Annotated in this window: 114 protein-coding genes and 1 tRNA gene (2 of these 115 cut by a window edge); 37 read left to right on the top strand and 78 right to left on the bottom strand. The window is 64.3% G+C overall.

Features of this window, described 5'->3' with window-relative positions; translation table 11 throughout:
• The 5 genes from AC1ROT_RS11060 to hemC form a co-directional block, all read right to left on the bottom strand.
• Nucleotides 1-1,220, bottom strand: the 5' portion of a protein-coding gene (locus tag AC1ROT_RS11060) for a methyl-accepting chemotaxis protein (RefSeq protein ID WP_492999016.1). 697 nt of this gene lie to the left of the window's left edge; the window shows 1,220 of its 1,917 coding nt (coding positions 1-1,220); it begins with the start codon at nucleotides 1,218-1,220; its stop codon lies off the left edge, out of view.
• 161 nt (nucleotides 1,221-1,381) lie between these two features.
• Nucleotides 1,382-2,707 carry a heme biosynthesis HemY N-terminal domain-containing protein gene (locus tag AC1ROT_RS11055; RefSeq protein WP_492999014.1) on the bottom strand — a complete coding sequence of 442 codons (1,326 nt, stop codon included), beginning with the start codon at nucleotides 2,705-2,707 and terminating at the stop codon, nucleotides 1,382-1,384.
• Nucleotides 2,708-2,709: 2 nt separating this feature from the next.
• Nucleotides 2,710-3,771, bottom strand: coding sequence for a COG4223 family protein (locus AC1ROT_RS11050; protein WP_492999012.1), 1,062 nt, complete (start codon nucleotides 3,769-3,771; stop codon nucleotides 2,710-2,712).
• 16 nt (nucleotides 3,772-3,787) lie between these two features.
• The gene (locus tag AC1ROT_RS11045; RefSeq protein ID WP_492999011.1) at nucleotides 3,788-4,486 is read right to left on the bottom strand and encodes a uroporphyrinogen-III synthase; all 699 of its coding nucleotides are present in this window, start codon (nucleotides 4,484-4,486) and stop codon (nucleotides 3,788-3,790) included.
• Nucleotides 4,487-4,503: 17 nt separating this feature from the next.
• Entirely contained in the window at nucleotides 4,504-5,436 is a 933-nt protein-coding gene (gene hemC / locus AC1ROT_RS11040; protein ID WP_492999009.1) for a hydroxymethylbilane synthase, read from the bottom strand.
• Nucleotides 5,437-5,515: 79 nt separating this feature from the next.
• Here hemC and tsaD point away from each other — a divergent pair, with 79 nt between their 5' ends.
• The 5 genes from tsaD to AC1ROT_RS11015 all read left to right on the top strand — a co-directional run bounded on the left by tsaD (nucleotide 5,516) and on the right by AC1ROT_RS11015 (nucleotide 9,211).
• Nucleotides 5,516-6,616 (top strand): tRNA (adenosine(37)-N6)-threonylcarbamoyltransferase complex transferase subunit TsaD, encoded by a 1,101-nt coding sequence (gene tsaD / locus AC1ROT_RS11035; RefSeq protein WP_492999008.1) that lies wholly within the window; start codon nucleotides 5,516-5,518, stop codon nucleotides 6,614-6,616.
• On the top strand, nucleotides 6,613-7,599 hold the full coding sequence (locus AC1ROT_RS11030; RefSeq protein ID WP_492999007.1) for an NAD(P)H-dependent glycerol-3-phosphate dehydrogenase: 987 nt from the start codon (nucleotides 6,613-6,615) through the stop codon (nucleotides 7,597-7,599). The genes tsaD and AC1ROT_RS11030 overlap by 4 nt, the downstream gene beginning before the upstream one ends.
• On the top strand, nucleotides 7,596-8,333 hold the full coding sequence (locus tag AC1ROT_RS11025) for a hypothetical protein (RefSeq protein WP_492999006.1): 738 nt from the start codon (nucleotides 7,596-7,598) through the stop codon (nucleotides 8,331-8,333). The genes AC1ROT_RS11030 and AC1ROT_RS11025 overlap by 4 nt, the downstream gene beginning before the upstream one ends.
• A gap of 1 nt (nucleotide 8,334) precedes the next feature.
• Complete coding sequence (locus AC1ROT_RS11020; RefSeq protein WP_492999005.1) at nucleotides 8,335-8,748, top strand: EVE domain-containing protein; 414 nt, start codon at nucleotides 8,335-8,337, stop codon at nucleotides 8,746-8,748.
• Nucleotides 8,749-8,848: 100 nt separating this feature from the next.
• A complete protein-coding gene (locus AC1ROT_RS11015; RefSeq protein ID WP_492999004.1) occupies nucleotides 8,849-9,211 on the top strand; it encodes a Rieske (2Fe-2S) protein in 363 nt (120 codons plus the stop codon).
• Nucleotides 9,212-9,331: 120 nt separating this feature from the next.
• Here the strand turns inward: AC1ROT_RS11015 and AC1ROT_RS11010 are convergent, their stop codons facing one another.
• The 3 genes from AC1ROT_RS11010 to AC1ROT_RS11000 all read right to left on the bottom strand — a co-directional run bounded on the left by AC1ROT_RS11010 (nucleotide 9,332) and on the right by AC1ROT_RS11000 (nucleotide 10,168).
• Nucleotides 9,332-9,457, bottom strand: coding sequence for a hypothetical protein (locus AC1ROT_RS11010; RefSeq protein ID WP_492999003.1), 126 nt, complete (start codon nucleotides 9,455-9,457; stop codon nucleotides 9,332-9,334).
• 56 nt (nucleotides 9,458-9,513) lie between these two features.
• The gene (gene hemP / locus AC1ROT_RS11005) at nucleotides 9,514-9,726 is read right to left on the bottom strand and encodes a hemin uptake protein HemP (RefSeq protein WP_493001155.1); all 213 of its coding nucleotides are present in this window, start codon (nucleotides 9,724-9,726) and stop codon (nucleotides 9,514-9,516) included.
• Nucleotides 9,727-9,973: 247 nt separating this feature from the next.
• The gene (locus AC1ROT_RS11000) at nucleotides 9,974-10,168 is read right to left on the bottom strand and encodes a hypothetical protein (protein WP_492973702.1); all 195 of its coding nucleotides are present in this window, start codon (nucleotides 10,166-10,168) and stop codon (nucleotides 9,974-9,976) included.
• Nucleotides 10,169-10,453: 285 nt separating this feature from the next.
• Here AC1ROT_RS11000 and AC1ROT_RS10995 point away from each other — a divergent pair, with 285 nt between their 5' ends.
• Nucleotides 10,454-11,803: an adenylate/guanylate cyclase domain-containing protein gene (locus AC1ROT_RS10995; protein WP_492999002.1), complete on the top strand. Its 1,350-nt coding sequence runs from the start codon at nucleotides 10,454-10,456 to the stop codon at nucleotides 11,801-11,803.
• Here the strand turns inward: AC1ROT_RS10995 and AC1ROT_RS10990 are convergent, their stop codons facing one another.
• From AC1ROT_RS10990 to AC1ROT_RS10980, 3 genes are read right to left on the bottom strand one after another with little or no spacing between them, the layout of a single operon-like run.
• On the bottom strand, nucleotides 11,804-12,508 hold the full coding sequence (locus AC1ROT_RS10990) for a 2OG-Fe(II) oxygenase (protein ID WP_492999001.1): 705 nt from the start codon (nucleotides 12,506-12,508) through the stop codon (nucleotides 11,804-11,806).
• Nucleotides 12,509-12,549: 41 nt separating this feature from the next.
• On the bottom strand, nucleotides 12,550-12,945 hold the full coding sequence (locus AC1ROT_RS10985; RefSeq protein WP_492999000.1) for a nuclear transport factor 2 family protein: 396 nt from the start codon (nucleotides 12,943-12,945) through the stop codon (nucleotides 12,550-12,552).
• A gap of 1 nt (nucleotide 12,946) precedes the next feature.
• Nucleotides 12,947-13,693 (bottom strand): creatininase family protein, encoded by a 747-nt coding sequence (locus AC1ROT_RS10980; RefSeq protein ID WP_492973698.1) that lies wholly within the window; start codon nucleotides 13,691-13,693, stop codon nucleotides 12,947-12,949.
• A 498-nt stretch (nucleotides 13,694-14,191) separates the two neighbouring features.
• Here AC1ROT_RS10980 and rpsD point away from each other — a divergent pair, with 498 nt between their 5' ends.
• Nucleotides 14,192-14,806, top strand: coding sequence for a 30S ribosomal protein S4 (gene rpsD / locus AC1ROT_RS10975; protein WP_492973697.1), 615 nt, complete (start codon nucleotides 14,192-14,194; stop codon nucleotides 14,804-14,806).
• 286 nt (nucleotides 14,807-15,092) lie between these two features.
• Here rpsD and AC1ROT_RS10970 read toward each other — a convergent pair whose 3' ends face one another.
• Together AC1ROT_RS10970 and AC1ROT_RS10965 are read right to left on the bottom strand one after the other, a co-directional pair.
• The gene (locus AC1ROT_RS10970; RefSeq protein WP_492998999.1) at nucleotides 15,093-16,139 is read right to left on the bottom strand and encodes a helix-turn-helix domain-containing protein; all 1,047 of its coding nucleotides are present in this window, start codon (nucleotides 16,137-16,139) and stop codon (nucleotides 15,093-15,095) included.
• On the bottom strand, nucleotides 16,115-17,281 hold the full coding sequence (locus tag AC1ROT_RS10965) for a type II toxin-antitoxin system HipA family toxin (protein ID WP_492998997.1): 1,167 nt from the start codon (nucleotides 17,279-17,281) through the stop codon (nucleotides 16,115-16,117). Before AC1ROT_RS10965 ends, AC1ROT_RS10970 begins: the two co-directional genes overlap by 25 nt.
• A 394-nt stretch (nucleotides 17,282-17,675) precedes the next feature.
• Here AC1ROT_RS10965 and AC1ROT_RS10960 point away from each other — a divergent pair, with 394 nt between their 5' ends.
• A complete protein-coding gene (locus AC1ROT_RS10960; RefSeq protein ID WP_492998995.1) occupies nucleotides 17,676-20,429 on the top strand; it encodes a hybrid sensor histidine kinase/response regulator in 2,754 nt (917 codons plus the stop codon).
• A 16-nt stretch (nucleotides 20,430-20,445) separates the two neighbouring features.
• Nucleotides 20,446-20,859 carry a response regulator gene (locus AC1ROT_RS10955; RefSeq protein ID WP_492973695.1) on the top strand — a complete coding sequence of 138 codons (414 nt, stop codon included), beginning with the start codon at nucleotides 20,446-20,448 and terminating at the stop codon, nucleotides 20,857-20,859.
• A gap of 6 nt (nucleotides 20,860-20,865) precedes the next feature.
• Here AC1ROT_RS10955 and AC1ROT_RS10950 read toward each other — a convergent pair whose 3' ends face one another.
• Nucleotides 20,866-21,264, bottom strand: a complete 399-nt coding sequence (locus tag AC1ROT_RS10950; RefSeq protein ID WP_492998993.1) for a winged helix-turn-helix transcriptional regulator — start codon at nucleotides 21,262-21,264, stop codon at nucleotides 20,866-20,868.
• A 166-nt stretch (nucleotides 21,265-21,430) separates the two neighbouring features.
• Between AC1ROT_RS10950 and AC1ROT_RS10945 the strand changes: the two genes are divergently transcribed.
• Nucleotides 21,431-22,024 carry a flavodoxin family protein gene (locus AC1ROT_RS10945; RefSeq protein ID WP_492998991.1) on the top strand — a complete coding sequence of 198 codons (594 nt, stop codon included), beginning with the start codon at nucleotides 21,431-21,433 and terminating at the stop codon, nucleotides 22,022-22,024.
• Between the two features lie 97 nt (nucleotides 22,025-22,121).
• On the opposite strand, the gene AC1ROT_RS10940 is transcribed toward AC1ROT_RS10945, so the two are convergent.
• The 10 genes from AC1ROT_RS10940 to purC form a co-directional block, all read right to left on the bottom strand.
• Nucleotides 22,122-23,018: a carbon-nitrogen hydrolase family protein gene (locus AC1ROT_RS10940; protein WP_492998989.1), complete on the bottom strand. Its 897-nt coding sequence runs from the start codon at nucleotides 23,016-23,018 to the stop codon at nucleotides 22,122-22,124.
• Nucleotides 23,015-23,635, bottom strand: a complete 621-nt coding sequence (locus AC1ROT_RS10935; RefSeq protein WP_492998987.1) for a GNAT family N-acetyltransferase — start codon at nucleotides 23,633-23,635, stop codon at nucleotides 23,015-23,017. The genes AC1ROT_RS10940 and AC1ROT_RS10935 overlap by 4 nt, the downstream gene beginning before the upstream one ends.
• Nucleotides 23,636-23,642: 7 nt before the next feature.
• The gene (locus tag AC1ROT_RS10930) at nucleotides 23,643-24,053 is read right to left on the bottom strand and encodes a ketosteroid isomerase-related protein (protein WP_492998985.1); all 411 of its coding nucleotides are present in this window, start codon (nucleotides 24,051-24,053) and stop codon (nucleotides 23,643-23,645) included.
• An 88-nt stretch (nucleotides 24,054-24,141) separates the two neighbouring features.
• Nucleotides 24,142-24,483 carry a Grx4 family monothiol glutaredoxin gene (gene grxD, locus AC1ROT_RS10925; RefSeq protein WP_492973689.1) on the bottom strand — a complete coding sequence of 114 codons (342 nt, stop codon included), beginning with the start codon at nucleotides 24,481-24,483 and terminating at the stop codon, nucleotides 24,142-24,144.
• 37 nt (nucleotides 24,484-24,520) lie between these two features.
• On the bottom strand, nucleotides 24,521-24,751 hold the full coding sequence (locus AC1ROT_RS10920) for a BolA family protein (protein ID WP_492973688.1): 231 nt from the start codon (nucleotides 24,749-24,751) through the stop codon (nucleotides 24,521-24,523).
• A 26-nt stretch (nucleotides 24,752-24,777) separates the two neighbouring features.
• Nucleotides 24,778-26,934 (bottom strand): phosphoribosylformylglycinamidine synthase subunit PurL, encoded by a 2,157-nt coding sequence (gene purL / locus AC1ROT_RS10915; protein ID WP_493001153.1) that lies wholly within the window; start codon nucleotides 26,932-26,934, stop codon nucleotides 24,778-24,780.
• Between the two features lie 38 nt (nucleotides 26,935-26,972).
• The gene (purQ, locus tag AC1ROT_RS10910) at nucleotides 26,973-27,668 is read right to left on the bottom strand and encodes a phosphoribosylformylglycinamidine synthase subunit PurQ (protein ID WP_492973687.1); all 696 of its coding nucleotides are present in this window, start codon (nucleotides 27,666-27,668) and stop codon (nucleotides 26,973-26,975) included.
• 28 nt (nucleotides 27,669-27,696) lie between these two features.
• Nucleotides 27,697-28,932, bottom strand: coding sequence for a hypothetical protein (locus AC1ROT_RS10905; protein WP_492998983.1), 1,236 nt, complete (start codon nucleotides 28,930-28,932; stop codon nucleotides 27,697-27,699).
• Between the two features lie 50 nt (nucleotides 28,933-28,982).
• The gene (purS, locus tag AC1ROT_RS10900; RefSeq protein WP_492973685.1) at nucleotides 28,983-29,237 is read right to left on the bottom strand and encodes a phosphoribosylformylglycinamidine synthase subunit PurS; all 255 of its coding nucleotides are present in this window, start codon (nucleotides 29,235-29,237) and stop codon (nucleotides 28,983-28,985) included.
• A gap of 91 nt (nucleotides 29,238-29,328) precedes the next feature.
• Nucleotides 29,329-30,093, bottom strand: a complete 765-nt coding sequence (gene purC, locus AC1ROT_RS10895) for a phosphoribosylaminoimidazolesuccinocarboxamide synthase (RefSeq protein ID WP_492973684.1) — start codon at nucleotides 30,091-30,093, stop codon at nucleotides 29,329-29,331.
• Nucleotides 30,094-30,317: 224 nt separating this feature from the next.
• Between purC and AC1ROT_RS10890 the strand changes: the two genes are divergently transcribed.
• Entirely contained in the window at nucleotides 30,318-30,635 is a 318-nt protein-coding gene (locus AC1ROT_RS10890) for a DUF1476 domain-containing protein (RefSeq protein ID WP_492998981.1), read from the top strand.
• Between the two features lie 69 nt (nucleotides 30,636-30,704).
• Here AC1ROT_RS10890 and AC1ROT_RS10885 read toward each other — a convergent pair whose 3' ends face one another.
• From AC1ROT_RS10885 to AC1ROT_RS10845, 9 genes are all read right to left on the bottom strand, one after another.
• Nucleotides 30,705-31,097, bottom strand: coding sequence for a hypothetical protein (locus tag AC1ROT_RS10885; protein ID WP_492998980.1), 393 nt, complete (start codon nucleotides 31,095-31,097; stop codon nucleotides 30,705-30,707).
• A gap of 97 nt (nucleotides 31,098-31,194) precedes the next feature.
• Complete coding sequence (locus AC1ROT_RS10880; RefSeq protein WP_492998978.1) at nucleotides 31,195-32,601, bottom strand: multicopper oxidase family protein; 1,407 nt, start codon at nucleotides 32,599-32,601, stop codon at nucleotides 31,195-31,197.
• Between the two features lie 79 nt (nucleotides 32,602-32,680).
• Nucleotides 32,681-33,559 (bottom strand): DMT family transporter, encoded by an 879-nt coding sequence (locus AC1ROT_RS10875; RefSeq protein WP_492973681.1) that lies wholly within the window; start codon nucleotides 33,557-33,559, stop codon nucleotides 32,681-32,683.
• 13 nt (nucleotides 33,560-33,572) lie between these two features.
• On the bottom strand, nucleotides 33,573-34,583 hold the full coding sequence (locus AC1ROT_RS10870; protein WP_492998977.1) for a bifunctional helix-turn-helix transcriptional regulator/GNAT family N-acetyltransferase: 1,011 nt from the start codon (nucleotides 34,581-34,583) through the stop codon (nucleotides 33,573-33,575).
• 58 nt (nucleotides 34,584-34,641) lie between these two features.
• Nucleotides 34,642-36,018 (bottom strand): alpha,alpha-trehalose-phosphate synthase (UDP-forming), encoded by a 1,377-nt coding sequence (gene otsA / locus AC1ROT_RS10865; protein WP_492973679.1) that lies wholly within the window; start codon nucleotides 36,016-36,018, stop codon nucleotides 34,642-34,644.
• Entirely contained in the window at nucleotides 36,003-37,808 is a 1,806-nt protein-coding gene (locus AC1ROT_RS10860) for a glycoside hydrolase family 15 protein (RefSeq protein ID WP_492973678.1), read from the bottom strand. The genes otsA and AC1ROT_RS10860 overlap by 16 nt, the downstream gene beginning before the upstream one ends.
• Nucleotides 37,805-38,608 (bottom strand): trehalose-phosphatase, encoded by an 804-nt coding sequence (gene otsB / locus AC1ROT_RS10855; protein ID WP_492973677.1) that lies wholly within the window; start codon nucleotides 38,606-38,608, stop codon nucleotides 37,805-37,807. Before otsB ends, AC1ROT_RS10860 begins: the two co-directional genes overlap by 4 nt.
• Nucleotides 38,609-38,716: 108 nt before the next feature.
• Nucleotides 38,717-39,583, bottom strand: a complete 867-nt coding sequence (locus AC1ROT_RS10850; RefSeq protein WP_492998975.1) for an alpha/beta fold hydrolase — start codon at nucleotides 39,581-39,583, stop codon at nucleotides 38,717-38,719.
• 4 nt (nucleotides 39,584-39,587) lie between these two features.
• Complete coding sequence (locus tag AC1ROT_RS10845) at nucleotides 39,588-40,331, bottom strand: methyltransferase family protein (protein ID WP_492998973.1); 744 nt, start codon at nucleotides 40,329-40,331, stop codon at nucleotides 39,588-39,590.
• A gap of 179 nt (nucleotides 40,332-40,510) precedes the next feature.
• Here AC1ROT_RS10845 and AC1ROT_RS10840 point away from each other — a divergent pair, with 179 nt between their 5' ends.
• Entirely contained in the window at nucleotides 40,511-41,017 is a 507-nt protein-coding gene (locus AC1ROT_RS10840) for a MarR family transcriptional regulator (protein ID WP_492998971.1), read from the top strand.
• A 21-nt stretch (nucleotides 41,018-41,038) separates the two neighbouring features.
• On the opposite strand, the gene AC1ROT_RS10835 is transcribed toward AC1ROT_RS10840, so the two are convergent.
• Nucleotides 41,039-42,370 carry a tetratricopeptide repeat protein gene (locus tag AC1ROT_RS10835; RefSeq protein ID WP_492998970.1) on the bottom strand — a complete coding sequence of 444 codons (1,332 nt, stop codon included), beginning with the start codon at nucleotides 42,368-42,370 and terminating at the stop codon, nucleotides 41,039-41,041.
• A gap of 209 nt (nucleotides 42,371-42,579) precedes the next feature.
• Between AC1ROT_RS10835 and AC1ROT_RS10830 the strand changes: the two genes are divergently transcribed.
• From AC1ROT_RS10830 to AC1ROT_RS10820, 3 genes are all read left to right on the top strand, one after another.
• Nucleotides 42,580-43,251: a TetR/AcrR family transcriptional regulator gene (locus AC1ROT_RS10830; RefSeq protein WP_492973672.1), complete on the top strand. Its 672-nt coding sequence runs from the start codon at nucleotides 42,580-42,582 to the stop codon at nucleotides 43,249-43,251.
• A gap of 9 nt (nucleotides 43,252-43,260) precedes the next feature.
• On the top strand, nucleotides 43,261-44,967 hold the full coding sequence (locus AC1ROT_RS10825; RefSeq protein ID WP_492998968.1) for an adenylate/guanylate cyclase domain-containing protein: 1,707 nt from the start codon (nucleotides 43,261-43,263) through the stop codon (nucleotides 44,965-44,967).
• Between the two features lie 120 nt (nucleotides 44,968-45,087).
• Nucleotides 45,088-47,055: a hybrid sensor histidine kinase/response regulator gene (locus AC1ROT_RS10820; RefSeq protein ID WP_492998966.1), complete on the top strand. Its 1,968-nt coding sequence runs from the start codon at nucleotides 45,088-45,090 to the stop codon at nucleotides 47,053-47,055.
• 19 nt (nucleotides 47,056-47,074) lie between these two features.
• Here AC1ROT_RS10820 and AC1ROT_RS10815 read toward each other — a convergent pair whose 3' ends face one another.
• From AC1ROT_RS10815 to AC1ROT_RS10755, 13 genes are all read right to left on the bottom strand, one after another.
• Complete coding sequence (locus AC1ROT_RS10815) at nucleotides 47,075-49,054, bottom strand: TonB-dependent receptor (RefSeq protein WP_492998963.1); 1,980 nt, start codon at nucleotides 49,052-49,054, stop codon at nucleotides 47,075-47,077.
• A gap of 143 nt (nucleotides 49,055-49,197) precedes the next feature.
• Nucleotides 49,198-49,572 carry a histidine triad nucleotide-binding protein gene (locus AC1ROT_RS10810; RefSeq protein ID WP_492973668.1) on the bottom strand — a complete coding sequence of 125 codons (375 nt, stop codon included), beginning with the start codon at nucleotides 49,570-49,572 and terminating at the stop codon, nucleotides 49,198-49,200.
• A 14-nt stretch (nucleotides 49,573-49,586) separates the two neighbouring features.
• Nucleotides 49,587-49,916, bottom strand: a complete 330-nt coding sequence (locus AC1ROT_RS10805; RefSeq protein ID WP_492973667.1) for a phosphoribosyl-ATP diphosphatase — start codon at nucleotides 49,914-49,916, stop codon at nucleotides 49,587-49,589.
• 22 nt (nucleotides 49,917-49,938) lie between these two features.
• Entirely contained in the window at nucleotides 49,939-50,700 is a 762-nt protein-coding gene (gene hisF, locus AC1ROT_RS10800; protein WP_492973666.1) for an imidazole glycerol phosphate synthase subunit HisF, read from the bottom strand.
• Nucleotides 50,697-51,425: a 1-(5-phosphoribosyl)-5-[(5-phosphoribosylamino)methylideneamino]imidazole-4-carboxamide isomerase gene (gene hisA, locus AC1ROT_RS10795; protein WP_493001151.1), complete on the bottom strand. Its 729-nt coding sequence runs from the start codon at nucleotides 51,423-51,425 to the stop codon at nucleotides 50,697-50,699. Before hisA ends, hisF begins: the two co-directional genes overlap by 4 nt.
• Before the next feature lie 10 nt (nucleotides 51,426-51,435).
• Nucleotides 51,436-51,984 (bottom strand): GNAT family N-acetyltransferase, encoded by a 549-nt coding sequence (locus AC1ROT_RS10790; RefSeq protein WP_492973665.1) that lies wholly within the window; start codon nucleotides 51,982-51,984, stop codon nucleotides 51,436-51,438.
• A 19-nt stretch (nucleotides 51,985-52,003) separates the two neighbouring features.
• The gene (gene hisH, locus AC1ROT_RS10785) at nucleotides 52,004-52,645 is read right to left on the bottom strand and encodes an imidazole glycerol phosphate synthase subunit HisH (protein WP_492998961.1); all 642 of its coding nucleotides are present in this window, start codon (nucleotides 52,643-52,645) and stop codon (nucleotides 52,004-52,006) included.
• 13 nt (nucleotides 52,646-52,658) lie between these two features.
• Nucleotides 52,659-53,117, bottom strand: coding sequence for a DUF2628 domain-containing protein (locus AC1ROT_RS10780; protein ID WP_492998960.1), 459 nt, complete (start codon nucleotides 53,115-53,117; stop codon nucleotides 52,659-52,661).
• A gap of 9 nt (nucleotides 53,118-53,126) precedes the next feature.
• On the bottom strand, nucleotides 53,127-53,717 hold the full coding sequence (gene hisB / locus AC1ROT_RS10775; protein WP_492998959.1) for an imidazoleglycerol-phosphate dehydratase HisB: 591 nt from the start codon (nucleotides 53,715-53,717) through the stop codon (nucleotides 53,127-53,129).
• A 111-nt stretch (nucleotides 53,718-53,828) separates the two neighbouring features.
• Nucleotides 53,829-54,302: a hypothetical protein gene (locus tag AC1ROT_RS10770; RefSeq protein WP_492973661.1), complete on the bottom strand. Its 474-nt coding sequence runs from the start codon at nucleotides 54,300-54,302 to the stop codon at nucleotides 53,829-53,831.
• A 258-nt stretch (nucleotides 54,303-54,560) separates the two neighbouring features.
• Nucleotides 54,561-55,520: a VOC family protein gene (locus tag AC1ROT_RS10765; RefSeq protein WP_492998958.1), complete on the bottom strand. Its 960-nt coding sequence runs from the start codon at nucleotides 55,518-55,520 to the stop codon at nucleotides 54,561-54,563.
• A gap of 31 nt (nucleotides 55,521-55,551) precedes the next feature.
• On the bottom strand, nucleotides 55,552-56,550 hold the full coding sequence (locus AC1ROT_RS10760) for a zinc-dependent alcohol dehydrogenase family protein (protein WP_492998957.1): 999 nt from the start codon (nucleotides 56,548-56,550) through the stop codon (nucleotides 55,552-55,554).
• Nucleotides 56,551-56,554: 4 nt separating this feature from the next.
• The gene (locus AC1ROT_RS10755) at nucleotides 56,555-57,529 is read right to left on the bottom strand and encodes a Bug family tripartite tricarboxylate transporter substrate binding protein (RefSeq protein ID WP_492998956.1); all 975 of its coding nucleotides are present in this window, start codon (nucleotides 57,527-57,529) and stop codon (nucleotides 56,555-56,557) included.
• Nucleotides 57,530-57,685: 156 nt separating this feature from the next.
• On the opposite strand from AC1ROT_RS10755, the gene AC1ROT_RS10750 reads away from it, so the two are divergent.
• From AC1ROT_RS10750 to AC1ROT_RS10740, 3 genes are all read left to right on the top strand, one after another.
• On the top strand, nucleotides 57,686-58,387 hold the full coding sequence (locus AC1ROT_RS10750) for an FCD domain-containing protein (protein ID WP_492998955.1): 702 nt from the start codon (nucleotides 57,686-57,688) through the stop codon (nucleotides 58,385-58,387).
• Between the two features lie 76 nt (nucleotides 58,388-58,463).
• The gene (locus tag AC1ROT_RS10745) at nucleotides 58,464-59,330 is read left to right on the top strand and encodes a fumarylacetoacetate hydrolase family protein (protein WP_492998954.1); all 867 of its coding nucleotides are present in this window, start codon (nucleotides 58,464-58,466) and stop codon (nucleotides 59,328-59,330) included.
• A gap of 9 nt (nucleotides 59,331-59,339) precedes the next feature.
• Nucleotides 59,340-59,918, top strand: coding sequence for an amino acid synthesis family protein (locus AC1ROT_RS10740; RefSeq protein WP_492998953.1), 579 nt, complete (start codon nucleotides 59,340-59,342; stop codon nucleotides 59,916-59,918).
• A gap of 4 nt (nucleotides 59,919-59,922) precedes the next feature.
• Here AC1ROT_RS10740 and AC1ROT_RS10735 read toward each other — a convergent pair whose 3' ends face one another.
• Nucleotides 59,923-62,232, bottom strand: a complete 2,310-nt coding sequence (locus tag AC1ROT_RS10735; RefSeq protein ID WP_492998952.1) for a methyl-accepting chemotaxis protein — start codon at nucleotides 62,230-62,232, stop codon at nucleotides 59,923-59,925.
• Between the two features lie 516 nt (nucleotides 62,233-62,748).
• On the opposite strand from AC1ROT_RS10735, the gene AC1ROT_RS10730 reads away from it, so the two are divergent.
• Complete coding sequence (locus AC1ROT_RS10730; RefSeq protein WP_492972215.1) at nucleotides 62,749-63,201, top strand: helix-turn-helix domain-containing protein; 453 nt, start codon at nucleotides 62,749-62,751, stop codon at nucleotides 63,199-63,201.
• Between the two features lie 282 nt (nucleotides 63,202-63,483).
• A complete protein-coding gene (locus AC1ROT_RS10725; protein ID WP_492998951.1) occupies nucleotides 63,484-64,200 on the top strand; it encodes a hypothetical protein in 717 nt (238 codons plus the stop codon).
• A 9-nt stretch (nucleotides 64,201-64,209) separates the two neighbouring features.
• Here AC1ROT_RS10725 and AC1ROT_RS10720 read toward each other — a convergent pair whose 3' ends face one another.
• Nucleotides 64,210-65,079, bottom strand: coding sequence for a hypothetical protein (locus AC1ROT_RS10720; protein ID WP_492972217.1), 870 nt, complete (start codon nucleotides 65,077-65,079; stop codon nucleotides 64,210-64,212).
• A 273-nt stretch (nucleotides 65,080-65,352) separates the two neighbouring features.
• On the opposite strand from AC1ROT_RS10720, the gene hslV reads away from it, so the two are divergent.
• Both hslV and hslU read left to right on the top strand, forming a co-directional pair.
• On the top strand, nucleotides 65,353-65,907 hold the full coding sequence (gene hslV, locus AC1ROT_RS10715) for an ATP-dependent protease subunit HslV (RefSeq protein WP_492972218.1): 555 nt from the start codon (nucleotides 65,353-65,355) through the stop codon (nucleotides 65,905-65,907).
• Nucleotides 65,904-67,220 (top strand): ATP-dependent protease ATPase subunit HslU, encoded by a 1,317-nt coding sequence (hslU, locus tag AC1ROT_RS10710; RefSeq protein WP_492972219.1) that lies wholly within the window; start codon nucleotides 65,904-65,906, stop codon nucleotides 67,218-67,220. The genes hslV and hslU overlap by 4 nt, the downstream gene beginning before the upstream one ends.
• Nucleotides 67,221-67,227: 7 nt before the next feature.
• On the opposite strand, the gene AC1ROT_RS10705 is transcribed toward hslU, so the two are convergent.
• Genes AC1ROT_RS10705 through AC1ROT_RS10695 form a run of 3 tightly spaced genes read right to left on the bottom strand, consistent with a single transcriptional unit; the run spans nucleotide 67,228 to nucleotide 71,206 of the window.
• Entirely contained in the window at nucleotides 67,228-68,391 is a 1,164-nt protein-coding gene (locus AC1ROT_RS10705; protein ID WP_492998950.1) for a PepSY-associated TM helix domain-containing protein, read from the bottom strand.
• Nucleotides 68,382-69,098, bottom strand: a complete 717-nt coding sequence (locus tag AC1ROT_RS10700) for a hypothetical protein (RefSeq protein WP_492998949.1) — start codon at nucleotides 69,096-69,098, stop codon at nucleotides 68,382-68,384. The genes AC1ROT_RS10705 and AC1ROT_RS10700 overlap by 10 nt, the downstream gene beginning before the upstream one ends.
• A gap of 8 nt (nucleotides 69,099-69,106) precedes the next feature.
• The gene (locus AC1ROT_RS10695; protein ID WP_492998947.1) at nucleotides 69,107-71,206 is read right to left on the bottom strand and encodes a TonB-dependent siderophore receptor; all 2,100 of its coding nucleotides are present in this window, start codon (nucleotides 71,204-71,206) and stop codon (nucleotides 69,107-69,109) included.
• A 232-nt stretch (nucleotides 71,207-71,438) separates the two neighbouring features.
• Here AC1ROT_RS10695 and AC1ROT_RS10690 point away from each other — a divergent pair, with 232 nt between their 5' ends.
• Nucleotides 71,439-72,230, top strand: coding sequence for an SDR family NAD(P)-dependent oxidoreductase (locus AC1ROT_RS10690; RefSeq protein WP_492998946.1), 792 nt, complete (start codon nucleotides 71,439-71,441; stop codon nucleotides 72,228-72,230).
• Between the two features lie 3 nt (nucleotides 72,231-72,233).
• Here the strand turns inward: AC1ROT_RS10690 and AC1ROT_RS10685 are convergent, their stop codons facing one another.
• The 3 genes from AC1ROT_RS10685 to AC1ROT_RS10675 all read right to left on the bottom strand — a co-directional run bounded on the left by AC1ROT_RS10685 (nucleotide 72,234) and on the right by AC1ROT_RS10675 (nucleotide 75,674).
• A complete protein-coding gene (locus AC1ROT_RS10685; protein ID WP_492998944.1) occupies nucleotides 72,234-73,040 on the bottom strand; it encodes an endonuclease/exonuclease/phosphatase family protein in 807 nt (268 codons plus the stop codon).
• Complete coding sequence (locus AC1ROT_RS10680) at nucleotides 73,030-75,216, bottom strand: VTT domain-containing protein (protein WP_492998942.1); 2,187 nt, start codon at nucleotides 75,214-75,216, stop codon at nucleotides 73,030-73,032. Before AC1ROT_RS10680 ends, AC1ROT_RS10685 begins: the two co-directional genes overlap by 11 nt.
• A 107-nt stretch (nucleotides 75,217-75,323) precedes the next feature.
• Complete coding sequence (locus AC1ROT_RS10675) at nucleotides 75,324-75,674, bottom strand: helix-turn-helix domain-containing protein (RefSeq protein ID WP_492998940.1); 351 nt, start codon at nucleotides 75,672-75,674, stop codon at nucleotides 75,324-75,326.
• Nucleotides 75,675-75,758: 84 nt separating this feature from the next.
• On the opposite strand from AC1ROT_RS10675, the gene AC1ROT_RS10670 reads away from it, so the two are divergent.
• Nucleotides 75,759-76,571, top strand: coding sequence for a substrate-binding periplasmic protein (locus AC1ROT_RS10670; protein WP_492998938.1), 813 nt, complete (start codon nucleotides 75,759-75,761; stop codon nucleotides 76,569-76,571).
• Between the two features lie 3 nt (nucleotides 76,572-76,574).
• Here the strand turns inward: AC1ROT_RS10670 and AC1ROT_RS10665 are convergent, their stop codons facing one another.
• Nucleotides 76,575-77,663, bottom strand: coding sequence for a M14 family metallopeptidase (locus AC1ROT_RS10665; RefSeq protein ID WP_492998936.1), 1,089 nt, complete (start codon nucleotides 77,661-77,663; stop codon nucleotides 76,575-76,577).
• Nucleotides 77,664-77,827: 164 nt separating this feature from the next.
• Between AC1ROT_RS10665 and AC1ROT_RS10660 the strand changes: the two genes are divergently transcribed.
• Nucleotides 77,828-78,466 (top strand): CmcI family methyltransferase, encoded by a 639-nt coding sequence (locus tag AC1ROT_RS10660; RefSeq protein ID WP_492998934.1) that lies wholly within the window; start codon nucleotides 77,828-77,830, stop codon nucleotides 78,464-78,466.
• On the opposite strand, the gene AC1ROT_RS10655 is transcribed toward AC1ROT_RS10660, so the two are convergent.
• The 8 genes from AC1ROT_RS10655 to AC1ROT_RS10620 are packed head-to-tail and all read right to left on the bottom strand — an operon-like array spanning nucleotide 78,448 to nucleotide 85,566.
• Complete coding sequence (locus AC1ROT_RS10655; protein WP_492972231.1) at nucleotides 78,448-79,047, bottom strand: Smr/MutS family protein; 600 nt, start codon at nucleotides 79,045-79,047, stop codon at nucleotides 78,448-78,450. The genes AC1ROT_RS10660 and AC1ROT_RS10655 overlap by 19 nt on opposite strands.
• Nucleotides 79,048-79,072: 25 nt before the next feature.
• Complete coding sequence (locus tag AC1ROT_RS10650; protein WP_492998932.1) at nucleotides 79,073-79,759, bottom strand: LutC/YkgG family protein; 687 nt, start codon at nucleotides 79,757-79,759, stop codon at nucleotides 79,073-79,075.
• 1 nt (nucleotide 79,760) lies between these two features.
• A complete protein-coding gene (locus AC1ROT_RS10645) occupies nucleotides 79,761-81,206 on the bottom strand; it encodes a LutB/LldF family L-lactate oxidation iron-sulfur protein (protein WP_492998930.1) in 1,446 nt (481 codons plus the stop codon).
• 10 nt (nucleotides 81,207-81,216) lie between these two features.
• The gene (locus tag AC1ROT_RS10640) at nucleotides 81,217-81,990 is read right to left on the bottom strand and encodes a (Fe-S)-binding protein (protein ID WP_492972235.1); all 774 of its coding nucleotides are present in this window, start codon (nucleotides 81,988-81,990) and stop codon (nucleotides 81,217-81,219) included.
• 34 nt (nucleotides 81,991-82,024) lie between these two features.
• On the bottom strand, nucleotides 82,025-82,708 hold the full coding sequence (locus AC1ROT_RS10635; RefSeq protein WP_492998928.1) for a FadR/GntR family transcriptional regulator: 684 nt from the start codon (nucleotides 82,706-82,708) through the stop codon (nucleotides 82,025-82,027).
• Between the two features lie 55 nt (nucleotides 82,709-82,763).
• Nucleotides 82,764-84,050 carry a TRAP transporter large permease gene (locus AC1ROT_RS10630; RefSeq protein WP_492972237.1) on the bottom strand — a complete coding sequence of 429 codons (1,287 nt, stop codon included), beginning with the start codon at nucleotides 84,048-84,050 and terminating at the stop codon, nucleotides 82,764-82,766.
• Between the two features lie 5 nt (nucleotides 84,051-84,055).
• Nucleotides 84,056-84,553, bottom strand: a complete 498-nt coding sequence (locus tag AC1ROT_RS10625) for a TRAP transporter small permease (protein ID WP_492998926.1) — start codon at nucleotides 84,551-84,553, stop codon at nucleotides 84,056-84,058.
• Between the two features lie 17 nt (nucleotides 84,554-84,570).
• Nucleotides 84,571-85,566 (bottom strand): C4-dicarboxylate TRAP transporter substrate-binding protein, encoded by a 996-nt coding sequence (locus AC1ROT_RS10620; protein ID WP_492972239.1) that lies wholly within the window; start codon nucleotides 85,564-85,566, stop codon nucleotides 84,571-84,573.
• A gap of 208 nt (nucleotides 85,567-85,774) precedes the next feature.
• Between AC1ROT_RS10620 and AC1ROT_RS10615 the strand changes: the two genes are divergently transcribed.
• Nucleotides 85,775-86,461 carry a GntR family transcriptional regulator gene (locus AC1ROT_RS10615; protein ID WP_492972240.1) on the top strand — a complete coding sequence of 229 codons (687 nt, stop codon included), beginning with the start codon at nucleotides 85,775-85,777 and terminating at the stop codon, nucleotides 86,459-86,461.
• A complete protein-coding gene (locus AC1ROT_RS10610) occupies nucleotides 86,458-87,249 on the top strand; it encodes an SDR family NAD(P)-dependent oxidoreductase (protein ID WP_492998924.1) in 792 nt (263 codons plus the stop codon). Before AC1ROT_RS10615 ends, AC1ROT_RS10610 begins: the two co-directional genes overlap by 4 nt.
• Nucleotides 87,250-87,254: 5 nt before the next feature.
• Here the strand turns inward: AC1ROT_RS10610 and AC1ROT_RS10605 are convergent, their stop codons facing one another.
• Complete coding sequence (locus tag AC1ROT_RS10605) at nucleotides 87,255-87,809, bottom strand: GNAT family N-acetyltransferase (RefSeq protein WP_492972242.1); 555 nt, start codon at nucleotides 87,807-87,809, stop codon at nucleotides 87,255-87,257.
• 137 nt (nucleotides 87,810-87,946) lie between these two features.
• Between AC1ROT_RS10605 and AC1ROT_RS10600 the strand changes: the two genes are divergently transcribed.
• On the top strand, nucleotides 87,947-88,471 hold the full coding sequence (locus tag AC1ROT_RS10600; RefSeq protein WP_492998922.1) for a PAS domain-containing protein: 525 nt from the start codon (nucleotides 87,947-87,949) through the stop codon (nucleotides 88,469-88,471).
• Here the strand turns inward: AC1ROT_RS10600 and mltA are convergent.
• Nucleotides 88,468-89,661 carry a murein transglycosylase A gene (gene mltA / locus AC1ROT_RS10595; protein WP_492998920.1) on the bottom strand — a complete coding sequence of 398 codons (1,194 nt, stop codon included), beginning with the start codon at nucleotides 89,659-89,661 and terminating at the stop codon, nucleotides 88,468-88,470. The genes AC1ROT_RS10600 and mltA overlap by 4 nt on opposite strands.
• A 4-nt stretch (nucleotides 89,662-89,665) precedes the next feature.
• A complete protein-coding gene (locus AC1ROT_RS10590) occupies nucleotides 89,666-90,361 on the bottom strand; it encodes a Tim44/TimA family putative adaptor protein (protein WP_492998918.1) in 696 nt (231 codons plus the stop codon).
• Between the two features lie 232 nt (nucleotides 90,362-90,593).
• On the opposite strand from AC1ROT_RS10590, the gene secB reads away from it, so the two are divergent.
• Together secB and AC1ROT_RS10580 are read left to right on the top strand one after the other, a co-directional pair.
• Complete coding sequence (gene secB / locus AC1ROT_RS10585) at nucleotides 90,594-91,076, top strand: protein-export chaperone SecB (protein WP_492972246.1); 483 nt, start codon at nucleotides 90,594-90,596, stop codon at nucleotides 91,074-91,076.
• A gap of 89 nt (nucleotides 91,077-91,165) precedes the next feature.
• Entirely contained in the window at nucleotides 91,166-91,705 is a 540-nt protein-coding gene (locus tag AC1ROT_RS10580; RefSeq protein WP_492998916.1) for a PAS domain-containing protein, read from the top strand.
• 2 nt (nucleotides 91,706-91,707) lie between these two features.
• Here AC1ROT_RS10580 and AC1ROT_RS10575 read toward each other — a convergent pair whose 3' ends face one another.
• From AC1ROT_RS10575 to AC1ROT_RS10540, 8 genes are all read right to left on the bottom strand, one after another.
• Nucleotides 91,708-93,819 carry a hybrid sensor histidine kinase/response regulator gene (locus tag AC1ROT_RS10575; RefSeq protein ID WP_492998915.1) on the bottom strand — a complete coding sequence of 704 codons (2,112 nt, stop codon included), beginning with the start codon at nucleotides 93,817-93,819 and terminating at the stop codon, nucleotides 91,708-91,710.
• Nucleotides 93,820-93,927: 108 nt separating this feature from the next.
• Entirely contained in the window at nucleotides 93,928-94,617 is a 690-nt protein-coding gene (gene dnaQ / locus AC1ROT_RS10570; protein ID WP_492972249.1) for a DNA polymerase III subunit epsilon, read from the bottom strand.
• Nucleotides 94,617-95,219 (bottom strand): dephospho-CoA kinase, encoded by a 603-nt coding sequence (gene coaE, locus AC1ROT_RS10565; protein ID WP_492972250.1) that lies wholly within the window; start codon nucleotides 95,217-95,219, stop codon nucleotides 94,617-94,619. Before coaE ends, dnaQ begins: the two co-directional genes overlap by 1 nt.
• Complete coding sequence (locus AC1ROT_RS10560; protein WP_492972251.1) at nucleotides 95,216-95,593, bottom strand: type II toxin-antitoxin system VapC family toxin; 378 nt, start codon at nucleotides 95,591-95,593, stop codon at nucleotides 95,216-95,218. Before AC1ROT_RS10560 ends, coaE begins: the two co-directional genes overlap by 4 nt.
• Nucleotides 95,593-95,823 carry a type II toxin-antitoxin system Phd/YefM family antitoxin gene (locus tag AC1ROT_RS10555; RefSeq protein WP_492998913.1) on the bottom strand — a complete coding sequence of 77 codons (231 nt, stop codon included), beginning with the start codon at nucleotides 95,821-95,823 and terminating at the stop codon, nucleotides 95,593-95,595. Before AC1ROT_RS10555 ends, AC1ROT_RS10560 begins: the two co-directional genes overlap by 1 nt.
• Before the next feature lie 61 nt (nucleotides 95,824-95,884).
• The gene (locus tag AC1ROT_RS10550) at nucleotides 95,885-96,736 is read right to left on the bottom strand and encodes a shikimate dehydrogenase (protein WP_492998911.1); all 852 of its coding nucleotides are present in this window, start codon (nucleotides 96,734-96,736) and stop codon (nucleotides 95,885-95,887) included.
• On the bottom strand, nucleotides 96,733-97,326 hold the full coding sequence (locus AC1ROT_RS10545) for a Maf family protein (RefSeq protein WP_492972254.1): 594 nt from the start codon (nucleotides 97,324-97,326) through the stop codon (nucleotides 96,733-96,735). The genes AC1ROT_RS10550 and AC1ROT_RS10545 overlap by 4 nt, the downstream gene beginning before the upstream one ends.
• Complete coding sequence (locus AC1ROT_RS10540; RefSeq protein ID WP_492972255.1) at nucleotides 97,323-98,189, bottom strand: pyruvate, water dikinase regulatory protein; 867 nt, start codon at nucleotides 98,187-98,189, stop codon at nucleotides 97,323-97,325. The genes AC1ROT_RS10545 and AC1ROT_RS10540 overlap by 4 nt, the downstream gene beginning before the upstream one ends.
• Nucleotides 98,190-98,585: 396 nt before the next feature.
• Here AC1ROT_RS10540 and hemE point away from each other — a divergent pair, with 396 nt between their 5' ends.
• The 6 genes from hemE to AC1ROT_RS10510 all read left to right on the top strand — a co-directional run bounded on the left by hemE (nucleotide 98,586) and on the right by AC1ROT_RS10510 (nucleotide 106,780).
• Nucleotides 98,586-99,671, top strand: coding sequence for a uroporphyrinogen decarboxylase (gene hemE / locus AC1ROT_RS10535; RefSeq protein ID WP_492998909.1), 1,086 nt, complete (start codon nucleotides 98,586-98,588; stop codon nucleotides 99,669-99,671).
• A gap of 50 nt (nucleotides 99,672-99,721) precedes the next feature.
• The gene (gene hemH, locus AC1ROT_RS10530; protein ID WP_492998908.1) at nucleotides 99,722-100,750 is read left to right on the top strand and encodes a ferrochelatase; all 1,029 of its coding nucleotides are present in this window, start codon (nucleotides 99,722-99,724) and stop codon (nucleotides 100,748-100,750) included.
• An 11-nt stretch (nucleotides 100,751-100,761) separates the two neighbouring features.
• Nucleotides 100,762-101,187 (top strand): protoporphyrinogen oxidase HemJ, encoded by a 426-nt coding sequence (gene hemJ / locus AC1ROT_RS10525; protein WP_492998906.1) that lies wholly within the window; start codon nucleotides 100,762-100,764, stop codon nucleotides 101,185-101,187.
• A gap of 294 nt (nucleotides 101,188-101,481) precedes the next feature.
• Entirely contained in the window at nucleotides 101,482-102,666 is a 1,185-nt protein-coding gene (locus AC1ROT_RS10520) for an efflux RND transporter periplasmic adaptor subunit (RefSeq protein WP_492998904.1), read from the top strand.
• A gap of 37 nt (nucleotides 102,667-102,703) precedes the next feature.
• Nucleotides 102,704-105,886, top strand: coding sequence for an efflux RND transporter permease subunit (locus AC1ROT_RS10515; protein ID WP_492972261.1), 3,183 nt, complete (start codon nucleotides 102,704-102,706; stop codon nucleotides 105,884-105,886).
• A 153-nt stretch (nucleotides 105,887-106,039) separates the two neighbouring features.
• Complete coding sequence (locus AC1ROT_RS10510; protein WP_492972262.1) at nucleotides 106,040-106,780, top strand: type 1 glutamine amidotransferase domain-containing protein; 741 nt, start codon at nucleotides 106,040-106,042, stop codon at nucleotides 106,778-106,780.
• 21 nt (nucleotides 106,781-106,801) lie between these two features.
• Here the strand turns inward: AC1ROT_RS10510 and AC1ROT_RS10505 are convergent, their stop codons facing one another.
• On the bottom strand, nucleotides 106,802-108,019 hold the full coding sequence (locus tag AC1ROT_RS10505) for an adenylate/guanylate cyclase domain-containing protein (protein WP_492998902.1): 1,218 nt from the start codon (nucleotides 108,017-108,019) through the stop codon (nucleotides 106,802-106,804).
• A gap of 106 nt (nucleotides 108,020-108,125) precedes the next feature.
• On the bottom strand, nucleotides 108,126-109,175 hold the full coding sequence (locus tag AC1ROT_RS10500; protein WP_492998900.1) for a DUF2332 domain-containing protein: 1,050 nt from the start codon (nucleotides 109,173-109,175) through the stop codon (nucleotides 108,126-108,128).
• 97 nt (nucleotides 109,176-109,272) lie between these two features.
• Between AC1ROT_RS10500 and AC1ROT_RS10495 the strand changes: the two genes are divergently transcribed.
• A tRNA-Leu gene (locus tag AC1ROT_RS10495) sits at nucleotides 109,273-109,359 on the top strand.
• A 6-nt stretch (nucleotides 109,360-109,365) separates the two neighbouring features.
• On the opposite strand, the gene AC1ROT_RS10490 is transcribed toward AC1ROT_RS10495, so the two are convergent.
• Nucleotides 109,366-109,714, bottom strand: partial view of a hypothetical protein gene (locus AC1ROT_RS10490; protein ID WP_492998898.1) — the 3' portion only. Its footprint extends 275 nt past the window's final position; 349 of the gene's 624 nt are visible here — the last part of the coding sequence; its start codon lies off the right edge, out of view — the gene reads right to left on this strand; it ends in the stop codon at nucleotides 109,366-109,368.

The raw sequence follows: 109,714 nt of genomic DNA, 5'->3' as shown, positions 1-109,714 counted from the left end.
TCTTCCACGGTCGCCGCCTGGCTTTCGGTGCGGCTGGCCAGATCCTGGCTGGCCGAGATGATCTCGGCCGAAGCCGAGGAAATCGTGCCCGAAGCCGCCATGATCGAACGGATCGCCAGCGCCTGCGTCGTGATATCGGTGGCGAACTTCACCACCTTGTAGGGCTTGCCCATCAGATCGAGGATCGGATTGTAGCTGGCCTGAATCCAGATTTCGCGGCCGCCCTTGCCCAGGCGCTTGTACTGGCCGGCATCGTAGTCGCCGCGCCCGAGCTTGTCCCAGAACTGGCGATAGGCCGGCGCCGCGGCCTCGGCCGGATCGAGGAACATGCGGTGATGCTTGCCCTGCACCTCGGCGAGGCTGTAGCCGACGGTGGCGAGGAAATTCGGATTGGCGGTGAGAATCTTGCCGTCGAGATCGAATTCGATTACCGCCATGGCTTTCGAGATGGCGGATATCTGGCCTTCGAAATTCGCATTCGCCTGTTTGCGCGCCGTGATGTCGGTGGCGTATTTCACCACCTTGAACGGCCGGCCGTTCATGTCACGGATCGGATTGTAACTGGCCTGGATCCAGATCGCACGGCCACCCTTGGCGATCCGGCGATATTCGGCCGCATCGTATTCGCCGCGACCGAGCTTGTCCCAGAACTGCGCATAGGCCGGCAATGCGGCCTCGGCCGGATCGACAAAGATGCGGTGATGCTGGCCCCTGATCTCGTCGAGCGCATAGCCGACAGCGTCGCAGAAATTCTTGTTGGCGTTGAGGATATTGCCCTTGAGATCGAACTCGATCACCGCCATGACCTTCGAGATCGCGTCGATCTGGCCCTGGAAATTCGCCTGCTCCAGCTTCTGCGCGGAGATGTCGGTGGCGAATTTCACCACCCGGCTGACCTTGCCGAAAGCGTTGAGGATCGGATTGTAGCTGGCCTGGATCCAGATTTCGCGGCCGCCCTTGCCCAGCCGCTTGTATTGGGCGGCGTCATACTCGCCGCGCCCGAGCTTGGCCCAGAAGGCCTTGTATTCGGCGCTCTGCGCATAGGCCGGTTCGACGAACATGCGGTGATGCTGGCCCTTGATCTCGGCCAGGCTGTATCCCATGGCGGCGAGGAAATTCTCGTTGGCGTCGAGGATGATGCCGGTGGGATCGAATTCGATCCGCGCCATCGATTTGTCGATGGCCTGCACGAGGCCCGTGTTGCCCGCCAGAATGCCCATGGTTCGCTCCGCCCGGTTGGTCATGGCGGAACTGCAGGGATTGCAGGATGGTCCGCTGTGCCAAGGTCACGCGCGGGCGCGGCAATTGCAGCTAACTTTCCGATAACGTGAATACACCTATATCCGCGACACCGGATTCTTCGCGGATTTTTGTCCGGATATTATATCGCCCGGCTACCCAGCAGCGGCCGCGCCGGCGCCGCCAGCGGCGCGACACTGCCAAGCTCCGTGGGATCGAGCGTGTCGAAACTGCCGCAGGCCGCACAGAGCGGCGCCCAGTCGGCGGCACCGCTGCCGCAATGGCCGCATTGCCACAGCGCCGATGCGCCGGCCTGTGCCCGCCAGTGATCCGCCGCAGACGGATCACCATCGCCCTCTTCGGCGAGGCGCGCGAGCAGGTGCGCCGCCCAGGAGCCGCCGGCCGAACCGGCCTGATTGAGAAAACCGCGCGCCGCCGTGAAGTCGCGGTTCTGCAGCGCGGTGGCCGCCAGCAGAAGCTGGCTCGCGGTTTCGCGCCGGCGCTCGGCGACAAAGGCTTCTGCCGCGCTCATGCGCTGGGCCGGCGCCGTCTCCTGCTGCAGCGCCAGCCAGCTGTCCGCAAAGGCTTCTGCCGGACGGCGGGCAAAGGCGCGGTGCAGATGGAAGCCGGCAGCTTCGCGGGCGGCATGGTGATCGGCGGCGCGCGCCATCAGCAGCGGCGGTGCCGGGTGTTCGGGCAGCGCCTTGGCCGCGCGCTCGGCCCAGTGCCGCGCCATGCGTTTGTCGTCGCGACCGAGCGCCGCCTGCGCCTCGGCCATGTCGAGCCGCGCATTCAGCGCCGCCTGCATCTCTTTGGTGACGGCCTTCTTCCTGCGCGCCAGGTCCAGGCGCTGGCGCGCGCCGTCCCAGTCGCCGGCTTCCACCAGCAGGCGCAGTTCGGCCTCGGCGGCAAAGGGCGAGGACGGCCGTAAGCGCGACGCCCGCTGCGCCTGCTCGAGTGCGGCCTCGCGATCATGGCGGCGGCGCGCATCGGCCAGAAGCCCGCGGGTGCCGAGGAAGGCCGTGCCGGGATCGCGGCTGAGCAGCTGATAGGCTTTCAGCGCCAGCGCCTCGTCGCCTTTCAGCTGCGCCGCATGGGCGATCAGCAGCCGTGTCAGCGCCGGATCGTCGAGCTGCTTCTCGGCTTTCGCCGCCAGCGCCATGGCGCGGTCGGGTTCGCCGGCCGCCACCGCCACCATGCCGGCGGCGAAATTGGCATAGCCGCGCGCCTGCTTTTTCAGGCGGCGTCGCTGCGGCAAAGCCGCGGCCCAGGCGAGCGCCCAGGTGATCAGGAATCCAACCAGCAGGATCAGGCCGAAGGCCAGCGCCAGCAGCGGCGCCGGCGCCTCGATCACATGATCGAACCAGGTGAGGCGGATGCGGCCGGGCTGGTCGGCGAGCCAGGCGGCAAAGCCGGCCACCGCCATCAGCGCGCCAAGAACGATACCGCCGCGGATCAGACGCAGCATGGTCAGCGGACCGCCAGATGTCCGCGCAGCGCCGCGCCGTAGGCATCCAGCGCGGCATCCAGTTTCAGCCGCGCCTCGGCCTGTCCGCGCCAGTCTTGCAGCGGCGCGACCAGCGTCACGCCATCCAGCGCCGCCACCGCCGCCGCCAGATCGCCCTGCAGCAGCGCGGCCTGCGCGATATCAAGACGGCCATCCACCGTGGCACTGTCCAGCGTGCCGACGCGGCGGACGCTGACCAGGTTGCTCAGCTTGTCGAGGCTGCGCTGCCACCAGCTTTTGTCTTCGCTCGCAGCCGCAGCCACCGGCGTTGCACGCTGCTGCTCGGCCAGCGCGGCATAGCGCGCAACCAATGCGACCGATGACGGCACGCTCTGTTCGGCAAAGGGCTGCAGCGTGGCGAAGGCGGTCTTCAGGCTGCCGCCCTGGCTTTCGGCATACTGGCCGAGCTGCGTCGCCTCGTTGACGAATTTCTCGCCGCGGCGGGCATGCTCGCGCAACTCGCTCCAGGCGATCAGCTGCAGCACCGGTTCGCGCACCAGATCGCGCAGGGCGGTGTTGCGCGCCTCGGCGATGTCGTTGAGCTTGGCCTGCAGGTCGCTGACCTGGCCCTGTAATGCTGCGCGCTGGCTCGCCGTCGCTTCGCTGGCCTGGCGCAGGGCCGCCAGCTGCTGTTCCAGGTCGCGCAGCTTCTGCGGATCGCCGGCATTGGCGGCCGGCAGCTGCTGCAGCCGTTCAAGGCTGGCGGTCAGCGCGGTCAGCCGCTGCTCGAAGGCGTCGACGCGCGGATCGGCCACCGCCGTCGGTGCCGGGACTGCAACCGGTGCCGGAGCGGCAGCGGGGATGCTGGGTGCGGGACGCGCAGCCGGCTGCGGTGCGAGGCTGCGCCCGGCGATCAGGTCGTCGAGCCGGCCGGTCACAGTGAGCTGGTAGCCGATGGCGACGGCGACGCTCAGCACCACAGCGCCGAGGATATACAGCACCACGCGGACGGTGCGCGAGCGCGGCTTCTCCAGCGGCTCGACATCGGCGTCGATGATCTTTTCCTGTCCGGGCTTGTCGCTCATTCTAAAGATCCCGTTCTTACAGCAGGGTCAGCAGGTCATCTTCCGACGGCGTCGCCGCCACCGCGACGCGGCGCCAGGGCAGGTCCCGTACGGCCTCCGCCACATTGGCGCTGAGGCAGAGCGCCGCGCAAGCATCGGCGCCGGCGGCAATGCCGGCCGCCTGCGTCAGGGTAACAAATGTCGCCGCCGTGCGGGGAGAGAAAAACAGCACGCCGTCATAGCCTTTCGCGCCGAATCTGGCCTTCACCGCCTCTGGCAGGGCGATGGCGGTTTCGGCGTCATAAAGCACGCAGCGCCGCACGTCATAGCCATCGGCCTGCAGCATGGCCTGCAGATCGCCGGCCCGCGCCGAGCCGGCTGCATGCAGTAACGCCCCAGACGAGACCGAGTGCCGGGCGCGCACGAGTTGCGCCAGCAGATCGACATTGCCGCCGGCCGCCTCCACCTGCGCAAAACCCGCAGCCTTCGCCGCCAGCGCGCTGGCCGGGCCGACCGCATAGACGGTGAAATCGCGCCGCGACGTGGCGTCGCAGAAGGCCCGCAGGCCATTCGCAGATGTGAACAGCAGCGCAGTGACGCCATCCAGCGGCAATGACACGTCATGCTTGCGACGGATCGCCAGCAGGGGCGCGGCATCGACACTGTGGCCGGCCGCCAGCAGCCGCTGGCGCAGCGCCTGCGATTCCGTTTCGGGCCGGGTCAGCAGCAGATGCACGCGGTTATATCCGCCGGTCAGACATCGAAGAAACCGGGTCCGATGCGGGCCTTGAGCTGGCCGCCGATATCCTGGCCGAGCGCCACGCCGTCGCGCGCATTGCCGCGCCCATCCAGTTCGATCAGCTCCGTGCCATCGGGCCGAGCGATGGCGCCGCGCAGCCGCATGCCGACGCCGTCGAGTTCGGCTAATGCTGCGATCGGCGTGCGGCAGGAGCCGTCGAGCACGGCGAGCAGGGCCCGCTCGGCTTCCACCCGCATGCGCGTCGGCGCATCGTCTAAAGGTTTCAGGAAGTCGAGCACGCGGGTATCGCCGGCCCGGCATTCGATGCCGATGGCGCCCTGGGCCACGGCGGGCAGCATCTCGTCAGTCTGCAGTACGCGCATGCCCGGCGGTGCGATCTTCAGGCGGTTCAGCCCGGCCATCGCCAGGAAGGTGGCGGCCACCATGCCCTCTTCGAGGCGACGCAGCCGCGTCTGCACATTGCCGCGGAAATTCACCACGCTGAGATCGGGCCGGCGCGCCAGCAAAAACGCTTTCCGCCGCAGCGACGAGGTGCCGACGGTGGCGCCCTGCGGCAGATCGGCCAGCGCCATCGGCGCCATGCTGAGCAGCACGTCGCGCACATCCTCGCGCGGCAGGTAGACGGCCATCATCAGACCGTCGGGCAACTGCGTCGGCATGTCCTTCATCGAATGCACGGCCAGGTCGATCTCGTCGGCCAGCAGCGCCTCTTCGATTTCCTTGGTGAACAGCCCCTTGCCGCCGGCCTCGGACAGTGGCCGGTCCTGGATCCTGTCGCCGGTGGTCTTGATGATGCGGATGGCGATCTCGGCCTCGCGTAAGGCCGGATGGGCCCTGAGCAGGCGGTCGCGGGTTTCCTGGGCCTGGGCCAGCGCCAGCGGCGAGCCGCGCGTACCGATGGTCAGCACGGGAAGACCGGGGTTCACTTGCTGGCTTGGCGTCATAATGCTAGGCCTACTCGCTCTGTATATACTGTAGCAACCACCACTTGGGACGGACCCGGCGATGCTTGTGCTCGGCATCGAAACCAGCTGCGACGAGACCGCCTGCGCCATCGTTCAGGACCATGGCCCGCGGGGCAGGGATGACCGTGCCGGCCGCGTTGTCAGTCATAGCCTGTTCTCGCAAATGAGGGAACACGCGCCCTATGGCGGCGTGGTACCGGAAATCGCCAGCCGCGCCCATATCGAACATCTGGACGGCCTGGTGGCCGAGAGCCTGAAGACCGCCGGCCTGCGCCTGACCGACCTGGACGCCATCGCCGCCACCGCCGGGCCGGGCCTGATCGGCGGCGTCATGGTCGGGCTGATGACGGCCAAGACGCTGGCCTATGCCGCCAACAAACCGCTCATTGCCGTGAACCATCTGGAAGGCCATGCGCTGTCGGTCCGGCTGTCGGACGACGTGCCGTTTCCCTATCTGCTGCTGCTGGTCTCCGGCGGCCATTGCCAGTTCCTGATCGTCGAGGGCGTCGGACAGTATAAACGCCTCGGCACGACGATTGATGACGCCGCCGGCGAGGCGTTTGACAAGACCGCCAAGCTGCTGGGTCTGGGCTATCCCGGCGGACCCGCCATCGAGAAACTGGCGAAGCAGGGCGATGCAACGCGCTTTGTCCTGCCCAAACCGCTGAAGGGCCGGCCCGGCTGCGACTTCAGCTTCTCTGGCCTCAAGACCGCCGTGCGCCAGACTCTGGAAAACCTGGCGCTGGAAAGCTGTGGCGACGCCCCGACTGAAACAGACAAGGCCGATCTGGCCGCCAGCTTCCAGCAGACCGTGATGGATGTGGTGCTGGACCGCAGCCGCAATGCCATTCAGCTGTTCGACGCTGCCCATACGGCTGCCGGCCGGCATTTCGTCGTCGCCGGTGGCGTCGCCGCCAATGCCGCCCTGCGCGCTGGCCTGGTCGATCTCTCGGCGCAGCATGGCCTGCAGTTCACCGCGCCGCCGATGGCTTTGTGCACCGATAACGGCGCCATGATCGCCTGGGCCGGGCTGGAGCGCTTCCGCCTCGGGATGATCGACAATCTGGAGGCGCCGGCGCGGGCACGCTGGCCGCTGGATGCCATGGCGGCGGCGAAGCCGTTTGCAGGAATAAAGGCATGATGAAGATTGGCGTCATCGGCGGCGGTGCCTGGGGCACCGCGCTCGCTGCGCTCTCGGCCGAACAGGGCGAGACGATCCTGTGGGCGCGCAACGCCGACGTGGTGGCGATGATCAATCGCGACCATGCCAATGCCGCCTATCTTCCCGATGTGATGCTGCCGGCCAGCCTGAAAGCCACCGCAACCCTGCGCGACCTCGGCGATTGCAGCACCCTGGTGCTGGCCGTGCCGGCGCAGTCCTTGCGCGATTTCGCCAAACAGATCGGCAGCGCGCTACCCGGTCATGCGCCGCTGGTGATCGCCGCCAAGGGCATCGAGATCGGCAGCGGGCTGCTGCCTTCGGAAGTCATGGCATCGGCACTGCCAAGCCGGCCGATTGCCATTCTCACCGGGCCCAATTTCGCCGGCGAAGTGGCGCGCCGCCTGCCGGCTGCCGCCACGCTGGCCTGCACCGATGCGGCACTGGGCGAGCGGCTGATGCAGCGGCTCGGCCGCCCGACCTTCCGGCCGTATCTCTCCGACGACGTGATCGGCGCGCAGATCGGCGGCGCCGTGAAGAATGTGCTGGCGATTGCCTGCGGCATCGTCATCGGCAAGACGCTGGGCGACAATGCGCGCGCCGCGCTGATCACCCGCGGCCTGGCCGAGATGACACGGCTGGGACTGGCCATGGGTGCCAAGCGCGAGACGCTGATGGGGCTTTCGGGGCTGGGCGACCTGGTGCTGACCTGCTCCGGGCCGCAGTCGCGCAACCTCTCGGTCGGCGTAGCGCTCGGCGAAGGCCGGACGTTGCCCGAGATCATGGCCGGCCGCCGCACCGTGGCCGAAGGCGTGCATACCGCGAAGGCGCTGCAGGTGCTGGCGCAGGCAAAGAACGTTGAACTGCCGATCTGCGCCGCCGTGAATGCCGTGCTGCACCTGAACGCATCGATTGACGACATGCTGACCGCTTTGCTTTCGCGCCCCTTCAAGGCGGAAGCATGATTCGTATAAAAGCTGCAGCTATCTGCTTGGTCGTTCTGCTTACCGGATGCGCCCAGCAAAAGCCATTCTCCGCGCCCGACACGTCCAAATTTACAAATTCTATAGCGGCAGGGAATTTCAAAGAAAAGGCTGTGTTGGAACGGTATCCGGAGTTCGCGAGACGCTCAGGCAATACACTTACGCTGTACGTTTCCGGGGAAAAAACGAAATCGTACACCGACGTGCCGCTTGAACAATGCGAGCGCGAGACCCCTGTAGAGGTCATAGACGGCATACAACATCAAGATATTGGCGGTTGCGTTATCTACCATCGCATCACCGGTACATGGCCGCAGAAGTCATGGGCCTTGGTGGAAGTCCATTTCTATGAAGGTGGTGACATTCTTATCGTTAATAAGGATGGCACGGAGATATCACTGGGCGGCCGGCCTATTCTTTCTCCTCGCAACCAGAACATGCTGACCTATGGTCTGGGTTGCGAAACAGATGAGGCGATGATTTCCATATGGAGCACGGCGGAAACGATTCCCGTTCTCATATTGGAAAATTATCTGTTCAATCGCCCAAGCGACGCCGGACGCATTCTGGATGCGAAGTGGGAATCTGAGGAAAGAATTCGTATAACGGCTTCGCGCTGTTTCGAGGACGAATCGGTAAGACCGGTATTTCTGGAGCACAAAGGCGGCAACATCTGGGTCTGGTCTGGCAAAGATCCCAATATTGAAGGGCAGTAAAATGAACTACTGGCTGATGAAATCCGAACCTTCCGCCTGGTCCTGGGACATGCAGGTCAAGAAGAAGGTCGAGAGCTGGAACGGTGTACGCAACTACCAGGCCGCCAACAACATGAAGGCGATGAAGCTGGGCGACCGCGCCTTTTTCTATCATTCGGTGGACGAGAAGCAGATCGTCGGCATCGTGGAAGTGTGCAAGCTGTATCACCCGGACCCGACCGACGAGACCGGCAAGTTCGGCATGGTGAGCGTGAAAGCGCTGCTTCCGTTAAAGACCCCGGTCACGCTCGCCCAGATTAAGGCCGAGCCGAAGCTGAAGGAACTGGCGCTGCTGCGGCAGTCGCGGCTGTCGGTGTCGCCTGTCGATGCAGCAAGCTGGAAGCTGATCTGTAAAATGGGCGGCGTCAGCGCGTAATGGTTATCGATTATCGTCGCTCTCGCGGAAGCGGGAGCCCAGTTTTGTCTCTGGCCCTGGATGCCCGCTTTCGCGGGCATGACGAAATTGGGTTGGGATCATGACCACTGTCCGCCCGAACCAGCCCGCCCCCGGCACCAGGCTGCTGCGCTTCGATGAACTGGAGGCAACCGATGCCAAGGGCTTCACCTGGGGCGAGGGCAAGGACCGTTTCCAGTGTTTCGTGGTGCGCTGGCAGGATGCCGTCTTCGGCTACGTCAATGAATGCCCGCATGTACGCACCTCGCTGGACTGGCAGCCCGACAAGTTCTTCAACATGAAAAAGACGGCGCTGCAATGCGGCACCCATGGCGCCCTGTTCACCATCCATGACGGGCTCTGCTATATCGGCCCGTGCAAGAACAAGGCGATCCCGGCGTTTCCGGTGAAGCTCGATACGGATGGCTGGGTGGTGGTCGCTTAAAAGATTTGCGGCTGGAGTTGCGCGAGGGACGCCGCTCCAGCCGCTTTCAGCGACCGCAGGCAGGGTGGGAGGAGCTGCGGCAGCCGACTTCCGAATTTTTCGCCCGATGATTCCTGACGCCTAGCCGGCGCGGGCAATCACCCGGATGTCGCGACAGGCGTCGCAGACGCTGAGCAGGGCATCGCCCAGCAGAGATAACCCAAGTCCAGACAACACTGGGCGGTGCGACGACTTGCGGCGGGACATCGATGTCTCCTTCCTCATCACAACACATCCTTGCGGCGGCAAAGGCCGCCAGATCGTCACTTCGTCAGGATCAGCTTGCCGGCGGCGGTCATGCGCAGGCGGTATTCCGCGCCGTTATGCACGATCTCCACTTCCCGGCCGCCGCGGAAGATGCAGCGGCTGTCATACCGGGCGTTGCCGCCCTTGCCGAGATTGGTGGCGCGCAGCTCGGTGACCGTCGCGGTCTCGGCCTGCCGCGTCCGCGGACACTTGCTCTGGCTTTCCTGCATCAAGGTCAATTCCTGTCGGGCCAGCCCCGGCCCGTGCAAATGACTATAGGTCGCAATGACGCTGAATGCAAGTGAGAATAAGTCGCAAATTCTACCAAGCCCATGAATTCTACCAAGCCCATGAAATTGTATGCCCGGACCAGTTAAGCCCGGCTTCTTTGCGCTCCGGACAGCAAAAACCCGCAGCCGTTGCCGGCCGCGGGTTTACGCTAACCCACCCTGAGCGGGCGGGTCAGATTTGAAAGGGTCAGGCCGGCTCGGCGCTGCGCTGGCGCAGGCGGGCGGCCAGACGGCGGATTTCCGATTCCTGGACACCGTCGCGGCGCATCAGCAACTGGGTCATCGGATCGGCCAGCATCTCGTTGAGACCGGGCTCGTTGGTGTTCCAGCAGACCGTACTGCTGCGGATCAGGTGAATCGCAGTCGTGCGTGCGTCTTGCATGGGCCCCTCCTTCGGTTCTGTAAAACGTGCTGGCTTGCTCTGTGATCTATGGCGGGACTTTAATTGGACAAGCATGCTGGTGGTGTGACGAGAATAAGGTTTTTGTGTGATCCGGTGTTTGTGTGCGCCTGATTACAAATGCAGGCGCGTGCACTGCAACATCGCAGCGATGTGATGCAGCCAAATGCAATATGCTGCAGCCGTCACAGACCGCTGCAGTGCGCAACGGGCAGAATGGCGCAGACCGAGCGGGGAGATTGCGGACATGACGGGCAGGCAGACAGCGTGATCGGGTTCCTGGCGAAACGACCGCCGCGCACGCCGCTGGGTGAGCGGCTCAGCCGCTCCATCGCCGAGGAAGAAACCCGCGGCCGCCGCTTCGCCTTCCGCGCCCGCATCGTTGCCGTGCTGACCGTGATGCTCTGGCTGGTGCTGGCGATCGAGCCGCAGCGCCAGCTGTATTATCTCTCGGTCACCAGCGGCTTCCTGCTGCTCGGCCTGGTCCCGCATCTGCTGCACCGGCACCGCTATGCCGTGCCGATCCGCTTCGGCTTCATCCTGCTCGACGTCATCCTGATCACCGCGGTGGTGATCCTGCCGCCGCCCGGCATGATCGATTTCGGCTTTCCGATCCAGATGCGGGTGCGCGGCCCGGAATTCCTCTACCTGGTGCTGCTGATCGTCGGCGCGGCGCTGTCCTATTCACCGCTGCAGGTGATCTGGACCGGGCTGTGCGTCGTCGCGGTGTGGTCGATGGGCGTGGTGCTGGTGGCGATGCGGTCCGACACGCTGCCCTATACGCCGGGCGTCGAAGCCTCGCCGCAGGCGCTGCTGCAGTTCATCACCAACCCGTATTATGTCGGCTATTTCCAGCTACTGAACCAGGTGGTGCTGACCGTCATCGCCACCGCATTACTGGCCGCCGCCGTGTGGCGCGCCCGCGCCCTGCTGCTGCGCCAGACCCGCGGCGAGATCGCGCGCGCCGCCCTGGCCCGCTATGTCTCGCCGGACGTGGCCGAGGGCATCCTGTCGAGCGAGCAGAATTTCGGCACGCCGACCAACCGCCGCGTCGCCCTGCTGTTCGCCGATATCGTCGGCTTCACCGGCCAGTCCGAACGCATGGCACCGGACCGCGTGGTGCGCTTCCTCAAGAGTTTCCACGAACGCGGCAGCGGCGTGGTGTTCCGCCATGGCGGCACGCTGGACAAATATCTGGGCGACGGCTTCCTCGCCACCTTCGGCACCCTGCATGAACAGGCGGACTCGGCCGCCCGCGCCATCCGCTGCGCCATCGACCTGCAGGCCGAGATCGACCGCTGGAACACCAAGCGGCAGGCTCGCGGCGTGCCGCAGGTGCGGCTGTCGGTCGGCGTGCATTACGGCCCGGTCGTCGTCGGCAATTTCGGCAGCGACCAGCGCATGGAATTCACCGTGGTGGGCGACGCCGTCAATATCGCCAGCCGCCTGGAAGCCCTGACCCGGCTGCTCGACTGCAAGATCGCGGTCTCCGACGCGGCGCTGACGGAAGCCGCGCTGCATGACCAGACGCTGCCGCGCTTCGAATCCGCCGGCGACCGCCGGCTGGATGGCCGCGAACAGACCGTCTCCGTGCAGGTCTGGCCACCCCGGAGCTGATCAGCCCGCGTCGTGGAAGATGATGCCGAGCGTGTAGCGCGCGCCGCTGCGGATGCGGCTGACGCCATGGCGCATGGCCACGCGGTATGAGCCGCGCGCGCCGTCTACCGGCCGGGTGTTTACGGCGAAGATCACAGCGTCGCCTTTCTTCAAGGACACGACCTCGGCGCGGCTCTGGCTGCGCGGCTTGTTCTCGACCAGCACGAATTCGCCGCCGTCGAAGCCGTCGTTGAGCAGGATGGTGAGCTGCAGCGGAAACACCAGATCGCCATAGAGATCCTGGTGCAGGCGGTTGTAGTCGCCGGGGCCGTATTTGAGCAGCAGCGGCGTCGGCCGCGACTGCCCGGCGTCATGGCACAGCTTGATATAGTCGGCATGCACTGCCGGGAAGCGCGTGGCGACTGACATGCTTTCGGCCCAGCGGTTGGCCAGCGGCACCAGATGCGGATAGAGCTTTTCGCGCAATGTGGCGATCGCAGCGGGCAGCGGATAGCGGAAATACTGGTATTCGCCCTGGCCGAAGCCGTGGCGCGCCATCACCACGCGGCTGCGGAACAGCGCCTGCTGTTCATAGGATTCGATCAGCGCGGCGCAGTCATCAGGGGACAGCAACGGCGCGCCTGTTGTGGCAAAGCCATCGGCATCCAGACTTTGCAGCAGCGCCGGCCAGTCGAGCTTGTTAATGCGGGAGGCAAGATCGGTCATGCCGCCATCCTAGCGACGCCGGTCGCCGGCGCGCTTCCCGTTTATTGCGGACCGAGTGCGGCGGCAAAGGCCGCCGTGTCGGTATAGATGCGATATTCGGCGATCTTGCCGTTCTCGAAGCGGAAGGCATTGGTCATGCTGACGCGCAGGTCTTTGCCCGAACGCTTGGCGCGCCAGTGACCGCGGCCGAGCACCACCACCCACGCGCCCTCGGCGATCACGGCTTCCTGCGCCACCTCGATGATCTCGAGCGCATCGCGCACCTTGTCGAGGAAGCGCTTGTAGGCCTCGAAGCCTTCATGCACGCCGACCCAGGGCAGCAGACCCGGCGGGCCGAAATAGCGCACGGTGATGCCCGGTGTCAGCAAACCTTCCAGCGTGCCGAAATCGCCGGTGCGCAACGCCGCGTAATAGCTATCGAGAACCGCTTTGCTCATGTCACGCCGCCAGAAACGCCTTGTAGCTTTCGGCCAGCTCGGGCACCACCGCTTCGACAATCGTCTTGCCGTGTTCCTTGGTGGCCAGCGCCGGGTTGGAGCCGATGCGGCCATCGGGGAAGCGGCGGCGATAGTCCATCGCATCGGTGAAGCCGCCATGAGGTGCGATGCGCGGCGTCATCTCCACGGTCTTCACCGCGTCGGGATAGGCATGGAAGGTGACCGAGACTTCGCTGGGCGTGGCATGGCTGCCTTCCTCGCCCGGAAACAGGCTGTTGGACAGGCGGCGCGCGCTCGGCGCTTCCCACCAGTTCTTGATGGCGCAGCGCAGCGCCGGCGTATTCGTCCCCGGCTGCGCCAGCGAGGCTTCGGCATAGATTTCGGAAAACGCCGCCGTCACGGTGGCGACATTGCCGCCATGACCGTTGAGGAAAAAGAAGCGGTCGAAGCCGTGGCGGCTGAGACTGGCGACCGTGTCGCGGATCACCGCGATCAGGGTGGAGGGCCGCAAGGTCATCGAACCGGGGAAGCCCAGATGATGCTGGGCCATGCCGACATTGATGGTGGGCGCCACCAGGGCATCGGCGGCCTTGCCGACTTCGGCGGCGAAGACCTCGGCGCAGATCGCATCGGTGCCGACCAGGCCGTTGGGGCCATGCTGCTCGGTGGAGCCGATCGGGATGATGATCCCGGTGGAGCGCTTCAGATAGGTTTCCACCTCGGCCCAGGTACTCAGATGCAGCTGCATGCCCGCCAGTCTCCCCATGTTAAGGCCTTGAATAAAAAGGGCAGGGCGACGGGAAGTCCAGCGCCGGGCCGAGGCAATCACGGCCACCGGTGCTGGAGGGCAGGCTCGTTGCGCTTCCTGCGGCTTCGTTGGCGTTCGTTTCGCTTCGATCCGCTTCCTTTGGGGTCCTTTTGCTTCGTTTGAGCATCATTCCGCTTCGTCTGGCTTCGTTTCGCTTCCCTCGGCTTCGCGTTAACCGATTTCACCACCTATGCGCGAAGCCGCCTGATCCGGCCCGGAATACAAGAACATAGTGCGAACTTCTGCCCGTTCAAGCCCGCCGCCGGGCATGAGCCGGCCGGCGCCCGGAAACCGGACTCCTCGCTTGACGGGCCCCCCCTTATCCCTATGATGCGCCCGCCCTCCCCGCCTCCTCAGCGGGGGGATCGGCATTCCTTGCATGGACCGGGTCGTCGTGGCTGCCGTCCGACCATGCGCCGAATCAGGACTACACACAGAATGAGCAAGCGTCAGGAATCCAAGTACAAGATTAATCGCCGCCTGGGCGAAAACCTCTGGGGTCGCGCCAAGAGCCCGCTGAACAAGCGCGAATATCCGCCGGGTCAGCATGGTCAGAAGCGCAAGAAGCCGACTGACTACGGTACCCAGTTGATGGCCAAGCAGCGCCTCAAGGGTTACTACGGCAACATCACCGAGAAGCAGTTCCGTCGCGCCTTCGCGGAAGCGAACCGTCGTCGCGGCGATACCTCGGAGAACCTCATCGGCCTGCTCGAGCGTCGCCTCGACGCCGTGGTCTACCGCATGAAGGTGGTCGCCACCGTGTTCGCCGCCCGCCAGTTCATCAATCACGGCCATATCGCCGTGAACGGCAAGCGCGTCACCATCGCCAGCTACCAGATCCGCGTCGGTGACGTGATCGAAGTGCGCGGCGCCGCGAAGGAATACACCTTCGTGCTGGAAGCGCTGAAGTCGAGCGAGCGCGACATCCCCGACTATATCGAGATGGATGAAGGCAAGCTGAAGGCCACGTTCAAGCGTGTGCCGCTGCTCGCTGATGTCCCGTACCCGGTCAAGATGGACCCGGCGGTGGTCGTCGAGTTCTACTCGCGCTAAACCGTTCGGATCATGCCCTTACAGAGAAGGCCGCTCTCACGAGCGGCCTTTTTTGTGAATTCTGACATAATAAAGAAAAACAAGCGTGCAAGTTAGCCTAACTACTACGATCGCAGCGCGGCGATTATTTTGCGCTCGTCATTTTCATCCAAACCTGTCTCAACAAGTGTAATAAACGCACCTTCCACTAAACGTTTAGTAATCTTGAAATACTATTCGGCAATTCGACGCCGACACATCCAATGCTGATTTTTATCTTCTAGTATCACTTTCAGTAGACCCACGATCAGCGGGGCATTTTATCCGAACGAACACGACTATTCTGAAGCCGCTCCACTTCATGTTCAACCCGACTGATAGGAAGCCCTGTCACGCCAAATCTCTCATATAGAGAGAACAGCATAGGCGTTAAGAAGCTGGCCAAGCTCTTCTCGATCTTATTTGCCGGAACAATCGCTTCGAGCATTGCCTCATCGCTACGGGCAGCCCCGCCCTCAATGAGAAGATCACTCATGGGATTTGACCAAGCCCGCAGCACACGCCCGCTTAAGCCGGCATAAAGAGCACGAAAATGCACTTGTATGCCGGTCCCTTCATTAGCGAGAAATTGATCTTCTGCTAGAAGTTTAGACACGCGCGCCGCATGTAATAGCGCCTCACCTAAACGCCAGATGACCAGTGACGGATCAAAAATCGTTCTTGGCTTGAATGTTTCCTGATCATCCTCTTGATAGCCTCGAATGAGGAACATACGCCCCGTCGGGGCCGCACGCCAATAATCGGAGTGGGCTGCATCTGGAACAATGCGATTGGCAATATTAGCGCGTTCTCCATACCAACATTCAACACAGCCATTTACTTCTCTGACTGGGATATCCGACCCCGCTCTTGGAACCCGGAATGCGGGCCAACCCGTGTGGGGCAACTCAGCTTGATCTAATATATTCTCCAACTCGGATAAGCCAACCGCTCTCAAATCTCCCTTAAGCGCATAGTCGATCCGATACCATCCATTTGGAAACCGAGCTGGCGCGTCTTCTTCTAGAGGTGAAGTGAGATCTCGCCATCGAGTAAAAGCTTCTTGAACGAATACCTCTTGCGTGCCCCCTTCAACGGCTTCATCCATCAAGCCAACCACACGCAATATGTCGAATGCTTTTGCCAATGTGAGCGTGATTTCTCCTCGATCGAATGCCACAATAGTAGGAATGCTGACACTTGCGAGAGATGCATGTTCACGCTGCGTGAGCTTCTCAGACTTTCTCCTTCGTATGGCTTCCGCGACAAGCGCCTGCCAATTCAAAGGGCCTAATTTTCCAAAATTCTCAGACATGCCCTGCTCACAATCTCGCCAAACTTTGTGACAAATCCGTCCGGCCCTTCGGCATTTGGCGGCTGGAGTATTCCTGATATTTGGCGGGTTTTCGTTCTAAGTTCCACAAAAGTCTGCTGAACAGCTCGTTCAGGCAGACCTATTCGCTTGGCAAAACTCTCCAGAATAGGTCGCGTAACTTCATCCAAGGCTACGCGTTTTCCTTCAAGCTCAAGAGCCAACGTTTGGTCATATCCATCATAAATCGCCGTATTGAGAACGTCGTAAACGGGGGATAGACGCAATCCATTCGGTGTTTCTAAAAGGGAAAAATTCTTCAAATGCGCGTCGCAATTCCCAATTAAGACAAATGCGATGAGCCTTCTGTAGAAATGCAAGAGATCAATTTGCGGTCGGACGGAGTGCTCTTTTATTACTTCGGCGACTTCCTCATAACTTGAAGCATATTTTCCACCATAGTTGGCGCCACGAGGCCTATTAAGAATTTGCGCAAAATCCTCAAGCCGTAACTTCTCGCCTTCCACGGTGCGATCAAAACGCGTAACGATAAGAGAAATCTCATTTACCGTTTCGACATACCCTTGCTGAAATTCTGTCACTTCTCTGGCGCCTAACAAACCAGAAGTCCATCGTAGGCTCAGCGCTTCATTGCGCACCAATGTCGGAATCTTTTGAGAGTTAAATTTAGCGATATAGAAAGCAGGTCCAGTGGCTTCGGCGGGGCAATAAACTTGACCGGTTTTGATAACAAGAAGCTTCTTCTGGATACCAGAAATGGTTCGCCCTGGGCTGGCGGTGGCCTCAGTAATTTCCTTCGCGAATGTCACATCTCTTTGGGGGCGGACACCTACTGCGCCGATACAGTCCAAACCGTATCGTAAGAGCAATCCAAAATCGTCTTCCTGTTGAATATGAGCTACTCGTGCCTGCTGTTCTCGCAACCATCCTTCTGGCCCAAGATGCTCAAAGAATGGATGTAACCCAACCGACCATTCATGCTCACGACGAATTACAGGGAGGCTACAAGCAATAGGCGTAGACCAGTCTACCCCGTAGACAAAACGCGTCCCTCCATTGGCGGTCTCCTCAAGAGTCCCGGCCACTTTATCTTTGAATAGGACTTCAGCTCTTCTGGATATCATGGTAAATTATAATTTAGTTTAAGGCTTAGATACTGGATATTTTGCCATTATAATAATCTATAACATCCTGATTTTCGAATGTTTTAATTATTAGATTATATAGTTTAGTAATATGAAAAAATTATATGTATAGTAAATTTTAAATTACTAATATCTTGATTTTTCTTGATATTTCCCATAATACTAAATTAAAATTGAGTATATAATATTCACAAAATATCTTTGTATTTTTAGAAATAGCAGAAGCTCTCCCGTAACTATACAGAGCTTGCCTCGCTGCGCGACGATAGCTCGGGGCTAAAACCCGCGGCTTCCTAACTTCCTTTCCTGCTAACCCCTGTTAGGTTGTGGATGATGGACTGCTATTCAGGCAGGGCGTCTCTCAGGGGAAGACATGTCGATCCGCGCGCGTCTGTATTTCGCCATCGCCCTGCTGGCTGGCGCGGTGGTGCTGGGCAGCGGCTTCAGCGTGCTGCTGCTGCGCACCGCCGATGCGCAGCTGGAGACCGTGCGCAACCGCGCCATCCGCCCCATCGTGCTGCTGGGCCAGGTGAAGGATGCCTATCAGGCCGATATCGTCGATACGGCGGTGAAGATCCGCAACGACCTGATCGGCTGGGAGCAGGCCGCCAACACCATCGACGAGGCGCGCGGCCGCATCGAGATCGCCTGGGAGAATTACAAGACCGACGTGGAGGATGCCGACGAGAGCCGCCGCGCCGAGGACCTGGATATCCGCATCCAGGATTCCGGCGCCGCGATCACGCGGCTGCGCAGCGCCGTGCAGGCACGCGATGTGCCGGCCGTCGGACGCTTTGTCGACGAGGTGATGTATCCCACCGTCGACCCGATCACCACGCGGCTGGGATCGCTGATCGAATACAAGATCGTCGCCTCCAACCGCACCCTGCGCCAGGCCGGCGCGACCCTCAGCCGTTTCCAGGAAGGCCTGGTGATCGTGCTGACCCTGGTGGGACTGAGCGCCGCCTTCGCCGTCTGGGTGACCCGCAACAAGGTGTCGCGCCCGCTGGCGCGCATGACCGATGCGATGACAGCGGTGGCCGATGGCGACCTGCAGCATCATATCCCCGGCACCGGCAAGCGCGACGAGATCGGCCAGCTGGCGCGCGCGCTTAAGGTGTTCCGCGATGCCGGGCGCGCCCTGCGCCTGGCGCAGGAACAGGCCGAAGCCGCGACGAAAGCGAAATCAGATTTCCTTGCCACCATGAGCCACGAGATCCGCACGCCGATGAACGGCGTGATGTCGATGGCCGAGATGCTGGAGCTGACGCGGCTGGATGTGGACCAGCAGCGCATGGCGAAGGTGATCCGCGAATCCGCCGGCGCGCTGCTGACGGTGATCAACGACATTCTCGATTTTTCCAAGATCGAGGCCGGCAAGCTGGATATCGAAACCATCCCCTTCTCGCTCGGCGATGTGGTGGATGGCATCGGCGAGCTGCTGATCACGCGGGCCGACGACAAGGGCCTGGACCTTGCCATCGCCATCGATCCGCAGCTTGCCGACCGCCGGCTGGGCGATCCGACGCGCCTACGCCAGGTGCTGCTCAACCTGGGCGGCAATGCGATCAAGTTCACCGAACGCGGCACGGTGAGCATTCATGTGCGCGCCGACACGGACGACCGACTGCGGTTCGAGATCCGCGATACCGGCATCGGCCTGACGCCGGAACAATGCGCCAGGCTGTTCAAGCCCTTCAGCCAGGCCGACAGCTCAACCGCGCGCAAGTTCGGCGGCACCGGGCTGGGACTTTCGATCTGTCATCGCCTCTGCGACATGATGGGCGGCCGTATCGGCGTCGACAGCATGCCGGGCGCGGGCTCGGTCTTCTGGTTCGAGCTGCCGTTGCCGGCGGAAGCCGGCAGCACGGCGCCGGCGCCGGCGGTCGACATTGCCGGCGGCCGCGTGCTGCTGGCGGGTCTGCCGCAGCCGCTGGCCGATGCAGCCACCAGCTATCTGCAGGCCGCCGGCCTGAGCATCAGTGCCATGGTCGATGATCTGCAGGCGGCAGCAAACCTGCCGCGCGACAGCTACGATCTGGTGCTGGTCGATGCGCGCTGCGAGGACCCGCCGGGGCTGGAGGCGCCGCATCTGCTGGGCGCCGGCACCGCCTGCATCCTGGCGGCCTCGCGCTACCTGGTCTCGACGCTGGATGCGGCGGACGCCGCGCAGTTCAGCGCCAGCCTGACCTATCCGCTGCACCGGGCCACCCTGTGGCGCGCGGTGGCGATGGCGCGCGGGCTGGCGGTGCCCGACCTGCCGGCCGCCACCGAACGCGAGGACATGGCCTTTGCACCGCCCGATTTCGAGGTGGCGACGGCGCGGGGTGCGATGATCCTGGTGGCGGAAGACAACCCGACCAACCAGATGGTGATCCGCCAGATGCTGTCGCGCATGGGCTTTGCCTGCGACATCGCGAAAGACGGCGCCGCGGCGCTGAAGCAGTATGAGCTGGAGCGCGGCAGCTATGGCCTACTGCTGACCGACTTCCATATGCCGGAAATGGACGGCTTCGCGCTCACCGCCGCGATCCGCGCCGCGGAAACCGCAGAGGGCCGGGCGCGCCTGCCGATCATCGCACTGACCGCCGATGCGCTGACCGGCACCGAGCAGAAATGCTTCGATGCCGGCATGGACGGCTATCTGACCAAGCCGATCGACAGCCGCGCCCTGGGGCGCCTGCTGGGGCAATGGCTGCCGCAGGCCCTGCCGCTGCGCCAGCCGGCACCGGTCGAGAAACCGGACGCCGCGCCGGCCCAGGCCGCCGCGCCGGCGCTTGGCTGGGACAGCGATATCTTCGATCCGGCCAAGCTGGCCGAGAGTTTCGGCAGCTTCAACGCCATGGCGCGGCAGCTGCTGCAGGATTTCGTCGCCGATGCGCAGATCCGCATCGACGCGATCAACCATGCCGTCGCGATCCCCGACATGGCCGAGGTGCGGCATCTGGCCCATGCGATGAAGGGTGGCGCGCTGACCATCGGCATCGGCCGGCTCGGCGCGCTGGCCTCCAACCTGCAGGATGCCTGCGACGACAACGATGCCGAGACCGTCGCGCTGATGGCCGAGCTGATGGCGCCGACGCTGGACGAACTGCGCGACCTGCTGCCCCAGATACTCAAAAGCTGAAAACGAGTCCGACCCCATGAGCGACGACAAAGCCCGCTACGACAAGATCCGCATCCTGGTGATCGAGGATGAATCCTATACCCGCATGATGATCGTCGGCCTGCTGCGGCAGATCGGCTTCCAGAATATCCACGAGGCCTCCGAAGGCGGACAGGGTTTCCGCGAGACCGTGCGCGTCCGGCCGCAGGTGGTGCTGTGCGACGTGCATATGGAACCGGTGGATGGCCTGGGCTATCTCACCAAGCTGCGTGGCTTTGCCAACGAGGGCCTGGCGCACACGCCGGTGATCTTTCTCACCGCCGACAAGCAGCAGGAAACCGTGGTGTCAGCCAAGCAGCTGAAGGTGGACGGCTACCTGGTCAAGCCGGTGGCGCTGGCGCTGCTCAAGCAGCGCATCGACGCGCTGCTGAAATTCCATGGTTTGATTTAAAGCGGCCTACTCGGCGGCCTGTTTTGCGGCGGCGGCGGTCGATGGACGCGCGTCTTCCTGCTGCCAGCGCACCGCGATCTCGCTGATGCTGTCCAGCATCGGATTGAGTTCGGCGCCACGCGCCGCCAGGCTGTAGGTCACCTGCGGCGGAATCGTCGCCTGGTAGTCGCGATGCACCAGGCGGGCCTCTTCCAGCATGCGCAGGCGCTCGGTCAGCACCTTCGCCGAGATGCCGCCGACCTCGCGCTTCAGCTCGCCGAAGCGGCGCGGTCCCTGGGTGCGCAGGATATACAGGATGTAGGTGGTCCATGGTCCCATCAGCAGCCGCAGCACCGCATCGATCGGACAGCCCATATGCTGCTCGCCGGCAGGTTTGACCGTCTTGATCGGCAGGCTGGTGCTCATGGCGCAAACTCCTGAAACTGTGACGGCGGTATGGTCAAACGCCTTTAGTCACTTTTAAGTACCTACTTTACTCAGGAAATCAAGGGGTCATATTAATGGTCACCTGAAGTAACCAACATGCTTCAGGTGACTTAGAAATTCCCTATTCCTGCAAGGACTTACTCCAATGACCCAGGTTGCCATCGTCTATCACAGCGGCTACGGCCATACCCAGAAACAGGCGGAAGCCGTGGCCGAGGGCGTTGCCCGGGTCACTGGCGCCAAGGCCGTGCTGGTCCCGGTGGCCGAGGGTGAGGCGCGCATCGCCGAGATCACCGCCGCCGATGCCATCATCTTCGGCTCGCCCACCTATATGGGCAGCGTCTCCGGCCCGTTCAAAACCTTCATGGATTTCACCTCGCAGGTCTGGTACGGCCGCGGCTGGGCCAACAAGATCGCCGCCGGCTTCACCAACTCGGCCTCGCAGTCGGGCGACAAGTTCAACACGCTTGTTCAATTGACAACCTTCGCTGCACAACACGGCATGATCTGGGTCGGCCTCGACATCCTGCCGGGCAACAACAATTCCAAGGGCAGCGTCGAAGACCTCAATCGCCTGGGCAGCTTCCTCGGCGCCATGGCGCAGTCGAATGCCGATGAAGGCCCGGACAAGGGTCCGATCGCCAGCGACCTGGAAACCGCGCGTCGCCTCGGCGAACGCGTCGCCACGGTCACCAAGCAGTATGCCGGCGCCGCCAAGCGCGAGCTGGTGGACGCATAACTACGATATCGTCATTCCCGCGCATGCGGGAATCCAGGGCGGCCGGCGACGATGCTTGTGGCTCTGGGTTCCCGCATGCGCGGGAACGACGAACAAATTATTTCAGACCAACCGCCGTCACATCCAGCGACGGCAGGCTCTGGTCCGGCCAGTCGCGGCGGGTGAAGACCTGGGCGTTGTCGCGTGCGCTGCGCAGGGCGGCGAAATCGAGATCGGCATAAATCCAGCCCGGTTCGTTCAGCCGGCCCTCGGCCAGCACACCATTGTCGGGCAGGCCGCGATCCGGCGCGGCATAGACGCCGGCCCAGCCGACATTCACATCCACCGAGGGCGACCAATCGGCATTGCCCACGGTCGGCGCCACCGCCGTGTAGACCTGGTTCTCCAGGGCGCGGGCCCTGGCACCGATGACGACGCGGTTGGCGCCAGCCAGCGTATCGGTGCAGCTCGGCGCCAGGATCAGGTCGGCGCCGGCGGCCGCCATCGCCTGGCCGATCAGCGGGAATTCGATGTCGTAGCAGACGGCGACGCCAAAGCGCAGGCGTTCGCCATTGACGCTGGCATCGAAAACATTCAGCGCCGCGCCGCCATCGATGATCCAGGATTCGCGCTCGAAGCGCGTCATCTGCCGCTTCTCCTGGAAGGCCACGGTGCCCGCTGGCGACAGAACATAGGCGCGGTTCCTGAACACGCCATCAACCCGCACCGGGAAGCTCGGCGCGACGATATGCACGTCATGGGTCTTCGCCAGCGCCGCCCAGGTGGCGACGAAGGCCTCGTGAAACGCCTGCAGGGCGGCAATCTGCCCGGTGAGATCCTGCTGCAGCGCCGGCGACAGCAGCGATGTCAGCTCCATCGCGCCATATTCGGGAAACAGCAGCAGGCGCGCATCCTGCTGCACGGCGCGGTCGACCCAGGCCGCCGCATGGGCCTGCCAGTCGGCGAAGCGCGTGAAGGCGGTGATCGGATACTGAGCGCAGGCGAGGCGGATCATGACAGCCGCTTCATCCAGTAGACCATCGGCTTTTCGGTCTGCGCCGCAGCGCCGATATCGAGCCATTTGAATCCAGAGATCAGCGCCGGCTGTTTGGCGTAGCCGCGTTTGGCCCAGAAGCCATCGAGCGGCATGTAATCCTTGGGGCGCAGCGGATGGTCGTCGGGCCGCTGCACCGCGCAGAAGCAGCAGATACTGTAGCCGTGACGGCGGGCGGCGGCCTCGCGCTGCGCGAAGAACTGCACGCCGATGCCATGGCCGCGATATTGGCTGAGCAGCACGGATTCGCCGAAATAGAAAATCTCCGCCGTGTTGAGGCCGGCAGCAACAAACGGCGCGCGCACATACGCGGCCTCTTCATCCAGCGCCAGCGCGGTGCTGGCGCCGACGATATTGTCGCCATCCGTCGCCGCGATGATGGTGCCGGTTTTCGCCCTGGCGTAGCGCTGCAGGTAGTCGCGCTCATAGGCCATGTCGCCGTCGTAGAGATAGGGCCAGGCGCGGAAGACTTCGATGCGCAGGCGGGCGAGATCGTCCAGCCGCGCCCGCAGCTCGTCGCCTTCGAAACGGTGAACGTTCAGGTTGGCGTAGCAAACGGGCGAGGACGATTCCGTCATGCCAGCCTTAACCCGCGACCTGCTTCACCCAGTCGGTCATGTTGTAGGTGTTGGAGATGCGCGCGATCTTGCCGTCGACGATCTCGAAAAAGGCGCCGGCCGGCAGGGTATAGCGCTGGCCTTCCGCTTCCGGCAGGCCCTCGTCGGATTCCAGATAGACGCCCAGCACGGTGAATTCGGCCGCAGCGCGGCTGCCGTCCTGGTTGGTCATGACGAAGAGATCGACGATCTTTTCCTCGTAGCAGCGATTCATGCGATCGAGGAATTTGCGGAAGGCGGCCTTGCCGGTCTCGCGGCTGCCCTGGTTGATGTCATGCGCCACATCCTCGGTCAGCAGCGCGAGGAAACCTTCGACATCGCGCGCGTTGAAGGCGTCGTAATAGCGCTGGATCAGGGCATTGGCGGCGGAATTGGTCATGATGGGTCCGGATACGAAAAAGGCGCGGCCAGTTTAGCTGGCCGCGCCCGGATTTTCTACGTCGCCCTGGTGATCAGGATCCTGGCGATCACGCCGCCTGGACGGCGATGCCCTTCTCGGTGAGATACTGCTGCAGCTCGCCGTTCTGGTACATCTCGCGCACGATGTCGCAGCCGCCGACGAACTCGCCCTTCACATAGAGCTGCGGGAAGGTCGGCCACTCGGAATATTCCTTCAGGTGGGTGCGGATCGCCGGATCGGCGAGAATGTCCACGCCCTTGAACTTCAGGCCGAGGCGCGAGAGCACCTGCACGACCGTGGCGGAGAAGCCGCATTGCGGGAACACCGGGGTGCCCTTCATGAACAGCACGACATCGTTGCTGCCCACTTCCTCGCGGATACGCTCGAATGTCTGTTCTTTCTCGCTCATGACGCTGGTCCTTCGTCCAGAAATATCGTTCGGAATGTTACGGGGTCTGGGTGGTGAGCGCCAGCGCATGAAGCTGGCCGCCCATACGGCCCTTCAGTGCGGCGTAGACCATCTGGTGCTGCTGCACCCGGGTCTTGCCGGCAAAGGCGGTCGACACCACGGTGGCGGCGTAATGGTCGCCGTCGCCGCGCAGGTCCTGGATTTCCACCTGCGCATCCGGCAGGGCATCCTTGATCATCTTCTCGATTTCGGTGGCATCCATCGCCATCGCGGTATTCCTTTTTGGCCGATTTCTTACTTCTTACCGGCCATATAGCCCGGCAGCCAGCCCTCATGGGCCGACTTCAGCGCCGCGACCGATATGGTGCCCTGGCCGGCAAAGGTCAACGCGTCCCCGCCGGTGAGGCCGAGCTTGGCCACCGGGGCGCCGGCAGCTTCAGCCGCCGCGATCACGGCTTCCGCCTGGGCGGCCGGGCAGGTCAGCACATAGCGGGCCTGATCCTCGCCAAAACCGATCTCGAAGGCGTCGCCGCTGGGCAGTTTGACCTCGGCGCCGATGCCGGACGCCATGGCCATTTCGGCCAGCGCCACGGCCAGGCCGCCGTCGGAACAGTCATGCACGGCCGAGACCATGCCCTTGCCGATCAGCAGGCGCACTGCATCGCCATTGGTGCGCTCGGCCTTCAGGTCCACCGCCGGCGGCGGCCCGGCTTCCTGGCCGCAGATGTCGCGCAGGTAGACCGACTGGCCGAGATGGCCGTTGGTCTTGCCGACCAGCAGGATGGCTTCGCCCGGCAGCTTGAAGGCGAGCGTCGCCATCGTCGCCACGTCATCCAAAACGCCGACGCCGCCGATGGCGGGGGTCGGCAGGATGCCCTTGCCGTTGGTCTCGTTGTAGAGCGACACGTTGCCCGAGACGACCGGATAATCCAGCGCCAGGCAGGCCTCGCGGATGCCTTCGACGGCGCCAACGAACTGCCCCATGATCTCGGGCCGCTCCGGGTTGCCGAAATTCATGTTGTCGGTGATCGCCAGCGGACGGCCGCCAACGGCGGTGATGTTGCGCCAGGTTTCGGCCACCGCCTGCTTGCCGCCCTCGACCGGATCGGCAAACACATAGCGCGGCGTGCAGTCAGTGGTCATGGCCAGCGCCTTGGTGGCATGGCCTTCGACGCGCACGACAGCGGCATCGCCGCCGGGGATCTGCGCGGTGTCGCCGCGCACCAGGTGATCGTACTGTTCCCAGATCCAGCGGCGCGAGGCCATGTCGGGCGCCGCGATCAGCTTGCCCAGCGCCTCGATAAACGGCAGCGGATGATTGACGCGGCCGAGCGGCTTCTGCGGCGGGGTCTTCACCCAGGGGCGATCATATTCCGGCGACGCCGCCGCCAGCGGATCGATCGGCAGATCGCCGACCTGTTCGCCGTTGAAGCGCAGCACCATGCGGCCGGTATCGGTCAGATGACCGATCACGGCGAAATCGAGTTCCCACTTCTTGAAGATCGCCTCGGCCTGCGGCTCGCTGCCCGGCTTGAGGATAATGAGCATGCGCTCCTGGCTTTCGGAGAGCATGAATTCGAACGGCGTCATGCCGGTTTCGCGCGCCGGCACCTTGTCGAGATCGATGATGATACCCATGCCGCCCTTCGACGCCATCTCGAAGGATGACGAGGTGAGGCCGGCGGCGCCCATATCCTGGATGGCGACGATGGTGTCGGTATCCATCAGCTCAAGGCAGGCCTCGATCAGCAGCTTTTCGGTGAAGGGGTCGCCGACCTGCACGGTGGGACGCTTTTCTTCCGAGTCATCGGTGAACTCGGCCGAGGCCATGGTAGCGCCATGGATGCCGTCGCGGCCGGTCTTGGAGCCGACATAGACGACGGGATTACCGAGGCCGGCGGCGGCCGAATAGAAAATCTTGTCGGCCCTGGCCAGACCCACGGTCATCGCATTGACCAGGATGTTGCCGTTGTAGCTCGGGTGGAAGTTCACTTCACCCGCAACGGTCGGCACGCCGACGCAGTTGCCGTAGCCGCCGATGCCATGCACCACGCCCGAGACCAGATGGCGGGTTTTCGCATGATCGGGCGAGCCGAAACGGAGCGCGTTCAGGTTGGCGATCGGGCGCGCACCCATGGTGAAGACGTCGCGCAGGATGCCGCCGACGCCGGTCGCCGCGCCCTGGTAGGGCTCGATGAAGGAGGGATGGTTGTGGCTTTCCATCTTGAAGATGGCGGCATCGCCGTCGCCGATATCGATGACGCCGGCATTCTCGCCGGGGCCGCAGATCACCCAGGGGGCTTTCGTGGGCAGGGTCTTGAGCCACTTCTTCGACGACTTGTAGGAGCAGTGCTCCGACCACATCACCGAGAAGATGCCGAGTTCGACCTGGTTGGGCACACGGCCCATGATCTCCAGCACCAGATCGTATTCGGCCTTGCTCAGGCCCATCAGGTCGTTCGGATACTGCACGGCCTTCTTCGCTTCACTCACGACAGCGACTCCGCAATCGATTCAAACAGGCCGAGGCCGTCGGTGCCGCCGCAGACCGGGTCGGTGGCATTTTCCGGATGCGGCATCAGGCCGAGCACATTCTTTTTGGCATTGTAGATGCCGGCGATATTGGCGACCGAACCATTGAGGTTGGTCTCCGGCGCGACCGTGCCGAGGCTGTCGGCATAGCGGAAGGCGATGCGATCGGCATCCTCCAGCTTTTTCACCGTATCGGCATCCAGCGTGTAGTTGCCGTCATGATGGGCGACGGCGACGCGGATGGTCTGGCCCTGGCGGTATTTCTTCGTGAACTCGCTCGCCGTGGTCTCGACCCGCAGGTCGACCTGGCGGCAGATGAACTGCAGGCCGGCATTGGTCATCAGCGCGCCCGGCAGCAGGCCCGCTTCACAGGCGATCTGAAAGCCGTTGCACACGGCCAGCACGCGGGTGCCGCTGTCTGCGCGCTTCTTCACCTCGCGCATGATCGGCGAATTCGCCGCCATGGCGCCGCAGCGCAGGTAGTCGCCATAGGAAAAACCGCCCGGCAAAACGATCAGGTCGATGTCCTTCGGCAATTCGCTGTCGCCATGCCAGACATCAATCGGCGGCCTGCCGCCGTTGACCTTGGTCAGCGCCATGCGCATGTCGCGCTCGCGGTTCGATCCGGGGAAGGTGATCAGCGCTGCTTTCATTCTCACTCCTGGGCCGGCCGTGCGGGGATCACTGCCGGGCCTTTGGCTGGGTCACGGATTGCACGATGACGCCGTCTTCGGTGCGTCGCATCTGGTAAAGCATGTCGCGGGTGCCGGAAATCGGCGTCCGGCGGCTTTCATCGCTGTAGCCGGCGCTGATGCGCACCACGATGCCGTATTCGCCGGCGCGGGCGCCCGGCCAGGTATCGAGCGGCTCATACTTGTAGGGTTTCAGGCTGCCCTTGTCGGCGCGGAACTGCATTTCATAGCTGATGGTGTTGCGATCGAAATGTCCGCGCAGCACCTTCTCGATGGCGGGCCAGTCGGCCTTCACCGCCTGCAAAGATGGCGGCGGACCCGCCGCCGATGTCACGTCGCTGTCCAGCGAAGCGGTATAGGTGCGGTGCTCCGAGACTTCGCTGACGCTGTAGGCGGTCGCATTCGAGGTCAGGCGATAGCGCATGATGCGGTTCGGCGCCGCCACCCGCCGGTTGGTATCCAGCGTCTGCGCCGACACCCGCACGATCAGGTCAAGATAACCGGGATCGTCGGCGCGGACGGCCAGCAGGGTCCAGTCCTGGATCCTGGTGCTGCCCGGCGAGGCGAACATCAGGCTGTCGTAGAACGCGAAGTCGCGGGCGGCATGCTGCTTCAGCGCCGGCAGAATCTGCGGCCATTCCGCCTGCACCTGTTCCAGCAGCACGACGCTGCTGGTTTCACCCGCCGCATCGGGCGCCGTCGCCACCTGCGGCGCCGGCCGGGCCGTGCCATAGACAATCTCGTTGACGGCGGTGCGGCCGAGATCCTCGCCGGCGGTCTGCAGTTCCGGATTGAAATATTCGCAGCGCCGCATCTGCTCGCCGGCCGGTGTCATCGCCTTGACGACCAGCAGGCCGATCAGGCCGCTTTCGATCACCACCTGGGCCGGATGCAGCGCCTGGCAATTGACGCCATATTCGTTCACCCGCAGATACCAGGTCTCGCCGGCCTGCAATTCGCGTTGCTGGTTGGCGCGCGGCGTCTTGTCGGCCAGCAGGCCGGCGCGGATCGCATCGGCCTCATGGCGGCCCGGCGCGACATCCACCAGGCTGATCTGGTTCGGCCCGTTGAGCCGGCCGACATCCGCGCCATTCACCCGCACGCTATGCGCGATGACCGGACGATAGGTGGGGGCGGTGTAGACCACGATGCGGGCCTTGTCGGCCGGCAATGCCGTCAGGCTGGTGGGTTGCGGCACAGCGGCGCAGCCGGCCAGCAGCAGCATTACTGCCGCTGCGCCCGGTCCTGCGTGATGTGCTGCAGCCCCCATGCGGTTCAGCCCACCAGCTCGACCGTGTAATTCTCGATCACGGTGTTGGCCAGCAGCTTCTGCGCCATCTCCTTCACCGCGGCCTCGATCTCGGGCTTCGGCTTCGACGCCAGCGCGCCGTTCAGCTCGAGTTCGATCAGCTTGCCCTGGCGCACTTCGCCGACATCGGCAAAACCGAGCGAATGCAAAGCCTGGCCGATGGCGCGGCCCTGGGGATCGAGCACGCCGTTCTTCAGGCTGACATGGACGCGGGCTTTCATCGGATCATCTTTCCCTTGGTCTCAAAAAGCAGCGGCGGCCTTTAGCAGGGCCGCCGCGGTATTCTCACGGCGCTTTTTCTGGTGCGCCACTTTACTGCATCGTATCGGGACCCTTGATGTCTCGCGGACCGCCTTCGGGGAGAATCCCCAGGCGCCGCGCGACTTCCTGGTAGGCCTCGGCCACATTGCCGAGATCGCGGCGGAAGCGGTCCTTGTCCATCTTCTCGTTGGTCTTCAGATCCCAGAGACGGGCAGAGTCCGGGCTGATCTCGTCGGCCAGGATGATGCGCATCTCGTCATTCTGCCACCAGCGGCCGAATTCGAGCTTGAAGTCGACCAGGCGGATGCCGATGCCGAGGAACAGGCCAGAGAGGAAATCGTTGATGCGCAGCGCGAGGTGCATCAGCTCGTCCACTTCCTGGGGCGTGGCCCAGCCGAAGCAGGTGATGTGCTCTTCCGAAACCAGCGGATCGCCCAGCTCGTCGTTCTTGTAATAGAACTCGACGATGCTGCGCGGCAGCATGGTGCCTTCGGCAACACCCAGACGCGTGGCCAGCGAGCCGGCGGCGACATTGCGCACGACGACCTCGAGCGGCACGATCTCGACTTCCTTGATCAGCTGCTCGCGCATGTTGAGGCGGCGGACGAAATGGGTCGGGATGCCGACCTCGCCCAGACGCGTCATCAGATACTCGGAAATGCGGTTGTTCAGGACACCCTTGCCGGTGATGGTGCCCTTCTTCTTGTTATTGAACGCGGTCGCGTCGTCTTTGAAATACTGTACCAGAGTGCCCGGCTCGGGACCCTCGAAGAGGACCTTCGCCTTGCCCTCGTAAACCTGTCTGCGGCGCGTCATGGCACACCTGTCCGGCTATAGGGAAAGCTCGGCCCCTAGATACCGCAAGGGGGATCGTATCGCAATCCGCCGGGGGCGGTTTTCAGCCAGGAAAATCGCCAAGGTTGCGGGTGTGAAATGGCGGTTTTCTGAAATTAAAAGGGTAATCGGGTCCGGGGCTTGCAGCCGGCCCTCCGGCTCCACAATATAATGGCGTTGCTTACCGTCCGTGACCGAGGATTACCATGACCACCTTCGACGACCGCAAAGACGCCTTCGAGAAGAAGCATGCCCATGACGAGGAGCTGGCGTTCAAGGCCGTGGCCCGCCGCAACAAGCTGCTGGGCCTGTGGATTGCCGGTCAGATCGGCCTGAGCGGCGCCGAAGCCGACGCCTATGCCAAGGATGTGGTGGCAGCCGATTTCGAGGAAGCCGGCGATGCCGACGTGATCCGCAAGGTGCAGGCCGACCTGAAGGCCAAGGGCGTTGAGGTCTCCGACCATCGCCTGACCGCCAAGCTGGCCGAACTGCTGGACGAGGCCAAGAAGCAGCTTTCGGCCTAAACGGCTGATTTCAATAGTAAACGCGGCTTACTGCAGTAAGCCGCGTTTTTACTGCTCAGATTCTTATAATTACTTTGCGCTGCTTCTCAGTGCGTCAATTATTTGCCATCGCGTATCTTGGGGTCGTTTGCATTCCCAAAAACGCCAACCATTAATTCCACTTTTCGTTATTGCATAAGCAGCTTCTGATGGACTGCTTTTCTCTTCGCCGTCCAACATAAGAGCACCATTTTCGACTTTCGCTAAGTATAGGCGCCCTTTGTAGTTGGCACGAAATTCCGTGCCATCAGGAAACAACACACCCTTAAAAACACATCCTCCGACCTCGTCTTGCTGGGGCGGTGTTTTTACGCTGTCGAGATTCAGCAAACGACGCAGGACGTCGTTGTAACTTGTGCTCTCTGTCTCTCGAAGATTCGTAAGAGCCTTATAAACATCAAAATCTATATCAATTGTTGACATTAATAATCCTCCAGTGTCGTAGAGTATTATTATTGTAAAGTATATTTAAGAAAGATCAAGAGAAAAAGGAGATTATTAATATCATATACTTAGGAGATTACCCCACCTTCACGGTCGCCATCATGCCGGCGACCTGATGCTCCAGGATATGACAATGCAGCATCCAGTGGCCCTTGTTGTCGGCCACCAGGGCGAGCTGCGCCTTCTCATTGGGCTGCAGCAGCACGGTGTCATGCCAGGGCCGGCCGGCCTGCGTCAGGACCCGGAAGACATGGCCGTGCAGGTGGATCGGATGCGGCCAGGATGTGTCGTTGCTGACCTCGAAAATGTAAGTCTTTCCGTGCTTTAGGTCGAAAAGCGGGTTGTGGCCGAGGTGGTCGGAATGATCGGCCATGGCCTGGCCGTTCAGGCTCCAGGCGATCTGGTGTTTCTGGAAGGCATCGCGCATGTCGATGCGTTTTCCCCCATCCACCTGCATCTGCGACGGCACGCCCATGCCGCCGCCCAGCACCAGCGGCAGGCGTTCGGCATTCTTCAGGTCGGGTTCGCGCACCGGATTGGGCGCGAGCGCCGCGACGGCGGGACGCTCTTTCTTCTGCCCGCTCGCATCGCCATAGGCCAGATCGGTGAGACGGTGTTCGCGGCCCTGCAGGTCGCGGTCAAACACGGTGTAGCGTTTCCCGGCTTCGCCATCGGCATCGATGATGAGATCGGCGCGCATGCCGGGCCCGAGGATGACGCGGTCGTCCTTGCCCAGCGGACGCGGCGTATCGAGCGGATGGCCGTCGAGCGCGATCAGCCAGGGCGCATGATCGGCAAAGCGCAGATCGAAGATGCGCGCATTCGCGGTGTTGACCAGACGCAGGCGGAGGCGCTCGCCAGACGTAACCGCGAAGGGCTGCACGAGACGGCCATTGTTCAGCGCGACATTCCCGAGCCGCCCGGCATGGGTGAGATCCATCGGATGGCGGAAGTCGTCGGTGATCTGCGCGTCTTTATCCAGACGGAAATCACTTAAGACCCAGGCGACATCGCGGTCGACCGGCGGCGGATTCGGTTCATCGACAATGAGCAGGCCGTAGAGGCCGCGACCGACCTGCTCCGGGTTACCGGCATGGGGGTGATACCAGAAGGTGCCGGCATCCTGGCAGATGAAGTCATAGTTGAAGGTCGCGCCGGGCTTCACCGGTTTCTGCGTCAGGCCCGGCACGCCGTCCATCGCATTGGGCAGGCGGATGCCGTGCCAGTGGATCGTCGTGTCCTGCGTCAGTCTGTTCTCCAGCGTCACGCGCAGGCGGTCGTTCTGCTTCAGGCGCAGCACCGGACCGGGCAGGCTGTTGTTGTAGGCCCACACACCAGTGGGGCGCTGGCCCGGCATCACCGGCAGTGCCGCCGCCGCCGGCGTCAGGCGAAGATCCAGCGTGGCGGCGGATGCCGCTTTCGGCAGCGCGACAAAGGCGACAGCGGCAGAAGACGCAGTGAGAAAAGCGCGGCGTGACAGCATGGCGGACTCCTGTTGCGGAGCGGACTTTAGCCCTGCTTCAGAGACCCTGCACCTTACCACATGGCAAGGCTTGAGATGCTCACGCCTTGTCCGGCCGCAGCGCCAGCCACAGGCCGGCGACCAGTACGACAAGGCCGGCCAGCAGCGGCAGGGTCAGCGGCTCGGCCAGCAGCAGGGCGCCGAGCAGGGCGGCCGTGATCGGGCTCAGGCCGAGGAAGGCCGTGGCCCGCGTCGGCGAGGTATGGCGCAGGGCCCAGAGCCAGCCGAAATAACCGATGCCGCTGCTCAGGCCGATGAACAGCACCGCCAGCCAGCCTTTCGGGCTGTAGCCCGACCAGCCGGTGAAGGCGCCTTCGCCGATCGCCAGAATGCCGAGGAAGGCGACGCTGGCCAGCATCGAAAAGGCGCCGACGCTGAGCGTGGGATAGCGCTGCAGATAGGGCTTGAACAGCACGCTGCAAAACGCGCCGCAAAACGCCGCGAGCAGCACGGCGGCCTCGCCGATCCAGTGTTCGGCGCTGGAGGCATCGAAGACCTTCTCGCCCAGCGCCAGGCCGACGCCGCAGATGGTGAGCAGCACGCCGGCGCTCTTGGCCAGCGTCAGGCGTTCGCGGCCGAGCAGGGCCGCGAGGATCATGGTGATGAGCGGAAAGCTGGAGAACAGCAGGGCGGCGCGCGCCGCGGTGATATACGACAGGCTGTAATTGATCAGCGCGATCAGGATGCCGAACTGCACGATGCCCAGCGCGGCAATCGGTGTCACATCGCGCCAGGCGAAGCGCATCGGAATCCGCTGCAGATACAGCGCCGGCAGCAGGCAGAGCGCGCCGATGCTGTAGCGGAACATCGCCAGGGTCGCCGGACCGCTTTCACCGACCACATAGCGGGTGGCGACCAGCGCCGCGCCGATCTGCACGCCGACCGCGGCGGCGACAGCGATCGGCTGCCAGCTTTTCATGGCAGCGGGGCTTTCACAGTTTGAGATCCCAGGTTTCGCCGATGAGCTGCTGGCCGAAGCTGGGATGCGGTTCGCTATGGGTCAGCCTGAAACCGGCCTTCACATAGATGGCGCGGGCGGCCGTCAGCACGCTGTTGGTCCACAACGTCATTTTCTTGTAGCCCTGCGCGCGCGCAAAGGCGATGCAGGCGCCGACCAGACGATGGCCCAGGCCGATGCCGCGCGCCTTCGGGTCGATGATGACCAGACGCAGTTTGGCCACCGTGGCGGATTTGCGCACCACCACCGCCGAGCCGACCGGTTCGCCATTCATCTCGGCGATGAAACAGACTTCGTTCTCGGGGTCGTAGTCTTTCAGGAACTGCGCGGCGATTTCGGCCACCAGGGCCTCAAAGCTGCTGTCCCAGCCGTATTCTTCCGCATAGAGCCGGCCATGGGCGGCGACGATCCAGCCCATGTCGCCGGGGCGGTGCCGGCGCAGGGTCACGACCGGGGTTTCAGGTTTGGTCTTTTCAGGCGCATCGTCGCCGAGCAGCCGCGTGATCGTGCCCATGGCATCGACCAGCTGGCGGCGCGCCGCCGGCGGCAGGGGTTCGAGCAGCGGACTCAGCACCCGGCGCGAGACATCCTCCTGCGGCGCGAAGGCCCGGCGGCCGGCGGCGGTGAGTCTGAGCAGGCTCTGGCGCGCATCTTCAGGCGCCGGCTTGCGGATGACAAAGCCCTGCTTTTCGAAACCGCGCAGCATGCGGCTCAGGTAGCCGGCATCCAGGCCGAGATCGCGTCCCAGATCGCTGGCGGTGACGCGGTCGCGGTGCGCCAGCTCGTAGAGCACGCGCGTCTCGGCCAGCGAAAAGGGATCGTAGAGCTTGCTGCCTTCCAGCAGGCCGATCTTCTGGGTGTAGAAGCGGTTGAAGCGACGCATCGCCTCGACCTCGTGGCCGGGATCGTTGGCTGGCTGATGACGCCGGGATGCGGATTTCTGTGCGGCGCCCGGGCTTTGCGCAGCGGCGGAGGATTTCGACATGAGGCGCCCGCTCCCTGCCGGGCGGCGCCACTGTGCCGGCAATACTTGACTTAGTCAACTATTGATCGAGGCCCTGCAGGGCGGCGAGGTAATTTTCGCGCCAATGCGTGACGGTATTGGACCGCAGCACGGCCATCATCGCCTCCCAACGCTGGCGCCGTTCGTCCAGCGGCATGCTGAGCGCCCGGTGCAGGGCATCGGCGATATGCTCGGTGTCGTAGGGATTGACGATCAGCGCGCCCTTCAGCTCGCGCGCCGCGCCGGCGAAGCGCGACAGCACCAGCACGCCGGGATCGTCGGGATCCTGGGCGGCGACATATTCCTTGGCCACCAGATTCATGCCGTCGCGCAGCGGCGTGATCAGGCCGACCTTGGCATGGCGGTAGAAGCCGGCCAGGGAATTGCGGGAAAACGACTTGTTGAGATACCGCACCGGTACCCAGTCGAACTCGGCGAATTTGCCGTTGATGCGACCGGTCAGGCCATCCAGTTCGCTGCGCAGCTTGCGATACTGCGCCACCTCGCCGCGCGAGATCGGCGCGATCTGCATGAAGGTCACCTTGCCGCGATGCTCGGCGCGGTTGGCCAGCAGATGGTGGAAGGCCTCGAAACGCTGCGGGATGCCCTTGGAGTAATCCAAGCGGTCGACACCGATCACCATCCGGCGGCCGGCCAGACTGTCGACCAGGCGGCGGGTCTCTTCGCTGCTGGCTTCCTTGGCCGCGATGGTGGCGAAGTCTTCGGTGTCGATGCCGATGGGAAAGGCGCCGACCCGCAGTTCGCGGCCGTAAGCGGCCACGCGGCCATCGTCGCCGACCGTGCCATTGGCTTCATGCAGGATGTATTCGGTCAGCGCCCGCACGTCGCTCTGGGTCTGGAAACCAACCAGATCGTAGGCACAGAGATCGCGCACCAGCCGCTCATGGCCCGGCAACGCCGCCAGCACCTCGGGCGCCGGGAAGGGAATATGCAGGAAAAAGCCGATGCGATTGGTCACGCCGCGCCGGCGCAGTTCGGCCGCCAGCGGGATGAAGTGATAATCGTGAATCCAGATCACGTCATCGGGCTTGAGCAGCGGCACCAGCTGTTCGGCGAAGCGCGCATTCACCGCCAGATAGGCGTCCCAGGACGAGCGGTGGAAATCGATCAGGCCGAGACGGTAATGGCACAGCGGCCACAGCGTGGCATTGGCGAATTCGAGATAGAAACCCTTGTGCTCGGCCGGCGAGAGATCGAGCACGGCATAGTTCACCCGGCCCTGGCTGGCGCGGCGCGGCGTCTCGGACGGCGCATCCGCCACCTCGCCGCTCCAACCGAACCACAGGCCGCCATGCTGCTGCAGCGACTCTTTCAACGCCACCGCCAGGCCGCCGGCGCGGCCCAGGCGTTCACGTGGCATGGCAACGCGGTTCGAAACGATTACGAGCCGCGCCAAAACGCCTCCTCCCAGCTTTTGGACAGTCGCATGGCGCAAACGATCAATCCAACCATCGAGTAGGTCTGCGGGAAATTGCCCCATAGCTCACCTGTCTGCGTATCCAGGTCTTCCGAGAGAAGGCCCAGGTGGTTGCGGGAGGCCAGCAGGCCCTCGAAAATCTCGCGCGCCTCGTCACGGCGGCCGACGGCGGCCAGCGCATCGACATACCAGAAGGTGCAGATCGAGAAGGCATTGTGCGGCAGGCCGAAATCGTCGGGCGCCACATAGCGCATCAGATGGCTGCCGCGTTTCAGATGCCTGCCGATGGCATCGACGGTGCCGAGAAACCGCGGATCGTCGGCGGCCACGAAGCCGATTTCCTGCAGCAGCAGCAAAGAGGCATCGAGGTCACTGCCGTTGAAACTCTCGACGAAGCTGTTCAGTTCCGGATTCCACGCCTGCTCGATGATCGCCTTGCGGATGCGGTCGGCATGGTCGCGCCAGTAGGCGGCGCGGTCGGGTAGCTCCAGCACGCCGGCGATCCGGGCGAGCCGGCGGCAGGCCGCCCAGCACATGGCCGCCGAATGGGTATGCACGCGCGCCCGCCCGCGAAATTCCCACAGGCCGGCATCGGGCGTGAGCGCCAGGCCGGCCGCCATTTCGCCCAGGCCTTCGAGCTGACGGAATAGCGCGACATCGCCCTGGCGGGGCAGGCGGCGGTCAAAGAACATCTGCGCCACCGCCAGCACAATGGAGCCATAGGTATCGTTCTGGCGCTGCGAAAACGCGGCATTGCCGTGCCGCACCGGACCCATGCCGCGATAGCCTGTCAGGCCGGGCATGGTGCGCTCTTCCAGCGAAGTGGCCGGATTGAGCCCATAGACCGGCTGCAGTTCGGCGCCGGGATTGAGCGCCACGGTCGTCGTGATATAGCGGAGGAAATCCTCCATCGTCTTGGTGGCGCCCAGACGATTGAGCGCCTGCACGACGAAGTAGGAATCGCGCAGCCAGCAATAGCGGTAGTCCCAGTTGCGCGGCGTATCGGCGGCTTCCGGGATCGAGGTGGTCAGCGCCGCCAGGATCGCGCCGGTTTCCTCATAGGCGCATAATTTAAGCGTGATGGCGGCGCGGATCACTGCTTCCTGCCACTCGAACGGCACCGAGAGATAGCGCACCCATTCGACCCAGTATTCCACCGTGCGCTCCTGGAACTCGCGGGCCATATGGGTGAGCGAAGCGGTGAAGCTTTCGTCGGGACCGAGCAGCAGGGTGACCGGATTGGTCAGCACGAATTCGCTTTCCGCCTCAATGAAGGCGATCGGCGCATCGGTGGTGAGCCGCAGCGCCGCGCCGGGCGCGGTGAAGCGGATATGGTTGGAGCCGAGCGTGCGGCTCGGCTGTGTAACGCCGTAATCGAACAGCGGCCGGCAGCGGATGCGCAGGACGGGCGTGCCGCTGACCGGTTCGACGCGGCGGAACAGCATGGCCGGACGGTAGGTGCGGTCATACTGTTTGAAGCGCGGGCAGAAATCGGTGATGCGGATCGAAGCGCCATTCTTGTCGGTCAGCGTGGTGACCAGCACGGCGGTATTTTCGATATAGCGCTGGTCGGTCGAGACCATGTCGCGCAAGGCGATGCTGAAGACGCCGTCGTCTTCCAGCTTGGGCTGCAGCAGGTCGCAGAAGACGGGATCGCCATCCAGCCGTGGCGCGCAATGCCAGACGATACGGGCCTCGCGATCGATCAGCGCAGCGATCACCGAGTTGCCGATGACACCGAGATTGAGGTTGCGCCGGTTTTCCGTCATGCCGACCTCTGTGGCGCGGGCTGCGCCTTGACGAAATCCGACAGCCAGCCGCGCACGGCGGCGGGCGCGATGAAGCCCGGGCGCTCGGCGCGGCGCAGCGCCAGCGGACCGACGGCGAGCGAAAAGCCGCCATGCTGCTCGACGGCGCGGAAGCCGTCTTCATCCGTGCGGTCGTCGCCGACGAAAACCGGAATGCGGTCGGCAAAGGCCGGCTGCTGCAGGAAGCGCTCGACCGCCGTGCCCTTGGATTGCGTCGCGTCCTTGATCTCCCAGACGAACTTGCCCGGCATCAGCATCAGGCCTTCCAGACCCGCCATCGCCTGGGCCAGCCGCGCGCCGATCTCGGGGCCCAGCGCCGGCGCATGACGATAATGCACGGCCAGTGCATGGCTCTTGCGCTCGACCACGATGCCGGGATGCAGGCTGCCGAGATGGGCCGCCGCCTCATGCAGGCCGGCGGGCAACGGCTGCTCGACCACCGGCTGAGCATTGGCGCTGGGGGTCGGCCGCCATTCGCTGCCATGCTGGCCCGAAGCGGCAAGGCGCAGCGGATCGAACAGCCTGTCGATGTTATCGATGGTGCGACCCGAGATCAGCGCCAGCGCACCATCGAGCAGGCGCGCCGCGACCTGCAGATCGGCGCGCAGCTGATCCGAAACAGATACGTTCTCGGGCGAGTCGGCGATATCCAGCAAGGTGCCGTCGATATCGAGGAACAGCGCCCAGTTCGGTTGCGGCACTGGCGGCAACGGCAGGGCAGCCGCCTCCTGCGCCGCCGCAGGTGTGGTCTGGTCGGTCATCGCTCCGGCTTCCCCCCGCCCGGACGAACCGCGCGGGCAGGTGAAATGTTTGCCCGGTTTTCCCGGGAATACTCGGGAAAAGGAACGTGCGATGACCGCCCGGGTTCCTTAGGCGGGGAGCAGTTTTCCCCCTGCCGCGGGGCGCAGCGCCGCCGTCTGCAGGAAATCGAGCAGCAACGGATTGACCAGATCGGGCTGCTGCAGGGGCGCCATATGACGTCCGCCGGCGACTTCGCGGAAATCAGGGCGGGGCAGCAGGCGGCGCAGCTCGGTACTGACGCCGCGCGCGGCACAGGTGGTGTCGCTGCCGCACAGCAGCAGCAGTGGCATGGTCAGCGCGCTGAAATCCGGCCGCGCGTCATGGCGTTGCAGCAGTGCGCCGAATTCGGCCGCCACCTTGAGCATGCCGGCAGCGAGTGTAGCCTGCTGTGCATCGGGCAAAGATTCAAAAGCGCCGGGCGCGACCCAGTAGGCGAGGAAGACCGAGGCCGCGGTGTGCAGATCGCCGGCGCCGACCAGATCGACTATACCTTGCCCGATGCCCGCGATCTCGCGCCAGGCCGTCTGTTCCGTACTGTCGCGCAGCAGCGCGAACATCACCGGTTCATAGAGCGCCAGCGCAGCAATGCGCGCGGGATGCAGCAACGCCAGTTCCAGCGCCACGGCGCCGCCATAGGAATGGCCGATGACATGCAGCGGGCCATCAACCTGCTGCAGCAATGCACCGAGCATCTCCATCTCGGCCTGCAGGATCGAAGCAGGCTGAGATGGAGATGGCGGCAACGGCGTCCCGCCATAGCCGAACAGGTCTGGCGCAAGGATGCGCCAGCGCTCGCCAAGTTGCGCCATCAGCAGCCGCCATTGCCGGTGCGACGCGCCACTGGAATGCAACAGCAGCAGGTTGGGTGCGTCGCTGGCCGCGGACGCGCTGTCGATATAATGCAGACGGCCGGTAGCGGTTTCGAGCATCGGCATGGCGTCAGCCCCGGAATTTGAAGCCGGGAATCAGGGCGGGCACGCGGGCGCGATAATCGCGGTAGCGGTCGCCGAAGGCCGCGATCAGGTCGCGTTCCTCATAGGCGATGCCGATCAGGATATAGACGCTCATGCCGATGGCAAAGAGCAGGTGACCGACCGACATCAGCGGCGTGGCCCAGAAGATTAGCAGCCAGCCGGTATAGATCGGATGCCGCATGTAGCGATAAAGCCAGGACGTGCGGAATTCGTCGCTGGGCGACGGCAAGCCGCGCCAGCGACGCCAGGCCTGCGCGAGGCCGAAGAGTTCGAAATGGTCGATCATGAAGGTGCTGGCAACCAGCAGCAGCCAGCCGAAACCATAGAGTGCCCAGAGCAGCGTGACGGCGAGCGGATCGCTGGCCTGCCAGACGATGGCCGGCAGCGGCTGCCATAGCAGGATCAGCGGCACCAGCATCACGGACGACATCAGGACATAGAACGCACGCTCCAATGGCTGGGGCACCGTAGCGGTCAGCCACCGCTTGAAGGCCGGACGCGCCATCACGCTGTGCTGCAAACCGAACAGGGCGATCAGGCCGATATCACCGGCGACGGCCTGCCAGGATGAAAGCGGCGGCCAGACCGTGGCGTCGATATGGATGGGCAATGGCAGCGGCAGCGCCGCGCCAACGAGAAATGCCGCGAGCGCAATGACGACCGCGCCGAAGCAGAGATAGGCGAAACCGGCGAATAGCAGACCAAACATGTGCAGACTCCTGAGAGCAAGGCGGGATAACGCCGGCACATATATCAATGCTATTGATAATATCAATAATGTTGATGGGTTAGTGCCGCCCCGGTCCGCCGCCGCGCCCTGAACTGCTAGCCCTTTGAAATCCTTGGTGTATGCTGCGGTTCTCCCGCTTCGCTTCCGGACCCCGCCCCATGACGGCCAGTAAAAAAACCGCGAGCCCGCGCAAGACCCTGCTGAATCCCAAGACCCTGTTGAATCCGGCAGGCGGGTCCGTCGATGAGACGATCGCGCTGTTCTATCTCGGCTACCGCGCCGGGGTGGCCGGGCCGGGCCGGGTGCTGGACAAGCTGGGCTTCGGCCGGCCGCATCACCGGATTCTCTACGTCGTGGCACGCCAGCCCGGCATCGCGATCGCCAACCTGATCGACATGCTGGCGGTGTCGCGCCAGGCGCTGCACCGGCCGCTGCGCGACCTGGTCATGCAGGGCTATGTCACGCAGAAGGCGGCGCCGACCAATCGCCGGCTGGCGCTGCTGACGCTGACCGCCAAGGGCACGACCCTGGAAAACAAGCTGACCGACCTGCAATACCAGGCCTTCGCCAAGGCTTTCGCCGCCGCCGGACCGGAAGCCGAGCAGCATTGGAAGGCGGTCATGCGTGCCCTGGCCGAGCAGGTTCGGCCGGCCTTCTCGGTCTAGGCGGCGTTTTCGCTCTGAACCTCAGGCCGCGGCGCGGTCGACCGACTGGGCGAGGTAGCGCAGGGCCAGCGGACTCTGCGGCCGGGCATGCAGGCGTTCGGCGCTGAGCGCGCGCAGCAGCGCGCGGTCGTTGGCGCGCCGCGCCGCCTCGATCAGGGTGAGATCAAGCAGGTCGCGCTGGGCATGGCTGCCGCCGAAGCGACTGGCGATGGTGCGTACCGGACGCAGCAGGGCAATGCAGTCGCGATAGCGGCCTTCGCCAAAAGCCACCAGCGCTTCCGCCACCGGCAGGCCGACCTGCGCGCTCATCGCCGCGTTGCTGATGCCACTGGCATCGAAGGCGGCATAGCGGATGGTGTCGAGCTGCCGCTCGACCAGATCGCGGCGGCCGGCGCCGATGAAGGCGAGCAGACCATGCATGTCATTGAAAGCATAGAAACCGTCCTTCGACAGCGGCGCCCAGGCCTCGGCGATCTCGGTCCAGCGCTGCGCACCGACATCGACGCCGCGCAGATGCAGGCGCCACAGCATGGCCGAGGCATCGATCATGTCGAGCACGACGGCTGAATTGCTGCCGCGGATCACGGTGTCGTAAAGCGCCAGCACGTCGGCATGCTCGTCGCGTTCGAGATGCATCAGCGTCATATGCCACCAGTTATGGATGGCGAGCATGTTGTCGTTCGCCCAGTCGGCCTGGCGCTCGCGCGCCCAGCGGATGCCGTCATCGACGCGCGCCTGCATCTCCATCACATGCGCCACCGCATGATGGGCCCAGCCATCGCGCGGATTGAGAGCGCAGGCCTGGCGGCCGGTCTCCTCGGCGCGGCTGTAGTCGCCGCTTTCCTCGAGGCCGAAGGCGAGCATGCCGAGCACCGCATGATGGCCCGGCATCGCCGCGGTCCAGGCCGGCAGCACGCGCAGCACGCGGTCACGCAGGTTGCGCGCGTCGCCGCGGTAGTAATCGAGCAGATGGCCCATCTGCAGCGCCACGAGATCGCGCGGATGATCGAGCAGGATGCGGTCGAAGAGTTCAGACGCCGCCTCGAACCGCCCCAGCACCCAGGCCTCGGCAGCGGCCAGATGGCCAAGCTCGCGCTCGGTCTGCGCCAGGCCGCGCGCGGTTTCCAGGCCGCTGCGGGCCGGGGCGAGACCGGCGGCCTCCATGCCGGAAAGGAAAAGATGGGCCCGCAGCAGATGCGCCATGGCGAAATCCGGCGCCGCCGCAATCGCGGCCTCTGCGGTTTCCAGCGGGTTGCCGATATAGCCGTTGAACTGGGCCACGGCCTGTTCGTAAGGGCCGAGCGCGGCGGCATTGGCGCCGCTCAGGGGCTGGCCGTATTGATCCTTCAGCATCATTCGTCTCCGACTTCAAAACAGACTGGTCGGTATAGTTACGAAGGCGAGATCGCGTCAAGGTATACACAGCCTGCCTGGAGCAACTCTAAATGAGGGTCCTTTTCTTTGATTTGTTTCATATATTTCACTTACTGCCGAGAAACCTCACAGGCTTGTGAACCGACCAGACGGTCTGTTACCCTAGATTTCAGGTCAGGAGATTGAATATGCCCCGCGACGGAACCGCCACCCGTACGGCCATCATGGATGCCGCCCAGGCGCTGATCCTGGAGACCGGCTATGCCGCCACGGCGGTGGATGCGGTGATCGCCCGGGCCGGTCTGACCAAGGGCGCCTTCTTTTACCATTTCAAGACCAAGAGCGATCTGGCGCTGGCGCTGGTGCAACGCGATGCAGCGCTGGATGCCGCGCATCTGGAACGCAATCTCGACCGCGCCGAAGCCTTAAGCCGCGACCCGCTGCAGCAGCTGCTGATCTGCATCGGACTCTATGAGGAGGAGATGGCGCAGCTGACCGCACCCTTCCCCGGCTGCCTCTACGCCTCCTTCATCTACGAGGCGCAGATGTTCGACGCGGCGACGCTGGACGTGCTGCGGCAGGTCTTCCGCAACTGGACGACGCGGATCGGCGGCAAGCTGGAAGCGGTGATGGCGCTGTATCCGCCGCGCCTGCCCGTGCAGGCGAAGACGCTGGCCGAGATGAGCCTGGTGCTGCCGGAAGGCGCCTTCATCCTGTCGAAGGTGCAGCGCGATTCCACCGTCATCGCGGCGCAGTGGCGGCATTACCGCAACTATCTCGAACTGCTGTTCGCACCCCAGCTGCCCGATCCCGCGTCTGTGAAATCCGACCCGCTGGACGCGGTGGCGCTGCCCGCCTAGTCTGCCGCCATGGCAGGGGGAAGCCCGCGTTTCGAGGACATCTACAGCCGGACCAAGCTGACGACCGGCCTGATCCTCTTTGTCTTCCTCACCACGCATCTGATCAATCACATGCTGGGCATCGTATCGCTGGGCGCGATGGATGGCGGCTCGGTGCTGTTCAAATTCATCTGGCGCAGCTGGCCGGGCACCGTGGTGCTCTATGCCGCCGCGATCCTGCATCCGCTGCTGGCACTGTATAACTGGCTGCGGCGCGGCCATTACCGCGGCATCGCCTGGCAGGGCTGGATGCAGATCAGCCTCGGCATCCTGGTGCCGCCGCTGGTGGTCGACCACATCGTCGGCACGCGCGCGCTGAATTCCGCCTTCGGCATGAACGACAGTTACGCCTATGTGCTGATCGTGCAGTTCGTACAGGAACCGCTGATCGGCCTGCGGCAGAATATCCTGATCCTGATCGCCTGGGGCCATGGCTGCATCGGCGTCTATTACTGGCTGCGGCTGAAGCCCTTCTTCGAGAAACTGTCGCCGCTGCTCTATGCGGTGGCGCTGGTGCTGCCGATGCTGGCCACCATGGGCTATCTCTCGGGCGGCCGCGCCGTGCTGCTGGCGATGCAGGAACCCGACTGGCTGGAGCAGTTCCGCGGCACGCTGAACTGGCCGGGCCAGATCGCCAACGACTTTGGCCGCAATGCCGTCGAGGTCGCATACCTGACCATGATCGCGCTGCTGGCCGCCGGCCTGCTCGGTCGTGGCATGATCGCCCTGCTGCAGCGCCGGCGCGGCAGCATCACCATCAGTTATCCCGATGGCCGCCGCTTCCGCGGCCAGGCCGGCGCCATCACCGTGCTGGAGGCGAGCCGCGCCATCGGCTATGCCCATGCCTCCGTCTGCGGTGGCCAGGGTCGCTGTTCGACCTGCCGCGTGCGCGTCACCGGACCCGGCGCCGAAACGCTTTCTCCAGCCGATGCCGCCGAGCAGAAAGTGCTCGACCGCATCCGCGCCACACCCGGCGTGCGGCTGGCCTGCCAGATTCGCCCGACCGAAGATATGGCGGTCGTGCCGCTGCTGCCGGCCGGGGTGCCGGCCCGCGCGGTCTATGGCGTCGCCAGCCATGCCCAGGGCGCCGAACGCCGCATCGCCATCCTGTTCGCCGACCTGCGCGGCTTCACCAAACTGTCGGAGGGCAAGCTGCCCTATGACGTGGTGTTCGTGCTGAACCAGTATTTCAAGGCGATGGGCGAAGCCGTCGATGGCGCCGGCGGCCGGCTGGACAAGTTCATCGGCGATGGCGTGATGGCGCTGTTCGGTATCGACGAGGGGCCCGACGAGGGCTGCCGCCGCGCGCTGGATGCGGCGCGCCGCATGTCGCAGGCCCTGGTGCGGCTGAACGAGGCGCTGAAGATGGATCTCGACCAGACGCTGCGCATCGGCATCGGCATCCATTGCGGGCCCGCCATCGTCGGCGAGATGGGCCATGGCAGCGCCATGCATCTGACCGCGGTGGGCGATGCGGTCAACACCGCCAGCCGGCTGGAAAGCGCCACCAAGGATTTCGGCGCCGAGCTGGTGGTGTCGGCCGAGGTGGCCGAGCGCGCCGGCGCCACCGCCCTGCAGGGCATGGTCTGGCAGCGCGAGACCGTCGCCCTGCGCGGCAAATCCGAGACCCTGAGCGTGCTGGTGGCAACCCGGATCGGGGCGACCGAGCCGGCCTGACGGCAAAACCCGCCGTCCGGGTAACAGAGGCGGAACTTTACCTTCCGCCAGTCATTATGCACGATGGCGCAGGAAAGCCGGCCAGGGCCCCAGGCCCGCCTGAAGGGGGACGTCCCGTCCATGGAACGCAATACGCGATCCCAGCTGCCGTATTTTGCCGGCGGGCTGACGCCGGATGGCCAGTATCGGCTGCTGGTCGAGGCGGTCACCGACTATGCCATCTACATGCTGGATCCCGATGGCACCGTGGTGAGCTGGAATCCGGGCGCCCAGCGCTTCAAAGGCTATACGGCCGAGGAAATCATCGGCCAGAATTTCGCCCGCTTCTGGCCGGAGGAAGATCGCGCCGCCGCTCGGCCGCAGCAGGCGCTGGCCACGGCCGCGCGCGAGGGCCGCTTCGAGAGCGAAGGCTGGCGGGTGCGCAAGGACGGCACCCGCTTCTGGGCCCATGTGGTCATCGATCCCATTCATGAGCCGGGTGAGAACTCCGGCCGGGTGATCGGCTATGCCAAGATCACCCGTGACCTGAGCGAGCGCGAAGGCGCGGCCTCGGCCCTCAGCCACAGCGAGGAACGCTTTCGCCTGCTGGTGCAGAGCGTCACCGACTATGCCATCTACATGCTGGATCCCCAGGGCCGCGTGACCAACTGGAATGCCGGCGCCCAGAAGATCAAGGGCTATACCCCGGCCGAAATCATCGGCCAGCATTTCTCGCAGTTCTACAGCGCGGAGGACCGCGCCGCCGGCGAACCGGCGCGCGGCCTCGACATCGCCGCGCGCGAAGGTCGCTTCGAGAAGGAAGGCTGGCGCATCCGCAAGGACGGCACGCGGTTCTGGGCCAATGTGGTGATCGATGCGATCCGCGGCGACGACGGCACGCTGATCGGCTATGCCAAGGTCACGCGCGACATCACCGAGCGGCACAACACGCAGCGCGCCCTGGAAGAAGCACAGCAGGCCCTGTTCCAGTCGCAGAAGATGGACACCATCGGCCGCCTGACCGGCGGCATCGCCCATGACTTCAATAACCTGCTGATGGTGATCCTCGGCAGCCTGAAGCTGATGCGCAAGCGCCTGCCCGAGGATGTGAAGCTGCTGCGGCTGCTCGACAATGCCATGCAGGGTGCGCAGCGCGGCGCGGCGCTGACCCAGCGCATGCTGGCCTTCGCCCGCCGCCAGGCGCTCAAGCCGGAACCGACCGATCTGGGCCAGCTGGTCTATGGCATGACCGACCTGCTGCAGCGTTCGCTGGGCCCGCAGGTCCGCATCGAGGTGCGCTTCCCCGCACAGCTGGATATCGTGATGGTGGATGGCAACCAGCTCGAACTGGCGTTGCTGAACCTGACGATGAATGCGCGCGATGCCATGCCCGACGGCGGCGTCATCGTGGTCACCGCCTATTCGGAAGAGTTGCCCCAGACCCGCGGCACCCTGCGGCCCGGCCGCTATGTCTGCCTGTCGGTTGCCGACAACGGCGAGGGCATGGACGAGACGACGCTGTCGCGCGCCATGGAGCCCTTCTTCACCACCAAGGGGGTGGGCAAGGGCACCGGGCTCGGCCTGTCGATGGTGCATGGCCTGGCCGAACAGTCGGGCGGACAGCTCGTGCTGAAAAGCCGCAGGCAGGAAGGCACGGTGGCCGAACTCTGGTTGCCGGTGGCAGGGATGGCCGGCCTGCCGGACGCCGATACGACCATGACACTCACATCACAGGAGGACCCCGGGATGCGCAAGCTGACCATCCTGGCCGTGGATGACGACCGCTTGGTGCTGTTCAGCACCGTGGCGATGCTGGAAGACCTGGGTCACACTGCGATCGAAGCCATCTCGGGCCAGCAGGCCCTGGATGTCCTGCGCAGTGGCCAGCACAAGATCGATCTGGTCATCACCGACCAGGCGATGCCGCAAATGACCGGCACCCAGCTGGCCGATGCGATCGGCGCGGCCTGGCCGAAGCTGCCGGTGATCCTGGCCACCGGTTATGCCGAACTGCCCGACGGCACGGCCCTGCCGCGGCTCGGCAAGCCGTTCTTCCAGGAAGACCTCGCCCGCATCATCGCCGAGAGCGTCGATAAGACCGCCGCGTAAGGCATCCCGACATCCCGGATCAGAACTTTGCCGCCATGCCCAGCCGCAACTCGCGGCCGCGGATCGGCGCCACGTCTTTCAGCAGGGATGTGTGATTGCGGCCTTCCTCGTCGGTGAGGTTGCGGCCCTGCAGGCTGAACGCGAGATCACGGTTCTGTTCGAACGGCCGCCAAGTGAAGGCCGTGTTCAGCACGGTATAGCCATCGGTGCGCGTCTCGTTAGCGCCGGTGCGATCCTGGTCGAGCCGGCCGGCGACCTCGATGCGCCAGTCGAGCGGCGCGGTGCTGACGGTGAAGCCGCTGCGGTAGCCGACCGGCGGAATGCGCGGCAGCGCGGTTCCGCTGCCGCGCGCCTCACCGCGCACATAATCGGCGCTGCCATCCAGGCCGAGCGTGTAACCGGTGCCGCGGAAGACGGTCCAGGCGGCTTCCAGTTCGCCGCCGCGGAAATCCGCATCGGTCTGGCTGTATTGCAGCTCGTTCAGCCCGTCTTGCTGGTTGCCGGTGAAGGCGCCGAAGATGTAATCCTGAAACCGCGTGGCAAACAGCGTGGCCGCACCGGTCACGTCGCCGGCGGTTTTGCGCAAACTGATCTCGCCATGCCAGGCGGTTTCCTTGTCGAGCGTGGCGCGACCGATCTCGAAACTCTGCGTCGCCAGATGCGCACCGTTGGAAAACAGCTCTTCGGCCGAGGGCGCCCGTTCGGTGCGCGACAGCGACAGGCCCGCCGTATAGCTGTCATTCAGTTTGTAGGTCGTGCCCGCGGACAACCCCAGCGGCGTGAAAGCGCGCTCCTGGCCGAGCGTGCTGGCCTCGACGCTTACGCGCTCGGCCCGGCCGCCGAGCGAAAAGCCCCAGGGACCGGTCTCATAACGCTCGAGCAGGAACAGCGCCTGGCTGTCGGTGACGGTGGGCGAGATGAAAGCCTCGGCGCCGGTGGCGGTCAGATCGTGACGGCCGCCCTGCAGGCCGATGACGCCTTCGTTGCCGCCGAACAACGGCTTGTGCACGGCTTCGAGCCGGCCTTCCCAGCTTTCGGAATCGAAACGCGTGGCCGGACGGCCGTTGGCCTCGATCTCGTCATGCAGGTAATCGGCATAGCCGAATTTCAGTTTCACCTCGTCCAGGAAGCGCAGCGGCTCGTAGAAGCCGAATTTCGTATCGAGCCGCGTCTGGCTCATGTCGATATGCACCGGATCGTTGCCCGGCACGCCGTAATAGCTGTCGAACTGCGAAACGCTGGCGCCCGCATAGCCGGCCTCACCGAGGTATGACGCACCAACAGCGCCATTGCTGTTATGCATCGATGTATTGTCGACGCGGCCCCTGGTGCCGCGGGCGCGGGCCGCCGGGCTGGCATAGCCGTCGATGCCGTAATCATCGGCCGTCAGCGCACCGGCTTCGCCATGCACGACGAAGCGGTCGGTGACGGCCTGGTCGATGGCGGCGAAACCGCTTTTCTCCTTCGCGCCGGTGCCATAGTCGATCCGCGCCTCGCCCGCCGTGCCGTTTTTCGGCATGGCATCGGGAATGCGGCCGTCGATCACATTGACCACGCCTCCGATGGCCGAGCTGCCATAGAGCAGCGTGGCCGGACCGCGCAGCACCTCGATGCGTTTCGCACCGCCCATCGGCGCGATCACCGCATGATCGGGGCTGACGGTGGAGGCATCGAAGGTATCGACGCCGTTGTCGAGCACGCGCACGCGCGGGCCGCTCTGGCCGCGGATGATCGGCCGGCCGGCGCCGGCGCCGAACTGTGTGGAGGTGACGCCGGGCGTGCCATCCAGCACTTCGCCCAGGGTGGCGGCGCGGCGGCGATCCAGCGCCGCACCCTCCAGCACCGTGGTAGCTTCGGCCATCTCGTCCTGGCTCTGGCGCAGCGGCGCGGTGACGACGACAGGAGAGAGCTGGGTCGGGGTTTCCTGGGCCAGAGCCGCAGCGGGCAGCAGGACGGCAAGACTGGCGCCACTCAGCAGGCGCGGGACGGAAAACGGCATGAGACCCCCGGGAACAGAATTGTTACTCTATAACGTTATAAAGTAACAAATTGATCCGCAAGGGTCAGAAAATCCCCGTTCCCCAGGATTTATGGATGAGCGCTGCTTCCGGCTTGCGCGGGAATGATGGGATTGGTGACGGACTACTCGCCGTCTTTTTTCAGCATGCGGCCCAGCACGCGACCGCCGAAGACATGCACATGCAGATGCGGCACTTCCTGGTTGGCGTTTTCGCCGCAGTTGCTGAGCAGGCGGTAGCCGCCCGCAGCCGCGCCGGTCAGGCGCGCGGTGTCGCCGATGGCCTTGGTGTAATCCGCCATCTCCTCGGCCGAGGCGCGGGCAGAGAAATCGTCGAAATCGACATAGGCGCCCTTGGGGATCACCAGCACATGCACCGGCGCCAGCGGATTGATGTCGTGGAAGGCCAGACTATGGGCGGTCTCATGGACCTTCTTGCAGGGAATCTCGCCGCGCAGGATGCGGGCGAAGATGTTGGTGCTGTCGTAAGCCTTGGCCATGCAATCCGTCCTGATCAGGTGAGCTGACGCGCTTTTTTCTCTTCGATGCCCGACATGCCTTCGCGGCGGGTGAGTTCGGCGCGCACCTCATCGATGGTTACGCCGCAATCGGCCCACAGCACCAGCAGGTGAAAGACCAGGTCGGCGCTTTCCGAAATCACGTCGTCGCGGGTTTCGGCCACGGCGGCAATCGCTAGCTCGACGGCTTCCTCGCCCATCTTCTGCGCGATCTTGGCGCGGCCCTTGGCGAACAGCTTGGCGGTATGCGACACGGCCGGGTCGCCGCCCTTGCGGCTTTTGATGACCTCATACAGCCGTTCCAGCGTATCGCGGTTCTCGCCCATCGCGTCGCGCTCCCTTTGTGCCTTACAGCCGCACCGGGATACCGGCGGCGGCCATATGTTGTTTCGCTTCGCCGATGCTATGCCGGCCGAAGTGGAAAATCGAGGCCGCAAGCACGGCCGAGGCATGGCCTTTGGTTACACCATCGACGAAGTCATCCAGATTGCCGACGCCACCAGATGCCACCACGGGGATCGAGATGCTGTCCGCCACCCGGCGGGTCAGCTCCAGGTCGAAGCCCTTCTCGGAGCCGTCGCGGTCCATCGAGGTGAGCAGGATCTCGCCCGCCCCGAGCGCGGCCATGCGCTGCGCCCATTCAACAGCATCCAGCCCGGTGCCGGTGCGGCCGCCATGGGTGAAGACCTCCCATTTCCCGGGAGAGACCTGCTTGGCATCGATGGCTACCACCACACACTGGCTGCCGAACTTCTCGGCCGCCTCGCGCACGAAATCAGGGCGGTTGACGGCGGCGGTGTTGATCGAAGTCTTGTCGGCGCCGGCCAGCAGCAGTTTGCGCACGTCTTCCACCACGCGCACGCCGCCGCCGACGGTGAGCGGCATGAAGCAGCGTTCCGCCGTGCGGGCGACCACATCGAACAGGGTGTCGCGGGCATCCGACGATGCCGTGATATCGAGGAAGGTCAGTTCGTCGGCGCCGGCGGCATCGTAAACCGCCGCCTGCTCGACCGGATCGCCGGCATCGCGCAGGTTGACGAAATTGACGCCCTTGACGACGCGGCCGTCCTTGACGTCGAGGCAGGGAATGATGCGGACCTTGAGGCTCATGCCGCCACCTTCAGCGCTGCGGCCGGATCGATGCGGCCGTCATAGAGCGCACGGCCGAGGATGGCGCCATCGATGCCGGCGCCGTTGGCCGCTTCATGCTTGAGTGCGATGACATCCTCGATGCCGGCCAGGCCGCCGGACGCGATCACGGGGATCGAGACGGCGCGTGCCATGGCGGCGGTGGCGGCGACATTGACCCCCTTCAGCAGGCCATCGCGGTCGATATCGGTGTAGACGATGGCGGCAACGCCGGCATCGACGAATTTTTTCGCCAGATCGATGGCATCAAGATCGCTAGCTTCGGCCCAGCCTTCGACAGCCACACGGCCCGAGCGCGCATCGATGCCGACCACGACGCGGCCGGGCCAGCGCCGGGCCGCGCGTTTCACCAGCTCCGGATCACGCACGGCAATGGTGCCGAGGATGACGCGGCTGATGCCGGCATCGAGCCAGCCTTCGATGGTGGCTTCGTCGCGGATGCCGCCACCGAGCTGGATCGGCAGGCGGATCGCCTTGCGGATCGCCGTGACCGCCGCCGCATTGGCCGGCTTGCCGGCGAAGGCGCCATCGAGATCCACCAGATGCAGGTATTTGAAGCCGGCATCTTCCCACTGCTTCGCCTGCGCGGCGGGATCGCTGTTGAAGACCGTGACGCGATCCATGTCGCCCTGCTGCAGGCGCACGCATTCGCCGTTCTTCAGGTCAATGGCGGGATAGAGATTCAGCGCGCTCATATCAAAGCCCCAGCAGCGGCTTGCTGTAGAAGTAGCCTTCCACATAATGGCCGTCGACGAAGGCGTAATGCGGCTTGACGCCCCAGCGGCGATAGCCCGCACCTTCGGCCAGCTGGATCGCCGCGGCCTGGGTGGCGCGCATGTCGAGATCGATCTGGCGGTAGCCGGATTCGCGCGCCGCCTCTTCGGCAAAGGCCATCAGTCCGCGCGCCAGGCCATGGCCGCGCGCCCAGGGCGCGATGAAAAAGGTGGTGACCTGCACGCTGTGGCCCTGGGCCTCGTTGTTGATCGAGGGCCGCAGCAGCTGAGTCGAGCCGACGATGGCGCCATCCAGCCGGGCCACGAACAGATCGCGCTGCGGCATCAGCAGCACGCCGCGCCAGTAGCTTTCCAGGATGCGGCGCGCCGGCACCTTGAGCCAGCCGAAGCCGTTGCCGTCGATGATCGCCTTCTCGGCGGCATCGGACAGCTCGTCGATCTCGTCATCGCTCAGGCTGATGACCTTTTCGACCAGGGCATTGGGCTTGATGTCTTTCAGTCCGGCATTCATGGCTTCGGTTCCTGATCCATTACGGACGCCAGCGCAGGAAGTTCGCCAGCAGGCGCAAACCCGTCGCCTGGCTCTTTTCCGGATGGAACTGGGTGCCGACCATATTGTCGCGTCCGAGCATCGCCAGCACCGGCCCGCCATAGGCGGCATCGGCCAGCACCACGGCGCGGTCGGCGGGAATCATGTGATAGCTGTGGACGAAATAGGCGTGGGTGCCGGTTTCCAGCCCGGCCAGCACCGGATGGGGCTGACGCAGGTTGAGCTGGTTCCAGCCCATATGCGGCACCTTCAGGCTTGCATCCGCCGGCTTCAGCAGCTCGACCGCACCGTCGATCCAGCCGAGGCCTTTATGCTCGCCATGCTCGCGGCCGAGGGTCGCCATCAGCTGCATGCCAACGCAGATACCGAAGAAGGGTTTCGCCTTGCGGATCACCTGTTCGTTTAGCGCCTCGATCATGCCATCAAGCGCATTGAGGCCGCGATAGCAGTCGGCAAAGGCGCCCACGCCGGGCAGCACGATGGCATCGGCGGCGACCACATCCGCGGTCTTTGCGGTGACGCGCAGGTCGAGCGCAATCGCATTCTCGTCGGCCGCGCGCTGGATGGCTTTCGCCGCCGAGCGCAGGTTGCCGGAGCCGTAATCGATCAGGGCCAGCTTCATGACAATAACCGCATCATGACAATAAACGGGGGAAGGCGTCGGTGCTGCCGCGCATCGGATACGCCTCCGCCATATAGGCCGGGGCCGCCGCCGGAACGATCGCATGGCGCCCGTCGTGCAGGTGACGCAGCTCGGCTTCCTCGGCATCCGCCGCGCGCAGCACGCCGACCATGCGCCAGCCGTGGCGACGCAGCGTCCAGCGCCGGTAGTCATGGGCCATGGCGCCGATCAGCAGGCTGAATGCGATGCCGATGGCGCTGGCGGCCGGATCGGCGATATCGCCGAGTTCGAGCGCGATGCCGAAGGCGGCGCTGAAGATCATATAGGCGAGCAGGCCGAGCCAGAGGCGGTGGCGCAGCAGCCAGAGCGGCGGCAGCACGGCGGCCCACCAGCTGAAGCCGGTTTTCACGGCCAGCAGTTCGGTATCGCCACCGGCTTTGCCGGGACGCTCATGCAGGGTGAAGAATCGCATGAGTGCCCCTTAGAGCTTGCCTTTGGTCGTCGGCAGCGCGTGGGGGCTGCGCGGATCGACGGTGAAGGCCGTGCGCAGCGCGCGCGCGAGGCCCTTGTAGCAGCTCTCGACGATATGGTGATTGTTCTCACCATAGAGATTCTCGACATGCAGGGTGATGCCGGCATTCTGTGCGAAGGCCTGGAACCACTCCTTGAACAGCTCGGTATCCATGTCGCCGAGCTTGGGCTTGGTGAAATTCACCTTCCAGATCAGATACGGACGGTTGGAGATGTCCATGGCGACGCGGGTCAGCGTCTCGTCCATCGGAATCAGCGCATCGCCATAGCGCATGATGCCCTTGCGGTCGCCCAGCGCTTTCGCCACGGCTTCGCCGATGGCGATGCCGGTATCTTCAGTCAGGTGGTGGAAATCGATATGGATGTCGCCCTTCGCCTGGACCTCGAGGTTCATCAGGCTGTGGCGCGACAGCTGCTCCAGCATGTGGTCGAGGAAGCCGACGCCGGTCGAAACCTTGTAGACGCCGCTGCCATCGAGATCGAGCGTGACCGCGATCTCGGTTTCATTGGTTTTCCGGGCAATGCTGGCCGTACGGGCCATGGGACGCTCTCCTTGCCACTGCCCCGCCAGGGGATGGGCGGGAACGGGCGCGGTATAGCAGGAACCGGAACGGGTCGCTACCGGGTTTGACGCCCCGGAACCGGTCCCGAGTCAGTGCCGGGTTGGCGGGCGCACGACCTCGGCCGGGGGGCGGAACTGGGCCGGCGGATCGGGTGCCGCATGGCGGGCCGCCATGCCGGCGGTGGCGGTGCGATATTGGGTCAGTTTGGCGGTGAAGGCGCTCAGGTCCGGCAGCGGCATCCCGATGATGCGGCGCTCGACCGCTTCGAGATCGACCAGCAGCGGCCGGATCAGGCCCAGCTTGATCACCGGCGACACCCCGTTGAGGCAGGCCAGCGGCAGATCGGCAACCATGCGGTTGAAGTTGCGCATCACCCGTTCGCCGCGGGTTTCGGCGATTTCGCCGCGGGCATTGCGGGCCTCGCCGCGCAGAGTCGCCACCGCCTGCTGCAGATTGCCCAGCGTGGTGAGCCACTGGCCGGTGCGGGCCGGGTTGTCGATCAGATCGGCCGGCAGGGGGGTGGCCTGCAGCAGTACCAGGGCCTTGCCGAGACGGTCGCGCATGGCGGCGTCAGGCCTTGGCCGGGGAGGGCATGGAAGCAGGCATCACGGGTAAATCGATTGGCAGACGGATCATAAGGCGCGGGAGGATGCGTTTTTCCTGCGGCCAGCACGGCTACAGCGGCTTCTGAATACCAGATTAGCCGCCGATCTCGTGTTTGGCGAGCAGAAAGGAACATTAGTACCTCCCTACAGATAGGTGAAGCATACTTTTGTAGTCACGATCACGATTTCCCTCAGCCGGCCCGGACCGGCCTGCGGTCAGCGGCTGGCGGCGTCGCGAAAAGCCTGGGGCGCCTGGCTGCCCCATTGCGAGCGCAGCCCTTTGCTCTTGGGGTGCCGCCGGTATTCGTGGGTGCTGTTCAGCATATCGGTATCGGTCCAGTGCTCATGCACCCGGCCCCAGGGATCGCGCCAGTAGTCGAAAATCTGGCTGCCCAGCGTGTGGCGGCCGAGACCCCAGAGATGCAGATCGGGATATTTCGCCAGCAGCGCTTCATGGCCGACGGCGAGATCGTCGAAATCCTGCACCTCGAAGGAGATGTGGTTGAGACCCGCATTCTGGTGGCGGCCGAACATCATCACATGATGATCCACATAGGTCTCGCCGGCATCGACGCGGTTGAAACTGGCGAGCATCAGGCCAGGATCATCCTCGGCATGCACCTCGTCGGAGGCGACGATGCCGAGATGATGCCGGGCCCAGGCAACCGACTTCTCGACCTCGGGCGTGCTGATCACGGCGTGACCGATGCGCTTGACCTGCGAAGGCCGGTTGTCGACACGCAGCAGGTGACCGGCGCGCTGCTGCTTGTCATGGCCAAAGTTGAAAGCATTGGTCTGTACCGGCAGGGCCGGTGCCGCCGCCACGCCCCAGACCACTTCCAGCCCCATGCCGTTATGTTCGGACAGCCGGACGCGCTTGCCGCCACCGGGTTCGTCGATCGATTCAACCGCCGAGGCGCCGGCGGCTTCTTTCGACAGCTTGTGCAGATCATCGAGCGACCGCGCCCAGAAACCGATACGCAAGACGGCTGGGTCGCCCTTCTCGGTGATGTGGATGTGATGCGACGGATCGGTACCGCGCATGTAGAGCGCAGAAGCCGTGCGTTCGACGCGCGTCATGCCGAAGGTGGTCAGATAGTCTTCCTGCTGATCCAGGTCGGGAGACCGCAGCCTGATCCAGGCGATGTCTTTGATGCGGATAATCGGTTCGGCCATGGTTACCTCACGAACTGCACGGTCTGCCGCGTCACGGCGACAGCAGGATTTTACCGAGCGAGTCACCGCGCTCGATCAGGCGATGGGCTTCGGCGGCCTGCGACAACGGCAGGCGCCGGCCGATCGCCGGCCGGATCGCCCCGGATGACAGCAGGGCGATGACCTCGGTCATGATCTGCCGCCGCAGCGCCAGATCGCCATCCAGCGTATGCATGGAAAAGCAGCGCAAGGTCAGGCTTTTCGACAGCAGGGCGCGCATGGTGGCGAACACGTCCTGTTCAGGCAAGCCGGCGATGGCGTTGAAGGAGATCAGCGTGCCCCAGGGCGCCAGCATCTTCAGGCCGTCGGTCAGCGCGGCACCGCCGACATGGTCCAGAACCAGATCAACACCGGCACCGCCGGTGAGATCCAGCACGCGCGGCAGCACTGCTTCGGCCTTGTAATCGATAATATGATCGGCGCCCTGGCGCCGTGCGAAGTCTGCCTTTTCAGCCGAGCTGACGCTACCGATCACGATGAGGCCATGATGCTTCGCCAGTTGCACCGCGGCGCTGCCGACGCCACCGGCCGCGCCGGCGATGAAGACGCTGCGCGGCTTGCGGTCGCCGCCCTGCAGGGCCAGGCGCAGCATCGACCAGGCGACCTGGTAATTCGGCAGGCAGGCCGCAGCATCGAGATCGATATGGGCCGGCAGCGGAAACGGGGCCTCGGCCGGCACGGCCAGAGACTCTGTATAGCAGCCGCCACGCTGCGCCAGCTCGCGCGCCGTCACCAGAACCTTCTGACCGACGCTGAGCGCCGTCACACCATCGCCGATCGCCGTGACATGACCGCTCATATCGCTGCCCGGGCTGGTCGGCAGCGGCGGCATCCACTTGTAGACGCCGGTGCGGATCAGGACATCGGGCCAGCCGACGCCGATGGCCTCGGCCCGCACCACGACTTCGCCGGGCCCCGGCCGGGGCGTCGGCACGTCTTCGACCTGCAGAACCTCCGGCCCGCCGGTGTTGCGGATGATGACTGTTTTCACGTTCTCATTCCTGTTGCGGAATATTCGCCTTCTTGATCACATCGGTCCAGCGCGCGGCTTCGGCGGCAACCATCGTTTTCATCGCCTGCGGCGTGCTGCCCTGCACATCGCCGCCGACCACTTCCTCAAGCCGCGCCTTCACATCAGGCCGCGCCAGCGACTGCTGCACGGCGGCATTGAGCTGCGCGATGATCGGCGCCGGCGTGCCCTTGGGCGCGAACAGGCCGGCCCAGGTGCGCACATCGAAATTCGGCACGCCGCTTTCCGCCACGGTGGGCACGGTGGGCATGCCGCGGAACCGCGCCGGCGACGACACCGCCAGCGCCTTCAGCTTGCCGGCATTGAGCTGCGGCTGCACGGTCACTGTGGTGGCAATGATGATCGGCAGCTCGCCGCTGAGCAGGCCAGTGAAGGCTGCAGCCTCGCCGCGATAGGGCACATGATTCCACTGGATGCCGGCGACCGAGGCGAGCAGTTCGCCGGTCAGGTGATGGGTCGAGCCGACGCCGGCAGAGCCGTAATCCAGCTTGCCCGGATTGGCCTTCGCATAGGCCAGCAGTTCGCCGATGCTGTTGGCGGGGAAATCCGGCTTTGCGGCAATGGCGAAGGCGTAATAGACGACAGTCGAGATCATCTCGAAGCTGTCGACCGGATGGAACGGCAGGCTTTTATACAGGCCGGCCGAGACCGCATGGCCGCCGGTGGGCAGGCCGATGGTGTAGCCATCGGGCGCGGCATTGGCGACGGTGCGCGAGGCATTATTGCCGCCGGCACCCGGACGCTGCTCGACGATGATCGGCTGTTTCAGGATTTCCGACATCGGCTGGGCCAGGATGCGCGAGATCGCGTCTGCCGTGCCGCCGGCGGCGAAACCATGCACCAGACTGATCGGGCGGGTGGGATAGTCGGCGGCCTGGACCGCGCCGGCCAGAAAGACGGTCGCCAGCAGGGTGCCGGCAAAGCCTGCAAATTTGCTCATCGGTGTTCTCCCTAAGGTTTTTTGCGGTTTACCGGCCAGAAAATGAAACTTTCTGCATCGGCAGCCGTACTTAATGTTTGCATTAAGCATCGTTTTATGCATAATGTCTACAAGAATGCACAGCACTGAAACCGCCGGTCCTGCATAGGCTGAGCCATGATCGCCCGCCCCGAAGCCGAACCCACCCTGGTCGAGAAGGCCTATTCCCTGCTGCGCCAGACCATCGTGCGCGGCGAACTGCTGCCCGGCGACAAGCTGAAGATCGATGTGCTGCAGCGGGAATACGAGTTTTCCAGCAGCCCGCTGCGCGAGGCGCTGAACCGCCTGACCGCGGAAGGCCTGGTGGTGGCGGAAGGCAATCGCGGGTTCCGCGTGGCGCCGGTGTCGCTGGAAGACCTGCAGGACATCGCCGCCCTGCGCGTGGTGCTGGAGCGCGAAGCTGTTGAAGCCTCCATCGCCGATGGCGGCGACGACTGGGAGGCGCGCATCGTCGCCGCCTTCTATCGCCTCGAGCGCGAGGAAAAGCGCCTGTTCGATGAAACGCTGCCGCTGAACGAGGAATGGAGCCAGCGCCATCGCGACTTCCACATGGCGCTGCTGTCAGGCGGCAAGTCGCAGCGCCTGATCAACATGTGCAACAGCCTGTTCGACCAGGCCGAACGCTATCGCCGGCTATCCGCCATTTATCGCACGGCCAAGCGCAACAAGAGCGACGAACACCGCAAGCTGATGGACGCCGTGCTGTCGCGCGACCCGGTAAAGGCGGCTGCGCATCTGCGCGAGCATGTGATGAAAACCGCCGCCAATGTCGCCAATGCCATGCAGGCCCGGCAAACCGGCGAAACCGTGACCTCGTAACACCACTCATCCAGTCATTGCCGCGCGGCCCTGCAATGACAGTGTGGCCGCGCGTATCATCAGGGAGACACCATCTATGAAACTCGCATCCTTCGCCCATCAGGGCCGTGAATCCTGGGGCGCCGTGCAGGGCGACAGGATCGTCGATCTGGGCCGACATTTCGGCGGCAGCTATCCCACGCTGGCTGATTTCCTCGGCGGCAAGGATTATGCCGGGCGCGATGCCATCGTGGCCGGCCTCAAGGCCGAATTGGCGCTGCAGGACGTGACCCTGCTACCGGTGATCCCGCGCCCGGAAAAGATCGTCTGCCTGGTGCGCAACTACATGGATCATCACCAGGAGGTGCTGGCCGCCGGCATGCATCGCGAGCTGTCGGAGTTTCCGCCGATCTTCCTGCGCGTCTGGCGTTCGCAGGTGGCCCATGGCCAGCCGATCATCCGCCCGAAGGTATCGGAGCAGCTCGACTGGGAAGGCGAGATGGCGCTGATTATAGGCACGGGCGGCCGTCATATCGCCGAGGCCGATGCCTACAAGCATATTGCCGGCTATGCCTGTTACAACGACGCCAGCATCCGCGAATGGCAGTTCCATGCCAAGCAGATCGCGGCGGGCAAGAATTTCCAGGGCACCGGCGCCTTCGGTCCCTGGATGGTGACCGCCGATGAGGTTCCGGAACCCGAGAATCTGAAACTGGAGCTGCGTCTGAACGGCAAGACCGAGCAATCCTCCAACACCAGCAACCTGATCTTCAAGATTCCGCGCATCATCAGCTATTGCTCGACCATCTTCGACCTGGTGCCCGGCGACGTGATCGTCACCGGCACGCCGGCCGGCGTGGGCTGGAGCCGCAAGCCGCCGCATTTCATGAAACATGGCGATACGGTGGAAGTGGAGATCGAGAAGATCGGCGTTCTGCGCAACCCGGTCGTCAACGAAGCCTGAGGTTCGGCCATGTGGAAGGTTCGCAAATTCGTCACCAATGTCGAGGACGTGCTGCACGATCACGGCCCTGACCTTGCGAAACCGCTGCGGATCGGCACGGCGGCTGTCGTTGTCCAGAATCCCTATGCCGGCCGGTATGTCGAAGACCTGATGCCGGGCATGGAGGCGCTGAACGAACTGGGCCGCGAAGTGGCGCGCCGCCTGCTCAAGGCGCTGGATGCCAAGCCGGCGGAGATCGAGGCCTATGGCAAGGGCGCGATCGTCGGCGCCGACGGCGAACTGGAGCATGGCGCCATGTGGCATCCCTCGGGCGGCTGGGGCATGCGCGCGGTGCTGGGCGATACCAAGGCGATCGTGCCCGCCGGCAAGATGGTGGGCCCGGTCGGCGTGCGCCTGATGATGCCGCTGGGCCATGTGAACGCCGCCTATGTGCGCTCGCATTTCCATACGGTGGGCGTCAGCATCGACGATGCGCCGCGCGCCGATGAAATTGTCTATGCGCTCGGCATGGCCACGGGCGGCCGGCCGAATGCCCGGCTCGGCGGCCTCGCAGCCACCGAGATCAAAGGCATCGACGGCCTGCGCTGACGGGTCAGGCGACCCGGAAGCGCTGCACCAGCGCGCTCAGTTCGGTGGCCTGCTGGGCCATGGCCTGGGCGGAGGCATTGGTCTCCTCGACCAGCGCGCCGTTGCGCTGGGTCATCTCGTCCATGTTGACCACGGCACCGTTGACCTCTTCCAGACCGCGCGACTGCTCGGCACTGGCCGCCGCGATCTCGGCCACGATGTCAGACACCTTCTTTACCGCCGTCACGATCTCGGTCAGCGAGCTGCCGGCCTGGTTCACCAGGGCCGCGCCGGACTTCACCTGCGCGTTGGAGGCCGAGATCAGGCCCTTGATCTGCTTGCTGGCATCGGCCGAGCGCTGCGCCAGGGTGCGCACCTCCTGCGCCACCACGGCAAAGCCCTTGCCGGCCTCGCCGGCTCTTGCCGCTTCGACCGATGCATTGAGCGCCAGCAGGTTGGTCTGGAAGGCGATCTCGTCGATCAGGCCGACGATATCGCTGATCTTCTGGGCGCTGCCCTCGATCTCGCCCATCGCCGCAACCGCCTGGGTCACCACCCCGCCGCCCTTCTCCGCCGTGTCGCGCGCCACCCCGGCCAGCTGATTCGCCGCCTGGGCATTGTCGGCATTCTGCTTCACTGTCGCCGTCACCTGATGCATCGAGGCGGCCGTCTGTTCCAGCGCCGCCGCCTGGCTCTCCGTCCGGCTCGCCAGATCCTGGCTGCCGGTCGAGATCTCCGCAGACGCATCGCGCACCGCGGCGGCGCTCTGCGCGATCTGCGTCATCGCATCGGCCAGCGTGCTGCCGGCCATGTTGACGTCGCCCTGCAGCTTGGCAAAGACGCCGTTATATTCTCCGTCCACCCGGCGCGTGAGATCGCCGGCGGCCAGACCGGCCAGCACGCCGCCCACCGCACCGATGGCGCCGCCGATGGCATCGAGCAGCTGGTTGATGCCGCTGCCGAGCCGCACAGCCACTCCGCTCAAGGGCGCCGTGTCGATGCGGCGGTCCAGTTCGCCGGCCGCCGCCGCCGACACGATCTCGCCCACCGCACGGTCGAGCAGCGCTTCCTGTTCGGCGCGGGTCTGTTCGGCCGATCGGCGTTCCGTCTCCACCTCGCCACGCAGGCGCTCATTCTCGGCGCCATTCTCCTTGAACACGGAAACCGCCGAAGCCATGCGGCCGATCTCGTCGCCGCGCTGCAGGCCCGGCACCTCGGCGCCGTAATCGCCCTGCGCCAGCCTTGCCATCGCATCGGTCAATGCCGTAATCGGATTGGCGATGTTGCGGCCGATCAGCCAGGCAAAGACGATGCCGACGGCGAGCGCGGCCAGCGACATGACCAGAACGGTGGCGAAGGTGGCGTCGAACGCAGCGGTCGCGCCGCTGCGCTCGGTCTGCAGCGTCGCATCCTGGCTGCTGCGCACCTGCTCGATACGCTCGGCGATCTGCGCGATATCCTGCTCCATCTCCTGATAGACGAGACGGTTGATGTCGGCGGCGGCACCCGCCGCGTTAAGGATGCCGGCCTCATACTGTTTGGCGAAGGTTTCGGCCTCGGTCGCCAGCGCCTTCAGCTCCGCCTCGTCTTCCAGCATGATCTTCAGGTCTTCGATCATGTCGACGAAAGTGCCGACCTTGCCGCGCGCCTCGGCCGCCATCGCCATGTCGCCCTGGCCGATGAACCGCGTGGCGGCGATGCGGATTTCCGAAAACGCATCCAGCACCAGGCCGGATTCCGTTGCGGTCATGAAATTCTGTTTCTTGTTCGCGGCCTTGATCAGCTGCATCAGGCTCTCGCGGGCGCGCGGGCCGTAAACGTCGAGCTGGCTGCTGCTGATCGCCTTGAGCTGGTTGCGCGCATCCAGCGCCAGCGCCAGCTTGGAAAACGTGCTTTTCAGCAGTGGCACCGTTTCGGCCAGCATGGCCTTGCGCTGCGGATCGCGCACGCCGGCCACCAGGCCATCCAGGGCTTCGGTCATGCGCGGCTCCAGCCGGCGCACGCCGAGCAGGCCGCGCGGATCGTCGCGCTCGATGAACAGCAGCAGATTGCGGCGCAGATCGACCAGATCGCGTTCGAAACCATAGAGCCGCTGGTTGTTGCCGGCGATGCGGTCATAGGTGCTGAAGGCGACGACGCCGCGCTGGATGCCGTAGACGGCGGCCGCAGCCACGATCGTCAGCAGCAGCAGCGCCGCCGCAAAACCGATGGCGATGCGCAGCCGGATGCCAAGCCGGCCGAACCAGGCGACCAGCGGCGGCACGCGGCGCGGATCGCGGGCCGGCGGTGCTGCATCTTCAACGGGAAGAGCAAGGGACAGCTCGGAAACAGCCATAGGATTCTCCATGGGCGAAGCAAGGCGCGACAGCCATGGCGCGCCTAATGTTGCGGGTGGGATCAGGCGATGGGGTGAGGGCGGCCGATGCGGGCGCGACAGGGATCGGCGACGCAGAACGAAAAACGCATCAAAGCTCCTACTCCTCGGTACGGGACGGCAGCCGTGCGTCATCTCACGGTGCGGTTTGGGTCTTGCCCGTTCCGGCGTTCCCCCCAAGGAACCGCGCCAGCCTCGCGGTACACGCGAGCAGGGTCAAGCACGATCCTGAAGCGCAGGTTATCAAAATTTTACAAAGTGACGACCGTCTGGCACGGCGCAATGACGCCATGGTTGTTTCTGACTTAAGCCATTCTCGCTGCAAGCGGATTTGACTTCTTGGAGAAGGTATAAGTTATGGAAATCGCCCGACTTTGCTCCGGGCCGCAAAATGCAACCGGGTAGAAGCCCCTGGCGAGTGGTGGTAAAAACACTACATCAAACAACAGCAGAGACTCACCCGTGATGGAGAAGCTTATGCGTAAACCGAACCCATACGACGCCCATGTCGGGGCACGGCTGCGCGCTTGCCGCACTCTTGCCGGTTTCAGCCAGGAGCGCCTGGGTACGTCCGTGGGCCTGAGCTTCCAGCAGATTCAAAAATACGAAAAAGGCCTGAACCGCATCGGTGCCAGCCGCCTGCAGCAGTTTTCGCAGATTCTGAACGTGCCGCCGTCCTACTTCTTTGAAGACATGCCGGGCATCGAACATCAGCCCAGCGTGCGGCCCGAACATTCCGTCGTCTCCGAGATCGAGCAGGATAAAAGCCCGGTATCGCGCCGCCAGGCGCTGGAGCTGGTGCGCAACTTCGGCAAGATCACCGACCCGATGGTGCGGGACCGCATCTTCCAGCTGATCAAGGCCGCCGCCACCTCCTATAGCGGCAAGGAAGAGGGCGAAAGCGAAGAGACCCCGGCCGTCGAGGCCTGATCCTTCACACCATCCGTTACTAAAAACCGGGCCGGTTCATGGCCCGGTTTTTTTGTGCCCGGCGGCCTTCGGGCTACAACCTCCGTTGTCAACAAACTGGGAACATTAACCATAATGGTGTATACTCCGTCGTGCTAACCACAACTGACGGAGGTCATGATGACCATTTTCTCGCGCTTCCCCGCGCCGCCGGCGATTCACGCCCGCAGCCCGGTGCATCCCCGCCTGCCTGACCAAATTACGCTGACGCATGGACCGCGCCCCGAATTGGGCGCGTTTTTTTTGGCCGCCGACAAAGCCGCCCGCGACCGCGGCGTCTATCTCACCCTGAGCACAGACTTCGAATTGCTGCGCGAGGTGAATGCCCGCAACCAGGGCAGCTGGCACGGCCTCGCGCCCAGCTTCGACTGCGCCTATGGCGGCATCGACAAAAGCTGCGGCTTCTGGCTGATCGGTCGCGATGAAGATGACGTCATCGTCAGCACCCAGGCCGCGCGCTTCTTCGATACCGGCACGGAAACGCTGCGCGATTACCTGCAAAGCCTGAAGCTGTTCTATCCCCGCCCGGACGAGCAGAAGCTGCCCGAGGAAAGCTGCGATGCCGACAGTCCCGGCGCCGCGCTGATCCGCGGGGCCATGGTCTATTCCGGCGGCACCTGGATTCATCCGGACTATCGCAAGCGGCAGATGCCGATGATCCTGCCGCGCATCAGCCGTGCACTGGCGCTGACGCTGTGGGACACGCAATACACTTTCAGCATGGTCAGCCATGCGCTGGTACAGAAGGGCGTGGCGAAGGCCTATGGCTATCGCAATATCGAACCGGGCATCCGCTGGATGAACGCACCCGGCGATGTCCGCCTGGACGGCACCCTGGTGTGGATGGATCGTGCCGAGCTGCTGGCCGACCAGCAGCAGTTCGACCGCCTGCTGGAGCGCGACAGCGCCCCACGCATGCCGACGCAACCCGCAGCGCCGCTGCAGGTGGCGGTGCACTGACGGAACAGATCAGCGCTTGGCGTCGGTGACGTCGAGCGGAATGGAAATGTTCTGGTTGAGCAGGGAGCTGCCGGTGAGAAGAATTCCTTCTGTCGGCAGCTTCCAGCGCAGAATCACACGCTGGTAGCGGCGCCGGCGCGGATCATGGCCGGGCTGCTCGATGATAGCGTCGATATCATCGATCTGCGGATCGCCCTTGTCGAGCGCCTGCTTGTAGGCCTTTGCCACCCACTGGCCATAGGCGCGATCAGGCTGGTCGTCGATCCGCCGCCGCCGCATTTCATGGAAGGAGAAATTGTCGTAGACGGTGAAGCCGGTGCCGCTGTTGTCGACATACAGCTCGCCATCGTTGCCGGGCTGGATGCGCACGGTGCGATCCTGTAGCCCGGTGCTCTGCAGGTAGCGGTGCACCGGTTCGGAATAGACGCCATCGACAAAGCGCCACAGTTCGAACAGGCCGCTGAGTTCGGCATGGGCATGATAGAGCCAGTCGCGCGGCGCATGGGCCTGACGGATGAACTGGTCGCGCATGCGCGCCTCGCGCATCGGCGCCACTTCTTCCATGCGGGCCAGCAAGGGCTCTGCCGCCACATAGGCCTCTTCCAGCCAGCCGCTGGCATAGAAAACCAGCGCCACCGGCTTCTTGGCGACCGCGCGCATCAGATAGGGCTTGAGGGTTTCGAGCGCGTCGCGGCTGACCATGCCCGCGCGAAACTGCAGGAAGGTTGCCGCTTCATCGACCAGCAGGGAGACAAAACCGAGATTGCGCGTGGCGTAGGACGCGAGATCAAAATCGGGATCGCTATAACCAAGCTGTTCCGCCAGCGTCGCGGACGGCCAACGCCACCATTGGCCCTTCGGATCGATCAGGTAGTTCATTCTGACACCCCCACCAGCCTGCCTGTGCCGGTGTGGGGGAATTTTAGGGCAGCCCGGAGGAAGAGTCGAGGGGACCGCCTGCACGCCACTTCGCGCGGTCGCGAAAGTTGCATAGACTGGTGGTTGTAGGATCTGCAGCATCGCGCGGCGACATGGGCCCCTGCCGTCGCGGCAGCACCCTTCAAACTGTGACGGATGTCGGATTTTCGGCACCTTGCGTGCGCGACGCCGCCTTCCTACATGAAACGGCATTCCGAGGTTGAGGTTTCCGACATGAGCAGTGAAGACCGCGTGCCGACCTGGCACGGCACCACAATCCTTGCCGTGCGCAAGGGCAGCCAGGTTGTGCTGGCTGGCGACGGCCAGGTCAGCCTGGGCCAGACCGTCATCAAGTCGAACGCGCGCAAGGTACGCCGCATTGGCGACGGCTCGATCCTGGCCGGCTTCGCCGGCGCCACCGCCGATGCTTTCACGCTGTTCGAGCGGCTGGAAAGCAAGCTGGAGCGTCATCCCGGCCAGCTGATGCGCGCCTGCGTCGAACTGGCCAAGGACTGGCGCACCGACCGCTACCTGCGCCGCCTGGAAGCCATGATGGCGGTGGCCGACAAATCAGTATCGCTGGTGCTGACCGGCACCGGCGACGTGCTGGAGCCCGAAGACGGCCTGATCGCCATCGGTTCGGGTGGCAACTATGCGCTGGCCGCCGCCCGCGCGCTGATCGATCGCGACGACATGGATGCCGAGGCGATCGCGCGCAAAAGCCTGAACATCGCTGCCGATATCTGCGTCTATACCAATCGCAACGTCATTGTTGAAAAGCTGCCATGACCTCGTTCTCGCCCCGCGAAATCGTTTCCGAACTCGACCGCTATATCGTCGGCCAGCACGACGCCAAGAAGGCGGTCGCTGTGGCGCTGCGCAACCGCTGGCGCCGCCAGCAGCTGCCCGAGGCCCTGCGCGATGAAGTGCTGCCGAAGAATATCCTGATGATCGGCCCGACCGGCGTGGGCAAGACCGAGATCTCGCGCCGTCTGGCCAAGCTGGCCAATGCACCCTTCCTTAAAGTCGAGGCCACCAAGTTCACCGAAGTGGGCTATGTCGGCCGCGATGTCGAGCAGATCGTGCGTGACCTGCTGGAAGGCGCGCTGACCATGATCCGTGAGCGCAAGCGCAAGGACGTCTCCGCCCGCGCCGAACTGGCGGCCGAGGAGCGTCTGCTCGATGCCCTGGTCGGCGAGAAGGCCAGCGTCGAGACGCGGCAGAAATTCCGCAAGATGCTGCGCGAAGGCGAGCTCGACAAACGCGAGGTGGACATCGAACTGAAGGATGGCGCCGGCGGCGGCATGCCGATGTTCGAGATTCCCGGCATGCCGGGCGCACAGATGGGCATGGCCAATATCCAGGACATGCTGGGCAAGGCCTTTGGCGGCATGCGCGGCAAGCCGCGCAAGGTGCAGGTGGCGGACGCCATGACGGCACTGACCCAGGAAGAAAGCGACAAGCTGGTCGACCAGGACAGCCTGGTGAAGGATGCCATCACGGCGGTGGAGCAGAACGGCATCGTCTTCATCGACGAGATCGATAAGATCTGCGCGCGCAGCGAATACCGTGGCGGCGGCGATGTCAGCCGCGAAGGCGTGCAGCGCGACCTGCTGCCGCTGATCGAGGGTACGACCGTCAACACGAAACACGGCACGGTAAAAACGGACCATATCCTGTTCATCGCTTCGGGCGCCTTCTCGGTGGCCAAGCCGAGCGACCTGCTGCCTGAGCTGCAGGGCCGCCTGCCGATCCGCGTCGAGCTGAAGGGCCTGACGCGCGACGACTTCAAGCGCATCCTGACCGAACCGGAGGCCAGCCTGCTGAAGCAGTATACGGCCCTGCTGGGCACCGAGCAGGTGACGCTCGCCTTCACCGACGATGCCATCGATGCCCTGGCCAAGATCGCCGCCGAGGTGAACGAGGGCGTGGAGAATATCGGCGCCCGCCGCCTGCACACGATCCTGGAGCGCGTGCTGGAAGAAGTGAGCTACAGCGCCACCGACCATGCCGGCCAGACCGTCACGGTGGATGCGGCCTATGTGACACAGCGCATCGGCGATCTGGCCAAGAATGCCGACCTGAGCAAATACATCCTGTAAGGCTGCGTTAAGCGGCGCGCGCTGTCTCGGCGCGTGCCGCGCGCCGCCGGATCAGGTCGCGCTCCTTGCGCAGCCGGGCCCAGTACATCCACGCGCCGCTGAACACCAGCACGGTCAGGCCGAGACCAAAGCAGAACCAGATCAATCGGGAATACAGCCCGGCGAAATCGCCGAAATGCAGCGGATTGGTCATTTCGTTCCAGATGCGCCAGAAACCGGCGCCGTCGATCTTCTCCACCCGCAGCACTGCACCGGTTTTCGGGTCGAGATAGACCTTGTTGGCGCGATCGCGCACCATAAAGTCACCGGCCTGACCGTCGAAGCGCAGCGCGTCGCCATTGCGGCGCGGAAAATACACCGCGCCGATCTGCTGTTCCGGGAAAGCGCGTTGCGCGATGACGACCAGATCGTCGAGCGGCAGTGGCGGTGCCGATGACGCGGCGGCTTTCGGCGCCGGCGGTTCCAGCCGACCGCCGGTATCCAGCATCAGCCGCTCGGCGAAATACCACATGGCGGTCAGCGACATCACGGCGAGGAACCAGACCAACCAGCCGGCCACCAGCCGATGCAGATCGTTAAGCAACACACTGCTGCCCTGGGTCACGCGCAGCCGAAACAGTCCGCGCCAAAAACGCGGATAGATCACCAGGCCGCTGACCAGCATGAGGAAGAGCACCAGGCCGAACGGCGTGGCGAGATAGACACCGATATTGATGCCGTTGACATTGGGCAGGTAAAACTGGCGGTGAATCTGCCGCAGCGTCGCCTGCACGGTTTCGCGCGGGCCTTCGCCGGTGACGACCGCGCGATAGGGATCGACATAGAGCAGGCGTGGCTGGCCCTGCCCATCCGGACCGGGCGCCGTGACGACGCGCACCTCGGCAGCGAACCGGCTGCCCTGCGGTGCCATCATGCGCTGGATCGTCCAGTCTGGATGCCGGCTGCGGATCGCCGCTTCCATCTGGCCCCAGCTGGCCGGTGCGGCATTGAGCGGCCGTTCGACGCGAAGCGCTGGATCGGCCAGCCAGTCGATATAATGACCGACACTGGTCAGCGTGCCGAAGAGGCAGAGGAAACCGAGCACCAGACAGAGCCAGAAGCCGAGCATGCCATGGAGCCAGCGCATGCTGCGCGGACCAACGATCTGCCGCAGTCTGACCGTCAGGGGCATGCCGGCTTGCCGGTCTTGGGATCGGCGAGCGTCCAGGCCACGGCGGCGTTGAACAGCGCCAAGCCATCGGCATTCAGGTTGCCGAAGGTGTCGTTATCCAGCAGGAAAAAGCTGCGCCGGGCCGGCGCCAGGAAATCGTAATCCATGGTAGCGCCGCGTTCGTAGGCGAAGATCGCCGCCTTCTCGGGCTGGCCCGGCAGGGTGGCGATGATGCTGGCGCCGAGGCCCGGCCTGCCCCAGCCCATCGGCGCATTGCCGGTGTAAACATTGCGCGGCCCGGCCGCGAGGCCGGCACCCAGCGGATGCGGCGCGTTGACCATCCACAATTCATGCTCGCGTTCGACGGCGCCATAATCGGCGTCCTTGCGACGGCCGGTCATGCGCAGATCGTCCAGTTCGTCATTCTCCCAGGTCAGCAGCGGCACCGGCACATCGCGATAGGCTTCCATCAGGTCGCGCGAGCGCACGCTGGCTGACAGCGTCACCAGATCGTGGCGGCAGGCTTCGGCCGCCGGCAGATACTGGTCGTGATAGGTGACGAGATAGCCCTGCTTTTCCAGATGCGCCTTGATGGCGTCGTCGGTCTTGCGGCTGGCGCTGTCAGCCTTGTGCACGAACAGGATGCGCTTGCCGCCGGCCTGCGCCCAGACCGGTGCAGCCGCAAGCAGCAGCAGGCCAACCAGCAGAGCAGGGCGACGGCACGGCATCCACAGGCTCAGAACTTCGCCGTGATGCCGGCGATGACCGTCATCGGCGCGCCGGGCAGGTTTTCCAGGCGCGTCACGGTCTGCTCGATATACTCGGCATCGGTGAGGTTGCGGCCGGTCAAGGACAGGCGGATACGATCATTGAGGTCGTAGAAGACCGTGGCATCGAGGCGGTAGTAGCTGTCGACCCGGTAGCTGTTGGCCAGATCGCCCTGGCGGTTGCCGACATAGGTGACGCCCGCGCCAAGGCCGAGGCCTTTCAGATCGCCGCTCTGGAACTGGTAGGTGTTCCACAGGCTGCCGCTCAGCTTGGGGACATTGGGCAGGCGCGCGCCCTTGACGAGCGTGCGGTCGGCGATCACTTCCGCTTCCATATAGGTGAGGCCGCTCATCACGCTCCAGCCCGGCAGGATCTGGCCGACCAGGTCCAGCTCGATGCCGCGCGAGCGCTGCTCGCCCGTCAGCACCGAGAAATTCGGCGTACCGGAGGCGGTGGCAACATTTTCCTTGGTGACTTCAAACAGCGCCAGGCCGGCCGTCAGCTTGTCGGGGATAACGTCATATTTGGCGCCAGTCTCATACTGGATGCCTTTTTCCGGCTCCGGCACGCCACCGCCGAGGATGGCCGTGGTCTGCGGGCTGAAGGACGTCGCGTAGCTGGCATAGAGCGACAGCGGCGGCACCGGTTTGTAGACCACGCCGGCACGCGGGCCGACATTGTCGCGGTCTACCATCGTCGCAATGCGCTGGGTGATGCTGGTCTGGTCCAGCGAGTCATAGCGCAGGCCGAGCAGGACCTCCCACTGGTCGCTCAGCTTGATCTGGTCCTGCATGAACACCGAATTGATGTTCATGCGGGTGAGCGGCATGTTCTGGAAGTTGAAGGTGCCGGGCAGCGATCCGAAGCCGGGGCTGGTCAGGTTGACGGCCGCCAGGGTGGCGTTCTGCTGCAGGATGAAGCGGTCGGCATTGATATATTCATAGCCGGTGACGAAGGTATGGCCGACGCTGCCGGTATCGAACTTGAAGACCGCTTCGGTCTGCGAGTCAAAAGCATCCATCTTCTCCATCTGGCGGAGCGCCTGACGGTTCATGACGGTCTGCGCCGCGTTCAGCGTCGTGCCGTTCGGCACCATGCGGAAGGTTTCGCCCCAAGTGTAGCTGAACATCTGGCGGAGCGTGAGCCAGTCACGCACATCATGCTCGGCGCGATAGACCGTGTTGTCCACTGTCGCTTCGTAGCGCGCCCAGTCCTCGCCGTAATAGCGCTCGCGCGGCAGCACCACACGGTTAAACTGCGCCGGCAGGCCGCGATCAAACTGGCTCTGCTGTTCGGTATGTTCGTAGTTGAAGGAAAAGCGCGTGTCGTCGCGCGGCGCCCAGTTCAGCACCGGCGCAAAATATTCGCGCGTGTCGTCGTTGTTATAGCGGAAGCTGCCTTCGGTCTGCATCCCCACGGTCATGCGTGCGGTCAGCGTGCCGGCCGGATCGATCGGACCGGTGACCGTACCTTCGCCGCGATAGAAATCATAAGACCCGGCCTGCAGCGTGGCGCTGCCGCCGAAGACATTCGACGGCTTCTTCGTCACCAGGTTGATCAGGCCGCCCGGCTCGGTGCGGCCGTAGAGCACTGACGACGGCCCCTTCAGAACCTCGACGCGCTCGATGGACGACAGGTCGCGTGAGACCAGCGGGAAGTTCAGTGCCGGACTCTGCATCACGCCATCGATGGCGAAGGTCTGGGTCTGGAAACCGCGGAGCGTGAAATTCTGGCCGCGCCCGCCATTGGTGCCGTTCGGCTGCACGTTCGGCACCATGTAGAGCACATCCGCCAGGCGCGTGGACTGGCGATCCTCGATCACCTGGCGCGGTACCACGTTGACGGTCTGCGGCACGTCCTTCAAGGCGGTATCGGTCTTGGTGCCGGTGGCGCTGCGGGTGGCGCGGTAGCCCTCCACCGGGCCATCGGCGCGCTCGGGCATCGCAGGCGCCTCGACCTGGATGGCCGGCAGCTGGGCCGGCGGTTCCGTGGTGGTCTGGGCAACGGCGGGGACAGTGGTGAGTCCGGCCAGCACAGCGAGGGTTGAGGCGGGCGTACGAAGGCGCATGCAGAAAGCTCCGCGAAGAACGGGTCTTGCTGAGCAGCACCGGGCAGTCCGGCGCTGCGATCTGGCTATCACCCCCAACGAATACTGTTCGGTAACACCCGTATGCAGATCAAGTCAATGCGAATGAGACGCATGTTTATGTGAAATTTCTCAGATTCTGGCGCTTTTATAAGCATTGCGCGGCCGCTTCAGGCGGCGTTTCCTTTCTGCCTGAATACCGGGAGGAATAATGATGAACACTCTGACGGGCCGGGTGGCCCTGGTGACCGGCGGCTCCAGCGGCATCGGCGCCGCCACCGTGCAGCAGCTGGCCGCCCGCAAATGCCAGGTGGCGATCAACTTCTCGCGCAATCGCGTGGCGGCCGAGCGCGTGGCGGCTGCGGTGGAAGCCGCCGGCGGCATCCCGCCCCTGCTGGTGCAGGGCAATGTGGCCGAGGATGCCGACTGCCAGCGTGTCGTGGCCGAGACCATCGCGCGCTTCGGCCGGCTGGATTATCTGGTCAACAATGCCGGCACGACGAAATTCGTCGCCCATCGCGATCTTGCCGGCCTGTCGGCCCAGGACTTCCAGGACATTTTCGCCGTCAACACCATCGGTCCGTTCCAGATGGTGCGCGCCGCCGAAGCGCATCTGCGGTCGGCGCATGGCGCGGTGGTGAATGTCTCCTCCATCGCCGGTGTTTACGGCACCGGTTCGTCGCTGGCCTATGTCGCCTCGAAAGCCGCGCTGAACGGTTTGACGCTCAGCCTTGCCCGCGTGCTGGGTCCGGAAGTGCGCATCAATGCCGTCTGCCCCGGCTTCGTCGAGGGCGAATGGCTGCAGCAGGGCATGGGCGAGGCTGCCTACAAGGCGGCACAGGAAACCTGGCAGCGGTTCGCGCCCCTCGGCACCACCAACAAACCGGACGACATTGCCGGCACCATCCTGTTCTTCCTGACCGCGGCGCCCAACATCACCGGCGAGACTCTGCTGATCGACAGCGGCATGCGGCTGGCGCAGCCGCGGCTGGCCCACAAGGCCTGAGCCCTAGCGCAGCAGGGCCTCCGGCGATGGCGCTTCGGCAGCCGCTTCCTCGGCCCGCATCTCGGGCAGGCTGAGCGGCTGCGGCCCGGGGGCGGCCTGCTCCAGGCGGATATCGGCAATCACCGGCAGGTGATCCGACACGCGCCGGCCCAGCGGGTCGGTCCAGCAGCGCAGCAATGCCGCCCGTGGCCGGCAATAGATACGATCAAGCATGAAGAGCGGATAGCAGGCGGGAAAACTGCGCAGCTTGCTGCGGCCGGGCAGCAACGTCTTCAATGCGCGCCGCACGCCGCCATAGATGAGCCAGTCGTTGAAGTCGCCCAGCATCACGGTTGTGCCGCGGGACGTACCTGCAATAGCGGAAAGCATCGCCGCCTGCTGGCGCCGCTCGCGGAAGCTCAGCCCCAGATGCACCGACGCCAGGTGCAGCGGGCCATAGGGCGTCATCACCGTGGTCTCGATGGCGCGGCGCGGTTCGCGCCTGCTGACCGAGAGATCATGAATGGCGGTTTCGGTCAGCGGCCAGCGGCTGATCAGGACATGGCCGTAATAGCCGTCCGGTGCGGCAATGGTCTTGGCTTCCGCCGCATGGCTGCCCAGCGCCTGGGCCAGATACTCGAACGGCGAGACATCGCCCCGGCCACGCGAATCCAGTTCCTGCAGGGCCACGATATCGGGCTGGTGCCGGCGCACCAGGGCGACAATGCGGGGCAGATCGTAACGGCCATCGGGACCGATGCCGGCATGGACATTCCAGGTCAGCACGCGGACGGTCTGCGGACCGGGCGGCGGCGAACCGTCAACTCTCAACGAGCTTGTCCCGCAGGCGCGCCACCACCAGCTGCAGCATGTAGGACAGGCCGGCCCAGACCACCAGGAAGCCGACGATCAGCAGCACATCCATCAGGGAAGGGCGCGTCATCATCTCCAGCAGCCGACCGCCCAGCACCGACATGATGACGATGCCCGGCGCCAAGCCAAGGAAGGTGCCGATGGTGTAATCCATCAGACGGATCTTGGTGGCGCCGGCCACCAGATTGACCAGCATGAAGGGCGCCGTCGGCATCACCCGCATGGTGGTGACGGCGAGGATGCCGTTGCTTTTCACCTTGCGCGCCACCCGGTTGATCCGCGGCCCCATGACGCGCCGCAGGATATCGGCGCCAAGCCAGCGGCCGGCCGCATAGGTGGCGAGCGCGCTGCTCATCGAGCCGGTGAGCGCCACGCTCAGGCCTTCCCAGGTGCCAAAGGTCATCGCGGTGGCGGCAATCAGCAGCGTGACCGGGAAAGCGATGAAACCGCCGGCGATGAAAATTCCCACCACGATAGGGAAGGACAAGGGGCTGGCGGCAATACTGCGGAAGGCCGCCGCCAGTTTGGAGGGCGACGCCCAGTCCGACAGCGGCGTGTAGCGCCAGGCCAGCACCAGAGCGATGATCGCCACTGCGGTGCAGGCGATCGCCAGCATGGCCGAAAAGCGGCGCTGGCTCGGCGGCTCGTTGCTCGGGTCCGGCAGGTTGAAATCGGCGCTCAGGGGACGCACCGGATCGGCAATCGCCTCGATCTGCGCCGTCAGATCGAGACCGGGCAATTCATCCTGGATCGGGCACAGCCGGTGTTCGCGGTCCTGCAGCGCATCCAGCGTGGCGAACAGCGAGCCGGTGCGCTGCATCAGCGCTGAGACTTCAGCAGGTTCGGTGCCGCAATGTTCGGCGATCAGGCGGTCGCGCGCCGCCGTGACGGCACGCCGCTGGGCCGGCGTTGCAGCCGCAATCACCAGATCGCATTCGGTATCGACGGCAAGCGAGCGGTTGCACAGATTGGCCGAGCCGATGCGCAGATAGCGGTCGTCGACGATCATTACCTTGGAATGCACCATCACTTCCGTCTTGCGGTCTTCGACGCTGCCGTCGTTGCGCAGGCAGGGATAGACGAAGCGCACGCGATCCTGCAGGCCCTCGTTCTCGATCAGCCGCATGAACCGGATACGGCCGGCCAGCATGCTCTGCTGTTCCAGCCAGGTATGATGGGTTTTGGGCGCGACGATCACGGCTTCCAGATCTGGCCGCGTGCGCAGGCGCTGCGCCAGGGTTTTCGCCAGCGCCGTGCAGGTGAGGAACTGGTTCTCGATATAGAGATGGCGCTCGGCCGCATCGATCATGTCGTGGAACAGCGCCTCCACCTCCTGTACCGCAGGCTCGGGGCCGTAATGCGGTTCGGTGCGGGCGATGCCGATGCTGACATCGCGGAAGTCCGGCTCCAGATCATCGGGCCAGGGATCGCAGCCGCCATGGCAGGGGGGCAGCAGTTCATGGGTGACGCGATACCAGCGGTTGCGTACCAGCCGGCCAAGGGCGGCGGCGGCATCGCCATCCACCATCATCTGGACGTCATGGAAGGGCGGATAGGTCTTGCCGGCAGGATCGGCGCGCAGCGGGTTGTGCAGCTCGTGCACACTGGTGTCCCAGCGGCGGATGGTGATATCCAGCCCGCCGGAAAACGCCACGGCATCGTCGACCACCACGATCTTCTGGTGATGCGAGGCGCCGATCGGCAGCACATCGTCAAGGCAGAGTTCAATCTGTCGCGGCGTGTTCCACTGCAGCGCCAGCGCCGGCATCAGCTCGCGTTCCAGCGAATAGACGGCAGCATAGTAATCCCACAGCAGCAGCTTGATGCTGAGCTGGGGCCGACGGCGCACCAGTTCGGTGAGGAAGGCGCCGAAGGCCACCGGCAGATCGTCGCCGGTTTCACCATCGGGCCCGACCAGTGGCGTGCGGCTGTCGATATCCCAGCCGGTGATCAGCACGGAATGGCGCGCATTGCGCAGGGTACGGCGCAATGCGATGAAATAATCGGCCGCATCGACCAGCATGCTGGCGCGCGGAGCCTCGACCACGCACCAGGCATTGCGGCCGGGCTGCAGCAGCCCGTCCGGCGGTGCAGCGCTGTCCTGGTCTTTGCGTAGAATCCGCGCGGCCTGCACCGTAACCTCCTGAAGCCATTCGTCTCCGGAGTAACGCCGCAGCGCCGATTAAGTGCCCGGCGAGGCGGGGCGGGAATACGGCGGCTTTGTGGCGGCGTTCGGCGCTTTTAGCTGCGCAGTAGCCTCAGCATCTGTTCCAAGCGGGCTTCGTCCAGACTGCCGATACGGCGGCCAAGCTCATTGGCCAGCAGGGTGGCCTTGGGCGTCAGGCCGGCAGTATCGATGGTGACGCGCGGATGCGACAACTTGGCCAGTTCGGCCAGATCCTCGGCCTCGTCCCAGATGATGTTCAGATAACCGCAGATGCGTTGCAGCAGCAACCAGGACGGACGGCCGCGATGACCATGCTCCAGCGCCGAGAGATAGGCCGAAGAAACGCCGAGATCGGCCGCCATCTGCTTGAGCGCGATGCCGCGCGCCTGCCGCAGGGCACGAATGCGAGCGCCGAAGGGCGTCATGGCGACGTATTCAACGTTTGACCCTCACAGGGGATTGTTTGATCGCAGATTGCCGATGCATCGGCAGCATCCTAGTATTCCGCCGTGTCGTTGCGCCAGATGTTCCCGGATCGCAAGATCCCAATTCTCTGCGCCCTGATCCTGCTGCTGGCGGGCGGCGCGGCAGTCCCGTTATCGGCGCAGCAGACGATTGTCACCGGCTTCCGTCCGACTGCACCCTATGTGCTGCAGAAATCCGATGGCAGCCTGACCGGACTGGAATACGAGTTGGTGTTGGCCGCTGCGCATATCGGTGGCCTGGCGCTGAAGCCGGAGCTGGTGCCGCTGGGCCGGCTGTCCGAAGATTTCCGCCGGGGTGTTTTCAATGCCATCGTACCAGCCAATCCGGCGATGAATCTGCCCGGCTGTTTCAGCGATACCCTGCTGGTCTACCGCAACACAGCCTTCACCCTGGCCCAGCGCGGCCTGAACCTGAGCGGCATCGGCGATCTGGCCAACCATGACGTGACGGCTTTCCAGAATGCCCAGGTCCTGCTGGGCCCGGAAATGACCGCGGTGCGGCAGGGCAATCCGCGATACCGCGAGGTCGCCAACCAGATGCTGCAGGTGCGGGCCCTGTTCTCCGGCCGCACCGATGTGGCCATCCTGGAGCGGCGGATTTTCTATTCCTTGTCGCGCAGCAGTGAAGCCGGCATCGACACCAGCGCTCCCGTGACCGAGCATGCCCTGTTCCAGCCGACCAGCTACAGCGTCGCCTTCCAGAAGGCCGAGCATTGCACCGCGTTCAACCGCGGGCTCACCGCCCTGAAGCGCAGTGGCGACTACGACACTATCGTCACGCGCTGGGACGGGCCGGTGCAGGCGCAGAACGGCCGCGCCGGCCGGGCGCCAGGCTAGAGATTACGCGGCCGCGAGACCGGCCAGGGCCTGCTGCTGGATTTCCACGGCGCGCGGATAGCACAGGCCGCGCCATTCATCGTTGTCGGGATAGAAGGCGGCGCGGATCTGTGCCTTGATCTGCCTGCCTTGGGCCGAGAACACGTCGCCGCGCAGATGCAGCCAGTTATCGGCGATCACCGACAACCGCACTTCCTCCGAGCTGAGCGTGCCGACCTCGATGGCGCTGGCCACCACCGTGGCCTGGGCGCAGAAGCGCGCGATACCCATGCGCAGATTGCCTTCGATGACCGGTGAATCTGACTGACCCATGGCCGGCGAGGTGACGGCATCGCCAAACCACCGCCGCGCCAGCGTCAGGGATTCAGATTCAGGCGCGTGGCGGCAGATCATTTCCGAATAACCGAACGGGCCAAGCCCGGTGTGATAATCCAGCACGCAGACGCGTTGCGCCCTGGACAGATATTTCTCTGCAATGCTTTTGATGGTCCTGTGCGACCAGCAGGCCTGCACGCCGCCATAGAAAATGCCGTCGGCATGGCTGTGCTGGCCGCCGACGATGGCTGCGGTCGCCGCCTTCGCACCAACGCGCGCATAATAGGCGGCGATCTTCTGCTGAATGCCGCTGGCCACGACATCGTCCCATTGTTGCGGCACCAGCCAGCCATGCACTTCGGCATAAGCCGGATTGGCCGGCGGCGCCTTCGTCGCGAAATCGATGAAGTTGCGGTTGATATCCATGTTGTCTTCATTGACGCGGCGGCCCCAGGAAAAACCGTAAGGGTTGCTGCCATGAATGGTCAGCATTGCCGTGCCGGCCGGCAGCTGCGCCGCGTGCCCGTCATTGAGCCAGCCGACCTGGCAGCCTGAACCGTAATAGCCTTCGATGCCATGGGTGCCCGAAACAGTGACCAGAACGGCTTTCGCATCACGCGGACCGATCCAGGCGATATCGGTGAACAGGTCTTCGCCGGCGATGCCTTTCAGCGGATGGGCAAAGCTTTCGATTTCGGCCTTTGCCGCTTTGGCCGCGGCGAGGACGGCTTGGCGGGCGGTGGCATAGTCGGGCGAGAAATGCTGGTGAATGCTCATGGGGCGGGCTTTGCTGACAATGAAAAAGACGCGGCATTCTCTGCCTGGCCCTGTCCAGTGACAAGTCCGATGCCGGATTATTGCCGCAGGCGGTCCATAAGGATTTGGTAACCCGCCCGCAGTAGGAGGATAGGTTTGCATGCTGCGGGCTGCGGGAGAATGCCGTGCACGATCCGATTTCGATTGCCTATCTGAAATGGTTCCACGAGACCAATGTCTGGAAGGGCATGCATTACAAGGGCGTTCGCACGCTCAAGTTGCCCAGCGACATGTGGAATTACCAGGAGATCATCCACGAGCGGAAAATCCGTTTCGTGGTTGAGACCGGCACGCGCCATGGCGGCTCGGCCCTGTTCTTCGCCGACCATGTCGAGGCCCGAGACGGGCTGGTGATTTCCTGCGACATCGACAAGAGCGCCAACCAGCTGGGCAGCCATCCACGCATCAAGTTCCTGATCGGCAATTCGGCGGCGCCCGAGGCCGTGACGGCTATCGCCCGTCTGCTGCCGGTAGACCGCAAACCCGGCGAGACATTTTTCATTTTCGATTCCGACCATACCGAACGGCATGTCCGCGCCGAGCTGGAAGTCTTCCGCGCCCTGTTCCTGCCCGGCGATTCCATCATCGTTGAGGATACGGTGGTCAATGGCCATCCGGTGCGCCCCGAACACGGGCCCGGGCCGATGGAGGCCATCGAGGCCTTTATCGCCAGCTATCCGAATCTGCTGGAACCGGACCTGCAGCGCGAACAGAAATTCGGCGCGACGCTGGCGCCGAAAGGCTATTACCGCGTGCGCGGCTGAGGCGTGCCCTCTTCGCGCTGTCGGCGCAGCAGCACATAGAAGGCGCCGGCGCCGCCCATCTCCTGCCGCGCCGGCGCGACACCTAAGATCTGGTCGCGCCAGGGACCGCGGCGCAGGTATTCCGGCAGCCAGGCCCGCAGCACGCCGCGCCCCTGATGCAATCCTGTCTCGCCGTCGCGCTGCAGGCCCTTGCCGGTGATCACCAGCAGGCAGCGTTTCTGCTGCGCGATGCCGTCGCGGATCAGCTTGCTCAGCGCGCGTTCGGCATTGGCCAGCGTCAGGCCATGCAGGTCGAGCCGCGCCTCGATCGGCAGCTCGCCGCGTTCGAAGCGCTGCTTCAGTCGTTTGTCCATCTGCGGCAAAGGCTTCGCGCCACCGCGCCCGATGGGGCCGTGCGCCGGCAGCGGCGCCTTCTGCTTGGCATCGGCCCTGGCATAGGCGGCCTGGCCGGCGCCCTCGGGCCGATAGATTTTCGGCAGCGGCGCCAGCGGCTCGGGCACCACATTCTTTTTCAGCGGACGCGCCGATTTCGCCACCTGATGCCAGGCATCGCCGTCTTCAGCTTTAAGACTGGCGGGCACCAGCGGCGCCGGTTTTATGGAAGCCTTACGAACCATCCGCGATGAGTACGATATGCAGGCGGCGCGGTCCATGGGCCCCGAGCACCGGCACGCCTTCGATATCGGCGGTGCGCGACGGCCCGGTGATGAAATTCACCGTGCGTGGCCAGTTGTCCACGTCCCCGAGTTTGTCACGCAAACGCTGGAAGGCGTCTTCCAGGCCGCCGGTGACCTGGCTTTCTTTCAGCACCACCACATGATGGTCGGGCACGAAATGCAGCGTCGTCGGCGTGGTGCTGGACGAGTGCAGCATCAGCGTACCGGTTTCGGCGATGGCGGCAAAGGCCGGCGTGACGCTGACCAGATCCTGGCTGCGGCCGGGACCGTAGTCGACCTGCAGCAGCGGGCGGTCGCCCCAGGGCAGGGCCTGCAGCAGCGGGTCGGGCGAAACGCGCAGACGGCTGGGCAGGTTATGCTGCGCCAGATAATCGGCGATCTTGCCCGGCACATCGGCTTCACCGGCCACGCGGTCGACCGTGACGGTCAGCGCCTCCACCTTGGCGATGAACAAAGCCACCTGTTCGACATGGGGAATCTGCGCGCGCTGCGGCACGAGATTACGCGGATGGCCCTTGATGCGCTCGATCACCGCGGCGCGGCGACCGGGATCGTTCACCGTGTCTTTGAGGCCGGCGCGCAGGGTGGCGAAAATACGGTCGCGGGAATTGCTCATCTCAGACGCTCCGCTTCTGCTTGCGGTACTGCGCCATGAAGGTCTCGGCCGATTGCGGCGCCGGCAGGTCGCGTCCGTCGGTCCAGCCCGCGGCCAGCGGCATGGACGCGAAGCGCCCCTTGTCCTTGCCCAGCATGTTGAGGGCGGCAATCGCAATCCGCGTGCCCAGGCGATAGAGCCAGGGCGTGCGGGCGGCGAAGGCCCAGAGCTCGACGCCCCAGCGCTGGAGCGGCGGCGTGATCTGCTTTTCATGTGCCTGTTCACGCCAGTGCCGCATGATATCGGGCAGCGGGATGCGCATCGGACAGACCTCCTCGCATTTGCCGCAGAAGGTGGAGGCATTGGGCAGATGCCGCGCCGTCTCCAGGCCGATCATATGCGGGTCGAGCGCAGCGCCAATGGGACCGGGATAGACCCAGCCATAGGCATGGCCGCCGACCGAATGATAGACCGGGCAGTTGTTCATGCAGGCGCCGCAACGGATGCAGCGCAAAAGAGGTTGGAGCGCCGTGCCCAGCATTTCGCTGCGGCCGTTATCGACCAGCACGACATGGAATTCTTCCGGCCCGTCGATGTCTTCCCGCCGCTTCGGGCCGCAGCTGAGCGTCGTGTAGCAACTCATTTCCTGGCCAGTGGCCGAGCGCGCCAGAATCCGCAGGATGGTGGAGAGGTCTTCCAGATTGGGGATGACCTTCTCGATGCTGCTGACCGCGATATGCATCCTGGGCAGTGACTGCGTCAGGTCGCCATTGCCCTCGTTGGTGACGATCACAGTGGCGCCGGTCTCAGCGATCAGGAAATTGGCACCGGTGATGCCCACATCGGCCTTGAAATAGGTGTCACGCAGCACACTGCGCGCCTCTGTCACAAGAACCTGAGGCTCTGTAGATCGCGTGCCAGCCTTTTTGCCGTTCAGTTCGTAATCGGGATGATGGTCCTCGAACAGCTCGGCGATCTGCTCGCGCGTCTTGTGCAGGGCCGGGCCGATGATGTGGCTGGGCGGTTCATGGGCCAGCTGGATGATGTATTCGCCCAGATCGGTTTCCACCGGCGTGATGCCATGCTCGACCAGGAAATCGTTGAGACCGATCTCCTCGGTCACCATCGACTTGCCCTTGGTGACGATTTTCGCATCGCGCGAGCGGCACAGTGCGAGGATGGTTTCGCGTGCCTCGCGCGGCGTGCGGCACCAGTGCAGCTTGCCGCCGCGCGCGGTGAGCTGCTGCTCGAAGCGCTCCAGATACAAGTCGATATGCTGCAGGACGTGGTTCTTGATCTTCACACCCTCGTCGCGCAAAGCCTCGAATTCCGGCAGTTCGCGCGCGGTCTCGACGCGGCGGCTGGCCATCGGCCCGCTGATGATGCCCATGGCCTTGCGTAGGTTGGGATCGCGCAGCGCCTTGGCGGCATTGGCCTCGAAGGCCTGGGCGGTGATTTCCATGCTCATGCCATGGTCCTCACTTTGCTTCGCCAATGGCGGGCGTATCGATCATACCGGCCAGCACCTCGGCCACATGGCGCACCTGTATAGGGCTGCCCTCGCGCTTCAGTTTGCCCGCCATGTTGAGCAGGCAGCCCATGTCGCCGGCCAGGAGCAGATCGGCACCGGTGGCCTTGATATCGGTCGTCTTGCGTTCGACGATGTCGGTGGAGACTTCGCCGTATTTGACGCAGAAGGTGCCACCGAAACCGCAGCAGGTTTCCGGCGTCTGCATTTCCACCAGGTCTACACCCGCGACGCTGCCAAGCAGCGCACGCGGCTGCGCCTTCACGCCGAGTTCGCGGAGCCCTGAGCAGGAATCGTGATAGGTGACCTTCGCTGACAGGCTGGCCGAGACCGGATCGGTTTTCAGCACATCGACGAGGAAGCTGGTCAGTTCGAACATGCGCGCCGACAGGTCTTCGGCGCGGCGCTGCCAGTCGGGTTCGGCGGCGAACAGCGCCGGATAGTGATCCTTGATCATGCCGCCGCAGGAGCCGCTGGGCGCCACCACGTAATCGTAGTCTTCAAAGGCCTCGATCACCTGGCGCGCGATCGTCACCGTATCCTTACGGTCGCCGGAGTTGTAAGCCGGCTGGCCGCAGCAGACCTGGGCTTCGGGCACATCGACGCTGCAACCGGCATCTTCCAGCAGCTTGATGGTGGCGAAGCCGACCGAGGGCCGGAACAGATCGACCAGGCAGGTGACGAAGAGGGCAACGCGAGGCTTGGCATCAATGGTGGCGGACATGCGGGCTGGTCTCCGGTACGCAACGATGGGGCTGTTATAATCCGTGGCGGCGCAGGCCGCTTTCGATATGTCTGAGCAGGACGGCGCGGGCAGCCGCCGCATCGCAGTTTTCAACGGCGGCGATAATGGCGCTGTGTTCGGCCTCGATCTCGGCCAGGCGGTTTTCGTCCTTAAGGCGGCTGAGGCGGGCGAACTGCATGGCCTCGCGCGCATGGCGGCCGATGAAGGCGGCGAAACGCCGCAGCGCCGGGTTATGCGCCGCCGTCGCCAGCACGTCATGGAAGCGGATATCCTCGGCCAGGCCGAGCCCACCGGCGGCCACCGCGTCGCGCATGGCGGCTTGCGCAGCACGCAGCGCCTGCAGATCGGCCAGCGTATGGCGTTCGGCGGCTAATGCGGCGCAATCGGCCTCGATCAGCGCGCGCAGCTCCAGCAGGTGATCGTCGCCGTCGGCAGTCAGGCGAAAGGCATTCCCGCCTGGTGCGGCGGCGACAAAAGCGCCCTTGCCCTGGCGGGTCTCGACATAGCCGTCGGATTTCAGCCGGGCGATGGCCTCGCGCACCACGGCGCGGCTGACCCCGTGGGTCTCGGCCAGGCTGTGTTCGGAGGGCAGGCGGTCATGCGGCCGCCAGTCGCCGGCCAGGATCGGCTGGAGCAGGGTTTCGGCCAGCATCTCGACGCGCGAGATCGGGAGCCGTATGTCAGGCAGGGCAGTCATTGGCTGCCTGACAAGTTAATAGGATTATCTAATTATATCAATGTGAAAACCAGTCTCAACTGGGCCCGAAAATCCAGTCCGGGATCACCAGCACCACCTCGGGGACGAAGACCAGCAGCAGGGTCACGGCCGAGACGGCGATTAGGAAGGGCATGGATTCCCGCGTGTAATCGCCGATCCGGCAGCGCAGCACCTGGCAGACCACGAACATCGCGCCGCCGACCGGGGGCGTGAAGTTGCCGATGGTGGCGGCGATGATGAAGACCAGGCCGAAATGGACGGGATCGATGCCGTATTGCCGGATCAGCGGCATGAACAGCGGCGTCAGCATGATGATCAGCACCGAGCCTTCCATGAAGGTGCCGGCCACCAGCACGAACAGCACGATCAGCACCATCGCCAGATGGGCATTGTCGGTGAAGCCGATCATCCAGTCGGCGATCACTTCCGGCACGCGTTCGAAGACGATGCCGTAGCCGAAGATGGCCGACAGCGCGAGCAGGAACATCACCGCACCGACATCGACCAGGCTGCCTTCCAGCGCCTCGCGGAAATTGGCGAAGGTCAGCATGCGATAGGCGAACATGCCGATGACGATGGCATAGATCACCGCAAACGCGCCGATCTCGGAGGGCGTGAAGACACCCATGCGCAGGCCGAGCAGCAGGATCACCGGGAACAGCAGCGCCCAGATGCCGCCCCAGGAGGCCAGCGCGATTTCCTTCGCAGTCGGCGCCGTGTCGCGCTCGGGACCGTAGCCGCGTTTGCGCGCGGTGATCGAGATGGCAATCGCCAGCGAGGCCCAGAGCATGAAGCCCGGCAGGATGCCGGCGGCAAACAGCCGGCCAATCGAGACCTGCCCCACCGTGCCATAGAGGATGAAGCCGATGCCGGGCGGAATGATCGGCGCCATCAGCGAGCCGTAGGACAGCACGCCGGCGGCATAGCCTTTCGAGAAGCCGCGCTTCAGCATCTGCACGCCCAGCACGCGCGCATTCATCGCCGCATCGGCGATGCAGGATCCGGTGACGCCGCTCATCAGCGTGGACAGCGCAATCGAGGTCTGTGCCAGGCCACCATACATGCGGCCGGTGAGCACGCTCGCCAGTTTCAGTAGGTTATGGGTGATGCCGGAATTGTTGAGGAAGTTGCCGGCTAGGATGAACAGCGGCACGGCGAGGAGCGCGAAATTCTGCGTCTCGGTCACCGTGATCTGGATCGGGATGGTGATCGGCAGTTCCGGATGCTGCAGGAAGAACAGCATGCCGGAAATGCCGATGGCAAAGGCGACCGGCATGCCGATCAGCATCAGGACAGCGAAGGCGATCAGGACAAGCAGCATGGCGATTACAGGATGTCGGCGGCGTTGCTATGGGCGATCTTGCCGTGCAGCTCGTCGCGCATCTTGAGGAAAGTGGAGATCAGCAGCAGCAGGCCGCCGACGGGCAGGCTCATGGTGACCCAGGAATAGCTGATCTCCGGGATGCCCTGGAAACTGCGGATGCGGCTGATCCACGACAGGTAACAGCCCATGATGACGAGATAGACCAGAAACGCCGTGATCAGGGCGTAGTTGATCCAGCGGCAGGCCGCCTGCAGGCCCGGCGACAGCTTGGTGGTCAGCACCTCGATCGACATCAGGCTGTTCTTGCGCCAGGCGATATCGGCGCAGAGGAAGCAGGCCCAAGCGAAGAAGCAGGTGGCGGCATCGCCCGACCAGTTGATCGGATAGCCGATCATGCGCATCACGCCGCCAAGGAAAATCAGGATGACCATCAGGACCAGAAGCGCGGCGGCGACAAAAGCCTCCGCCGCGCAAACCCGGTCATACAATACCTTCAGCATGACAACTCCGGACGAGATTACTTGCCGATTTCCTTGTGCACGGCATTCTTGGCATCGAGAATCTTCAGCGTCTCGTAGGCCTTGTCGCCAGCCTTGCGGAAGGCGGCCAGATCGACATCCTTGACGATGGTCATACCGCGGCCCTTGAGCTGCTGCTCGACTTCCGCTTCGAGCCGGAAGATTTCCTTCGATGTCGCCTCACCGGCCTTGTCGGCTTCCTCGACCAGCGCCGTCTGGTAGTCTTTCGGCAAGCCGTCAAACCACTTGGCGCTGACCACTTCGAAGTTGATCAGCATGATATGCTTGGTCTCATTGGCGAATTTCAGCACCTCATAGAAGCGCCCGCCGGGAATGTTGTTGTAGACCAGTTCGACGCCGTCGATGGCGCGCTGCTGCAGGCCCGGATACATCTCGCCAAAGGCCATGGCGACGGGAGTCGCACCGAGCGCGCGGATGGATTCCTGCCAGATCGGCGCAGGTGGCGTGCGGATGCGCAGCCCCTTCAGGTCTTCCGGCGTCTTCACCGGCTTGTTGGTGAAGAAGTGGCGATAGCCCTGCACCCAGCTAAAGGACACGACCTTCAAACCGTGCTTGGTCGCCAGCTCGTCCTGCCACTTGATCACGGTCGGCGCCTTGCGCAGCTTGGCCACGTCTTCCAGCGTCTCGACAAAATACGGCCCGTTCATCACCGCGATGCCGGGCACATAGTTGCCCATGCGCGCTGAGTCGGTGTTCTGGCCGAGATTGGCGCCCTGGCGGATCTGCTCGATGATGTCTTCTTCCTTGCCCAACTGGGCGGAATGGAAGACCTCGATCTTCAGGCCGCCATTGGTGCGCGCATCGACTGCCTTGGACCAGGCGGTGAAGCCGTCATGGAAGGGCTCTTTCGGGCCCAGCACGTGATTGAACTTCAGCGTGAATTTCTGCTGGGCCTGCACCGGCAAGGCAGCGAACAGGGCAATGCCGGCGCAAAGCGCCAGACTGGATTTCAGGATCTTGGTTGCGATGGTCATGGGCCTCTCCCGGACGGATGGCGGCGCCGGCTCCCGGACAGGAGCGACCGCCAGCGGTTTTGCGTTTCCTCAAACACGTCTTCGCGGGGCGCTCTTGTGTGACGCCCTCTCAACTGATATATCAGACACCACACACTAGGCACAAGCCGGAATCTTATGCGCCGTTTACGCGGTCCCACCGGCTGACAGGCACTGGCAGGCAGGCGTCATGAAACTGATCAGGCCGAAATCGCTGAAGGAACTGGTGGTCGAGGAGATGCGCACCCGCATCATCGACGGCCGGCTCAGCCTGGGCGCGGGCCTGTCGGAAAACACGCTGGCCGCCGAACTGGGGATTTCCAAGACGCCGGTGCGCGAGGCGCTGCTGCAACTGAAACTGGAAGGCCTGGTCGAAGTGCAGCCGCAGCGCGGCACCTATGTCTTCCGCCTGGCGCCCGACCAGGTGACGGCGATCTCGGAACTGCGCGAGGTGCTGGAGGTGGCAGCCGTGGCGGCCGCCATCGAGCGCCATCACGACGCGCTGGTCACCCGCATGACCCGCATCTTCGACGGCATGCGCGCGGCTTATGACGCGAACGACAACATCGCCTATCGCACGCTAGACGGTGAATACCACGAGACCATCATCGATCTCTGCGGCAATCCCTATATCAGCTCGGCCTACAGCCTGATCGGTTTCCGCATCCAGGCGCTGCGCTCGCGGCTCTCGCATGAAGCCTCGCTGAACAAGCTGTCGATCAAGGACCATCGCGAGATGCTCAAATTGATCAAGGCCCGCGACGTGGCCGCGCTGCAGACGTTGATGCGCAGTCATATCAACCAGACCAAGCAATCCTATCTCGACGTGCTGGAACGTCGGGACTTCCTGAACGAGACCCGGGAGAAAGCCTCGTGAATTCCGTCAGCCCGATTGCCCAGCCCGAAGAGATGTCATTCGACCTGAGCGGTCGTCATGCCGTGGTGATCGGCGGCGGCAGCGGCATCGGTAAGGCAATCGCGGAAGGCCTGGGCAAGGCCGGCGCACGGCTGACGCTGGCCGGCCGGCGCCGCGACGTGCTGGAGCAGGCGGCTGTCGAATTCAGCAAAAACGGCATCGCTGCCGGCGTCGATGCGGTGGATGCCGCCGACATGAGCCAGCTCAAGGCCTTCGCCGCACGCTGCGAAAAGATCGCGCCGGTCGATATCCTGGTGAATGCGCAGGGCATCATGACGCTGAAGCCAGCGGAGGAATTCACGCCGGAGGATTTCGACCGCATCATCACCACCAATGTGAAAAGCGTGTATTTCGCGTCGCTGGAATTCGGCAAGCTGATGCTGGGCCGCGGCCGCGGCAGCATCATCAGCATCGCCTCGCTGGCGTCCTTCCGCGGCTTCCCGCGCAACGCCCTCTACTGCATCAGCAAGCATGGCGTGGTGGCGATGACCGAGACGCTGGCGGCCGAATGGGCGGCCCGCGGCGTGCGGGTGAACGCCATCGCGCCGGGCTTCTTCATGACCGACCTGAACAAGGACACCATGAAGGATGACCGCAAGGCGCTGGCCATGGCGCGCACGCCGATGCATCGCTTCGGCCAGACGCACGAGCTGGCCGGCGCCGCCGTCTATCTCGCCTCGCCGGCCGCCTCCTACGTCAGCGGCGTAACCATCCCGGTGGATGGCGCCTTCCTTGCCAGCGGCATGTAGGCTGTTCAGTCCGGGCTGACCTGGGCGTTCGGCAGCAGGCTGTCGCCGGGCCCGAGCGCGCGCTGCATGAACACGCTGTCGACCCAGCGGCCGTGTTTGAAGCCGATGGAGGGCAGCGTGCCGACGACGCGAAAGCCAAGGGCTGCATGCAGGCCGATGGAACCGAGATTCTGCGTATCGCCGATCACCGCCACCATCTGGCGATAGCCCAGACCGCTGCAGCGCGCGATCAGGTTTTCCAGCAGCGCCCGCCCGATGCCCCGGCGCGGCGCATCCGGCGACACATAGATCGAATCCTCGACGGAAAAACGATAGGCGATGCGCGGGCGGTAGGCGCTGGCATAGGCATAGCCCATTACCCGGCCGTCCAGTTCGGCCACCAGATAGGGAAAATCCTTTGCCAGGATGTCGCTGCGCCGACGCGCCATTTCGGCGGCATCCGGCGGCACTTCCTCGAAACTGCCGAACCCGTGGCGCACATGGTGGCCGTAGATGGCGGCAATCGCGGCGAGGTCGCGGTCTTCCGAGGTCCGGATGACAAGGGGAGAATGGGCGGGCATGGCGGGTCTGGCAAGAGGTCGTAAAGGATCGTCGGGCTAGTATGACATGGTGCCGGCGGTAACGGAATCCGCCGGGCGACAGGGGGTTACCGGATTTACGCTTGTTCGACCCATGACTCGGCACCAGAGTCCGAACCATGACCGATGATGGCAAATCCTCGGAGGCCAGCGCCGCGCTCAAATTCCGCGGCGCCGGCGCTGCCGACAGCCTGACGCCGAAATCGCCGATCCTGCAAAGTCTGCTCGCTTACTGGCAGTCGAAATGCGGGCCGGGCGACCGCCTGCCGTCGCGCAGCGATCTCGACCCCCTCGAACTGCGCGGCCTGCTTCCTTATGTCTACCTGATCGACGTGCTGTCGGAGACGCGCTTCCGCATCCGCCTGCTGGGCGAGGAGCATATCGCCATCTACGGCCCGGGCCTGATCGGCCGCGTGATCGACGATATCTTTCCGCCCGCCGCCGCCGCCGAATTCAACCGGCTTTACACCGCGGTGGTGCGGCGGCGCAGCCCAGTGATCAATCGCGGCCAAGTCACCTGGCTGCGCAATCGCGAATGGATGCATTACGAAGGCCTGCATGCGCCGCTGGCCAGCGATGGCGTGGTTATCGACACCATCTTCGGCGCCGGCGCCTTCGATCACTGGACCGGCGCGCCGTCTTAAGAGACGGCGGTCAGCTTCGCCGCCACGGATTTTGGCAGCAGCAGCCAGAAGCGGCCCGGATGCTTCATGCGGCCAGCCACGCTTTCGGCCTGCGGCCCGGCCCCCCAGAACACATCGCCGCGCACCGCGCCGCGGATGGCCCCGCCGGTATCCTGCGCGACCATCAGGCGCTGCAGCGATGCCTCGCCTGCGCCAGCAGCCGCCGGCTGCTTCGCATCAAGCCACAGCGGCAGGCCCAGCGCATGATGGCTGCGATCCACCGCCAGGCTGCGGCCCGGCACCAGCGCCACGCCCTGCGCGCCCGGCGGTCCATCGAGATCGTCCTTCGGCGGCGGCAATTCCCGGAAAAACACGTAAGACGGATTCTGCCGCAGCAGTTCCGGCGCGGCATCGGGGTTGGCACGCAGCCAGCCGCGGATCGCCTGCATCGACACGTCTTCGCGCGGCAGGGTGCCGCGCTCGATCATCACCCGGCCGATGGCCACATAAGGATGGCCGTTCTGGGCAGCAAAGCCGACGCGGGTTTTCGCGCCGGTATCGAGCTGCACCAGACCGGAACCCTGCACCTGCAGGAAAAAGGCATCGGCGGCATCATCGAGCCACACCAGTTCCAGGCTCTTGTTGGCCAGGGCGCCGCCATCGATAGCGCCGCGATCCTCATAGGGCCGCAGGCGGCCATCGCGGACACGGCCGGCAATGCGCTGGCCCTTCAGGCTGTCGCGGAATTCACCGAGGTCGACCTGCACCAGGTCGGGCGGCTGCCGGTACAGCGGCACAGTATAGATGCCCTGCTTGGTCCTGCTGCCGCGCACCAGGGGTTCGTAATAGCCGGTGAACAGGCCTTCCGCCTTGCCGTCGCCGAGCACCACCACCGGCTGCAGCTCGGCCTCGACCAGGCGGCGCAGGGCGGCATCGTCACCCGCACCGATCTGCGCCAGCGCAGTACAGAAGGCGCGCCAGTCGTTGCCGGTGCCGTAACGGTCGTAATTGTCCAGGGGGCGATCGTTGCGCGGCAGCATCCGCGTACAGCTGCGGCTCAGCGCTGGCAGCGCTTCGGCAACCCGGTCGGACGCATAGCCGGGCAGATCGGCAAAGGTGGCTGGCCGGAAGGCCAGCGGCGGCGGGGGCGGCGCTTTCGGGCCGCAGCCGGCCAGACCAACAAACAGGAGAAGCGCGAGCCGCCCGAGCACTGCGTCAGGTCGGCGTGGCTTCGGTGGGCGCCGAGGTGGCGATCAGCGTCCAGTTGGGATCGCGCGACCGCGTATCGCGGGCAAAGGTCCAGATATCGGTGACCTGCTCCACCGCATTGCCATGGCCGCCGACGGTGTGGCCCTGGGCATCCTTGGTCACGGTGATCAGCTCGGACTCGAACTTGATGGTCACTTCGGCGATCCGGTTGTTCACCTGGGTATCGACAATGGCGCTGCCGCGCAGGCCCACAAAGGTGGTCTGCATGGTCTCGCCGCGCTTGGCGCGGTCGTCGATGGCGCTGGCGAAATCGTCGAACACCTCGCGCGACAGCAGGGGCCGCAGGGCCTCCTTGTCGCCGGCGGCAAACGCGGTGACCACCATTTCATAGGCGGATTTGGCGCCCTCGAGGAATTCGGCGCCGTTGAAGCTGGGGTCGACGGCACGGATGCGGGCAATGCGTTCATCGGCGGCGGGATCGCCCGACAGCTTGGCGGCATCGTCGCGACGGGGCAGGTTGACCACGGTGCCGTCGGAATCGTCCAGCTTGTCGGCTGCCTCGTCGGCATCGGCAAAGGGCGGCCGGCGGCGTTTCTGTTCATGGCCGGTGCGCTGACCCAGCACCGCGCGCAGACGCAGCGCGATAAAGCCGGCGATCGCACCCAGCAGAAGAATATCGAGGAACTGGAAACCGTCGCCCATTATGAAAAAGCCTGTCTTGCCCTGTTCGGGCGAATTTACTCCTGCCGCCTGCGCCGGTCCAGCAGCGCATGCCCCCGACCGAAGACCGGCATTTCCTGCAAATAAGGAGAAATCACCGTATTGCAAGGCCGGCCGCAGCCGGCGGCAAGGGTTGCCGCCTTGTTCGGTTGCGGCAAATCATGCTAGGGACAGCCGGCCCAGCGAACTGGATAAGACAGAGAGACAGCCGGTCATGACCGACACCGCCAATCCGCCGCCCGGTTTCAACCCTGACGACGCGCCGCGCTTCGGCCTGAACGCGCAATACACCAAGGATCTCTCCTTCGAGCATCCGATGGCGCCGCGTACGTTCAGCGTCCAGTCGGCACCGCAGATTTCGGTCAATGTCGGCACCCAAGCCGAACGCGTCAACGACAGCCTGTTCGAAGTGACCCTGCGCATCCTGTGCGAAGCCAAGCATGGCGACGAAGTCGCCTTCGTGGTCGACCTGCATTATGCCGGCCTGTTCACCCTGGCGAATATCCCGCCCGACCATGTCGAACCCCTGCTGCTGGTGGAAGCCCCGCGCCTGCTGTTCCCCTTCGCCCGCCGTATCGTGGCCGACGCGACGCGCGACGGCGGCATGCCGCCGCTGATGCTGGACCCGATCGACTTCGTGCAGCAGTACCAGCGCAGCAAGGAAGCCCAGGCCGACCAGCCCGTGGGCACAGCCTGAGCCGCAAAACACAACTTCCCCTTGCCGCCGCCGGTTGGTGACGGCAATCTGACCGTTCCCGGCAGGGCAACGGGTCATAAGGGGGAACTGTGAGCGGGTCGCTCGACGACGATATCCGCAACTCGAAATATCCACGCCTGCTCGGCGCTGCACTGCTTGAGCGGTGCTCGCTGCCGATCCGGCGCATCTGGGATTACTGGAACATCCGTCGTGGCGACCGGCCGATGCCGGGCCGCCAGGACATAGATCCGCTGGACATCCCCGCCGACCTCCTGCCCGGCATCCTGCTCACCGAAGTTCTGGCGGAACCGCCGTGGCTGCGCTATCGCCTGGTCGGCACCGCCCAGGTGGCCCTGCGCGGCCGCGACCCGACCGGCCAGCCGGTGCAGGGAAATTACATGGGCGCCCATCTTGGCGTGCCCGGTGACGATGTGATGCTGAATTACCGCATCGTCATCGAAAAGCGCATCCCGGTTTACACCTATAACCCGGTCGTCGGCGCCCTGCCAGACGGCAGCTCATTGCGGCAGTCGCCGTTGCGGGCAAGCAGCTCGGTGCTGATGCCGCTGTCGACCGACGGGTCGACGGTCGACATGGTCTTCTGCTTCAGCGATCTGGACGGCCGCTGAAATCAGTCCTGCGGCAACAGGCCCAGCACCCTGAGCAGGCGGTCGAGTTCGACCGGCTTGGGCACCACGGCATCAAAGCCGGCCATGTCGTAACGCGCCAGCGCTTCCGGCACCACATCCGCGGTAAGCGCCACCACATAGAGACCGCGGCCATTGGGCTGCCGCCGCAGGTGATGCAGGGTTTCGACGCCATCCATGTCCGGCATGTGGATATCGAGCAGAACGGCGTCAAAACGCCGCTTTGAAACCGCGGCAATCGCCTCGGCCCCGCTGGAGGCCATGGTCAGGCTGCGGCAGAACGGCTTGATCAGGGTTTCGATGATGCGGCGGTTGACGTGATTGTCATCCACGCACAGGAGGTCGGGCGGCGTGTGATCCTGACGGCGCGGCCGTGGCGCCGCAAACTCCGCATCATCCGTGTCATCGGCCATATCGGTCGGCAGATGCAGCCAGAAAACGGAGCCGACATTCTTCTCGCTCTCGCAACCGATTTCACCGCCCAGCAGGGTCGCAAGGCGGCGGCAGATCGCAAGCCCGAGCCCGGTACCGCCATACTGACGCGCCGTGGAGGCATCTTCCTGGGCAAAGCGTTCGAAAATACTGCCCAGGGCCGAGGCGGCGATGCCGATACCGGTATCCGCAACTTCGAAGCGGATGCCGGCCTCTCCATTGCGCATAGGCTGGTTCCTGGCGCGCAACACGACCTGGCCCTTGCCGGTAAACTTCACGGCGTTGCCCAGCAGGTTGATCAGGATCTGGCGCAGCCGTACCGGATCCGTCTCGATACTCAAAGGGGCTGCGGGATCGAGCTCCGTGTGGAAGGCAAGATGCTTTTGCGCGCAGGCCGGCGCAAACAGCGCGCTCATCGATTCCATCAGGACCGGCAGACGTACGGCACTGGGCGCAACCTTCAGGCGGCCCGCTTCCAGCCGCGAGAAATCCAGGATGTCGTTGATGATGCCCAGCAGCCCTTCGGCCGACTCACGGATAACGCCAACATAGTCGCGCGCGGTGGCATCCAGCGGCAGATTTTCCAGCGCCTGCGCCATGCCCAGAACGCCATTCATCGGCGTGCGGATTTCGTGACTCATGGTGGCGAGGAATTCACTTTTCACCGTGACCAGCCGCTCGGCGCGCGCCGTCTGTTCCTGCAGCTCGTGATTCAGTCGTGCCAGCGCCTGTGCCTTGCGGTCGCGGTCCACCAGCATGCGCAGCGCGACATACACACCCAGTCCGCCGAGCAGAAGAATCACGCCGGAAATCACACTGATGATGATGGCCTGCGAGCGCCACCCGGCGATGCCGGCAATCAGCGGCCGCGAGCTGGAGATCACCAGCTTGCCATCGAACAGACGCCGCACCGCGGCGATGCGCTGTACGCCCGTGAAGGGGTTGGCATAAATGCCGCTGATCGCATTCTGGCCGCTGGCGTCCAGGGCCTGATAGGCACTCGTGCGCGCCAGGGACTGGCCGATTTCGCTCTCCAGCCAGGGCGAGCGGGAGATGAGATGCAGGTCGCGGGTCAGCAGCGTGACGTAATCGCCTTCGGCCACGGCGCTTTCAAACGCCTTGGCATAGGCGCGCGGATCGATAATGGCGACGACGATGGCGCGCAGCGTTCCGTCGCTGCCGCGCACGGCCATGCTGAGCGGCAGCTGCCAGTCGCCGTCGATGGTGCTCTTGGTCGGCATGCCGAGATTGAATTTGTCGGCTCCGCCATTGATGTGATAGGCGATCACCGGAAATGGCGCGACATTCAGCGCCGGCACCGGATAAGTGCGGGACGTGTGCAGCCCGTCGCCGGTGGCGCTGATGATGGTCAGCGCGCGCACATAGGTCAGCTGCTGTTCCAGGCCCTTGAGCTGGTGATGCAGCCATTCGGCCTCATTGCCATTGAGCGTCCACAGCAGTTCGATTTTTTCCAGCGCAAATCGGATGCTCTGCAGCGAGTTTTCGATTTCCTGGCCGCGCAGTTCGGCCTGCCGCTCCAGATCGCCGGTTTCCTCACGGATCGCTGCCTGCCGCAGGTCGGTATAGACATAGAGGTTGAGGCCTGCGAGCAGCAGGACGATGGCCCCGAACAGGGCAGCGCTGAAATGCAGCAGGCGACGCATGGGGGTGAAACCGGGCGACTGATATCCACGAGGAGGCGGAGCGCAGATTAACCGGCGTTTACCGGGGAAAAAGAGTGAGTTTCCAATAAGGTAATCGGAAAATAATCTTTATGCGTCCTTGAGCCAGAGCGCGTCTTTCAGTTTTGCGACAAAGGCGCCATGGGCTGCGAGTTCTGCATCGCTGGGGGCATGGGGTCGCGGCGGCCGGGCCGGGCCACGCTGGATCGGCGCCGTGGACAACTGCTGTCCGCCAGCCTCAATCCCGGCCAGGCCAAGACCCTGCTGCCGGCCGCCGATCAGTTCGAGATACACCTCGGCCAGCAGTTCCGCGTCGAGCAGCGCGCCATGCTTGGTGCGGGCCGAATTGTCGATGCTGAAGCGACGGCACAGCGCATCGAGATTGACCTGGGCGCCCGGGAATTTGGCGCGCGCCAGCCGCACGGTATCGATGGCGCGTTCCATGGCGATATGCGGCATGCCCGACAGCCGCGCCAGTTCGGCATTCAGGAAGCTGAGATCGAAACTGGCGTTATGGATCACCAGCGGATCCTCGCCGATGAAGTCGCAGAACTCCTGCGCCACGGCGGCGAACAGTGGCTTGTCCTTCAGAAACTCGTCCGACAGGCCATGCACCTTGAAAGCGTCTTCCGGCATCGAGCGTTCAGGATTGAGATATCTGTGGAAGTGATTACCGGTCGGGATGTGATTGATCAGCTCGATGCAGCCGATCTCGACCAGGCGGTCGCCCTCGTTGGCTTTGAAACCGGTGGTTTCGGTATCGAGCACGATCTCGCGCATTACGCTTCCCCTGCCTTGCGGCGCAATTCGGCAACCAGGGTTTTCACCTGCGCCTCGGTTTCATCCAGGCTGGTGCCGGTATCGATCACATGATGGGCCAGGCGGCGCTTTTCGGCATCGGGCACCTGGCGCGCCAGAATTGCGGCGAATTTGTCTTCCGTCATGCCCGGCCGCGCCAACACGCGGTCGCGCTGATGTCCGGCCGGCGCGCTGACCACGATGATGGCGTCGGCGGTCTTGTGGCCCTGGCCTTCGAAGAGCAGCGGGATATCCAGCAGCACGAAGGGCTCGCCGCGCTGCTCCGCGGCATCCAGGAACTGCTGGCGCAGCTGGCCCACCAGCGGATGCACGATCGCTTCCAGCGCCTTAATCCTGGCGGCATCGTTCAGCACCAGGCGCGACAGGATGCCGCGATCCACCGCATTGTCGACCACGGCTTCGGGGAAGGCGGCACGGATCGGCGCGACCGCGGCCCCGCCCGGCGCATAAAGGGCATGCACGGCGGCATCGGCGTCGAACAGCGGCACGCCGAGCGCCGCAAACATCTTTCCCACGGTGGACTTGCCCATGCCGATCGAACCGGTGAGCGCGACCTTCATCATGCCGGCATCACCGTGACATCGTAATCGGCGAAATGCTTGTCGCGGGTCATCAGGATCAGGTCTTCGCAGCGCGCCTGGGCAATGAGCATGCGGTCGAAGGGATCGGCAGGCAGGTTGGGCAGGCGGGCGACTTCGCTGACATGGGCGACCTCAATGGGCAGCAGGCTGGCGCCCATCCGAGGCAGATAGGCCTCCCAGTCGGTCTCGGCTTGCAGCTTTCCGGCGCTCATCTTGGCGGCGACCTCCCAGAGGCTGGCCATGCTGACGAACAGCTCGTTATCGCCATCCTGCAGCATGCTCTGGGCCGAGGGGGCGAGCGCCTGCAGATCGTTCAGCGCCCAGACGAAGATGTTGGTATCGAGCAGCAGCCTCATCACGGCTCGTCCTGAAACAGGCGAACGGTTTCGAAATCAGGGGCAAACTGCATCTGCCCTTTGAGGAAGCCGAACTGACGTTTCGCCTTGGGCACGGCGGTCTCGGCCATCACCAGACGCACCTCCGGCTTGCCGGCGCGGGCGATCACCACATCCTCACCACGCTTCACGGCCTCGATCAGCTTGGACAGACTGGTTTTCGCCTCGTGGATATTCACTTGGATCGTCATAGACTTACACTTGACTTAGCTAATCCGCGAAAGTTAGCTTAGCTAACTTAGCTAACCCAAGTCAAGCCAGCACGGCGGCGCGCAGGGCGGGGGTGACGTCGGGGGTGGTGCCAAACCAGGCTGCGAAGCCCGGGCGGCCCTGGTGCAGCAGCATGCCCAGCCCGTCCACCACCGGATTGCCGCGCGCCTGGGCGCGGGCCAGCAGGTCGGTTTCCAGCGGGGTGTAGACGATGTCGTTGACCAGCGCCGTGGCCGGCAGATCGTCCAGCGCGATATCCAGCGCCGGCTGGCCGCCCATGCCTAGGCTGGTGGTGTTGACCAGCAGGTTCGCCCCGGCCAGGCCGGCGGCACGCTCCTCCCAGTCGACGACCAGCACGCGGCCGCCGAATTCGGCGGCCAGGGCCTCGGCCTTGTCGCGGCTACGATTGGTCAGACGCAGTTCCGGCGCGCCGGCATCCAGCAGAGACACCATCACCGCCCGCGCGGCGCCCCCCGCCCCCAGCACCACGGCGGGTCCATTGGCCGCACGCCACATCTTCGGCGCATCGGCGCGCAGCGAAGCTAGAAAACCGAAGGCGTCGGTGTTGCTACCATGCAGGCTGCCATCGGGCTGCACCGCGATGGTGTTCACCGCGCCGATGCGGCGCGCCACCGGGTCGACCTGCGCCAGATACGGCAGCACGGCGACCTTGTGGGGAATGGTGACATTGATGCCGCGGAAACCCGGCTCCTTCGGCAGGGCCTCCAGAAACGCGCCGAGTTCTTCCGGCGGCACCGGCAGCCGGTCGTAGCGGCCGCGGATGCCATACTGCTGCAGCCAGAAGCCATGCAGCTTCGGCGAACGGGAATGGTCGACCGGCCAGCCGATCACGCCGGCGCGCGGCAGGATGTCGTCGTCTGTATCGGAACTCATGCTCTCAGAACTTTATTCTCGCGCAGGATATCCAGCAGCGGCAGCAACGGCAGGCCGAGGATGGTGAAGTGGTCGCCCTGGATTTTGCTGAACAGCTGCGCACCCAGGCCTTCAAGCTGGTAACAGCCGACCGATGACAGCACCGCATCGCCGGCCTGGACCAGATAGGCGTCCAGGAAACCGTCGGAAAAATTGCGCATGGTCAGCTTCGCCGCGTCGATATGACGCCAGATCACGCTGCCGCCGCGCGCCAGCACAACGGCGCTGACCAGCTCATGGGTCTTGCCGCGCAGGGACAGCAGATGGTCGCGGGCCTCGTCACGGTTCTGCGGTTTGTCGTACCAGCGCTGCTCGCAGGCCAGCATGGAATCCGCCGCGATGACGAAATCGCCCGGCTCGGCATGGCTGATGCGATGGGCCTTCAGTTCGGCCAGCGCCTGCGCGGCATCGCGGATACCGGCGCCTTCGGCTTTCAGGCCGAGCTTGATTTCCTCTTCATCCACACGGGCCGGCAGCACGCGGAAATCGAGGCCGGCCGCGCGCAGCATGGTGGCGCGCGTGGTGCTGGCCGAGGCAAGAATCAGGCTCACGCCTTCGGTCCTTCAAGGCCCAGATCCTGCTGCTTGCGCTGCTCTTCGCGCCGCGCATGCAGATTCAGGATCGCGGCGGCGGTTTCCTCGATCGAGCGCCGGGTCACGTCGATCATCGGCCAGTTATGCTTGCTGCAGAGTTTGCGGGCGATGACGAGTTCTTCTTTCACGCGCTCGTCGTCCACATAGGCCGTCTCGGTATTCTGGTTCATCGAGATTAGACGGTTTTTGCGGATCGAGACCAGACGGTCGGGCGACGTGGTAAGACCGACGACCAGCGGCTGTTTCAGAGTCTCGACCTCGTCCGGAATGACAAGGCCCGGCACGATCGGCACATTGGCGGTCTTGAAGCCTCTGTTTGCCAAATAGATCGAGGTCGGCGTCTTGGAGGTGCGCGACACACCGACCAGAACGATGTCGGCCTTCTCCAGATCTTCCAGATGCTGGCCATCATCATGGGCGATGGTGAAATGCATGGCGTCGATGCGATGGAAATATTCCGCATCCAGCTCGTGCTGGCGGCCGGGCAGGTTCACCGCCTTCTCGCCCAGATATTTGCCAAAGGCCATGATCACCGGATCCAGCACCGGCACGATCGGCAGCTTGGCCTTGGCGCAACCCTTGATCAGGATTTCGCGCAATTCCTGGTCGACGATGGTGAACAGCACCAGGCCGCCCATGGCGGCGATGGCCTCCACCACGCGTTCCATCTGCAACGGCTTGCGCACCAGCGCCCAGGTGTGGGTTTCCACCTCTTCCTGCGACTTCTGGAACTGCACGAGTGCTGCCTTGGCCACCGACTTCAGCGTTTCGCCAGTGGCGTCGGAGACCAGGTGGATATGCGGCCGGGTGGTTTTCTGCATCGGGAATCCGGCAGGGGGATTATGGGGATAAGCGGGATAAGGTAGGGGTTATCCCCATCGCTCGTCTTTTCATGCCCGGAACGCCTTTTTCATGCAACCAGCCTGTCACCGGAGGATCAAATTTCCGACCGGCCTGTGGAAAGCGGGGATGAGACACAATGCCGCCATCATCCGGTCATCGTCCCCGTTATCCCCATAATCCCCAGCGGCGAACGGCATCGGAGTCGTACCGGTTTTAACGGGTTTATCCCCGCCAGGGCAGGTTTTCCCGGCAGCAGGCCATCCGCGGGATGGAATCCGGGGCAGAGCCTGAGTCCCGGAGTATCCCCAGGACTCACCGCACTACTGCAACCACTACCTCTTTAAATTATATATAAAATAGGAAAGGAATAAGTGATGACCCTTGTTCCTCAGACCCCGGCCCCGGGGCAATCAGCACAGCAGCCAAGTAAACCCCTCCTTCGCACCCTGGCCGGCTTGCCGAGTGCGCGTCCGCCCCTGTGGTTGATGCGCCAGGCAGGCCGCTATCTGCCGGAATACCGCGAGGTCCGCGCCCAGGCCGGCAGTTTCCTCGATCTTTGCTACAACCCCGAACTGGCTGCCGAGGTGACGCTGCAGCCGATCCGGCGTTTCGGCTTCGATGCTGCCATCCTGTTCGCCGATATCCTGCTGATCCCGCAGGCCCTGGGCCAGCATCTGGCCTTCAAGGAAAACGAGGGACCGGTGCTGGATGCCATCCGAACCGACGGCGAGCTGGTTCGGCTGAACCCTGCTGGCATCCACAAGACGCTGGGACCGGTCTACGAGGCGGTCGGGCGTATCAAGGCGGCCCTCCCCCCCAGCTGCACCCTGATCGGCTTTGCCGGGGCTCCCTGGACGGTTGCGACCTATATGCTCGAAGGACGCGGGTCCAAGGATTTCGCCGCCGCCAAGACCTGGGCCTTCGGCAACCCGCTGGGTCTGCAGGCCCTTATGGACATCCTGACCGAGGCAACGGTGAGTTACCTGGACCGCCAGATTCAGGCCGGCGCCGAGGTGGTGCAGTTGTTCGACACCTGGGCCGGCGTGCTGCCGGAGAATGAATTCCGCCGATTCTGCATCGAGCCGGTGCGCAAGATCATTGCGGCGCTGAAGGCGAACCATCCGACCGTTCCGGTGATCGCTTTCCCGCGCGGTGCCGGCGCGCTGTATGACGGCTATGCCGCAGCCACTGGCGCCGATGCGCTGGGACTGGATTACACCATGCCGCTCGGCTGGTCGAAGGACCACCTGTGGAACCGGCATGTGGTGCAGGGCAATCTCGATCCGCGCCTGCTGGTGGTCGGCGGACCGGCACTGGCCGAAGGCGTGCAGCGTCTTTTGCGCACCTTCCAAGGCCGCAACCATATCTTCAATCTCGGCCATGGCATCGTGCCGGAAACGCCGGTGCGGCATGTGGAGGAGCTGGTGCGCCTGGTGAAGGGCACCGAGGCGGCGGCATGAGTCTTTCTCAGGCTGGCCGCATCGCCGCTTCACGCTAGGTCTTCGCCATCATGCCCCAGAAGACCGCCGTCATCCTGTTCAATCTCGGAGGCCCGGATAGTCCCGGTGCTGTCGAGCCTTTCCTGTTCAACCTGTTCAACGATGCGGCGATCATCCGCCTGCCGCAGCCGTTCCGCTGGCTGCTGGCGAAACTGATCTCGTCGCGACGCGCGCCGAAGGCGGCGGAAATCTATGCCCATATGGGCGGCCGTTCGCCGATCCTGCCGCAGACCGAAGCGCAGGCCGCGGCATTGAAGGTCTCGCTGGGCAGCGACGACTATCGCGTTTTCATTGCCATGCGTTACTGGCATCCGTTCGGCCATGAGGCGGCAAAAGCCGCGAAGGACTGGGGTGCAGAGCGCGTTGTGCTGCTGCCGCTCTATCCGCAATTCTCCACCACCACTACGGCCTCGTCGCTGCAGGACTGGTATCGCGCGGCGGCAAAGGCCGGGCTGGCGGTGCCGACGGCGGCGATCGGCTGCTATCCCGACGAGCCCGGTTTTATCGCAGCGCAGACAACCTTGCTGCGCGATCATCTGTCGAAAGCCGAAGCGCGGGGCCCGGTGCGGATTCTGTTTTCAGCCCATGGCCTGCCGAAGAAGGTGGTGAGCGACGGCGATCCCTATCAGATGCAGGTCGAGCGCGGCGTTGCGGCTATCCTGCGGCAACTCAATCGCCCCGATCTGGAAACGCAGATCTGCTACCAGAGCCGCGTCGGTCCGCTGGAATGGATCGGCCCGTCGACCGATGCGGAAATCACCCGAGCGGCGAAAGACGGTCGCGCCATTGTCGTGGTGCCGGTGGCTTTCGTATCGGAGCATTCGGAAACGCTGGTGGAACTCGATATCGAATATGCCGAACTGGCGCAGCATAACGGCGCGAAGGCGTATATCCGCGTGCCGACCGTGGGGGTACACCCCGATTTCATCGCCGGCCTGGCCGGTCTGGTGCGGCGCGCGCAGTATGATGCGCAGCCCCGCTGCGGCAGCGGCGAACGATCCTGCGGCACGGCCTGGCGGCGCTGCATCTGCAAGTCCTGAGAGAAACCACGATGCTCTATGAGTGGCTGAAAGCCCTGCACATCATTTCGATCATCGCCTGGATGGCGGGCATGCTGTATCTGCCGCGGCTGTTCGTCTATCACGCCGCCGCCGAACCCGGCTCGAAGGAATCCGAAACCTTCAAGCTGATGGAGCGCCGTCTGCTCAAGGCGATCATCAATCCGGCCATGGGTGCAGCCTGGATTTTCGGCGGCACCATGGTCTGGCTCGGCCATCACTGGGACCAGCCGTGGTTCTGGGCCAAGTTCGCCCTGGTCATGGGCATGCAGGCGATCCATGGCAACATGGTGGGCTGGCAGCGCGCCTTCGAGCAGGATCGCAACACCCGCAGCCAGCGTTTTTACCGCCTGGTGAACGAGATTCCGACGGTGCTGATGATCGGGATCGTTCTGCTGGTGATCCTCAAGCCATTCTGAAACCTCAGGTTTCAACGCGGTCAGGACTGCTGCAAGCCAGCATGTTCATGTTGTGTTTCATATACCTGTGTGCTATTTCCGCACACTCTTGACCTGTGGCGTAATCACAGGATGACGGGGTGCAATGTTGCACTGCGAGTGCCGATCCGGTTGCGGTAAGGTATCGGCTCGCGAGCTTTTGGTGCCGACGATCACAGGAGTGTTTCAGTCCGCTTCCCGTATCGTCACCAGCGCCTTACAGCTTTGCACCTCAATTTTCTCAACTTCGCGTATGCAAAAAGCGGGGGTCTCCCAATGTCGTTCGGTTTGGTTCGTAAAAGCAGCCTGATGATGGCTGCTCTGGTCGGTTTCGGTCTTCTGGGCGCAGACGCGCTGGCCCAGGGCGGTCCGCCGCCGGTGACGGTGGCCAAGCCTCTGGCCAAGCCGATCATCGAGATGGATGAATATACCGGCCGCTTCGACGCCATCGGAGCCGTGGAAGTCCGCGCCCGGGTGAACGGCTATCTGGAGAGTGTGCATTTCCAGGACGGCGCCACGGTCAACCAGGGCGACCTGCTGTTCACCATCGATCGCCGCACCTATCAGGCCGCACTGAACCAGGCGCAGGCCACGCTGAACAGCCGCCAGACCGAACTCGATCTGGCGCGGGTGGAATACGAGCGGTATCAGAAGCTGACCCAGACCGGCGCCGCAGCGGCCGCCACACTGGACCAGCGCCGCCAGACCTTCCTGGCCGCCCAGGCCAACATCGCCGGTGCCCGCGCCGCCGTGGAAACCTCGCGGCTGAATTACAGCTTCACCGAAGTGCGTGCGCCGATTGCCGGCCGCATCTCGCGCAAGCTGGTCACCGAGGGCAACCTGGTGCGCGAGAACGAGACGCTGCTGACCACCATCGTGCAGCTCGATCCGGTGTATTTCTATTTCGACATCGATGAGCGTTCGTATCTGAGCTATGCCCGCATCGCCAAGCAGAACGGCAACACCGGCAACGGCAAGGGTCTGCCGGTCGCGGTACAGCTGACCGACGAGAAGACCTTCGTGCACAAGGGCGTGCTCGACTTCACCGACAACCGCATCGATACCGCCACCGGCACCATGCGCCTGCGTGCGATCTTCGAGAATAAGGACCTGTTCCTGACGCCGGGCCTGTTCGGCCGCGTCGCCGTGCCCGGCAGCCCGGAATATACCGGCGTGCTGATTCCCGACGAAGCCATCCTGACCGATCTTGACCGCCGCTATGTCTATGTGGTGGGCGAGGGCGGCGCCGTACAGCAGCGCCCGGTCAAGGTGGGCTCGCGCACAGACAACTACCGCATTGTGCGCGAAGGCCTGAAGGCCGATGACACGGTGGTAATCAACGGTCTGCAGCGCGTGCGTCTGGGCGGCGGCAAGGTGACGCCGCAGCCGATCACCCTGCCGCCGGTGTGGCAGGGCTTGATGGCGCTGGCTGCGCCTCAGGGCCAGCAGGCGCCGAAGTAAGCCACCTTATAAATTTCTTTTTCGCCGCGAGGCAGTTATGAAATTCGGACATTTCTTCGTTGATCGGCCGATCTTTGCCGCGGTGGTCTCCATCGTGACGGTGATCATCGGCGTGATCGCCTTCCTCAACCTGCCGGTTTCGGAATATCCCGAAATCGCGCCGCCGCAGATCAATGTGTCGGCCAGCTATCCCGGCGCCGATGCCGAGACGCTGGCCCGCACGGTGGCGACGCCGATCGAGCAGGAAATCACCGGCATCGAAAACCTGCTCTACATGTCGTCCTATTCCACCGCCGACGGCCTGATGCAGCTCACCGTCACCTTCAAGCCGGGCACTGATCTGGATACCGCGCAGGTGCAGGTGCAGAACCGCGTCACCATCGCCGAGCCGCGCCTGCCCGAAGAAGTGCGCCGCCAGGGCATCACCACCCGCAAGCAGGCCGGTGACTTCCTCATGGTCGTGCATCTGCTGTCGCCCGATAAGACCTACGACCAGCTCTATATCGCCAACTACATGCAGCTGCGCATCCGCGACCAGCTGCTGCGGCTGGACGGCGTGGGTAACATCCAGATCTTCGGCGGCAGCGAATACGCCATCCGCATCTGGCTCGACCCCAACCGTCTCTCGGCCTATGGCTTGTCGGGCGCCGATGTCGTCGCCTCGCTGCAGGCGCAGAATGTGCAGGTTTCCGGTGGTGGCCTCGGCCAGCAGCCGGCGCCGGACTACAATGCCTTGCAGGCCATTGTGACGACGCAGGGCCGCTTCGAGGATGTGCGCCAGTTCCGCAACGTGATCATCAAGGCCTCGGCCGATGGCCGCCTGGTCAAGCTGGAAGACGTCGCCCGCGTCGAGCTCGGCGCCAAGGACTACAACAGCCGCAGCTATCTCGACGGCCAGACCGCGATTGCGCTCGGCGTGTTCCAGCGTCCGGGCACCAACGCGCTGGAGACCTCTGAATCGGTCATCAAGAAGATGAACGAGCTGCAGAAGGATTTCCCGCCGGGCCTGGAATACACCATCATCTACAATCCGACCGAGTTCATCGCGGAATCGGTGCGCGAGGTCTACAAGACGCTGATCGAGGCGATCATCCTGGTCGCGCTGGTGGTGCTGGTCTTCCTGCAGAACTGGCGCGCCTCGCTGATCCCGATCCTCGCCATCCCGGTCTCGCTGATCGGCACCTTCGCCGTCATGCTGGCCTTCGGCTTCACGCTGAACGTGCTCAGCCTGTTCGGCCTGGTGCTGGCCATCGGCATCGTGGTCGACGACGCCATCGTGGTGGTGGAAAACATCGAGCGTAACATCGCGCTGGGCATGAGCCCGCGCGATGCGGCGCATGAAACCATGGACGAGGTGGGCACCGCGGTGATCGCGATTGCCGTGGTGCTGTCGGCGGTGTTCATTCCCACCGCCTTCATCCCCGGCATCACCGGGCAGTTCTACAAGCAGTTCGCGCTCACCATCGCCACCGCGACGATCCTGTCAGCCTTCAACTCGCTGACGCTCTCGCCGGCGCTGGGTGCCATCCTGCTGCGCAAGCACGAAGCCGGCCATGAGTCGAAGTTCGCGCCCATGCGCTGGGTGCAGCTGGCGGCGCACAAGTTCAACACCGGCTTCGACAAGACCAGCAACGCCTATGCCAAGGGCGTTGGCGGCATCATCACGCGTCGCGTGATGATGCTGGGCGTCTATGCCCTGCTGGTGGCGGCGACCTTCTTCATGTTCCGCACCGTGCCGCCGGGCTTCATCCCGCCGCTCGATCGCGGCTATGCCATCGTCGTCATCCAGCTGCCCGACGGCGCCGCGCTCGGCCGCACCGACGCGGTGACGCAGAAGGCGACCAAGATGATCGAGGGCACGCCGGGCGTGGCGCATGTGGTGGCCATTCCGGGCTTCAACGGTGCGACCTTCACCAACGCCACCAATGCCTCGGTGATGTTCACCACCTTCACGCCCTTCCATGAGCGTCTGCCGCAGGGCCTGACATCGACGGCCATCATCGGCCAGATGATCGGCAAGCTGCAGGGTATCGAGGAAGCCTTCGTGATCGCGGTGCCGCCGCCGGCGGTGCCCGGCATCGGTTCGGGCGGCGGCTTCAAGATGCAGCTGCAGAGCCGCACCAGCGATGACGTGCGGCCGCTGCTGGCCAAGGCCTACCAGATCATGGGCATGGCCATGCAGACGCCGGGCGTGACCGGGGTGTTCACCACCTTCTCGGCCACCTCGCCGCAGATCTTCCTGAACATCGACCGCACCAAGGCGCAGATGCTGAACGTGCCGCTGTCGAATGTGTTCGAGACGCTGCAGGTCAATCTCGGCTCGGCCTATGTGAACGACTTCAACGCCTTTGGCCGTATCTTCCAGGTGCGCGCCCAGGCGGATGCGCAGTTCCGCCTCAACAAGGAGGACATCTCGCGTCTGAAGGTTCGCTCGGCCACCGGTGACCTGGTGCCGCTGGGCACGCTGGTTGAAATCAGGGAGACCGCCGGTCCCGACCTGCTGCAGCGCTACAACACCTTCGTATCGGTGCCGCTGCAGGGCAACACGCCGCCGGGCGTGTCGACCGGCCAGTCGCTGCAGATCATGGAGGGCCTCGCCAACCAGGTGCTGGAGCCGGGCCAGAGTTTCGAATGGACCGAACTGGCCCTGCAGGAGCGTTCGACCGGCAACACCGCCACCTACATCTTCATCCTGGCGGTGGTGTTCGTCTTCCTGGCCCTGGCGGCCCAGTATGAAAGCTGGGTGCTGCCGCTGGCCATCATGCTGATCGTGCCGATGAGTGTGCTGTTCGCCCTGCTCGGCGTCTGGGTCGTCGGCATCGACAACAATGTGCTGGTGCAGATCGGCCTTGTGGTGCTGATCGGTCTGGCGGCGAAGAACGCGATCCTGATCGTGGAATTTGCGCGCCAGCTGGAAGCCGAGGGCAAGTCGCCGTCGGAAGCGGTGATCGAGGCCTGCCGCCTGCGTCTGCGCCCCATTCTGATGACGGCCTTCGCCTTCATCCTGGGTGTGCTGCCGCTGGTTACCGCGGTTGGCGCCGGTGCGGAAATGCGTCGTGCGCTTGGCACGGCGGTGTTCTCCGGCATGATCGGCGTCACCCTCGTGGGGCTCTTCCTCACGCCAGTGTTCTACGTGGTGTTGCGCGGCCTGATCATCGGACGGCGGAAAACCAAGGATGTTCCTCCGGCACACCCGCCGGCGGTACAGCCGGGCGAATAATCCGACGCCGAGAAACAAGATTTTTTGCGGCAATGGCCGGGGAGCAATCCCCGGCCATTATCGTTTTATGGCAGGCGCTGCCGCGCCGTTGAAACCGGTCACGGGCTGCTTATGTCAGCCCGGTCCGGACAAACCGATCAAGGGGAGAGACCGATGAGCCAGATTCCCAGCCGCCTCGCGCCGACCCAGGCCAGCACGCACATCCTGATCGTCACCACCTCGCACAGCCTGATGGACAGCGGCGACATCACCGGCGTCTGGGCCGAGGAACTGGCAACGCCCTATTACCTGTTCCGCGATGCCGGCGCGAAAGTGACGGTCGCCTCGATCAAGGGCGGGCCGGTGCCGTTCGATCCGCGCAGCATCAGCGGCAGCGAACCGCAGCCCGACAGCGTGCAGCGCCTGCTGGCCGACAAGCCGGTGATGGATGCGCTGCAGGCCACCCCGTCGATTGCCGGCCTCGACAGCCTGCTCTATGACGCGATCTTCCTGCCCGGCGGCCACGGCACCATGTGGGACCTGCCGCAGAGTCAGGCGCTGGCGCAGCGCATCACCGATCTGGATGCGCGCGGCAAGCCGATTGCCGCCGTGTGCCATGGACCAGCCGGGCTGGTGAATGTGAAACGCCGCGATGGCAGCTGGCTGGTTGCCGGCCGCAGGGTCACGGGGTTCACCAATGAAGAAGAGAAGAAGGTGGGTCTGGCGAAGGCCGTACCCTTCCTGCTGCAGGACCGGCTGGTCGAGCGCGGCGGCGATTTCGTGGCGGCCGATGATTTCCAGCCCCATGCCCTGCGCGACGGCAACCTGATCACCGGGCAGAATCCAGCCTCCAGCGAGCAGACCGCGAAGCTGATGCTGCGCGCCCTGCATGAGCGCCACGTCATGGCGGCGTAAGCAGTCTGACGCAGCCGGTCTTTATCGCAGGAGGGCCGGATCGAGCGTGAAGAGTTCGGACGGGCTTTCGACGCCGCGCAGGGCATAGCGGCCGAGCGAGACCGCTTCGTCCTTCAGGCCGCCGGCCACGCTGCGGAAGGCGGCCGAGAGAATGGCGCGCTGGTCGACCGAGCGGCTGAGGCCCGAGATGCGCGACAGCTCGTTGACAGCGGGGCCGACGACGGTGAAATCGAGGCGGTCCTCGCCGCCGAAATTGCCGTACAGCACTTCGCCCACATGCAGCGCCACCGACATATCGGTGACGGGAAGCCCGGCATTGGCGCGGCGGTTGCGCACATGGCGCAGGTCCTTCATGCAATGCTTCAGCGCGGCAAGCGCCTGCTGGCAGGCATTCTGCAGATTGCCGTCATCGCGGAAGATGGCTAGCACGCCGTCGCCGACGAATTTCAGCACCTCGCCGCCATGGGCATGGACGGCGGCCACAGCGGCGCCGGCATAGTCGTTCAGCAGCGGCATGATCAGTTCGGGCGTGACGGTGTCGACCAGGCGGGTGAAGCCGCGCAGGTCGCTGAACCACAGCGCCGCCGAAATGCGTTCGGCATCGCCGCGGCCGATGGTGCCCGACAGCACGCGGCGGGCCGCATCGCGGCCAAGATAGGTTTCCGCCAGCGTCTCGGCGATGCGGCGCACGCTGGCCGAACGGACGGCAGCGGCCGCGAAAGGTATCAGCGCATTCAGCGTCTCGATCTGCCGATCGCTGAAGCCTTCGCCATGGGCGGTGGTCCAAGAGGCATAGATGCTGTCCAGCTGGCCGATGATCGCCTTCTGGCCGAAGCGCGTCATGGTCACCAGGTAATCGGTATAACCCTCGCCGGCCAGTTCGGTGATGATCGGGAAGCGATGCTCGCCGTTGAGGCCGATCATGCGCACCCGCAGATGCGGCTCGCCGCTTTCCTCCAGATGGTAGAACGGGCTGGCGCGCCATTTCTGCTCGCCCTCGGCGGAGATCGAGCGGCCGAACTCATGCAGCGCCACCTGCTCCTGCTCCTGGTGCCAGGAGAAGATGCGGCCGGCCAGCACCGGATGCAGGGTATCGGCGCCGAGCAGGGCGCGCTTGATGGGAATGCCGGCATCGTTCAGGCCGGCGCAGAACTGGCCGAGGATTTCGCCCTCGTCCAGGCCGTTCAGCGAAGCATCGGCGATCGAGCGGGCAAGGCGGGTAAAAACGAGCGGATCCATGGCCGCAAGATAGGGCGGGGATTGCCGAAAAACGACTGTCGTGTCTGGGTTTTTTTCCTGCAGCCGGCAGTTGCCCGGACGCCGGTGATTGCAACAGCAATCACCCCTATGGCTCGGCCAGCCAGCGGATCCAGCGGCCGTGATAATCCCCCTCGGCCAGGCGATGGGTCTTGCCGCCCGGTTTGTTGCCGGGCCACAGCGTCAGGGTCAGGTCGGCGCCATCGCGGGCCAGGCCGGGTTCGAGGCGCAGCCAGGCCAGCGGGGCATCGGCCGTGGCCGTCGCGCCGGCAGTTTGCATCAGGGCCGTGATGCGCTGCTGCTCCGCTGCGCCGATATATTGCCAGACGATGGAATGGTAGAGCACGAAGACGGCGCCGGGCCGGCGCTGCTGCAGTTCGCGGGCGACGAAAGCGGCGGCCGCGACCCGTTCGACTGCGACACTCTGTCGCCGTGCATGGTCGAGCGCGGCGTGCACCCGCTCCAGCCGCTGCGGCTGGTCGGCCCAGATATAGGACAGCAGGCGCTGGCAGTGCTCGGGATTCGCAGCCGTCAGCGGCGCGATGTCGCAGCCGGCGCGGTCCAGCACCTTCGGCATCGCAGAGGGCGGCGCGACGCCCTGCCAGTCGGCGCGCAGCCGTAACGGCGCAGTGGACGGGTCGCCATGCCGCCAGTCGGCAAAATCATAGGCATAGGCATCCCAGCTCAGGTTCAGCCCGGTGCTGGCGCCGATCTCGCGGCATTGCAGGGCGAGATGCGGAAAGCTTGCGGCGATCTGGCGGAAGCCGCCGAGCAGCACGGCCGAGCGCTGCGGGTCGTTGGTCTGTGGCGGACTTTGCAGATACTGCGTTAACAGCGCGTGGTGGCGGGTCAGGGCGGCGCTCAGCGTGGCGCCATCGATGCTGCGCGCGGCATAGGCCGCCCCCAAATCCGGATCGCCTTGCAGCACCGCGCGATGCAGCGCGCCGGCCACGCGCAGGGCCAGGGCATCGGCCCTCGGCTGGCCCGTCCAGGACAGGATGTCTGCGGCCCAGCCGGGCGCGGCAGTCAGCAGTGTGCCGATACCATCCAGCACTGTGCCGGTAAAGGGCGAACCGAGCGCGCGGCAATAGCCGCCCTGCTCGTGGAAATGCGCGATAATGGGTTCAGGATCGGCCATGGGGCATTGTGTTTATGCACCGCCCGTCCTGTCCAGCACGGGATTGCAGCGGGACAATTGACCCGCGGGGCTGCCGCCGCGTAGAGAGAAGACGCCTGCCCGCTTGGCGGAATTGGTAGACGCACGGGACTTAAAATCCCGAGGCCGCAAGGCCGTGCCGGTTCGAGTCCGGCAGCGGGCACCACCTGACTCACATCGGCGGCACCAGGCCGTCGCGACCCACGGTGATGCGTTCGGCGCTGTAAGCGCCATCGGCGGTCTTCACTGCCTGCACCAGCACATGATTGCCGGGTTTGACCAGGCTGCGGTCGCCGGGTGCAAAGGCCACCACCGGCACGCTGTCGGGCACCAGCACCTGCTTGTCGCCGCCGGGATAGGTGAGCGTCAGCATGCGGCCGCGCGCATCGGCTTTGGCCGCCACCACGGTGCTGACGGTGGCATTGGTCATGGTGTTGCCGCCTGCATTGCCACTGGGGCTGCCGCCATCCCACGGGCGATGGCCTTCACCGCTGCCGCGTTGCGCCTCTGTGAAGATATGC

This window comes from Ferrovibrio sp. GW821-FHT12E11 (assembly GCF_058806975.1).
This window is presented reverse-complemented; position numbering and strand designations above follow the sequence as displayed.

Bases quoted from the DNA above. Each gene is read 5' to 3' on its own strand.
- AC1ROT_RS11055 (WP_492999014.1), bottom strand. From the start codon at position 2,707: ATGCTGCGTCTGATCCGCGGCGGTATCGTTCTTGGCGCGCTGATGGCG.
- AC1ROT_RS11050 (WP_492999012.1), bottom strand. From the start codon at position 3,771: ATGAGCGACAAGCCCGGACAGGAAAAGATCATCGACGCCGATGTCGAG.
- tsaD (WP_492999008.1), top strand. From the start codon at position 5,516: ATGCTTGTGCTCGGCATCGAAACCAGCTGCGACGAGACCGCCTGCGCC.
- AC1ROT_RS11030 (WP_492999007.1), top strand. From the start codon at position 6,613: ATGATGAAGATTGGCGTCATCGGCGGCGGTGCCTGGGGCACCGCGCTC.
- AC1ROT_RS11025 (WP_492999006.1), top strand. From the start codon at position 7,596: ATGATTCGTATAAAAGCTGCAGCTATCTGCTTGGTCGTTCTGCTTACC.
- AC1ROT_RS11020 (WP_492999005.1), top strand. From the start codon at position 8,335: ATGAACTACTGGCTGATGAAATCCGAACCTTCCGCCTGGTCCTGGGAC.
- AC1ROT_RS11015 (WP_492999004.1), top strand. From the start codon at position 8,849: ATGACCACTGTCCGCCCGAACCAGCCCGCCCCCGGCACCAGGCTGCTG.
- AC1ROT_RS11010 (WP_492999003.1), bottom strand. From the start codon at position 9,457: ATGTCCCGCCGCAAGTCGTCGCACCGCCCAGTGTTGTCTGGACTTGGG.
- hemP (WP_493001155.1), bottom strand. From the start codon at position 9,726: ATGCAGGAAAGCCAGAGCAAGTGTCCGCGGACGCGGCAGGCCGAGACC.
- AC1ROT_RS11000 (WP_492973702.1), bottom strand. From the start codon at position 10,168: ATGCAAGACGCACGCACGACTGCGATTCACCTGATCCGCAGCAGTACG.
- AC1ROT_RS10990 (WP_492999001.1), bottom strand. From the start codon at position 12,508: ATGACCGATCTTGCCTCCCGCATTAACAAGCTCGACTGGCCGGCGCTG.
- AC1ROT_RS10985 (WP_492999000.1), bottom strand. From the start codon at position 12,945: ATGAGCAAAGCGGTTCTCGATAGCTATTACGCGGCGTTGCGCACCGGC.
- AC1ROT_RS10980 (WP_492973698.1), bottom strand. From the start codon at position 13,693: ATGCAGCTGCATCTGAGTACCTGGGCCGAGGTGGAAACCTATCTGAAG.
- rpsD (WP_492973697.1), top strand. From the start codon at position 14,192: ATGAGCAAGCGTCAGGAATCCAAGTACAAGATTAATCGCCGCCTGGGC.
- AC1ROT_RS10970 (WP_492998999.1), bottom strand. From the start codon at position 16,139: ATGTCTGAGAATTTTGGAAAATTAGGCCCTTTGAATTGGCAGGCGCTT.
- AC1ROT_RS10965 (WP_492998997.1), bottom strand. From the start codon at position 17,281: ATGATATCCAGAAGAGCTGAAGTCCTATTCAAAGATAAAGTGGCCGGG.
- AC1ROT_RS10960 (WP_492998995.1), top strand. From the start codon at position 17,676: ATGTCGATCCGCGCGCGTCTGTATTTCGCCATCGCCCTGCTGGCTGGC.
- AC1ROT_RS10955 (WP_492973695.1), top strand. From the start codon at position 20,446: ATGAGCGACGACAAAGCCCGCTACGACAAGATCCGCATCCTGGTGATC.
- AC1ROT_RS10950 (WP_492998993.1), bottom strand. From the start codon at position 21,264: ATGAGCACCAGCCTGCCGATCAAGACGGTCAAACCTGCCGGCGAGCAG.
- AC1ROT_RS10945 (WP_492998991.1), top strand. From the start codon at position 21,431: ATGACCCAGGTTGCCATCGTCTATCACAGCGGCTACGGCCATACCCAG.
- AC1ROT_RS10940 (WP_492998989.1), bottom strand. From the start codon at position 23,018: ATGATCCGCCTCGCCTGCGCTCAGTATCCGATCACCGCCTTCACGCGC.
- AC1ROT_RS10935 (WP_492998987.1), bottom strand. From the start codon at position 23,635: ATGACGGAATCGTCCTCGCCCGTTTGCTACGCCAACCTGAACGTTCAC.
- AC1ROT_RS10930 (WP_492998985.1), bottom strand. From the start codon at position 24,053: ATGACCAATTCCGCCGCCAATGCCCTGATCCAGCGCTATTACGACGCC.
- grxD (WP_492973689.1), bottom strand. From the start codon at position 24,483: ATGAGCGAGAAAGAACAGACATTCGAGCGTATCCGCGAGGAAGTGGGC.
- AC1ROT_RS10920 (WP_492973688.1), bottom strand. From the start codon at position 24,751: ATGGCGATGGATGCCACCGAAATCGAGAAGATGATCAAGGATGCCCTG.
- purL (WP_493001153.1), bottom strand. From the start codon at position 26,934: ATGGGCCTGAGCAAGGCCGAATACGATCTGGTGCTGGAGATCATGGGC.
- purQ (WP_492973687.1), bottom strand. From the start codon at position 27,668: ATGAAAGCAGCGCTGATCACCTTCCCCGGATCGAACCGCGAGCGCGAC.
- AC1ROT_RS10905 (WP_492998983.1), bottom strand. From the start codon at position 28,932: ATGCTGCTGCTGGCCGGCTGCGCCGCTGTGCCGCAACCCACCAGCCTG.
- purS (WP_492973685.1), bottom strand. From the start codon at position 29,237: ATGAAAGCCCGCGTCCATGTCAGCCTGAAGAACGGCGTGCTCGATCCC.
- purC (WP_492973684.1), bottom strand. From the start codon at position 30,093: ATGACGCGCCGCAGACAGGTTTACGAGGGCAAGGCGAAGGTCCTCTTC.
- AC1ROT_RS10890 (WP_492998981.1), top strand. From the start codon at position 30,318: ATGACCACCTTCGACGACCGCAAAGACGCCTTCGAGAAGAAGCATGCC.
- AC1ROT_RS10885 (WP_492998980.1), bottom strand. From the start codon at position 31,097: ATGTCAACAATTGATATAGATTTTGATGTTTATAAGGCTCTTACGAAT.
- AC1ROT_RS10880 (WP_492998978.1), bottom strand. From the start codon at position 32,601: ATGCTGTCACGCCGCGCTTTTCTCACTGCGTCTTCTGCCGCTGTCGCC.
- AC1ROT_RS10875 (WP_492973681.1), bottom strand. From the start codon at position 33,559: ATGAAAAGCTGGCAGCCGATCGCTGTCGCCGCCGCGGTCGGCGTGCAG.
- AC1ROT_RS10870 (WP_492998977.1), bottom strand. From the start codon at position 34,583: ATGTCGAAATCCTCCGCCGCTGCGCAAAGCCCGGGCGCCGCACAGAAA.
- AC1ROT_RS10860 (WP_492973678.1), bottom strand. From the start codon at position 37,808: ATGACGGAAAACCGGCGCAACCTCAATCTCGGTGTCATCGGCAACTCG.
- otsB (WP_492973677.1), bottom strand. From the start codon at position 38,608: ATGACCGACCAGACCACACCTGCGGCGGCGCAGGAGGCGGCTGCCCTG.
- AC1ROT_RS10850 (WP_492998975.1), bottom strand. From the start codon at position 39,583: ATGCCGATGCTCGAAACCGCTACCGGCCGTCTGCATTATATCGACAGC.
- AC1ROT_RS10845 (WP_492998973.1), bottom strand. From the start codon at position 40,331: ATGTTTGGTCTGCTATTCGCCGGTTTCGCCTATCTCTGCTTCGGCGCG.
- AC1ROT_RS10840 (WP_492998971.1), top strand. From the start codon at position 40,511: ATGACGGCCAGTAAAAAAACCGCGAGCCCGCGCAAGACCCTGCTGAAT.
- AC1ROT_RS10835 (WP_492998970.1), bottom strand. From the start codon at position 42,370: ATGCTGAAGGATCAATACGGCCAGCCCCTGAGCGGCGCCAATGCCGCC.
- AC1ROT_RS10830 (WP_492973672.1), top strand. From the start codon at position 42,580: ATGCCCCGCGACGGAACCGCCACCCGTACGGCCATCATGGATGCCGCC.
- AC1ROT_RS10825 (WP_492998968.1), top strand. From the start codon at position 43,261: ATGGCAGGGGGAAGCCCGCGTTTCGAGGACATCTACAGCCGGACCAAG.
- AC1ROT_RS10820 (WP_492998966.1), top strand. From the start codon at position 45,088: ATGGAACGCAATACGCGATCCCAGCTGCCGTATTTTGCCGGCGGGCTG.
- AC1ROT_RS10815 (WP_492998963.1), bottom strand. From the start codon at position 49,054: ATGCCGTTTTCCGTCCCGCGCCTGCTGAGTGGCGCCAGTCTTGCCGTC.
- AC1ROT_RS10810 (WP_492973668.1), bottom strand. From the start codon at position 49,572: ATGGCCAAGGCTTACGACAGCACCAACATCTTCGCCCGCATCCTGCGC.
- AC1ROT_RS10805 (WP_492973667.1), bottom strand. From the start codon at position 49,916: ATGGGCGAGAACCGCGATACGCTGGAACGGCTGTATGAGGTCATCAAA.
- hisF (WP_492973666.1), bottom strand. From the start codon at position 50,700: ATGAGCCTCAAGGTCCGCATCATTCCCTGCCTCGACGTCAAGGACGGC.
- AC1ROT_RS10790 (WP_492973665.1), bottom strand. From the start codon at position 51,984: ATGAATGCCGGACTGAAAGACATCAAGCCCAATGCCCTGGTCGAAAAG.
- hisH (WP_492998961.1), bottom strand. From the start codon at position 52,645: ATGAAGCTGGCCCTGATCGATTACGGCTCCGGCAACCTGCGCTCGGCG.
- AC1ROT_RS10780 (WP_492998960.1), bottom strand. From the start codon at position 53,117: ATGCGATTCTTCACCCTGCATGAGCGTCCCGGCAAAGCCGGTGGCGAT.
- hisB (WP_492998959.1), bottom strand. From the start codon at position 53,717: ATGGCCCGTACGGCCAGCATTGCCCGGAAAACCAATGAAACCGAGATC.
- AC1ROT_RS10770 (WP_492973661.1), bottom strand. From the start codon at position 54,302: ATGCGCGACCGTCTCGGCAAGGCCCTGGTACTGCTGCAGGCCACCCCC.
- AC1ROT_RS10765 (WP_492998958.1), bottom strand. From the start codon at position 55,520: ATGGCCGAACCGATTATCCGCATCAAAGACATCGCCTGGATCAGGCTG.
- AC1ROT_RS10755 (WP_492998956.1), bottom strand. From the start codon at position 57,529: ATGAGCAAATTTGCAGGCTTTGCCGGCACCCTGCTGGCGACCGTCTTT.
- AC1ROT_RS10750 (WP_492998955.1), top strand. From the start codon at position 57,686: ATGATCGCCCGCCCCGAAGCCGAACCCACCCTGGTCGAGAAGGCCTAT.
- AC1ROT_RS10745 (WP_492998954.1), top strand. From the start codon at position 58,464: ATGAAACTCGCATCCTTCGCCCATCAGGGCCGTGAATCCTGGGGCGCC.
- AC1ROT_RS10740 (WP_492998953.1), top strand. From the start codon at position 59,340: ATGTGGAAGGTTCGCAAATTCGTCACCAATGTCGAGGACGTGCTGCAC.
- AC1ROT_RS10735 (WP_492998952.1), bottom strand. From the start codon at position 62,232: ATGGCTGTTTCCGAGCTGTCCCTTGCTCTTCCCGTTGAAGATGCAGCA.
- AC1ROT_RS10730 (WP_492972215.1), top strand. From the start codon at position 62,749: ATGCGTAAACCGAACCCATACGACGCCCATGTCGGGGCACGGCTGCGC.
- AC1ROT_RS10720 (WP_492972217.1), bottom strand. From the start codon at position 65,079: ATGAACTACCTGATCGATCCGAAGGGCCAATGGTGGCGTTGGCCGTCC.
- hslV (WP_492972218.1), top strand. From the start codon at position 65,353: ATGAGCAGTGAAGACCGCGTGCCGACCTGGCACGGCACCACAATCCTT.
- hslU (WP_492972219.1), top strand. From the start codon at position 65,904: ATGACCTCGTTCTCGCCCCGCGAAATCGTTTCCGAACTCGACCGCTAT.
- AC1ROT_RS10705 (WP_492998950.1), bottom strand. From the start codon at position 68,391: ATGCCCCTGACGGTCAGACTGCGGCAGATCGTTGGTCCGCGCAGCATG.
- AC1ROT_RS10700 (WP_492998949.1), bottom strand. From the start codon at position 69,098: ATGCCGTGCCGTCGCCCTGCTCTGCTGGTTGGCCTGCTGCTGCTTGCG.
- AC1ROT_RS10695 (WP_492998947.1), bottom strand. From the start codon at position 71,206: ATGCGCCTTCGTACGCCCGCCTCAACCCTCGCTGTGCTGGCCGGACTC.
- AC1ROT_RS10690 (WP_492998946.1), top strand. From the start codon at position 71,439: ATGAACACTCTGACGGGCCGGGTGGCCCTGGTGACCGGCGGCTCCAGC.
- AC1ROT_RS10675 (WP_492998940.1), bottom strand. From the start codon at position 75,674: ATGACGCCCTTCGGCGCTCGCATTCGTGCCCTGCGGCAGGCGCGCGGC.
- AC1ROT_RS10665 (WP_492998936.1), bottom strand. From the start codon at position 77,663: ATGAGCATTCACCAGCATTTCTCGCCCGACTATGCCACCGCCCGCCAA.
- AC1ROT_RS10650 (WP_492998932.1), bottom strand. From the start codon at position 79,759: ATGAGCAATTCCCGCGACCGTATTTTCGCCACCCTGCGCGCCGGCCTC.
- AC1ROT_RS10645 (WP_492998930.1), bottom strand. From the start codon at position 81,206: ATGAGCATGGAAATCACCGCCCAGGCCTTCGAGGCCAATGCCGCCAAG.
- AC1ROT_RS10640 (WP_492972235.1), bottom strand. From the start codon at position 81,990: ATGTCCGCCACCATTGATGCCAAGCCTCGCGTTGCCCTCTTCGTCACC.
- AC1ROT_RS10635 (WP_492998928.1), bottom strand. From the start codon at position 82,708: ATGACTGCCCTGCCTGACATACGGCTCCCGATCTCGCGCGTCGAGATG.
- AC1ROT_RS10630 (WP_492972237.1), bottom strand. From the start codon at position 84,050: ATGCTGCTTGTCCTGATCGCCTTCGCTGTCCTGATGCTGATCGGCATG.
- AC1ROT_RS10625 (WP_492998926.1), bottom strand. From the start codon at position 84,553: ATGCTGAAGGTATTGTATGACCGGGTTTGCGCGGCGGAGGCTTTTGTC.
- AC1ROT_RS10620 (WP_492972239.1), bottom strand. From the start codon at position 85,566: ATGACCATCGCAACCAAGATCCTGAAATCCAGTCTGGCGCTTTGCGCC.
- AC1ROT_RS10615 (WP_492972240.1), top strand. From the start codon at position 85,775: ATGAAACTGATCAGGCCGAAATCGCTGAAGGAACTGGTGGTCGAGGAG.
- AC1ROT_RS10605 (WP_492972242.1), bottom strand. From the start codon at position 87,809: ATGCCCGCCCATTCTCCCCTTGTCATCCGGACCTCGGAAGACCGCGAC.
- AC1ROT_RS10600 (WP_492998922.1), top strand. From the start codon at position 87,947: ATGACCGATGATGGCAAATCCTCGGAGGCCAGCGCCGCGCTCAAATTC.
- AC1ROT_RS10590 (WP_492998918.1), bottom strand. From the start codon at position 90,361: ATGGGCGACGGTTTCCAGTTCCTCGATATTCTTCTGCTGGGTGCGATC.
- secB (WP_492972246.1), top strand. From the start codon at position 90,594: ATGACCGACACCGCCAATCCGCCGCCCGGTTTCAACCCTGACGACGCG.
- AC1ROT_RS10575 (WP_492998915.1), bottom strand. From the start codon at position 93,819: ATGCGTCGCCTGCTGCATTTCAGCGCTGCCCTGTTCGGGGCCATCGTC.
- dnaQ (WP_492972249.1), bottom strand. From the start codon at position 94,617: ATGCGCGAGATCGTGCTCGATACCGAAACCACCGGTTTCAAAGCCAAC.
- coaE (WP_492972250.1), bottom strand. From the start codon at position 95,219: ATGATGAAGGTCGCGCTCACCGGTTCGATCGGCATGGGCAAGTCCACC.
- AC1ROT_RS10560 (WP_492972251.1), bottom strand. From the start codon at position 95,593: ATGAGGCTGCTGCTCGATACCAACATCTTCGTCTGGGCGCTGAACGAT.
- AC1ROT_RS10555 (WP_492998913.1), bottom strand. From the start codon at position 95,823: ATGACGATCCAAGTGAATATCCACGAGGCGAAAACCAGTCTGTCCAAG.
- AC1ROT_RS10550 (WP_492998911.1), bottom strand. From the start codon at position 96,736: ATGAGTTCCGATACAGACGACGACATCCTGCCGCGCGCCGGCGTGATC.
- AC1ROT_RS10540 (WP_492972255.1), bottom strand. From the start codon at position 98,189: ATGCAGAAAACCACCCGGCCGCATATCCACCTGGTCTCCGACGCCACT.
- hemE (WP_492998909.1), top strand. From the start codon at position 98,586: ATGACCCTTGTTCCTCAGACCCCGGCCCCGGGGCAATCAGCACAGCAG.
- hemH (WP_492998908.1), top strand. From the start codon at position 99,722: ATGCCCCAGAAGACCGCCGTCATCCTGTTCAATCTCGGAGGCCCGGAT.
- hemJ (WP_492998906.1), top strand. From the start codon at position 100,762: ATGCTCTATGAGTGGCTGAAAGCCCTGCACATCATTTCGATCATCGCC.
- AC1ROT_RS10520 (WP_492998904.1), top strand. From the start codon at position 101,482: ATGTCGTTCGGTTTGGTTCGTAAAAGCAGCCTGATGATGGCTGCTCTG.
- AC1ROT_RS10515 (WP_492972261.1), top strand. From the start codon at position 102,704: ATGAAATTCGGACATTTCTTCGTTGATCGGCCGATCTTTGCCGCGGTG.
- AC1ROT_RS10510 (WP_492972262.1), top strand. From the start codon at position 106,040: ATGAGCCAGATTCCCAGCCGCCTCGCGCCGACCCAGGCCAGCACGCAC.
- AC1ROT_RS10505 (WP_492998902.1), bottom strand. From the start codon at position 108,019: ATGGATCCGCTCGTTTTTACCCGCCTTGCCCGCTCGATCGCCGATGCT.
- AC1ROT_RS10500 (WP_492998900.1), bottom strand. From the start codon at position 109,175: ATGGCCGATCCTGAACCCATTATCGCGCATTTCCACGAGCAGGGCGGC.